Annotated in this window: 119 protein-coding genes and 2 pseudogenes (1 of these 121 running past the window's edge); 44 read left to right on the forward strand and 77 right to left on the reverse strand. The window is 39.9% G+C overall.

The window, feature by feature from the left end; all coding sequences use genetic code 11:
- Positions 1-226 precede the first annotated feature (226 nt).
- From H6G96_RS07795 to H6G96_RS07820, 6 genes are all read left to right on the forward strand, one after another.
- Positions 227-649 carry a hypothetical protein gene (locus H6G96_RS07795; protein ID WP_190910914.1) on the forward strand — a complete coding sequence of 141 codons (423 nt, stop codon included), beginning with the start codon at positions 227-229 and terminating at the stop codon, positions 647-649.
- 39 nt (positions 650-688) lie between these two features.
- A complete protein-coding gene (locus H6G96_RS07800; RefSeq protein ID WP_100900566.1) occupies positions 689-970 on the forward strand; it encodes a hypothetical protein in 282 nt (93 codons plus the stop codon).
- A gap of 2 nt (positions 971-972) precedes the next feature.
- On the forward strand, positions 973-1,284 hold the full coding sequence (locus tag H6G96_RS07805) for a hypothetical protein (protein WP_190910915.1): 312 nt from the start codon (positions 973-975) through the stop codon (positions 1,282-1,284).
- Between the two features lie 507 nt (positions 1,285-1,791).
- Positions 1,792-2,154: a hypothetical protein gene (locus tag H6G96_RS07810; protein ID WP_190910916.1), complete on the forward strand. Its 363-nt coding sequence runs from the start codon at positions 1,792-1,794 to the stop codon at positions 2,152-2,154.
- A 136-nt stretch (positions 2,155-2,290) separates the two neighbouring features.
- The gene (locus H6G96_RS07815; RefSeq protein WP_190910917.1) at positions 2,291-3,298 is read left to right on the forward strand and encodes an LLM class flavin-dependent oxidoreductase; all 1,008 of its coding nucleotides are present in this window, start codon (positions 2,291-2,293) and stop codon (positions 3,296-3,298) included.
- The gene (locus H6G96_RS07820; protein ID WP_190730848.1) at positions 3,288-3,662 is read left to right on the forward strand and encodes a hypothetical protein; all 375 of its coding nucleotides are present in this window, start codon (positions 3,288-3,290) and stop codon (positions 3,660-3,662) included. Before H6G96_RS07815 ends, H6G96_RS07820 begins: the two co-directional genes overlap by 11 nt.
- A 276-nt stretch (positions 3,663-3,938) precedes the next feature.
- Here H6G96_RS07820 and H6G96_RS07825 read toward each other — a convergent pair whose 3' ends face one another.
- From H6G96_RS07825 to H6G96_RS07920, 21 genes are all read right to left on the reverse strand, one after another.
- Complete coding sequence (locus H6G96_RS07825) at positions 3,939-5,207, reverse strand: alpha-amylase family glycosyl hydrolase (RefSeq protein WP_277932898.1); 1,269 nt, start codon at positions 5,205-5,207, stop codon at positions 3,939-3,941.
- Entirely contained in the window at positions 5,186-5,521 is a 336-nt protein-coding gene (locus H6G96_RS42300; RefSeq protein WP_277932899.1) for an alpha-amylase family glycosyl hydrolase, read from the reverse strand. Before H6G96_RS42300 ends, H6G96_RS07825 begins: the two co-directional genes overlap by 22 nt.
- A gap of 254 nt (positions 5,522-5,775) precedes the next feature.
- Positions 5,776-6,606: a hydrogenase nickel incorporation protein HypB gene (hypB, locus tag H6G96_RS07830; protein ID WP_190910918.1), complete on the reverse strand. Its 831-nt coding sequence runs from the start codon at positions 6,604-6,606 to the stop codon at positions 5,776-5,778.
- Positions 6,597-6,938 (reverse strand): hydrogenase maturation nickel metallochaperone HypA, encoded by a 342-nt coding sequence (hypA, locus tag H6G96_RS07835; protein ID WP_190910919.1) that lies wholly within the window; start codon positions 6,936-6,938, stop codon positions 6,597-6,599. The genes hypB and hypA overlap by 10 nt, the downstream gene beginning before the upstream one ends.
- A gap of 20 nt (positions 6,939-6,958) precedes the next feature.
- Positions 6,959-8,062, reverse strand: coding sequence for a hydrogenase expression/formation protein HypE (gene hypE / locus H6G96_RS07840; protein WP_190910920.1), 1,104 nt, complete (start codon positions 8,060-8,062; stop codon positions 6,959-6,961).
- Positions 8,063-8,117: 55 nt separating this feature from the next.
- A complete protein-coding gene (hypD, locus tag H6G96_RS07845) occupies positions 8,118-9,299 on the reverse strand; it encodes a hydrogenase formation protein HypD (protein ID WP_190910921.1) in 1,182 nt (393 codons plus the stop codon).
- A gap of 183 nt (positions 9,300-9,482) precedes the next feature.
- Positions 9,483-9,743: a HypC/HybG/HupF family hydrogenase formation chaperone gene (locus H6G96_RS07850; protein ID WP_190910922.1), complete on the reverse strand. Its 261-nt coding sequence runs from the start codon at positions 9,741-9,743 to the stop codon at positions 9,483-9,485.
- Positions 9,744-9,825: 82 nt separating this feature from the next.
- Positions 9,826-12,174, reverse strand: a complete 2,349-nt coding sequence (gene hypF, locus H6G96_RS07855; protein WP_190910923.1) for a carbamoyltransferase HypF — start codon at positions 12,172-12,174, stop codon at positions 9,826-9,828.
- Between the two features lie 55 nt (positions 12,175-12,229).
- Complete coding sequence (locus H6G96_RS07860; RefSeq protein ID WP_190910924.1) at positions 12,230-13,444, reverse strand: hypothetical protein; 1,215 nt, start codon at positions 13,442-13,444, stop codon at positions 12,230-12,232.
- Positions 13,445-14,067: 623 nt separating this feature from the next.
- Complete coding sequence (locus tag H6G96_RS07865; RefSeq protein WP_190910925.1) at positions 14,068-14,913, reverse strand: NifU family protein; 846 nt, start codon at positions 14,911-14,913, stop codon at positions 14,068-14,070.
- 49 nt (positions 14,914-14,962) lie between these two features.
- Positions 14,963-15,187, reverse strand: coding sequence for a hypothetical protein (locus tag H6G96_RS07870; protein ID WP_190910926.1), 225 nt, complete (start codon positions 15,185-15,187; stop codon positions 14,963-14,965).
- 8 nt (positions 15,188-15,195) lie between these two features.
- Positions 15,196-15,462: a hypothetical protein gene (locus tag H6G96_RS07875; protein ID WP_190910927.1), complete on the reverse strand. Its 267-nt coding sequence runs from the start codon at positions 15,460-15,462 to the stop codon at positions 15,196-15,198.
- A gap of 64 nt (positions 15,463-15,526) precedes the next feature.
- Positions 15,527-16,501 (reverse strand): hypothetical protein, encoded by a 975-nt coding sequence (locus tag H6G96_RS07880; protein WP_190910928.1) that lies wholly within the window; start codon positions 16,499-16,501, stop codon positions 15,527-15,529.
- Positions 16,502-17,818: 1,317 nt separating this feature from the next.
- Entirely contained in the window at positions 17,819-18,037 is a 219-nt protein-coding gene (locus H6G96_RS07885) for a hypothetical protein (RefSeq protein WP_190910929.1), read from the reverse strand.
- A gap of 54 nt (positions 18,038-18,091) precedes the next feature.
- Complete coding sequence (locus tag H6G96_RS07890; protein ID WP_190910930.1) at positions 18,092-19,279, reverse strand: acyl-CoA dehydrogenase family protein; 1,188 nt, start codon at positions 19,277-19,279, stop codon at positions 18,092-18,094.
- A gap of 115 nt (positions 19,280-19,394) precedes the next feature.
- Positions 19,395-20,111, reverse strand: a complete 717-nt coding sequence (locus H6G96_RS07895) for a hypothetical protein (RefSeq protein ID WP_190910931.1) — start codon at positions 20,109-20,111, stop codon at positions 19,395-19,397.
- 205 nt (positions 20,112-20,316) lie between these two features.
- A complete protein-coding gene (locus H6G96_RS07900) occupies positions 20,317-21,264 on the reverse strand; it encodes a D-2-hydroxyacid dehydrogenase (RefSeq protein WP_190910932.1) in 948 nt (315 codons plus the stop codon).
- A gap of 149 nt (positions 21,265-21,413) precedes the next feature.
- Positions 21,414-22,412 (reverse strand): ABC transporter substrate-binding protein, encoded by a 999-nt coding sequence (locus tag H6G96_RS07905; RefSeq protein ID WP_190910933.1) that lies wholly within the window; start codon positions 22,410-22,412, stop codon positions 21,414-21,416.
- 74 nt (positions 22,413-22,486) lie between these two features.
- On the reverse strand, positions 22,487-22,816 hold the full coding sequence (locus H6G96_RS07910) for a 4Fe-4S binding protein (RefSeq protein WP_190730833.1): 330 nt from the start codon (positions 22,814-22,816) through the stop codon (positions 22,487-22,489).
- 40 nt (positions 22,817-22,856) lie between these two features.
- Positions 22,857-24,488 (reverse strand): FAD-binding protein, encoded by a 1,632-nt coding sequence (locus tag H6G96_RS07915; RefSeq protein WP_190910934.1) that lies wholly within the window; start codon positions 24,486-24,488, stop codon positions 22,857-22,859.
- A gap of 506 nt (positions 24,489-24,994) precedes the next feature.
- Positions 24,995-26,035: an NADP(H)-dependent aldo-keto reductase gene (locus H6G96_RS07920; RefSeq protein ID WP_190910935.1), complete on the reverse strand. Its 1,041-nt coding sequence runs from the start codon at positions 26,033-26,035 to the stop codon at positions 24,995-24,997.
- A 550-nt stretch (positions 26,036-26,585) separates the two neighbouring features.
- Here H6G96_RS07920 and H6G96_RS07925 point away from each other — a divergent pair.
- Both H6G96_RS07925 and H6G96_RS07930 read left to right on the forward strand, forming a co-directional pair.
- Positions 26,586-28,259 (forward strand): iron uptake porin, encoded by a 1,674-nt coding sequence (locus H6G96_RS07925; RefSeq protein WP_190910936.1) that lies wholly within the window; start codon positions 26,586-26,588, stop codon positions 28,257-28,259.
- A 99-nt stretch (positions 28,260-28,358) separates the two neighbouring features.
- Positions 28,359-29,423 (forward strand): sulfonate ABC transporter substrate-binding protein, encoded by a 1,065-nt coding sequence (locus tag H6G96_RS07930; protein WP_190910937.1) that lies wholly within the window; start codon positions 28,359-28,361, stop codon positions 29,421-29,423.
- A gap of 381 nt (positions 29,424-29,804) precedes the next feature.
- On the opposite strand, the gene H6G96_RS07935 is transcribed toward H6G96_RS07930, so the two are convergent.
- From H6G96_RS07935 to H6G96_RS07980, 10 genes are all read right to left on the reverse strand, one after another.
- Entirely contained in the window at positions 29,805-31,262 is a 1,458-nt protein-coding gene (locus H6G96_RS07935) for a phosphotransferase (RefSeq protein ID WP_242063196.1), read from the reverse strand.
- Positions 31,263-31,439: 177 nt separating this feature from the next.
- On the reverse strand, positions 31,440-31,592 hold the full coding sequence (locus H6G96_RS07940) for a hypothetical protein (RefSeq protein ID WP_242063197.1): 153 nt from the start codon (positions 31,590-31,592) through the stop codon (positions 31,440-31,442).
- Between the two features lie 278 nt (positions 31,593-31,870).
- A complete protein-coding gene (locus tag H6G96_RS07945; protein WP_190910938.1) occupies positions 31,871-32,938 on the reverse strand; it encodes an aliphatic sulfonate ABC transporter substrate-binding protein in 1,068 nt (355 codons plus the stop codon).
- Between the two features lie 158 nt (positions 32,939-33,096).
- Positions 33,097-34,947, reverse strand: a complete 1,851-nt coding sequence (locus H6G96_RS07950) for an ABC transporter ATP-binding protein (RefSeq protein WP_190910939.1) — start codon at positions 34,945-34,947, stop codon at positions 33,097-33,099.
- Positions 34,948-34,970: 23 nt separating this feature from the next.
- Positions 34,971-35,966 carry an aldo/keto reductase gene (locus H6G96_RS07955; protein ID WP_190910940.1) on the reverse strand — a complete coding sequence of 332 codons (996 nt, stop codon included), beginning with the start codon at positions 35,964-35,966 and terminating at the stop codon, positions 34,971-34,973.
- 37 nt (positions 35,967-36,003) lie between these two features.
- Complete coding sequence (locus H6G96_RS07960) at positions 36,004-36,672, reverse strand: dienelactone hydrolase family protein (RefSeq protein WP_190910941.1); 669 nt, start codon at positions 36,670-36,672, stop codon at positions 36,004-36,006.
- A 240-nt stretch (positions 36,673-36,912) separates the two neighbouring features.
- Positions 36,913-38,451 carry an amidohydrolase family protein gene (locus tag H6G96_RS07965; protein WP_190910942.1) on the reverse strand — a complete coding sequence of 513 codons (1,539 nt, stop codon included), beginning with the start codon at positions 38,449-38,451 and terminating at the stop codon, positions 36,913-36,915.
- Positions 38,452-38,527: 76 nt separating this feature from the next.
- Entirely contained in the window at positions 38,528-39,892 is a 1,365-nt protein-coding gene (locus H6G96_RS07970; RefSeq protein WP_190910943.1) for an LLM class flavin-dependent oxidoreductase, read from the reverse strand.
- Positions 39,893-39,935: 43 nt separating this feature from the next.
- Entirely contained in the window at positions 39,936-40,748 is an 813-nt protein-coding gene (locus H6G96_RS07975) for a class I SAM-dependent methyltransferase (RefSeq protein ID WP_190910944.1), read from the reverse strand.
- Positions 40,749-40,900: 152 nt separating this feature from the next.
- Entirely contained in the window at positions 40,901-42,412 is a 1,512-nt protein-coding gene (locus tag H6G96_RS07980) for an amidohydrolase family protein (RefSeq protein WP_190910945.1), read from the reverse strand.
- Between the two features lie 958 nt (positions 42,413-43,370).
- Here H6G96_RS07980 and H6G96_RS07985 point away from each other — a divergent pair.
- The 5 genes from H6G96_RS07985 (at position 43,371) to H6G96_RS08005 (ending at position 48,949) form a co-directional block, all read left to right on the forward strand.
- A complete protein-coding gene (locus tag H6G96_RS07985; protein ID WP_190910946.1) occupies positions 43,371-44,687 on the forward strand; it encodes an MFS transporter in 1,317 nt (438 codons plus the stop codon).
- A 296-nt stretch (positions 44,688-44,983) separates the two neighbouring features.
- The gene (locus tag H6G96_RS07990) at positions 44,984-45,640 is read left to right on the forward strand and encodes a class I SAM-dependent methyltransferase family protein (protein WP_190910947.1); all 657 of its coding nucleotides are present in this window, start codon (positions 44,984-44,986) and stop codon (positions 45,638-45,640) included.
- Positions 45,641-45,643: 3 nt separating this feature from the next.
- Complete coding sequence (locus H6G96_RS07995) at positions 45,644-46,867, forward strand: glutathione S-transferase family protein (protein ID WP_190910948.1); 1,224 nt, start codon at positions 45,644-45,646, stop codon at positions 46,865-46,867.
- A gap of 30 nt (positions 46,868-46,897) precedes the next feature.
- The gene (locus H6G96_RS08000) at positions 46,898-48,595 is read left to right on the forward strand and encodes an FAD-binding protein (protein WP_190910949.1); all 1,698 of its coding nucleotides are present in this window, start codon (positions 46,898-46,900) and stop codon (positions 48,593-48,595) included.
- A 12-nt stretch (positions 48,596-48,607) separates the two neighbouring features.
- Positions 48,608-48,949 carry a 4Fe-4S binding protein gene (locus tag H6G96_RS08005; protein WP_190910950.1) on the forward strand — a complete coding sequence of 114 codons (342 nt, stop codon included), beginning with the start codon at positions 48,608-48,610 and terminating at the stop codon, positions 48,947-48,949.
- Between the two features lie 332 nt (positions 48,950-49,281).
- Here the strand turns inward: H6G96_RS08005 and H6G96_RS08010 are convergent, their stop codons facing one another.
- From H6G96_RS08010 to H6G96_RS08035, 6 genes are all read right to left on the reverse strand, one after another.
- Complete coding sequence (locus H6G96_RS08010; RefSeq protein ID WP_347242195.1) at positions 49,282-50,319, reverse strand: 2-oxoglutarate and iron-dependent oxygenase domain-containing protein; 1,038 nt, start codon at positions 50,317-50,319, stop codon at positions 49,282-49,284.
- Between the two features lie 8 nt (positions 50,320-50,327).
- Positions 50,328-51,596, reverse strand: a complete 1,269-nt coding sequence (locus tag H6G96_RS08015) for an MFS transporter (RefSeq protein WP_190910951.1) — start codon at positions 51,594-51,596, stop codon at positions 50,328-50,330.
- Positions 51,559-52,035 carry a MarR family transcriptional regulator gene (locus H6G96_RS08020; RefSeq protein ID WP_190910952.1) on the reverse strand — a complete coding sequence of 159 codons (477 nt, stop codon included), beginning with the start codon at positions 52,033-52,035 and terminating at the stop codon, positions 51,559-51,561. The genes H6G96_RS08015 and H6G96_RS08020 overlap by 38 nt, the downstream gene beginning before the upstream one ends.
- Positions 52,036-52,054: 19 nt before the next feature.
- Positions 52,055-52,912, reverse strand: coding sequence for an ABC transporter permease (locus tag H6G96_RS08025; RefSeq protein ID WP_190910953.1), 858 nt, complete (start codon positions 52,910-52,912; stop codon positions 52,055-52,057).
- Entirely contained in the window at positions 52,869-53,753 is an 885-nt protein-coding gene (locus tag H6G96_RS08030; protein WP_190910954.1) for an ATP-binding cassette domain-containing protein, read from the reverse strand. Before H6G96_RS08030 ends, H6G96_RS08025 begins: the two co-directional genes overlap by 44 nt.
- Before the next feature lie 64 nt (positions 53,754-53,817).
- The gene (locus tag H6G96_RS08035; RefSeq protein ID WP_190910955.1) at positions 53,818-54,204 is read right to left on the reverse strand and encodes a VOC family protein; all 387 of its coding nucleotides are present in this window, start codon (positions 54,202-54,204) and stop codon (positions 53,818-53,820) included.
- Between the two features lie 95 nt (positions 54,205-54,299).
- On the opposite strand from H6G96_RS08035, the gene H6G96_RS08040 reads away from it, so the two are divergent.
- From H6G96_RS08040 to H6G96_RS08080, 9 genes are all read left to right on the forward strand, one after another.
- Positions 54,300-55,370, forward strand: coding sequence for an Mrp/NBP35 family ATP-binding protein (locus H6G96_RS08040; RefSeq protein ID WP_190910956.1), 1,071 nt, complete (start codon positions 54,300-54,302; stop codon positions 55,368-55,370).
- Between the two features lie 21 nt (positions 55,371-55,391).
- Positions 55,392-56,195: a nucleotidyltransferase domain-containing protein gene (locus H6G96_RS08045; RefSeq protein ID WP_190910957.1), complete on the forward strand. Its 804-nt coding sequence runs from the start codon at positions 55,392-55,394 to the stop codon at positions 56,193-56,195.
- A 96-nt stretch (positions 56,196-56,291) separates the two neighbouring features.
- The gene (locus H6G96_RS08050; RefSeq protein WP_190910958.1) at positions 56,292-57,041 is read left to right on the forward strand and encodes an SDR family oxidoreductase; all 750 of its coding nucleotides are present in this window, start codon (positions 56,292-56,294) and stop codon (positions 57,039-57,041) included.
- Complete coding sequence (locus H6G96_RS08055; protein ID WP_190910959.1) at positions 57,041-57,400, forward strand: DOPA 4,5-dioxygenase family protein; 360 nt, start codon at positions 57,041-57,043, stop codon at positions 57,398-57,400. The genes H6G96_RS08050 and H6G96_RS08055 overlap by 1 nt, the downstream gene beginning before the upstream one ends.
- A gap of 248 nt (positions 57,401-57,648) precedes the next feature.
- Positions 57,649-58,593, forward strand: a complete 945-nt coding sequence (locus H6G96_RS08060; protein WP_242063198.1) for a sulfonate ABC transporter substrate-binding protein — start codon at positions 57,649-57,651, stop codon at positions 58,591-58,593.
- A 42-nt stretch (positions 58,594-58,635) separates the two neighbouring features.
- Positions 58,636-60,345 carry a fumarate reductase/succinate dehydrogenase flavoprotein subunit gene (locus tag H6G96_RS08065; protein ID WP_190910961.1) on the forward strand — a complete coding sequence of 570 codons (1,710 nt, stop codon included), beginning with the start codon at positions 58,636-58,638 and terminating at the stop codon, positions 60,343-60,345.
- Between the two features lie 4 nt (positions 60,346-60,349).
- The gene (locus tag H6G96_RS08070; RefSeq protein ID WP_190910962.1) at positions 60,350-61,132 is read left to right on the forward strand and encodes a class I SAM-dependent methyltransferase; all 783 of its coding nucleotides are present in this window, start codon (positions 60,350-60,352) and stop codon (positions 61,130-61,132) included.
- A 192-nt stretch (positions 61,133-61,324) separates the two neighbouring features.
- Positions 61,325-61,552, forward strand: a complete 228-nt coding sequence (locus tag H6G96_RS08075; RefSeq protein ID WP_190910963.1) for a ferredoxin family protein — start codon at positions 61,325-61,327, stop codon at positions 61,550-61,552.
- A gap of 19 nt (positions 61,553-61,571) precedes the next feature.
- On the forward strand, positions 61,572-62,528 hold the full coding sequence (locus H6G96_RS08080) for a HEAT repeat domain-containing protein (RefSeq protein WP_190910964.1): 957 nt from the start codon (positions 61,572-61,574) through the stop codon (positions 62,526-62,528).
- On the opposite strand, the gene H6G96_RS42305 is transcribed toward H6G96_RS08080, so the two are convergent.
- The 8 genes from H6G96_RS42305 to H6G96_RS42310 all read right to left on the reverse strand — a co-directional run bounded on the left by H6G96_RS42305 (position 62,525) and on the right by H6G96_RS42310 (position 66,987).
- On the reverse strand, positions 62,525-62,647 hold the full coding sequence (locus tag H6G96_RS42305) for a hypothetical protein (protein WP_277932900.1): 123 nt from the start codon (positions 62,645-62,647) through the stop codon (positions 62,525-62,527). The two genes, H6G96_RS08080 and H6G96_RS42305, sit on opposite strands and share 4 nt — an antisense overlap.
- A 22-nt stretch (positions 62,648-62,669) precedes the next feature.
- Positions 62,670-63,290, reverse strand: coding sequence for a pentapeptide repeat-containing protein (locus tag H6G96_RS08085; RefSeq protein WP_190910965.1), 621 nt, complete (start codon positions 63,288-63,290; stop codon positions 62,670-62,672).
- 190 nt (positions 63,291-63,480) lie between these two features.
- Positions 63,481-63,804 carry a hypothetical protein gene (locus H6G96_RS08090; RefSeq protein WP_190910966.1) on the reverse strand — a complete coding sequence of 108 codons (324 nt, stop codon included), beginning with the start codon at positions 63,802-63,804 and terminating at the stop codon, positions 63,481-63,483.
- A gap of 9 nt (positions 63,805-63,813) precedes the next feature.
- On the reverse strand, positions 63,814-64,488 hold the full coding sequence (locus tag H6G96_RS08095; protein ID WP_190910967.1) for a cadmium resistance transporter: 675 nt from the start codon (positions 64,486-64,488) through the stop codon (positions 63,814-63,816).
- Between the two features lie 331 nt (positions 64,489-64,819).
- A complete protein-coding gene (locus H6G96_RS08100) occupies positions 64,820-65,620 on the reverse strand; it encodes an SDR family oxidoreductase (protein WP_190910968.1) in 801 nt (266 codons plus the stop codon).
- Positions 65,621-65,672: 52 nt separating this feature from the next.
- Positions 65,673-66,623: a zinc-binding dehydrogenase gene (locus tag H6G96_RS08105; protein ID WP_190910969.1), complete on the reverse strand. Its 951-nt coding sequence runs from the start codon at positions 66,621-66,623 to the stop codon at positions 65,673-65,675.
- Positions 66,624-66,696: 73 nt separating this feature from the next.
- Positions 66,697-66,834: a hypothetical protein gene (locus tag H6G96_RS41190; protein WP_242063199.1), complete on the reverse strand. Its 138-nt coding sequence runs from the start codon at positions 66,832-66,834 to the stop codon at positions 66,697-66,699.
- Positions 66,835-66,861: 27 nt separating this feature from the next.
- Positions 66,862-66,987: a hypothetical protein gene (locus H6G96_RS42310; protein ID WP_277932901.1), complete on the reverse strand. Its 126-nt coding sequence runs from the start codon at positions 66,985-66,987 to the stop codon at positions 66,862-66,864.
- 153 nt (positions 66,988-67,140) lie between these two features.
- Here H6G96_RS42310 and H6G96_RS08115 point away from each other — a divergent pair, with 153 nt between their 5' ends.
- Complete coding sequence (locus H6G96_RS08115; RefSeq protein WP_190910970.1) at positions 67,141-67,590, forward strand: hypothetical protein; 450 nt, start codon at positions 67,141-67,143, stop codon at positions 67,588-67,590.
- Between the two features lie 83 nt (positions 67,591-67,673).
- Here the strand turns inward: H6G96_RS08115 and H6G96_RS08120 are convergent, their stop codons facing one another.
- The 4 genes from H6G96_RS08120 to H6G96_RS08135 all read right to left on the reverse strand — a co-directional run bounded on the left by H6G96_RS08120 (position 67,674) and on the right by H6G96_RS08135 (position 71,476).
- Complete coding sequence (locus H6G96_RS08120) at positions 67,674-68,741, reverse strand: DMT family transporter (RefSeq protein ID WP_242063200.1); 1,068 nt, start codon at positions 68,739-68,741, stop codon at positions 67,674-67,676.
- 120 nt (positions 68,742-68,861) lie between these two features.
- On the reverse strand, positions 68,862-69,776 hold the full coding sequence (locus H6G96_RS08125) for a TauD/TfdA family dioxygenase (protein ID WP_190910971.1): 915 nt from the start codon (positions 69,774-69,776) through the stop codon (positions 68,862-68,864).
- Positions 69,777-69,827: 51 nt separating this feature from the next.
- Entirely contained in the window at positions 69,828-70,694 is an 867-nt protein-coding gene (locus H6G96_RS08130; RefSeq protein ID WP_190910972.1) for a CmcJ/NvfI family oxidoreductase, read from the reverse strand.
- A 101-nt stretch (positions 70,695-70,795) separates the two neighbouring features.
- Positions 70,796-71,476 carry a glutathione S-transferase family protein gene (locus H6G96_RS08135; RefSeq protein ID WP_190910973.1) on the reverse strand — a complete coding sequence of 227 codons (681 nt, stop codon included), beginning with the start codon at positions 71,474-71,476 and terminating at the stop codon, positions 70,796-70,798.
- 348 nt (positions 71,477-71,824) lie between these two features.
- Here H6G96_RS08135 and H6G96_RS08140 point away from each other — a divergent pair, with 348 nt between their 5' ends.
- From H6G96_RS08140 to H6G96_RS08170, 7 genes are all read left to right on the forward strand, one after another.
- The gene (locus H6G96_RS08140; protein ID WP_190910974.1) at positions 71,825-72,490 is read left to right on the forward strand and encodes a glutathione S-transferase family protein; all 666 of its coding nucleotides are present in this window, start codon (positions 71,825-71,827) and stop codon (positions 72,488-72,490) included.
- 741 nt (positions 72,491-73,231) lie between these two features.
- Positions 73,232-74,029, forward strand: coding sequence for an ATP-binding cassette domain-containing protein (locus H6G96_RS08145; protein WP_190730970.1), 798 nt, complete (start codon positions 73,232-73,234; stop codon positions 74,027-74,029).
- Between the two features lie 430 nt (positions 74,030-74,459).
- Entirely contained in the window at positions 74,460-76,202 is a 1,743-nt protein-coding gene (locus tag H6G96_RS08150; protein ID WP_190910975.1) for a vanadium-dependent haloperoxidase, read from the forward strand.
- 46 nt (positions 76,203-76,248) lie between these two features.
- A complete protein-coding gene (locus H6G96_RS08155) occupies positions 76,249-77,346 on the forward strand; it encodes an aliphatic sulfonate ABC transporter substrate-binding protein (RefSeq protein WP_190910976.1) in 1,098 nt (365 codons plus the stop codon).
- Positions 77,347-77,411: 65 nt separating this feature from the next.
- Entirely contained in the window at positions 77,412-78,260 is an 849-nt protein-coding gene (gene ssuC / locus H6G96_RS08160) for an aliphatic sulfonate ABC transporter permease SsuC (RefSeq protein ID WP_190910977.1), read from the forward strand.
- Between the two features lie 237 nt (positions 78,261-78,497).
- On the forward strand, positions 78,498-78,740 hold the full coding sequence (locus H6G96_RS08165; protein ID WP_190910978.1) for a hypothetical protein: 243 nt from the start codon (positions 78,498-78,500) through the stop codon (positions 78,738-78,740).
- Positions 78,737-79,588, forward strand: coding sequence for a PhnD/SsuA/transferrin family substrate-binding protein (locus tag H6G96_RS08170; RefSeq protein WP_190910979.1), 852 nt, complete (start codon positions 78,737-78,739; stop codon positions 79,586-79,588). Before H6G96_RS08165 ends, H6G96_RS08170 begins: the two co-directional genes overlap by 4 nt.
- A 55-nt stretch (positions 79,589-79,643) precedes the next feature.
- Here the strand turns inward: H6G96_RS08170 and H6G96_RS08175 are convergent, their stop codons facing one another.
- Complete coding sequence (locus H6G96_RS08175) at positions 79,644-80,894, reverse strand: tetratricopeptide repeat protein (RefSeq protein WP_190910980.1); 1,251 nt, start codon at positions 80,892-80,894, stop codon at positions 79,644-79,646.
- Between the two features lie 274 nt (positions 80,895-81,168).
- On the opposite strand from H6G96_RS08175, the gene ssuD reads away from it, so the two are divergent.
- On the forward strand, positions 81,169-82,314 hold the full coding sequence (ssuD, locus tag H6G96_RS08180; RefSeq protein ID WP_190730963.1) for an FMNH2-dependent alkanesulfonate monooxygenase: 1,146 nt from the start codon (positions 81,169-81,171) through the stop codon (positions 82,312-82,314).
- A gap of 227 nt (positions 82,315-82,541) precedes the next feature.
- Here the strand turns inward: ssuD and H6G96_RS08185 are convergent, their stop codons facing one another.
- From H6G96_RS08185 to H6G96_RS08210, 6 genes are all read right to left on the reverse strand, one after another.
- Positions 82,542-82,967 (reverse strand): DUF202 domain-containing protein, encoded by a 426-nt coding sequence (locus tag H6G96_RS08185; protein WP_190910981.1) that lies wholly within the window; start codon positions 82,965-82,967, stop codon positions 82,542-82,544.
- A gap of 338 nt (positions 82,968-83,305) precedes the next feature.
- Complete coding sequence (gene pstB / locus H6G96_RS08190; protein ID WP_190910982.1) at positions 83,306-84,133, reverse strand: phosphate ABC transporter ATP-binding protein PstB; 828 nt, start codon at positions 84,131-84,133, stop codon at positions 83,306-83,308.
- Between the two features lie 52 nt (positions 84,134-84,185).
- The gene (pstA, locus tag H6G96_RS08195; protein ID WP_190910983.1) at positions 84,186-85,085 is read right to left on the reverse strand and encodes a phosphate ABC transporter permease PstA; all 900 of its coding nucleotides are present in this window, start codon (positions 85,083-85,085) and stop codon (positions 84,186-84,188) included.
- 6 nt (positions 85,086-85,091) lie between these two features.
- Positions 85,092-86,033 (reverse strand): phosphate ABC transporter permease subunit PstC, encoded by a 942-nt coding sequence (gene pstC / locus H6G96_RS08200; protein WP_190910984.1) that lies wholly within the window; start codon positions 86,031-86,033, stop codon positions 85,092-85,094.
- 49 nt (positions 86,034-86,082) lie between these two features.
- On the reverse strand, positions 86,083-87,084 hold the full coding sequence (locus tag H6G96_RS08205; protein WP_190910985.1) for a PstS family phosphate ABC transporter substrate-binding protein: 1,002 nt from the start codon (positions 87,082-87,084) through the stop codon (positions 86,083-86,085).
- A 73-nt stretch (positions 87,085-87,157) separates the two neighbouring features.
- Positions 87,158-88,315 carry a sulfate ABC transporter substrate-binding protein gene (locus H6G96_RS08210; protein WP_190910986.1) on the reverse strand — a complete coding sequence of 386 codons (1,158 nt, stop codon included), beginning with the start codon at positions 88,313-88,315 and terminating at the stop codon, positions 87,158-87,160.
- A gap of 409 nt (positions 88,316-88,724) precedes the next feature.
- On the opposite strand from H6G96_RS08210, the gene H6G96_RS08215 reads away from it, so the two are divergent.
- Positions 88,725-89,660: a LysR substrate-binding domain-containing protein gene (locus tag H6G96_RS08215; RefSeq protein ID WP_190910987.1), complete on the forward strand. Its 936-nt coding sequence runs from the start codon at positions 88,725-88,727 to the stop codon at positions 89,658-89,660.
- Here H6G96_RS08215 and H6G96_RS08220 read toward each other — a convergent pair.
- Complete coding sequence (locus H6G96_RS08220) at positions 89,657-90,340, reverse strand: cadmium resistance transporter (RefSeq protein WP_190910988.1); 684 nt, start codon at positions 90,338-90,340, stop codon at positions 89,657-89,659. The genes H6G96_RS08215 and H6G96_RS08220 overlap by 4 nt on opposite strands.
- Positions 90,341-90,843: 503 nt before the next feature.
- Here H6G96_RS08220 and H6G96_RS08225 point away from each other — a divergent pair.
- Both H6G96_RS08225 and H6G96_RS08230 read left to right on the forward strand, forming a co-directional pair.
- Complete coding sequence (locus H6G96_RS08225; RefSeq protein WP_190910989.1) at positions 90,844-91,515, forward strand: cadmium resistance transporter; 672 nt, start codon at positions 90,844-90,846, stop codon at positions 91,513-91,515.
- An 86-nt stretch (positions 91,516-91,601) separates the two neighbouring features.
- On the forward strand, positions 91,602-92,174 hold the full coding sequence (locus H6G96_RS08230; protein WP_190910990.1) for a pentapeptide repeat-containing protein: 573 nt from the start codon (positions 91,602-91,604) through the stop codon (positions 92,172-92,174).
- Positions 92,175-92,219: 45 nt separating this feature from the next.
- Here H6G96_RS08230 and H6G96_RS08235 read toward each other — a convergent pair whose 3' ends face one another.
- Positions 92,220-93,011 (reverse strand): sulfite exporter TauE/SafE family protein, encoded by a 792-nt coding sequence (locus H6G96_RS08235; RefSeq protein WP_190910991.1) that lies wholly within the window; start codon positions 93,009-93,011, stop codon positions 92,220-92,222.
- Positions 93,012-93,361: 350 nt separating this feature from the next.
- Here H6G96_RS08235 and H6G96_RS08240 point away from each other — a divergent pair, with 350 nt between their 5' ends.
- Both H6G96_RS08240 and H6G96_RS08245 read left to right on the forward strand, forming a co-directional pair.
- Entirely contained in the window at positions 93,362-94,132 is a 771-nt protein-coding gene (locus H6G96_RS08240) for a phosphatase PAP2 family protein (RefSeq protein ID WP_190910992.1), read from the forward strand.
- Positions 94,133-94,279: 147 nt separating this feature from the next.
- Positions 94,280-94,708, forward strand: coding sequence for a hypothetical protein (locus H6G96_RS08245; RefSeq protein ID WP_190910993.1), 429 nt, complete (start codon positions 94,280-94,282; stop codon positions 94,706-94,708).
- 32 nt (positions 94,709-94,740) lie between these two features.
- Here the strand turns inward: H6G96_RS08245 and H6G96_RS08250 are convergent, their stop codons facing one another.
- Both H6G96_RS08250 and xisF read right to left on the reverse strand, forming a co-directional pair.
- A complete protein-coding gene (locus tag H6G96_RS08250; RefSeq protein ID WP_190910994.1) occupies positions 94,741-95,544 on the reverse strand; it encodes a prohibitin family protein in 804 nt (267 codons plus the stop codon).
- 671 nt (positions 95,545-96,215) lie between these two features.
- Positions 96,216-97,754 (reverse strand): fdxN element excision recombinase XisF, encoded by a 1,539-nt coding sequence (xisF, locus tag H6G96_RS08255; RefSeq protein WP_190910995.1) that lies wholly within the window; start codon positions 97,752-97,754, stop codon positions 96,216-96,218.
- A 33-nt stretch (positions 97,755-97,787) separates the two neighbouring features.
- Here xisF and H6G96_RS08260 point away from each other — a divergent pair, with 33 nt between their 5' ends.
- Together H6G96_RS08260 and H6G96_RS08265 are read left to right on the forward strand one after the other, a co-directional pair.
- Entirely contained in the window at positions 97,788-98,702 is a 915-nt protein-coding gene (locus H6G96_RS08260) for a hydrogenase (protein WP_190910996.1), read from the forward strand.
- 187 nt (positions 98,703-98,889) lie between these two features.
- Positions 98,890-99,399: pseudogene (locus H6G96_RS08265) on the forward strand (nickel-dependent hydrogenase large subunit); the annotation flags it as partial.
- 507 nt (positions 99,400-99,906) lie between these two features.
- Here H6G96_RS08265 and H6G96_RS08270 read toward each other — a convergent pair.
- The 5 genes from H6G96_RS08270 to H6G96_RS08290 form a co-directional block, all read right to left on the reverse strand.
- Positions 99,907-100,332 carry a type II toxin-antitoxin system VapC family toxin gene (locus tag H6G96_RS08270; protein ID WP_010994859.1) on the reverse strand — a complete coding sequence of 142 codons (426 nt, stop codon included), beginning with the start codon at positions 100,330-100,332 and terminating at the stop codon, positions 99,907-99,909.
- Positions 100,319-100,558 carry a hypothetical protein gene (locus tag H6G96_RS08275; RefSeq protein ID WP_190910997.1) on the reverse strand — a complete coding sequence of 80 codons (240 nt, stop codon included), beginning with the start codon at positions 100,556-100,558 and terminating at the stop codon, positions 100,319-100,321. The genes H6G96_RS08270 and H6G96_RS08275 overlap by 14 nt, the downstream gene beginning before the upstream one ends.
- A gap of 218 nt (positions 100,559-100,776) precedes the next feature.
- A complete protein-coding gene (locus tag H6G96_RS08280) occupies positions 100,777-100,929 on the reverse strand; it encodes a hypothetical protein (protein WP_190910998.1) in 153 nt (50 codons plus the stop codon).
- 47 nt (positions 100,930-100,976) lie between these two features.
- Positions 100,977-101,501, reverse strand: a complete 525-nt coding sequence (locus H6G96_RS08285) for a hypothetical protein (protein ID WP_190910999.1) — start codon at positions 101,499-101,501, stop codon at positions 100,977-100,979.
- Positions 101,502-101,852: 351 nt separating this feature from the next.
- Entirely contained in the window at positions 101,853-103,166 is a 1,314-nt protein-coding gene (locus tag H6G96_RS08290; RefSeq protein WP_199339449.1) for a site-specific integrase, read from the reverse strand.
- Positions 103,167-103,474: 308 nt separating this feature from the next.
- Here H6G96_RS08290 and H6G96_RS08295 point away from each other — a divergent pair.
- A pseudogene (locus H6G96_RS08295) lies at positions 103,475-104,575 on the forward strand (nickel-dependent hydrogenase large subunit); the annotation flags it as partial.
- Positions 104,576-104,947: 372 nt separating this feature from the next.
- On the opposite strand, the gene H6G96_RS08300 reads toward H6G96_RS08295, so the two are convergent.
- Positions 104,948-105,454: a GNAT family N-acetyltransferase gene (locus H6G96_RS08300; protein WP_190911000.1), complete on the reverse strand. Its 507-nt coding sequence runs from the start codon at positions 105,452-105,454 to the stop codon at positions 104,948-104,950.
- A gap of 170 nt (positions 105,455-105,624) precedes the next feature.
- A complete protein-coding gene (locus tag H6G96_RS08305; RefSeq protein WP_190911001.1) occupies positions 105,625-106,581 on the reverse strand; it encodes a hypothetical protein in 957 nt (318 codons plus the stop codon).
- A gap of 318 nt (positions 106,582-106,899) precedes the next feature.
- Between H6G96_RS08305 and H6G96_RS08310 the strand changes: the two genes are divergently transcribed.
- The 3 genes from H6G96_RS08310 (at position 106,900) to H6G96_RS08320 (ending at position 108,151) form a co-directional block, all read left to right on the forward strand.
- Complete coding sequence (locus H6G96_RS08310) at positions 106,900-107,322, forward strand: hypothetical protein (RefSeq protein WP_190911002.1); 423 nt, start codon at positions 106,900-106,902, stop codon at positions 107,320-107,322.
- A 242-nt stretch (positions 107,323-107,564) separates the two neighbouring features.
- A complete protein-coding gene (locus tag H6G96_RS08315; RefSeq protein WP_099103701.1) occupies positions 107,565-107,789 on the forward strand; it encodes a DUF433 domain-containing protein in 225 nt (74 codons plus the stop codon).
- Positions 107,790-107,791: 2 nt separating this feature from the next.
- On the forward strand, positions 107,792-108,151 hold the full coding sequence (locus H6G96_RS08320) for a DUF5615 family PIN-like protein (RefSeq protein ID WP_190911050.1): 360 nt from the start codon (positions 107,792-107,794) through the stop codon (positions 108,149-108,151).
- 146 nt (positions 108,152-108,297) lie between these two features.
- Here H6G96_RS08320 and H6G96_RS08325 read toward each other — a convergent pair whose 3' ends face one another.
- Complete coding sequence (locus H6G96_RS08325) at positions 108,298-108,777, reverse strand: hypothetical protein (protein WP_190911003.1); 480 nt, start codon at positions 108,775-108,777, stop codon at positions 108,298-108,300.
- A gap of 102 nt (positions 108,778-108,879) precedes the next feature.
- On the opposite strand from H6G96_RS08325, the gene H6G96_RS08330 reads away from it, so the two are divergent.
- On the forward strand, positions 108,880-109,350 hold the full coding sequence (locus H6G96_RS08330; protein WP_190911004.1) for a hydrogenase maturation protease: 471 nt from the start codon (positions 108,880-108,882) through the stop codon (positions 109,348-109,350).
- A gap of 32 nt (positions 109,351-109,382) precedes the next feature.
- Here H6G96_RS08330 and H6G96_RS08335 read toward each other — a convergent pair whose 3' ends face one another.
- Genes H6G96_RS08335 through H6G96_RS08345 form a run of 3 tightly spaced genes read right to left on the reverse strand, consistent with a single transcriptional unit; the run spans position 109,383 to position 111,513 of the window.
- Positions 109,383-109,757 carry a hypothetical protein gene (locus H6G96_RS08335; protein ID WP_190911005.1) on the reverse strand — a complete coding sequence of 125 codons (375 nt, stop codon included), beginning with the start codon at positions 109,755-109,757 and terminating at the stop codon, positions 109,383-109,385.
- An 18-nt stretch (positions 109,758-109,775) separates the two neighbouring features.
- Entirely contained in the window at positions 109,776-111,062 is a 1,287-nt protein-coding gene (locus H6G96_RS08340; RefSeq protein WP_190911006.1) for a nitroreductase family protein, read from the reverse strand.
- Positions 111,025-111,513, reverse strand: coding sequence for an ankyrin repeat domain-containing protein (locus tag H6G96_RS08345; protein ID WP_190911007.1), 489 nt, complete (start codon positions 111,511-111,513; stop codon positions 111,025-111,027). The genes H6G96_RS08340 and H6G96_RS08345 overlap by 38 nt, the downstream gene beginning before the upstream one ends.
- A gap of 624 nt (positions 111,514-112,137) precedes the next feature.
- Between H6G96_RS08345 and H6G96_RS08350 the strand changes: the two genes are divergently transcribed.
- Positions 112,138-112,347, forward strand: coding sequence for a molybdopterin-binding protein (locus H6G96_RS08350; protein ID WP_190911008.1), 210 nt, complete (start codon positions 112,138-112,140; stop codon positions 112,345-112,347).
- 310 nt (positions 112,348-112,657) lie between these two features.
- Here H6G96_RS08350 and H6G96_RS08355 read toward each other — a convergent pair whose 3' ends face one another.
- The 6 genes from H6G96_RS08355 to H6G96_RS08380 all read right to left on the reverse strand — a co-directional run.
- Positions 112,658-112,909 (reverse strand): FeoA family protein, encoded by a 252-nt coding sequence (locus H6G96_RS08355; RefSeq protein ID WP_190911009.1) that lies wholly within the window; start codon positions 112,907-112,909, stop codon positions 112,658-112,660.
- A gap of 103 nt (positions 112,910-113,012) precedes the next feature.
- A complete protein-coding gene (locus tag H6G96_RS08360) occupies positions 113,013-113,312 on the reverse strand; it encodes a 2Fe-2S iron-sulfur cluster-binding protein (RefSeq protein WP_190911010.1) in 300 nt (99 codons plus the stop codon).
- A 191-nt stretch (positions 113,313-113,503) separates the two neighbouring features.
- The gene (locus H6G96_RS08365; RefSeq protein WP_190911011.1) at positions 113,504-113,875 is read right to left on the reverse strand and encodes an iron-sulfur cluster assembly accessory protein; all 372 of its coding nucleotides are present in this window, start codon (positions 113,873-113,875) and stop codon (positions 113,504-113,506) included.
- 125 nt (positions 113,876-114,000) lie between these two features.
- Complete coding sequence (locus H6G96_RS08370) at positions 114,001-114,810, reverse strand: HesA/MoeB/ThiF family protein (RefSeq protein ID WP_190911012.1); 810 nt, start codon at positions 114,808-114,810, stop codon at positions 114,001-114,003.
- A gap of 10 nt (positions 114,811-114,820) precedes the next feature.
- Entirely contained in the window at positions 114,821-115,138 is a 318-nt protein-coding gene (gene nifW, locus H6G96_RS08375; RefSeq protein ID WP_190911013.1) for a nitrogenase-stabilizing/protective protein NifW, read from the reverse strand.
- A protein-coding gene (locus H6G96_RS08380) for a CCE_0567 family metalloprotein (RefSeq protein ID WP_190911014.1) crosses the window boundary here: on the reverse strand, positions 115,135-115,343 show its 3' portion. Its footprint extends 7 nt past the window's final position; the window shows 209 of its 216 coding nt (coding positions 8-216); its start codon lies beyond the right edge, outside the window; the stop codon is at positions 115,135-115,137. Before H6G96_RS08380 ends, nifW begins: the two co-directional genes overlap by 4 nt.

The raw sequence follows: 115,343 nt of genomic DNA on the forward strand, positions 1-115,343 counted from the left end.
TTTCTGGCTGATTAACCCTACGTTTTGTGAAAAGCTTGGTAACTTTTCAGTGGTCAGTAGTCAGTGGTAATTATAAAAATGACTGGCAACTAACGATTGTAAACTACCATTTACAGATATTTTAATATCAAACCTGTTTAAAAAGTAGAAATATATAACTACTTTAAATAAACAGCAAAAGATATTTTCTTGCTGAGTGCATACTACCTAGCAAGGGAGAGCCGAGATGAAAGCCAAACTTTTAAATCTTCTCACAGTTTGCGTAGTTACCTTAGTAGTGCTTTCTCCAGGAGTAGTAGTATTTGGCATAGTTTGGGAACGACATTTGGAGTTAGTAAAATCCCATAATTTAGCCTGCGAAATTAACAAGACTAGTAGAAATGCTCCTATCTTGGCTTCCCGGACAGAGGGTACACATTCCCCTCAGACTAGCATCAAATCCTCTGACCGTAATGTGATTCATCAAATGCTGACTGTTGCTGAACAATCTAAATTTGCCACAATCCTACAATGGTTCTTCTTGCTAATCCCTATTTGTATTGGGTTAGGGATTCTTTTTTACGACAGATATCTTGTTCATCGTGCTGCTGTTTTAAAAGAACAAGTTGAAATGTTGGAAAGGCTATGGCAGCACAGTATCGAACAGTAACCAATTCACAATTAACTCACTAAAATCAACAAAATTACTATGTCAGAGCAACGCCAACAACTGTATTTCAATCTGATTGATGAGCTACTCAAATGTCCTAATGGTCAGGAACCAGAAGTTTTGGAAAGTAAGCCAGAATTGATTGATTCTGGATTTGTAGAGACAATGCTACAAGTAGCAACTATGTTTGCCCATGAAGGCAATCAAGATGGTGCTAAGTTTTTATTTTTTGTAGCGCGTGAGCTAGCTAAAGAACTGGGTTTATACCCGGAAGTTTCCAATCCTGAAGTTGCAAATACTGAAGCTGCAAATAAGGAGTAAAAATGCTGTTGACTTCAACGGATGCGGGACAAATAGCTTTAGAACTGCTCATGGCAGATTGGAATATTTCAGAAGAGAATCGGGAGTGGTTTACAATCTTTAGCTCTCATCTGATTGGTGAGAGTTGGTACACTGTCGAATTGGGTGTAGAAGGATTTCCCGATAGATGGTTTATTCAAGTATATGACACTGGAGAGTGCGATCCAAACTATACATTTATATCACCAATCCGTGGTTCTGAAGGATTTACGGACTTTGTAAATGTGCCGGATATTGTAGCAGAAGTCTTAGTTTGCGAACGCAATGCTCGATAATAATTAAAAAGACAAAATTTAGAATTCAACATTAAGATATGCTATTTAAATGCATTTTCTTTGAATTCATATTTTTTGATATTAGAGTATTTGGGTGCATCTTACCTTTGCAAATATCCTTGTAGATTATAAATCGTGCTTAGTCTTGCAAATCAAGTTCGCCTACGCTGACTAAGAAAACAAGCAACTGGGTTAAGCGCTAGTAGGTTGGGTTGAGGAACGAAACCCAACAAAGCCTCAGAAATGTTGGGTTGCGCTTTGCTTAACCCAACCTACAATTTTACACAAAGCCAAATGTATGTCGTATAGCTGCGAATTTCATTCGCCTATACTAGGGGTACTCTAATCAATACTTTCATATTTAAATATAAAGATGCTTTACGCAAATTTGAGGTAATACTAAACAATGTATGCCTCTTTTTCTTGTAATATTTAATATTTTATTTAAGCCTATTAGGCTATTTTGCCACGTTTAATTGATAAAATTATGTTATATTAAATAGCGTGATGGACGCTACAGAAATATCAGTTCCAATGATTGCTGAAGATATCTTAGCCAAAGAATTCACAAGAGTCCTCAACGAATACTACCCAAAAGTTGGAGAATTACTAGACGGGTGTTATGTGAAAGTCATTACCTGTTTTTGGGGACGACCTGCGAGACGCTTGCAATATATAGGAGTTTATTGCTCTGACGAAATGATTTCCTGTGTGCAAGCTCACAAAGAAATACTCAGAGAAGTAGCAGACAACATGGGTCTAGTACAGGTAGTCTGCATGAATGCCAAACGATTATTGCGCGATCCGATGTCGAACATCAAACACAATAACCCACGTCTATGGTTGGAGTTACAGTGGGTTGCAAATTAGTCTTTGATCGCATTAATGGAGAGGAGTAAAGGTGTTTGTAGTGAAAACTTTAGTCCTCAAATATTTAAGCACGCTTAGTGCTTACTACGAACCTATCGACCACTAGAATAGCCAGCACAAAGTATTAACGCAAGTAATGAAAACTGGAATTTTCTGCAATTACGATAATCATCACCAAGATGCTCGTCGTGCCATCTTTGAGCAAGTCGCGCTGATAAAACAGGCAGAAAGTTTAGGTTTTGAGTCAGCCTGGGTGAGTGAGCATCATTTTAGTGAATCCAATCTCAGCCCCTCTATGTTGCTGTTAATGGCACATTTGGCGGGGCTGACTTCAACTATCCAATTAGGCACTGCGGCGGTGTTACTGCCATTCCATAACCCGATTCGGGTAGCGGAAGATATCGCCACTCTGGATAACCTGTGCAATGGACGATTATTATTTGGGGTTGCTAAAGGCGGCCCATTCCCCCAACAAAACAAGCATTTTGCGACACTCCCAAGTGAATCCCGTCCTAGGATGCTAGAGGCGATCGCACTGATTCACAAGCTGTTATATGAAACTGATGTATCATTTAATGGCAAGTATTATCAATGCGATCGCTTAACAATTTACCCAAAACCATTGCAGAGTCAAATACCAGTGTATGTTGCCACTGGTGGCGATGATGGTATCGAGTTTGCTGCTAAACATTCCTTCAGCTTGATGGGTGGGCCGCCATTCTCCCTACAGAGATTGAAGGATACTGTTGCTAAATATCGAGCCTTAAATTCTAGTGGTGCAGAAAATTTCGTGCTGGCACGCTTTTTTTATGTTGGCAAAACATTTGATGAGGCAGTGAGTGAGGCATTACCTTTCATTCGCCAATTTAGCAAGAAAATGACAGCTAATTCGGCTGAAGTATTGCAAAATAGTGCGAATCCCAACCAAAAACCATTTGATCGCACAAACATTTGTTTCGATGAAGATTATTTGATTGAGAACTCAATTATCGGTGATGTGGAGACTTGTCGAGACAAAATCAAGAAATTTCAAGACGAATTAAATTTAGGTACGTTAGCACTCAAACCCTCGTCTTCGGATATGCAAAAAAACCTGGAGAGTTTGACGCGCTACAACCAAGAGGTGCGAAATTATGTCTTCTAAACTATATCAGCTTCCTCCCGATGATTTACCTCCATCTGAGGTAACAAAAGAGGATGGAATGCTGCAAATGGAGCTAGAACAGTCTACTGGCAGATGCTTTTATCTAGCCTGCGATCGCATTACGCGAGTACTGTTATCTAATTGTCAGTGGTATGTCACAACAAATGCTAGTATTCTAACATTAATTGTTGACTGTCCTGACTTAGTATCTTACTGGCATATAGTCAGCAATATCGCCCAGTTAGGTAATAGGTTAGAGCGGTTTGCTAGCAACGGTAAAATTCGCGTTTATCCGCCATTTGGCAAGGGGATGCCATTTGAAATCAGCGTAAATGAAATATCAGCTTATCGAGATTGGCTGTGAGGTAAATATAAACTGGGAATCACACAAAATATAGCTGTCTTACACCCTGTACTCCTAAAGTACAGGGTGTTGCAATTTTTATCAAAGTTGTAACTTCTTAAAATACCAGTTTTATGGAATAGAATTTACCATAATTAGTTACGTTTCTCACAGTCATTGCACCCCACCCCGCCAAAGCTATGCTTTGTCTCCCCTCCCCGCCTGCGGGGAGGGGATTAAGGGGTGGGGTTCTTCGGGTTTAATTAAGTAATCAGGCAAACAGATAGTTAGCTGTAGCTACGCCAAAATCGCCATTCCTGAAGGAGGCAAATCAATTCGCACAGTTGCGCGACGGTCGTCAAGATGTTGTACAGCTACAGTTTGTCCGCGCGGAGGGTAGCGTAAATATGAATCACTCCAATCGCTTTTGTATAAAAAGGTCATAGTCGAGTCTGGAGGATGCATATAAGTATCTACTGTAACTTCTGCACCGCGATTTTCTAAGCCGTTGGTATTCAGCACCATCAACACTTCTGTGTCAAATAAAGTCTGTGACCAAGCAACTAATTCGCCTTGTCCGGGAATCGAGAAGGGGGAGTCATAAAAGGATGTTTCGCGCAGGTAGTGATGTCCACGGCGCAATGCTTTACCAATTTTATCGTGACTGTTGCGAATACGAGCGATCGCAGCTATCCGTAAATAGGTAGGATGTTCGATATCGAAGAAATGACAGCCTGCTGTTTGAAATGCGCCAAAAGCACCGCCAAACATTGCTTCTTTGATATATCTATCTTCGGCAAACCTGCCACCTTCTATGCTGTTATCGTGATAACCTTCATTCCCATGAAAAGCCTGTTCTGTTCCATAATAAATAGCAGGAATTCCTGGCGTAGTTAATTGCACTCCGACAGCATGGGCAACTTGTTCATAAAGATTAGGCACATTACTGTTTGCCGCAAATCGCTGCTTATGATTACGGAATGACATATCATCATCATCCAAAATGGAGACATGATATGTCCCAATTTGACGGTATTCTCCTGCCAGATTGTTTTCGCTATACAAATCAAAAAATTGCTTTGGATGTACTAACCCTTTTGCAAATGCAGTCAATTCATTTGGGGCGTGTACGCTGTCTAATACAGCAGTGAGGTTGCGACCAATAATATCTATGTACGCACCAGACATACTACCGGAAGTCATTTCCCCAGTCAATAAAAAGTTGTCTTTACCGATAGATTCGGCGTATTCATGAATTGCTGTGCAGAATTTGCGGGAATCTTCTGGAGAAAAGTGTTTGAGGCTATTTATCCTAAAACCATCGCAGTCAGAAAGAGCAATCCAATATTGATAAACTCTTGCTAAAGCTGCGATCGCATCATTTTTGTAAAACCAGTTATCAGCGCTCTGGTTGTATACTACATCGAGGATGACATACATCCTGCGATCGTGGGCAGCATCAATTAAATCTCTTAAATCTTGACGAGTGCCAAAGTGGGGGTCAATATTTAAGAAGTCTTGGATGCGATCGCTGTGGTAAGCTTCTAATTCGAAGCTTGTCGCCAAGGTGGATTAATCCACAGTCTTGTTACTCCCAATCGCTGCAAGTAGTCTAACTTACTCTTAATTCCCCTAAGAGTACCACTAACAAACTTTGTCCCTGCTGCCATCCAGTCGGCTTTGTCTTTAACCTGGAATTTTGAAGGGTTGCTGCGGTCAAAAAGTTCCCTTTGATTTTCATTATCATCACTGAATCTATCTAATATGAATTGGTACAAAAACTGGTCGCGCCAATTGATAGGACTCGGATAAACTCTCCCTCGTGGTTTCAGGTTTGTTTCAGAGAGTTGCTGGGGTGTCAATTCTTCAACTTTAGCCATGAGGATTTACGCACAGATAGGAAAACGGCAGTATGCATTTCCTATCTTGCAAAAATACTTCCAGTTTTCATTAACCTACAGACAGATTTTGTAATTGAGTGGCTTAATTTTGTGATGATAGGTTTTTAAAATTATCTTTCTCTTCCTTTGTATCCTTTGCGTCCTTCTCTAACGAGACGCTGCGCGTAGCTTGCTTCTCCGTAGGAGTATGCGGTTCGTTAAGAAAAATTGCCTATCCTTCAAGCGGTAAGAGATTAATGCTGACAATTTTTTAAGTTTTCAATTAGCCAAGCATACCACTTCTCTAAGCCAGTACTAGAAGTTGCAGAAACCTGAAAAATCTGAATTTGGGGATTGATTTGTCTAGCATAATCTATGCACTTTTTAACATCAAAATCTACATAAGGCAGCAAATCAATTTTGGTGAGAATCATGATGTTACTAGCACGGAATATATGAGGATACTTTAGCGGCTTATCTTCTCCCTCCGTGACGGAAAGAATCACCACTTTTGTCAGTTCTCCCAAATCAAATAAGGCTGGACAAACCAAATTTCCGACATTTTCAATCATCACAACTGAGTTTAGTGGCGGATTCAGTTGTTGTAAACCCCTCTCTATCATTGATGCATCTAAATGACAGCCTGTTCCAGTGTTGATTTGGATGACTTTAGAACCTGTTTCTTTTATTTTTTTGGCATCGTTAGCCGTTTCTTGGTCGCCTTCAATTACACTAATAGATAATTGATGCTTTAAATCATTAATAGTTTGCGTCAACAGAGTTGTTTTCCCAGCACCGGGAGAACTCATTAAATTTAAAGCGAGAATATTTCGGCCTTTAAACCATCCGCGATTTTGGGCAGCTAGCAGGTTATTTTTTGCTAATATATCTTGTTCTAAAGATATGGTTGTATTATGTATTTTTGCATGAATTTGAGGGGCTTCTATATGAGTGTCATGACTGTGGGAATGAGTGATGACAGTTCCATCTGGTAAAGTGTGAGTATGATTATGTTCAGTGTTATCTGTTTCTAAATTTGTAATTTTTATTTCGCCATCATCATAACAACCGCAGGTTACACACATAATTCCTCTATTTCTATTTCTTTAATTTTCAGTTCTTCACCAGTAATTAAATCTAATTGCACACTACCACAGCTACAAATACCAAATGGTTTATCTAAATAAATTTCTGCACCGCATTGGCGACATCGCCCTAAGCCGGGAATGTCCAAAATTTCTAATGTTGCCCCTTCTAAAACTGTACCTTTGGTGCAAATATCAAAACAAAATCGGATAGCATCGGGCATAATAGCTGAAAATTTGCCAATTTCTAATAAAACTCGCTGCACTTTTGCGCCTTTAGCGTGTTCAGTCACAATTGCCACAATATTTTGGGTAATTCCAAATTCGTGCATATTATAAAATCTATTAAGGATTAACAAATTCGTGGCAATTGGTCGCCTACCAGCATATCAACAATTCTTTCAGCGCCAAAAACTGTTTTTAACAATACGATACCTGGGGGTGAAGGAATAACTTCGCCAATAATACAAGCATCTTTGCCTGCTGGGTGTAATTTCATAGCTGATAAAACGTTTTCAGCATTCTTTTTTGGAACCACTACAACTAACTTACCTTCATTAGCTAAATATAACGGGTCTAAACCGAGAATTTCGCAAACTCCGTTGACTTCTTCCCGCACTGGAATAGATTCTTCGTACAAACGAATTCCTACATTTGAACTGAGGGCAAATTCATTTAATACTGTGGCTAAACCACCGCGTGTAGCATCTCGCATAGCATGAACTTGGGGACATACATGGAGAATATTTTTTACTAAACTATGCAACGGTTGACAATCACTTTCAATATTAGTGTCTAAGGCTAATTCCCCACGGGCAATTAAAATGGCTGTTCCATGATTGCCTATTTCACCATTAATTATTATTGCATCTCCAGGTTTAATATTGTGGGCAGAAATACTAATTCCTCGCGGGATGATACCAATACCAGCAGTATTAATAAAGAGTTTATCGGCAGCGCCACGATGTACAACTTTTGTGTCACCAGTGACAATTTGAATACCCGCTTTTTTTGCGGCTGCGTTCATACTTGCTGCGACACGGCGTAAGGTTTCTATAGGTAATCCTTCTTCTAAAATTACACTACAAGTTAAATATAAAGGTTTAGCACCGCTTACAGCTAAATCATTAATTGTGCCATTGATGGCTAATTGTCCTATATCACTACCAGGGAAAAATAACGGGTCTACAACATAAGAATCTGTTGTAAATGCGAGTTTATCTCCTTGTTGGAAAAGAGGGGCTAAGTTGAAGCTGGCTTGGTCTTCTAATTGCGAGAGAATTGGGTTATCAAAATTGCTGACAAAGATTTCGTCTATTAAATCACGCATGGCTTTACCACCGCTACCATGTGCGAGAGTTATATGAGTATCTTGCACTTTTCCTTGGCGACGGCGGACTTGTTCTATTTTTTGGAATAGGGGATTTTGGATTGGGTTTGTGGGGGGGAAATTCATATTATTTTTTTTAACGCAGAGGACCGCAAAGGGAAGCGCAGAGGTACGCGGAGTATTAGAAGTCTGAGGAGAAGCCGCAGGCGGGGAGAGGTTCTTGAGTTATTTTTGGTTTTTGGGTGATTGTTCTTTTGGCAATGGTGGAGAGTCGTCCATATTTGTAATAGGCTGCACAAGCACCTTCGGAAGATACCATGCAAGTACCGATTGGTGTTTCTGGTGTGCAAGCTGTACCGAATACTTTGCATTCCCAAGGCTTTAAGACTCCTTTGAGAATTTCTCCACATTTACAAGCTTTATGGTCGGCTACTTTGAGATTAGGAATGGTAAATTTAAGTTCGGCATCAAATTGGGCATATTCTGGTTGAATTTTTAATCCTGAATAGGGGATGTCACCTAAGCCACGCCAATCAAAACTATCTCGCACTGCGAAAACTTTATTTATGGCTTGCAGGGCTACTGTGTTTCCGCTTTTTTGGACAATTCGGTTATATTGATTTTCGACTTCACAACGATTTTCTACTAGCTGTTGCAATAGCATCCAAATTGATTGGAGAATATCTAAGGGTTCAAATCCTGAGACGACTATTGGCTTATTATATTGTTGGGAAATAAATTGATATGGGTCAGTGCCAATTACCATGCTGACATGGCCAGGCCCAACAAATCCATCTAGTTGTAAGTCGGGATTATCTAATAGTGCTTTCAGGGCGGGAATCACGAGGACGTGATTGGAAAACATACTAAAGTTGTCAATTTTTTCGGCTGCTGCTTGCAAGATGGTGAAAGCGGTGCTGGGGGCTGTGGTTTCAAAGCCTAATGCGAAGAAGACTACTTGTTTGTTGGGGTTATCTCTGGCAATTTGCAGGCTATCTAAGGGAGAGTACACCATACGGATGTCTGCACCTTGTGCCCTGGCTTGCAGTAAAGTGGTTTTGGAACCGGGAACTCGCATTGCATCGCCAAAGGTGGCAAAAATGACGTTATGATTTTGGGAGATTGCGATCGCATCATCTAATCTCCCTTTTGGCATAACGCATACTGGACAACCAGGGCCATGAATTAATTCAATGGCTTGGGGTAATATTTCTTCGATACCGTATTTAAATATGGAATGGGTATGTCCGCCACATACTTCCATGATTTTGATGGGTTTTTCTAAGCGGTTACATAATTTGGCGATTTCGCGGCGTAAGGCTTCTGCTTTTTTCGGTTCGCGGAATTCGTCAACATATTTCATAAAGATTTGGGAATAGTTAATTTCGCTTTTGTGGTAGGGAGTTTTTTTTTACGAACCGCATACTCCTAAGGAGAAGCAAGCTATGCGCAGCGTCTCGTTAAAGAAGAACGCAAAGGGCGCGAAGGAAGAGAGGAAGAAAGAAAGATGCTTGAAACTATTTTTTTGTGTGAGAGAAAATATTATTTAAGTACTAATTCCTGCTTGTGCTGTTGCTAATTCTTGGAAGAGTTGTAATGTTTCTGCCGCTTCTTGTTCGTTAATTCGATTCATGGCAAAGCCAACATGGACTAATACCCAATCGCCAATACAAGCTTCGGGGGGATGTTCTTCATCAACGATACAAGCAATATTTACTTCGCGCTTCACACCACCAATATTAACTAGTGCTAATTTATGGTTAACGTTGGTAATTTCTATAATTTGTCCGGGTATTCCTAAACACATTTTTTTATTCTTTTAGATAAACTAACCGCAGAGGCGCGGAGAACACAGAGAGAATTATTTGTGACATAAAGCTTGTAAAATCTCAAGACTTATGTATTAATTGTGCGGCTGCAATAACTGTTTGTCCTAAAGATAACCCGCCGTCATTAGCTGGAACTAAGCTGTGAGTAAGTACTTTTATCCCCAATCTTTCTAATCGTTTGGTAACTTGCTCTAACAATATACAATTTTGAAATACTCCTCCTGTTAGCGCTACCTGAAAAATCAGATTTTCTTGAGAAAGATATTTAACCATTTGCACAATTGCATTAGCTAAACCTTTGTGAAATTTGGCAGCCATAACTGGTTGTGGAATTTGCTGCTGTAAGTCATGGAGCAATGCTTGCCACATTGGACGCGGGTCTATATAATAAATCCTATCTGAAAAGCTAAAGTTAAAAGGATAGATTAGCGTTTCTTTATCATTATTTAAGCTGCTAACATCTACTAAAGCTTCCATTGCGATCGCAGCTTGTCCTTCATAGCTACATCCATCTCTATAAATACCGATAGCCGCCGCCACTGCATCGAACAGCCGCCCCACTGAGGAAGCTAGAGGAGAGTTAATTTTTTTCTCTATAAGTTGATTCAGTAGTTTTAGTGGCTTATTTTTCAGAAATTTTACGATTTCTAAATCAGCATACTGTTGCTGACAATCATCCCAAAGGTTAGCAGCTATTAATTGGGCGTAGGTATTACGCCAAGGCTGATAAATTGCTTGTTCACCACCAATCATTGCCACTGGTTTAAATGTTGCTAGTCGCTGAAATTTACGGTAATCTGCTAAAAGAAATTCTCCGCCCCAGAGTTTACCATCATCACCGTAACCTAAACCATCTAAAGCTATACCTAATACTGGAGGTGAATTTAAAGGAATTCCATTTTCTGCCATGCAAGCGGCGATATGAGCGTGATGATGTTGGATTTGATTAATTTTGATTTGCTTTGTATCTGCGAGTTCTTTACCAAGTTTGCTTGATAGATACTCAGGGTGTTTATCAATGGCGATTACTTTTGGTTTATGTTCAAATAAATTAGAGTATAAATTTAAAGTTTCCTGATAAGCGTTAAAAGCCACAGCATTTTCTAAATCTCCTAGATGTTGAGAGAGAATGGCTTCTCTTTGACGCAATAAGCAAAAGGTATTTTTTAACTCACTACCCATTGCTAAAATTTGCGGTACATTGTCAAATCCTGATGGTAAACTAATTGGTGCTGGTGCATATCCTCTGGCACGCCGAATTATTTGGACTTTATCGCCGATAACTCTCACCACCGAATCATCTATCCGATTAATAATTTCTCGATTGTGAAAGATAAAATAATCAGCTATTTTTCCTAATTTTTCCCTTCCTTCGTCATTATCAATACATTGTGGTTCATCGGCAATATTACCACTTGTTAAAATAATTGGGCGATTCATCCGCCGTAAAATTAAATGATGTAAGGGCGTATGAGGTAGCATGAAGCCGAGAGTATTTTGCTTCGATGCTATCGATGGTGCTACTACTTTTTTACCTGTTGCTTGTAGTAAAACAATTGGTGCAGCAGAACTTGTCAATAATTCTTTTTCTTTGGCGTTGACTGTGCAATATTCTTCAATTACCTTAATATCTCGCGCCATTAAAGCAAAAGGTTTATGATAGCGCTTTTTACGCTGACGCAGTTTTTGTACAACGGTTTCCTGAGTTGCATCGCAAGCCAGATGAATACCACCTAACCCTTTAATTGCGACAATCTCACCCTTTTGCAACAAGGTACAAACGGCATCAACATCATCCAGCATAGAAAACATGGAAGCAGTAACTGATTTACCATCAGCACGTTCTAACCAAGCTGTGGGGCCGCAAACATGACAAGCTACAGGTTGAGCATGAAAACGGCGGTTTTCAACATCGTGGTATTCCTTCGCACATTCGGAACACATAGCAAACGCAGACATACTGGTATTGCATCTGTCGTAAGGAATTGCACGAATAATACTCAGGCGAGGGCCGCAATGAGTACAATTAGTAAAGGGATAACGATAAAAGCGGCTAAAAGGGTCGAATATTTCTTTTTGACACTGGAGACAAGTGGCTGCATCAGGAGTAATTTCTGTTTTAATGGCATTACTGACACTAGTAGAAATCACAAAATTATCAAATTTTAATTCACTTTTATAACTAATTCTTGTTAATTCATTGATTCTTGCTAACGGTGGACATTCGGTTTGCAATCTGGCAACAAATTTGGTGATTGCTTCTTCACTACCAGATACCCGGATTAATACACCTTGTCCGTCATTACAAACATCTCCACCCAAACCGCAAGCTTTAGCCAGACGATATACAGTAGGGCGAAATCCTACCCCTTGAACAGTACCGCGAACTCTAATTTCTTCAGTCGCCATACAAATCTAACTTTTAAAAATTACGAATTACGTTAGCGTAGCGGGGCATAGCCCATTATGAATTATTAAACTGCCACAACAATATTCGGTTATTTCCAGAATCAGCAATTACTGCCGTATTGCCACAAATTTTTATTCCGTAACACCAATTTAAGCTATCTCGTTTTGGCAATCCGAAATTACGATTTTCACCTTTACTTTGAAAATTTATTTGTCCTGCCAACCCATCTGCCATTAAACCTTGCAGTGATAAAATTGATTCTGGCTTTCTCCATCCTAACAAACGAGAATTAGCAGTATCTGCAACTACTAACCAATCTCCAGCTACCGCTACACCATAAGGCATACTCAAACTACTAGCACTAGGATAATAAACTCCTTGATTCATTTCCACAAAATCAAAGCTTTTTTGTCCTAAAACTACTGCACAAGGAGTATTATTTTCTGTAGGCATTCCCTGCCAAATCATTACTCGGTGATTACCTGCATCGCTGACAACCAAATTTTCTCCCCAAAAGGCGATGTCGTGACACCAACGCATACTCGCTGCGGTTGGAGAATCACCGCCGTTTTCATTACGAGATATCATATCCGGTTGTCCCAAAACTAAATCAGCCGATTGACCATTTTCTGTTGGTAATTGATGCCAAATTAATAGCCTTCGATTCCCAGTGTCAGCAATAAATAGCCGTCCTTGATGATAGTAAACACCATAAGGCCAGTGCATTGTACTAGCAGATGCTTGTTGATTTCCTCGATTTGGTTCATTATCGGTAAAATTAGCTTGCCCTAATACCAAATCTGCTGGAACATTGTTATCTTCTGGTAAGCTTTTCCAAATCAAAACCCGATGATTCCAAGCATCGGCTACAGCTAACCCTTCGCCGCAAGCACAAATGCCTGTTGGTACACTTAAAGTTGCCCTTCCCGGTGTATTTTTAGCATTTTGTCCTTCATGATAAAAATCAGGTTGTCCGATTACCCAATCAGCCGATTGACTATCTCTTGTGGGTAAATTTTGCCATCCTAATAATCGATGATGTCCGGTATCTGATACCCATAAAGGGCCAGTTTCTGATAACAAACAAGCACCACGAGGCCCAAACATTGTTGTGGCATTGGGTGCTACAGGTATGACTAATTGTTCTGGTTCAATAATGTTACCTAAAATTACCTCTGCACCTTGAGGTGATAGAGGCAAGTTTTGAGAAATTTCTGTTGTTTCTGGCGGTAATTGTGATATGGGATTACTTATGATTGGGATATCCATGAAGCGCAGATAGACGCTGATAATTATTTAAAAACATTAATCTTGATCGGCGTGTAACAACAGTAACAGTTTTGTATTATGTTTTTTTCAAATTAAGTTAAAACCTGTAATTAACTTCCATATTAATCAATTATAAAAAAACTAATTAACTTTGGTAACTTTTGCTACATAGCGATTTTTTTGCATGAGTGCGCGATGTACTGAAATGAGAAAGCAAACTGGGGTTTGAGAAAGTAAAAGCTGATTTTGCTTGCGGAAAACACCAAAATGCGAAAGTAAAAGCTGATTTTGCTTGCGGAAAACACCAAAATGAGTAAGCAAAAGCTGCTTTTTAGTAAGTAAAAGCTGATTTTGCTTGCGGAAAACACCAAAATGAGTAAGCAAACTGGGGTTTGAATAAGTCAAATGACCTTTTGAGAAAGTAATATGCCTTTTTACTTTCTCAAAACACTAAAATCAATACCTGAATTACACAAATGAGAATTAATTTAAAGATATTGAGAAAGCATTCAGGCATTTCGCTTGCACAAAATACTAAAATCAATGCGCGAACTACTGAAATGAAAAAGCAAAGTAGCTGTGATTGACTAATCGTCAAGTATATTTGCTGTGTTACCTTTGCATCATTTTTGCAGTTTCACAAAAACCTTATCGCCTTTAATCTTGACTGGATACGACTGAAGCGAAATATCAGGCGCAGTTAAGCATTCACCTGTCTCTAATTTGTACTGGAATCCGTGAGAAGGGCAGGTAATAATACCATTTTCAACTTTACCCTTTTCTAAGGGAGATCCTAGATGAGCGCAACCATTACGATAGCATTTTACTGTAGCACCTTGGCGATGTAAAATTAGTGAAGTACCAGCAAGTTGTACTACTACTACACTAAATTCAGGAACTTCATCAAGGGTCGCTACTTTCATCCAAGTACAAGTTATTTTTGCAGAGAATGGACTGATTAAACTAGAATTAGCGTTGTTAACAGTAGAACTGTTATTGACTGCCACTACTTTGGTAATTTCGGGACAATGGTTTTTTATTGCTTGTTCTACTCCCTGAGATAAAGTTAAAGTGGAAGTTGGACAACTGCTGCAAGTTCCGATTAATTTAACTTCTACTGTATCTGGTGGTTTAATTGCCACTAATTCTACATCACCGTTATGGCTTTTTAAAGCTGGGCGAACTTCTTCAAGTGCTGTCTGAATGCGCTGTGAAAGCGGAGGTTTTGGTGGTTTGACTAATTCGTGATACAGTAGCACTGCATACACTACTTCATCTGCAACGGCATGGCGCAAAGCTGGCATTGATTCTTCTTTCAAGCTTTTAATCAAACTAGTCAATGCAGCTTTATGCAAAGCTTCAATTGCTCTTTTTAGACCCACTGCTACACACCGTTGGCTTTCATCCCACTCGGATATAATTGCCTCAAAACGATTAATTTCCTGAACTAATTCTTCAAGGTTTGTCATTGGTCATTTGTCATTTGTCATTTGTCATTGGTTATTCATCAATGACCAATCACTTCATCTTGAAATCTTTGAGGAGAAATGGCATAATCATGCCCGTCACTAAGCTAGATAATATTATTGGTAAGTAGAAGGGAATTGGAGCTTGTGCAAGTAACACAAGCAGTGAGAAACCTACAGCAATACCAATAGTAGTTTGCTTAACAAAATACACTGGGTCGCGTAATAGCTTTCCTTTAAAAAATAACTTAGCAGAAAACCACCCTATCTCTAACATATTTTCTCCTAGTAATTTGTTAATAAATTTAAGGCAGCAAGCCCTAAGATGATGGCGGGAATTACACCCGCAGGGGCAAATAATGCACCTAGCATTGCTGAAAACTGATAACCTATATCTCTCCCAGCTAATAACATTCCACCAATTGCACCGCCAACCATAGATAAGGCAGTGGCGATGATTAACCATACAAATTCTGTTGCTATGTTCAAGTCACCATCTGCTAAACTTGTGAGAAAACTTATTAGATTTGGCGTTGTTAAAATATCTCTCATGCTGTTTTGTCCTGATTATTAGGAATTAGGGGAGTAGGGAGATGAGGGAGAAAGAATAACTAACCTATCCCCTATTCCCTATTTCTGCTTCTACATCTTGTAGCGCTTGGATTACTACTTCTGCTTGTGCAATTTGTTGAAATTCCGTAAATATTTCTAAAGCGTCTTGATAGTAAGCACGCGCTTGCAAAAGATTTTTAGGATTACCAGCTTCAGGTTTTTCTTGGTCGTCTGGTAAGTTGAATAGGGCGTTGGCTTTGTTTGAAATTGTGTTAGCGTACTCTAAAGGTGTATCTTTAGGATTACGCACTTTTAACGCCTCATCATAAGCTGCGATCGCACGTAAGTTATTCTCCACAGGATGGGAACTTACTAAGTATTGCAAAGCGTTACCTAAGTTGTTTTGCAACATCGCATATTCTCTAGGATGGTCAATCAAATTAATATGCTTTAGCGCCACCTCAAATGATTGCACTGCTAACCCTTGACGCAAGTATTCCCGTTCTGATGCTAAGGGCATAGAAAGGTAAGCGATCGCAATATTGTTATACAAAATCGCGTATTCTTGGGGGTAATCTTCCCAAGTAAACACCCGCAACGCCTCATGATAAGCCTGGATGCTATCGGTTATTCGCGCCAAATTGAATGGCACTAGCGACTGTAACACCAGCCCAAAATTCATCTGCGTTTCTGCTACTTCCTCTGGCGTTGCTAGTTGTTGTAGAATCGGTAATGCCTCTTCATAACCGACTTTCGCTTGCATCAGCAGTTGGTAATCAGCATCCGGTATTGCCTGTAACGTCCCTGCCATACCCACTTGGGCCCTAGCTTTTAACAGGGGATACTCCTCACCACACATCTCATAGGCCCGGTAATATAACCCAACTGCATTTCGCAAGTCTTGGGCAGCTTTGGGCTTTTTTTGAAAACCCTGTGCTATCTCGATCAGCATCTGGATTTTTTCATCTGCTGAGGCTGACTCTGAAGCAACAGCTGCTAACGCAGCCTTCACTGCTGAATCTGTAATGCTGGGGGTCATAACTCTGCCGTACTCTAGCCAATTGGGAATTGAGTCAACGCCCACGAATGATTAAGACACGCTTTAGGTGTCTAATCACGGGCCATACTGATTTACGCAGGCTTCGAGTCCTTTAGGCAAAATTCCCCTTGTTTGTCTGAGACTAGGGCTAAGAATAGAGAACAGGAGACAGTTCATAAACTCTATCCCCTATAACTATTTCTTTCCTTATACCCCATGCCTAAGAATTGAGTGAATCAATTTGTTTACTATAAAACACTCTATTTCTAAAATTCTAGGGGGAAATTGCCAATATTAATGTCAGCTTTAAACACCTTAATTTTTTTTAATATGTTTTGTATCATAACCTAACATAACGAAGTTATTCTATATTTATCTGAGAACAGATTATATATTTAATACCTAACTTTATTATCAAAGTATAACTATTCACTCTGATCTTAAAAAAAAGTTTATTTACCGATTATTTTTTTTGGTTAGTAGTCATATTTTCTAATTTGCAAGGGTTTCAGCTTGAAAATATTAGACCTCTTGCAGAAATTAAAAATAATAACCCCACCCCACCAAAGCTACGTTTTATCTCTCACCATTGAAAACAGTGAATGCTTGGGGGTTGTGTCTTATAAACTTTCGCAAGAGTACATTAGCCTATTCATATTTAAAAATTGGGTATCTAACTTTCCAGAGATAATTAATTATTGCTATCTAAAACTAGCATATTTAGTTTATTATTCAATTTTTTTCTAAAAAGTCTGTTATTGATACAACCTTTTAGCCAATCTTAATTAGATTTTAATTCTTTCTAATGATTAATTTTTATTTAACAATAGATAACTTCATAAAAAGTGTATTAATATTAATAAATAAATATTGATAAATACGTGAGGCTACACAAGCATTATTTCCTAAATCACGTATGGTAAACAATACAAAAATACCTAGCCGATGACTAACGTACTATGGCTACAAGGTGGTGCTTGTTCTGGCAACACCATGTCATTTCTGTAGCTGCTATAGAATAAAAGTCAAACCTAAGGAACGGCGTGAAATTAAGCCAGGAATAAGGAAAAGGCTCAAGAATTAAACCTTAAATTAGAACAACCCCATTTACAGCAATTTTTTCAAAATAAGCAAATCACAGTTTCATAAGAGAAATCGTCTGTATTGTAGTAGATGTGCTACCTATTAATTAGGTAGATATTCCTAAAAGGAGATGGGGTAACACGAAAGACTGTTAACTGTTAACGGGGTATCTCTCATCCCATCTTTAAAAAGAATGAATTTTCCTGACACCTTTTTACAAATCATTTAGGACTGCTATACAGAATTGGTATCAGGCTCAAAATAATTCGTAGTTTGTGAATTATTCTGTTTTGGGTTCAAAGTAGATATACTGTGTTCTTCTAACTCCCAAATATCTTTTTTTTCTTGTTCTTGATCGACTAATAGCTGAAGATAATATGGTAATTTACATGGTTGTCTAATTAACCAAGGCTCTCCATCTAATAATTCTCTTTCAATTTTCCCATCAAACATCTGTTTTGCCTCTAGATAAAATACATAAATTAGATAATTTCTAATTTCACATTTTTAAGTTTGATTTTTTAATGCTGACTTGCCTAGAGAGAGACAAACTACATCATCTTGTGGTGTATGAATGCGACTACACAGCACATCTCGATAATGTCTTTCTAAAGGATTTTTTTTAGATAATCCCGGATTACCAATTAGTTTGAGTCCTATTTCTACAGCACGAATAGCGTTATTTGTAGCTAGATATTTTACTGTTTGTGCTTGTAAAGCAACTTTAGTGTCATATTCACCTTGATCAATGTCGTCCGCTAGGCTGTAGATTAATCGTTGATTAGCGTACAGCAAGGCTTCGATTTCACCAATAGCTGTTTGAAAGTTGGGCAAAGTTGCTAAACTAGTACCTAAGTTAGTAGGCGATCGCTCATTCAAATACTCAACTAACCAATCTCGTGCGGCTGTGGCTACTCCTTGATATAACGCACTTAACCATAAACTACCACTTGCGAGTTTTAGGGGGTCTGGTGTTAACACAGCTTTAACAGGATGAATATCCAAAGCGTATTCTTGGGGAATCAAGACATTTTCTAAAATCAGGTCGTGGCTACCTGTAGCCCTCATTCCTAAATGATCCCAAGTTTCCTCAATCTTCACACCAGGAAGGTCGCGCGGCACAAGAAAACTGCCTACTCTTGGTTCTTTCTCATCTGTGCGTGCCCAAACAACAAAATAACTTAAGATAGGACTGCCTGTAGTATATTGTTTATGGCCGGTTACCAGCCAACCATTTTCTGTTTGCTGGGCAATAGTTGCAGGTAATCCCCCTCTGGCGGGTGTACCTAATTCTGGTTCTACACGAGCCGCATTGAGTAAAGCAATACCTGTGACTGACTCCCGACACAAGCGCTCATAAACTGCGGGATGCCAACGACGAGTCCGGGCGGCATTACTATGTTGTAAGTAGTGCATGGTCAACACTAAAGCCGTGGAAGCATCACCACTAGCTATCTTTTCAATTACTCTACAGATAGTCTTATAACTTACGTCTTGACCACCGAATTCTTGGGGAATGGTGAGACTTAACAGCTGTGCTTGGTGGAGAGCTTGAAAATTCTCGAACGGAAAAGAACCGTTGCGATCGTGGATGGCTGCACGTATGGCAAAATCAGCCGCTAGCGACGCGACAAGCTCAAATAAATCAGGAGAACATGCTGCTGTGGTAAGTTCTAAAACAGGTGATTGTGACATTTGACTCTCAACTTCTAACTTCTGGAGACACCGCTAATTGCATTTGGCGATATCTTCATTAAAACTCCTATCCCATAGTTGCTTAACATCAACTTGTTGATTTTGGAGAATTGATTTAAGGTACATTAGAGTATCCAGAGCGAAAAGATTTGATACTTTGTTGTTCTGGATGATACTGATTTCTCCAAATACTACCAGTATCATTTCCCATAACATGAATTGAGATAGATGGTGAAAATACTGTGGTAGCTTTCACAGAATGAATATCTCCATCAGGAGGCAACAAATGGTAAATTTCACCACGATTTACTTGATGCAAGCCAACAATTTCTAAATCGGCAAATCCTTCTGTTTCACCCTTATCTAGGCGACGGTAGACAGTTTCTTCTTGTTTACCTTGATACAAACCTACAAGTCCCCAAGATAAATGGTCATGAACAGGAGTTATAGAATTAGGGGGAATTACTAAACTAAAAATAGTTAACGTAGACGCGTTGGCGTTCGCGTTCGCAAAGCGTCTCCCACAGGAGAAGCCTCTCCAAGAGTTGGGGCTTGTCGTTAGACATGGCTCTTGGGAACGATACAGCAACCATTGACCGATACCGCCACCTAAACCACCGTCAGGATTTGGTCGAGCAAAATTTTGTGGTAGCCAATTTTGTTTGTTGAGTAGGGCGGTAAAATAAGGTTTTAGAGCATTGAGGGTTTCTGCGCGATCGCCACTGGTACTAGCAATAATTTCTTTAGCAGTAGCGACAAACTCAGATAGTTCAGGACTATCAACAAACCATTGGTCTGTTTCTAAGGGTTCGGGAATAGTTGTGTGAGACATAATATTTTAGGTGGTTTAAGCCACTGTTACTATTTGTTGTTCTCGTCGCTGTACTACTTTTTTTACCAAGGGAATTATATCTCGGCCATAGGCGATCGCAGAATCACCACGAATAGAAAACTCATAAACAGAGTTGTCAATAAAAAGCTACTGATTTTTTTGATCTGAACTGAGATAAAGGAATCATCGCAATAGTCCAAATGAATTAATAACCTGCTGTTTGATCTACGAGGTTACGTAGAGGTCGACCTTGGCGATAACGTGTTAAATTATCCAGGAACAAAGCCAGCGATCGCTCTTTAGTTCTAGGAGAATGAGCAGAACAGTGGGGTGTAATAAAAACGTTGGGTAATAACCACAATGGGCTTTCTGCTGATAGTGGTTCTGTAAATACAGTATCTAAAGCAGCCCCGGCAATCTTACCTGCTTGTAATGCTTTTGTAAGTGCAGATTCATCCACAATTGCCCCACGAGCAATGTTAATTAAATAAGCATGAGAAGGCATTAATTGGAATACTTCGTCATCAATCATGCCCTTAGTTTCCCATGTCAATGGTGTAGCAACTACAACATAATCAGCTTCGCTTAGTAATGGTTTCCACCCATTAGCACCCACTACTTTTTCAAAATTAGGTAATGGTTGTGGGTGACGGCGACTGCCCAAAATACGCATCCCGAAAGCTTTAGCGCGGACAGCAATTTCTTGTCCGATTTCACCAGCACCGATAATTAATAAAGTTTTATCTAACAATTCTTCAATTTGAAAACCTCTTTGCCAACGGTGTTGAGTATGCAGTTTTTGTAACCTTGGTAGTTGTTTGGCATAGGACAACATATAGCCAATCACAAATTCGGCAATAGGGATAGCATGAACTCCCGCCCCATTAGTCAAAATAAGATTACGTTCAATATATTTTGGTGTAATAATGTGATTGACACCCGCATTTGGTGCATGATGCCAACGCAATTGCCGTGCAGATGTAAGAATTCGTTGCAAAGTTGTTGGCTTGAGGAGAAACCAGCTATAGTAAACTTCGGCATCTGTAGCATCACCATCTAAGTTGCCTTCGCTATCCACACGTACAACTACCACATCATCTGGTAATTTTGGTTCTAGTTCAGCCGCCACCTCTATTGGGATAATGAGTTTCATCGTTGATAACTCCCTTAATTATTTTTGTACTTACGGACATCCAAAAATTAAACTACTTAATTGCTGCGTCCAATACGACTGTCCGATTTTTTCTCCCCCTGCTTCCTCTGCTCACCAAAGCGATTGATTATTTTTTATTTGGAAGCCCCTTACGGCACAATCCAATCAGTTAATAGAAAATCCGATTTAGCTAATTTCTGCGACACTAAAAACTGCTTTGTGCCTTCTAAAAGTTGCTGTCCTTGCGTTGGTACAGCTTCTTTAGGAAATTGTTTGATAGGATAAGAAACTTTAACCACATTAAGGGGATATCCAGAAGCTTGAGCATGAAATTTATAGTAAGCTTCTGAATTAGCCTGGATATCTTGCACCGCAGCCTGTTTAATTTGATTCCATTTTTGCGGTAAATTTGGATGTTTAGTGAGAAAAGCTTCTGTAGCCACAGCCACACTCGTTCCCCGTAAATCTGGATGGTTGATTGCTTCATCAATTACCATGTAGCCTTTAGCTTGCAAAAGTGGCCCTGCACCGGCGGCGGCAGCAATAGCAGCAACATCACCTCGTTCTAAGGCTGCTTCTGCTTCGCTAGTCAGTAAATGAACCACAGTTACTTGTTCGGCAATACCATGTTTGTGTAGTAATCCGATTAAGTAGCGATGCATATATGATCCTCTGGCTGTCGCTACTTTTTGTCCTTTGAGTTCTGCTATTGAACGAGGGCCATTTTCTTTGGCCAATAACCAAGCATTCATCCCCACTTGTTCCTGACTAATTAAGCGGGTAGGAATTCCTTGAGATTTAGCAACTAATGCAGGTGTATCGCCATAAATACCAACATCTATTGCTCCAGCTACTAAAGCTTCGTTGAGGTTGGGGCCATTGGGAAAACTCAATGTCTTCACCTCTGTAATACCCAATTTTTCTAATCCTGGTAAGAATTTATGATGATACATTGCCCAACCAGTCGGGCCTGTAGGAACTTGACTTTTGCTGGTACTAATAAAACCCAGACGCAGAGTGCTAGTAGTTTGTTTGACTTCCCCACTGGAATTTTCTACTGCTTGAGAACTACAAGCAGTATTAAGGAGTAAGAGAAATAATGTAGCGAGGGTGGATAACTTAGGAATATAACGAGTAGAAATAATCATGGTAAACAAACTATAAAACTAGAAAATTAAAATATAGAGACACGATATTACGCATCTCTATCAAAGTTGCTAGATTATTTCATCTGTTTGAGAATTTGGGCAGTCGAATCTTGTTTAGCTGTAGTAGTGCGATCGCCTCCCCAGCCAATATTTTCGCGGTAACTTCCCAAAAATCCCGCTTTTTTAAGTGACTCTTCGTCTATCTCTGCCAGGGGTTCAACTTCGGGGGCGACATATAACGCATCAACTGGACAGTACAATTCGCACATAAAACAAGTTTGACAGTCGCTTTGTCTGGCAATGGTAGGCGGCGCATCAGGTACTTTATCAAACACATTAGTCGGGCAAACCTTGACGCAGATATTACATTCAATGCACCGCGACTCGCTGACTAATTCAATCATGGTAATTTTAGATTTTGGATTTTAGATTGAAGACAAGAGATCAAGAAGATGCTATTGCCAGTTCTTTCTCACTCTTCAGCCCTTCTGGTATCACCCAAACTTGATCTAAACCGCCACTAATTAAATGATGTTGCTGTTTTTGATCTAATTCTGGGTAATCCAAATGCCTATGCATTCCCCGCGTTTCTTTACGTTCCAAGGCACTGCTATACATCCATCGGGCTGTAGCTACCATTGCAGCAGCTTCCCTAGTGCGGAGAATATTGTGATTATCTGGTGCTTGACTGGTGCGTATTTCTTGCCAGAGAGAATTTAATCTCTGCAATGAAGCTGTCAACCCTTCTTGAGTGCGGAAATAATTGCGATCGTAGGGGAATACTTCTGCTTGGGTAGCTTGGATAACTTCTGCACTATTAATTTGGCGTTGACTACCAGATGTAAATCCTACCCCACCCACAGCTTCAACTTGGCGTTGGTTCGCTTGCTTTCCTAAATCAAGAGAGTAGGTTGCTGCATAATGTCCCGCCCAGTATCCTGAAGACAATGCCCAAGCAGCATTGTGACTACCACCACCTGTAAATCCGCCACAAATCAATTCTCTTGTGGCTGCATCTCCAGCTGCATAAAGTCCAGGTACAGAAGTAGCACAAGTATAATCATTAATCTGAATGCCACCCGTACCACGCACAGTCCCTTCTAAACGTAAAGTTACAGGAAAGCGCTGTGTAAATGGATCAATACCGGCACGATCAAAAGGTAAGAAGAAGTTGGGTTGTGCTAAACGCATATTCACCCGCATCTCTTCTGTGGCTTTGTCGATGATGGCGTAAACTGGCTGTGTTAATAAAGTTTGAGCAATTACAGAACGCCCCCTTTGTGAACCTGCATTCGGGATTGGCGTACCATCTTCGTATGTGAAAGTTGCCCAATTGTAAAATAAAGTTTTGGTGACGGATGAAAAAGCAGGTGCGATGCCGTAGGCGTTGGAAAACTCCATCCCCGACAATTCGGCACCCGCTTCGACTGCCATTAAGTATCCATCCCCGGTCAATACATTGCAACCCAGTGCTTTGCTTAAAAAAGCACAGCCCCCAGTGGCAATGATTACAGTATGCGATCGCACAACCCATTTTGTACCAGTCTGACGGTTAACTCCCGTCGCTCCTGCTACTGCACCTTCTGCATCTACCAATAACTGCAAAGCCGGACTGTGGTCTAAAATTTTCACCCCTGCCCGTTTAATTTGCTTCCGCATCAGGCGCATATATTCTGGGCCTTGGAGACTGCGTCGATAGGGTCTACCCTCGTCATCTACAGGAAAAGGATAACCCCACTCAGCAAGTAGGTTAACGTTCGCAAAAGTCTGATCCAGCACTCGTTGCATCCAATCCCGGCTGGATAAAAAACCTCCTAATGCTTCCCGACTGGCCATTGCTGTTTCCCGACTATCAGGATCGGGTGGTACATACCACACACCATTACCTGATGCTGCTGCACAACCACTCGTACCACAATAGCCCTTATCGACTAAAACCACTCGCGCACCAGCAGAAGCTGCACTCCAAGCAGCCCAAGTACCTGCTGGGCCACCACCAATCACCAGCACATCACCAAGCAAGGTCTGGTCAAAATCGTTGTCAGATGAATTCCTAGAATACAGGTTATTACTCATCAAATCCCTCGCTGAAATATCAATGCTTGCATGAACATAAAAACCTTTGTGACAAGACAGTTACAATACTTACTGCTAAACGCAAACTTGAACGTTAGATGCAATAGACCAACAACCAAACCAAATAGCTTGTTGAGCTAAAGTCATCAGTATATTGGCTTCTCAAATACTAATTCTACTAATTGTCGATCGATTTAGTGTATTTTCGATAAAGAAAGCTTTGCATACTTTTTCTAAAAAATCAAGAAGATATATAAAATTATTAGAAAACTAAGGCAATTTTCGTTAATAAATCTACCGCCACCGTTGGTTTCGACACTTCTCTACCAGAGGCTGCGCCCGAAGCGTAGCTATGCCGCAGGCTTTACGACAGGCTACTTCGACTGCGCTCAGTTAACTAAAAAATCGAGAGTTGAGCGTACCCCTCCGGGGAAGCAAGCTACGCGTAGCGTCTTGCAGAGAAGTCGAAACTCGTCAACCTGAATATATTCTTTGTGAGAAATCACCTAAGGTGCAGGATTAGGATAACGCGTGTGAACTGCATCTAATTCTGCTAAAATCTCTGGGTCAATAATTACATTCACACTATCAATGTTTTCTTGTAATTGTTCCAGTGTTGTAGCACCGATAATGGTACTGCTGACAAACCAACGACTCTCTACAAAAGCCAAAGCTAATTGAGCAGGTTTTAAATTATATTTCCTAGCAATTTCTACATAAGCTGCTACAGCGTCATTCACATTTGGTTTGAGATAGCGTTGTCCAAAACTCGAAAATAAAGTGATTCTTGTATCTTCTTTTGGCCTACCTTGTACATACTTCCCAGATAATAAACCAAATCCTAAAGGGCTATAAGCTAACAAACCAACATTAGTATGACGGGAAACTTCTGCTAAAGCCGAATCAAATATTCGATTGAGTAAATTGTAAGCATTTTGAATCGAAACAACTTTGGGTAATCCTAATTGTTGCGCCACACGTACAAATTCACTAACTCCCCAAGGAGTCTCGTTACTCAAACCTACATAGCGAATTTTTCCAGCTTTGATAACATCTGCAAATACTTCTAATTGTTCAGAGATGGGAACAGTTTCTCTTTCAAATTCAGGATTATACGCTGTTTGTCCAAAAGTGGGAACATAACGATCAGGCCAATGAATCTGATACAAGTCTATATAATCTGTTTTTAATCGCTGAAGACTATCATCAACTGCCTGCTTAATATTATCACGGTCAATTTTGATATTTCCCCCCCGTAGCCATTTAAAAGGACGACCGGGCCCAGCAATTTTGGTGGCAACTATCAAGTTTTCACGCTGTTGCTTTTGTAGCCATTCCCCAATATAAGCTTCTGTTGTACCTTGAGTTTCACCACGTGGTGGTACTGGGTACATTTCGGCAGCATCAATGAAATTCACTCCTTGAGAAACAGCATAGTCTAGTTGCTGATGCGCTTCTTCAATAGTATTTTGATGTCCATAAGTCATAGTTCCCAGACAAATTTCGGAAACTTTTAGGTCACTTTCACCAAGTTGCTTGTATTTCATATCTTTGAATAATTGATCTGATTAGCTATGCTACAAATCTTAAAATACTCTAAATCTACCGACTGAGCGTAGTTAGCATCTGAAGTATACACATTACCAGATATCGTTGAGCAGGGCAACTATATTTCTTAATTTTAAATATTAAATAAATGGAGTGAGAAACACCCATTTACTAAAGTTTTTATGAAATGCTACTATCTTGTAAAATCTAAAGCGCGATAAGTCGACCGATTTGCCGTATATTAATCTCAATACCAGTTATGGATAATTTGACTACAGATGAAACGCTTTGTGGGGGCAAAGCAAAGTTCTTTTGTATCAACTTCAGGCTGCGATTTGGAAAAATCTCACGTTAAAGACTTTTTTGGGGTAGATTACCTCATCTGTGCTTTAGCCTACACGTTGTGCGCTTTTCATCATACCCAATAATTAAAAATCCCTGAATATCTTTGCTACGTTAGCCTGTGGCACAAGATAGCTTTCTGACGTGACCGGACTAATAGGGAATTACAAAAGATTTTGTACCAGACCGAATTGTGTGTTTATCAAGATGAAAAAAACTCTTTGGAATTTATTACTGACTTTGCCAATCTTTGCGGTGCTGTTAATCTTAACCGCAAGTATCAAAACTCTTGCCAATGAAGAAAGAACATTATTACCATTGAGTAAAGTTGATATATCTGAGTCAGCAGAAATAATCAACATTAACCCTAAACTTGTCCAAGCTACCCCACAACCAGTTAACCAATCTTCTGTAACATCAGTATCTGAACTTTCTGATGTACAGCCGACAGACTGGGCCTTTCAAGCATTGCAATCTTTGGTGGAACGATACGGTTGTATTGTTGGCTACCCTGACAGCACATATCGCGGAAATCGTGCTTTGACTCGCTACGAATTTGCGGCTGGGTTAAATGCTTGCTTAGGACAAATTAGAGAATTGATTGCATCGTCTACAGCTGAACTATCTAGTAAAGAAGATTTGGCGACTCTTGAACGATTAACAAAGCAATTTCGGGCTGAATTGGTTAGTTTAAGGGGAAAAATTGATAATTTAGAAGTTAGAACAGCAAAGGTAGAAGCAGAACAATTTTCCACAACTACGAAATTAGTTGGTAATGCGGTTTTTGTGGTGGCCGATACCTTTGGTAACAGGGCAAATAATACTCCCGCAGATGATAGCAGCGATAACACTAACACTTTTTTCTCTTACCGTTCCCAACTGTCCTTACAAACTAGCTTTACAGGTAGAGATCAATTAGTCACGTCTTTACAAGCCATGAATATTCCTAACTTGGCTGCAACTACGGGTACTCACATGACTCGTTTTACCTTGGATGCTGGGAAGTTTGAAGATGATGAAGTGTATATATCAGCTTTATACTATACCTTTCCTGTAGGTGACAAAGCTACAGTTTGGATAGGGACGAGAACACTCAATTTTCCAGTTTATGTCCCTACCTTAAACCCCATCAATGGTAGTGCTTTACAAGGTGGTTTTTCTCGGTTTGGAGCATTCAACCCGACTGTATATCGCCCTGGCTTTGATGGTGCTGGTGCAGCTGTAGCCTATAAATTTAGTAATCAATTGCAACTACACGCGGCTTATATTGCTGATGATACTCAGGCAAACACTGCTGATAGTGGACTTTTTGACAGTTCCTTTGCTGCGATCGCACAGCTTACTTTTACACCCAGTAACCAGTTTAATTTGGGTCTGACTTACACCCGCAAATATTTTACAGCTAACTCTGGTTTGAATCTTACCGGTGGCACAGGTAGCGCTTTTGCCAGAAATCCATTTTTACAAAACGCCACCACATCTGATAATTATGGCTTGCAATTTAACTGGAGAGTAAATCCTCGATTTCATGTTGGTGGTTGGTTTGGTTATACCTTGGCTAATCAAGAAGGCGATGGTAATAGTAATGCCACTATTATCAATAGCGCTTTGAATTTATCTTTCCCAGACTTATTTAAAGAAGGGAATGTTGGTGGTATTACTCTAGGTATACCACCAAAGGTAACAAGTAACAATTTCCAGGTAGCTGGACAAAATCGTGAAGACCCGGATACATCTTTACACATCGAAACTTTTTATCGTTTCCGTGTAAATGACAACATTAGTATCACACCAATTTTTTATTTGATTACCAAACCAGAACATAATGACGCTAATGACGCGATTTGGGTAGGTGTTCTCCGCACCAGTTTGGCATTTTAGCCGTAGGGGAGGTGAATTTTTTTGTAGCCAAAATACGGTAATTTGATCGACTTAATGTAGAATTCGGTTAGTTCAGGATAAATTTTGGTGCTTCATCTCATGATCCAGCGTTTAATAGTCCATTTTTTAAAATGGAAGTCTCGTATATCTGTCGCATCTATCCCATTAGTTGGGGCTTTTATAATTGCCTTATGTCTCAGTTTTTTATTTGCTGCCTGTACAGCCAATAATGACAGCAATACTACTCCTGTATCTGTTAATAACCCAACTGCAAATAAAGCATCAGTAATTAGAATAGGCTATCAAAAATCGGCAATTCTCCTCAAAAGTAAAGGGCTTTTAGAAAAACGCTTACAACCCGAAGGTGTATCTGTAGAATGGATTGAATTTCCTGCGGGGCCACAGCTTTTAGAAGCTATGAATGTTGGCAGTATAGACTTCGGAAACGTAGGAGAATCACCGCCAATTTTTGCCCAAGCAGCAGGTGCAGCAATTACCTATGTTGCTGGAATTTCCCCTAGCCCGGCTGGTTCAGCAATACTTGTACTTAAAGATTCTGCCATCAAAAGAGTCAATGATTTAAAAGGTAAAAAAGTTGCTTTTCAAAAAGGCTCTAGCGCTCATTATATGCTAGTGCAAATTTTAGAAAAATATGGGTTGCAGTATAGTGATATTAAACCTACATATTTAACACCAGCCGATGCTCGTGCTGCTTTTGTCAGAGGTAGTATTGATGCTTGGGCAATTTGGGACCCCTTCTATGCAGCAGCCGAACAATCTGTCAATGCTCGCAAATTAATTGATGGCACAGGAATTAATAAACAAGGAGGATATTACCTTGCCAGCCAGAATTTTGCTGCCCAGCAAACAGAAATTATTAAGGCAGTATTAGAAGAAATTCAAAAATTAGAAATATGGTCTACTCAGAATCGAGAAGAAGTAGCAGCTACTCTTTCTCCTATTTTGGGGATTGATTTAGAAACCATGCGAAAAAGTACGAATAGAAGAACTTTTGGCATTACACCAATCACTCAAGAGCTAATTACTCTACAACAGGAAGTTGCTAATAAGTTCTACAAACTGAATTTAATTCCCAAACAAATCGATGTCAGAGAAGCAATGCTTACACCTGAGCAATATGCAGCTTTTTCACCAAAAAGTTAAGAATTTGTAACACCCTACAGGAAGTCGGACACACCAGTACATTTTGTTTTTTTCAAGTTGCGATCGCTAAAGCTATGAACAATCCTACCAAATTACTTTATCGTCGTTAGGTGTACACGAGTTACCTCATGTCTGTATTTGGGTTGCGCGTTGGTTACACAGACTCATCTGTGAATGTAGAAATTCAACCACGCTTACCCCAAGCAGCCGTATTGCATTGGGAAACTTATAAATTAGAAGTACAAGAGCAGGCGATCGCACTAATAGCTATCTCCCCATTTCACCTACTATACGCTCAAGAAGCTCGTGAGTATTGTTTATGGGGAGTTACTATTGTGTTATCAAGCGCTGCATTTCTTAAAGCAATACAAACTATACTCATTAGTTTTCAACCAGTTCAATTGTGCATTTTAAAAGCTCTCGTAGAAAATGGGGCAAAGCATTACTCAACTCTTGTTTTGCCCTTGGTTCTAAACAAGCTACAATATGCTGATATGAAACTGCATGATGTAAAGCACATAAAGGTTTGGTTAATGTCCAAGCTTCTAGTAAACGTGACATTGGTTCATAAGCTGTCCATTGGGCTAGATATTCCTCTTGTAAATCCTTCAAGGCTGATGAGGAAGGTTTATCTTGACGTGGAAAAAATAACTCAAACATATCAAAAAAAGGATGAGAAATACAGCTATCAGTCCAATCAAAAAGGAGGTAGCTATCTTTATAAAAAGCAACATTACCTAAATGTAAATCACCGTGAACTAATGTCTGCGGTATTTGATAGCTAGCTAGTTGAGAGCAGAGGTTTTCCAGATAGGGAACAAAGGTTTGTAGCTGTTTGATTTCGTCTGCTTGCAATTGAGATAGAGCAATTTCATCATTAAACAAAACATCGATTTGAGTTACTAGCCAATTCAAACGTCGGTCTAAACATCCTACACTTAGTAAATTATCTATATGCTGAACTGATTTGATTTGTATTTGAGCGAGTAAACGATAAATATCTTTTTGCAATTTTATGGGTGTATTTCTACCAATAGGTTCTCCAAAATCAGCTAACAACATCCAGTGACGCTGAGTATCGACGCTAATTACATTAGGAATATGTGCGGGAAATAAATTCGCTAATTCAGCTGTCACTACTGGTTCGTTACAAAAAAGAGGTAATTTAGAAGATTCCTTCAAATAAATATTTCCTACGCTTGTATTAACCCTTAATACACAAGAAATCCCGCAACTTCTTATACATTCTACGGGGGAAAGTCGATGATAGTTTAATTTTAATAATTGTTCGTCAATCCATTGAACTGCCGATTGAAGCCAACCTTCTCTAGCCCAAGGTGGACGCAGTTCCGGAATATCACCATTCTCAATTTCTGTTAAATATGTTTCGATAACTGATTTATGTTCGGGAAATTTTAAGGATTGATTTCTCAAAATTTCCAAATCAATCCAATCACCTTCTTTAAATTTCGCAACAGAAGCATCCCGCTCTAGTACATATATATAGCAAATTTGACGCTTCGATTTATCGTAATCCTGGCTGGCATAATATAAAATGTTGACCGAAAATCCAAGTTCTGGCTCTATTTCTGACTTAATAGTTATAAAATTAGCATAATCTATACTTTTATTTACACGAACATGAGGTAGAAAATAACTACCCCGTTCGGACAACATTAAAATCTTAGCTTCAGTGGGATGAGGTAGAATTACATAGAGATAAGATTCCCATTTAGGCTGAAAAAATTTAGCGATCGCCTGATTAATAAATAACAAGATGGCTTGCAAAGGTGAAGTTTTTATGCCTAATCGTATCATCTTGCTGAAAAAGTTTGTCATCTGAGATTTCCTCAATGAAAAATTAACAGACCTAACAAGAACAGCCCTTCCCTACTAACCTTGATGATTTACGTCAAAATGAAAGAACTTATGAATCTTTTGATGAATTTATTGCGGGGGCTTCAATCAATGGCTAAAAAACAAAATGGCTCTGATTTACCCAGTGCCTCTGCCAATTTACGAGAGTGAGTTGATGTTTTCTGGCTTACTTGATGTTTTCGTAAAGCGGTATTCATGGCGTTCTGGATTGGTTTCTTCCATAGCCCGATACTCGTCTAACCTCAGGCGAGTTGTTATTATATTTGGGGGACTGGTTTGAGCAAAGACCACAATCAACCTCTTAAATAATTAGCTCTAAAACTATTATCTGCAACAAAAAGAGGAATTGCCAATGAACGGTGGAATGTCGCAGCCTCCAAGTGGGGCTACGATGTGCTTCCATTGGCTGGTGCTGATATGTTTTATTGCCGCATCAAAATATACTTTTTTACCACATTTTCATATTAGTGGGATATTCTTGCTTTCTATAAGCCGCACACTCGTGACTTATAGTCATGCGAGGTTCAAAAAAGCTAATTTATGTTTTAACCAAGCTTTTTCTATTCATGCTATTTTTGGCTAATTGCTTCCGGAGTAATAGCTGCATATTGTTCAGATGTCAATACGGCTGCTTGAATATTCACAGGTTTAGGCAGCACTCCGTTTTGATAAAAATAATCGGCAACTCTTTGTTGATCCCTGATTAACTCAGGAGAAATAGCTCTTAATCCGTAGCTACGACGACTAAGTACCAAGTCCATCACTTGTGGATCTAATTTTTGATGAGGCATAATTAAGCCTGCTGTCTCTTTGGGATGTATTTCTGCCCAGCGTTGAATTTTATCAATCTCCTCAATCACTATTCGCAGCAATTCTGGATTTTCAATTGCAAATTGTTTTCTGCCGATATAGTATCCGCCTGGAGTATCAAGTCCTTGGCTTGTTTTAATAATCCGCGCTTTACCTAATATTTCCGCCCTGGCTAAATGAGGATCACCACTTACCCAAACAGGAATTCTTCCCTCCAAAAAAGCACTACTAGCTTCTACGTTAGGTATACTCAAAATTTCAATATCATTAGCTTTCAAGCCTGCATCTTCTAAAGCTCTGAGAATAAAATAGTGTGAGGCAGAAGCTCTTTGGAAGACTACTTTTTGCCCTTTGATATCCCGAACAGTCTTAATTGGAGAATCTGGGGGTACTGCGATCGCACTTCCTCTACCTGTTTTTTCAGTGCGTCGAGAACCAACAACATAAACGATTTGAGCGCCAGCTGCTTGGGCGAATATTGGGGGAGTTTCGCCTACGGAACCCAAATCAATTTTGTCAACATTCATGGCTTCCATTAGCTGCGGCCCTTGGGCAAATTGTGCCCACTCTACCTTGATACCTAAAGGCTCTAAGCGTTTTTCTAAGACTCCTGTCACTCTCACTAAATCACCAGCTTGTTGATACCCCATACGGAGTACTTTCGCCTTGATACCATTAGAAGCTGATGCATTAATTGCGCTAGTAGATATTTCTGCTTGCTGAGTATTTGTATTGCAACTACCCAGAGCAAATGAAGTTGATAATCCTAGTAAACCTGCTGTACTCAGCTTGATGAAGCGGCGGCGAGTGTTGAATAGTCTAGTCATGCTTGCTAAAAATTAAAAATTACTTAGAAAACTTTTCAAGTAGCCTGGGAAGGCAACTTTATTAGGTGCATAAGTTTGTATTAAGAGCTAAAGTACTTGGCTTGCAGCCAAACTCTGCAAAGTTTGTTTGGCGAGCGACTAGAGCATCTTATTCACAACTATCTAGTTGGTAACTCGGAGACATTCTGATTATTAGCTTTTACAGGTAAAAATCCACCCGCCTGCATTTTCCATAACCTGTAGTAAGCACCACCCTTTGCCAGCAGTTGGTTGTGGGTACCATCTTCAATAATGCGGCCTTGGTCGAACACCAAAATCCGGTCTAGATGGGCGATCGTAGATAGTCGATGAGCTACCACAATGACTGTTTTCTCATTCATCACCAAGTCTAGGGTGTCTTGAATCGCTTTTTCGGTGATCGAATCGAGGCTGGAAGTAGCTTCATCTAAGATCAAGATTGGCGCATCTTTGAGAATTACGCGGGCGATCGCAATGCGCTGTCTCTGTCCTCCCGATAGTTTGACACCACGTTCACCCACCAGCGAATGATAACCTTCTTTGATCTGGGCAATGAAATCGTGAGCATGAGCTTTTCGTGCCGCCTTGATCACTTCCTCATCGGTGGCATCCAGTCGTCCGTAGCGAATATTTTCCATCAATGTCCGATGGAATAAAGAAGGGTCTTGGGGAATCAAGCTAATTTGAGCGTGGAGAGCCTCTTGAGTCATATCACGAATATCCACCCCATCAATGATAATCTGTCCTGATTGGGGATCAAATACACGCAAAATCAGATTGACGAAAGTAGATTTTCCTGAGCCGGAAAAGCCTACTAGCCCTACACGCTGACCTGGTTGAATGGTAACAGAAAGGTTCTGAAAAACTTGCTTTCCTTCTAAGTAACTGAAATTGACTTGGCGAAATTCAATCTTACCTTGAGTGATTGAATGAGCGATCGCTTTATCTCGATCAATCAGTTCATGGGGTTGAATAATAGTTAAAACACCATTGGCAATATTCCCGATATGTTCAAATATTTCGAGAAACCGCCGACTTAAGTTACGGGCTTCACTGATAATTAACAGTGATAAACTAGTTGCTACCACAAAATCAGCAGCTGTGATCGCTCCTTGATTCCACAGTGAGAGCGAGTAATACAGAGTACCAACTTTCAGAATGGCTGCTGAGATAAACTGAAACCAACGAATTCGCTCCGAGTACCAGTTTGACTTTCTCACCTCTTTGAGTTCGAGCCTTAATTGCTCATTCAAGTAGCGTCGTTCAAAACCTAGACGAGCAAATAGTCGGCTACTGGTGAGATTTGTGATTGCATCTACAATAATGCCAGTTGTCTCACTTCTGGCGGCTGCGGCTATTCGGGAGTAAATTCGGCAGCGAGTTGCCAGCCAAAACGAAATACTAATGAAGCAAACTGCCCATAACCCCACGAATGCAGCCAGTGGAGGATAGACGCGATACAGTAATATCGTGGAGACTATATACACAATGATGACGGACATAAATTCCGAAATCAGCATTTGCATTGTCTGAGTCACACCTAGAGAGGTTTCGCCGATGCGATGTGCTAATGCCCCCGCAAAACTACTGCTGAAGTAACGATGTGAATGGTGCTGCAAGTAAGCATACAAGGAGCGGACTATGTGCTGTCGGTGGATCGGATGGAGAATAGTCATCAACAGTCCAGCCGATCGCCCAAATACTACTTCTCCTAAACTCAAAGCAGTGAACAGGATTACGGGTTGCCTGATAGCATCAAGAATGGGCTGGCTGTTGTCAGGCGATCGCGTCACACTCCTGATAATTTCGCCAATGGCATAAGGCAACATAATACCGCAGGTTGCGTGTATTGCCTCCAGGATTATTATTGCCAGATACCACCAACGGAACTGATTAACGAAATAACAAATGAACTTAAATGGAGTTTCTGGCAAAGCTGGTGCGTCGGCAGCACGTTGAAAAATTTTAACCTTACGAACCTTTTTGGGCATGAATACTGAATTAATCTCCATACCTAACGTAGAGAATCTCCCCTGCGGTATTCGGCGGTGATTTCGTCTAGTTTTTGCTTCAAATTGTCGTCAAGTTTAAGCTCTACAGTTTTGAGAGTATCAAAAAGTTGTTCTGGACGACTAGCACCAATAATAGGAGCAGTAATCACAGGATTAGCCAGTACCCAAGCCACCGCTAGGGTAGTAAGTGACACTCCAGCCAGATCCGCCACTGTGCGTAATTCCTCGACAGTATTAAACTGGCGATCGTGCCAGTAACGTTCTTGATAACGTTCTGCGGCAGTACCCAAGGTAAAACGACTGCCTGATGTGGGGCCTTGAGCAATACTGTGTTTACCTGTGAGTAAACCACCTGCTAATGGATTGTAAGAAATTACGCCTAGTCCTTCTTCTTGCGCTAAAGGCAATAGTTCTCGTTCAATTTCACGGAATAGGAGATTATAACGCGGTTGAATCGAAACGAAGCGAGTTAAATTACGCACATCGGCTCGACCCAAGGCGCGGCTGAGTCGGTAGGCTAAGAAGTTAGAAACCCCGATATATCTCACTTTACCAGCACGCACTACGATATCTAATGCTTCTAAAGTTTCATCCAGAGGGGTTGAGGCATCGTCGGAGTGTAATTGATATAAGTCAACATAATCGGTTCCCAATCTTCTTAAGGAAGCATCAATAGCATCAAGAATGTGTTTGCGTGAAGCACCCTGATCCCAAGGTGCAGGGCCGACTCGTCCCACGCATTTGGTAGCTAAAATGAAATGCTCGCGTTTGCCTTTAAGCCAGCGTCCGACAATTTCCTCTGTCCGTCCAGCTGTAGTCAGTCCACCGCCAAGGGGATAAACGTCGGCTGTATCTAGAAAGTTAATTCCCGCATCGGCTGCGGTATCGAGAATCTGTCTGGAAATTTCTTCGTCGATTTGCAAACCGAAGGTCATTGTGCCAAGACAGAGACGGGAAACGCTCAATCCAGTTTGACCGAGCTTAGTTGTTGGTGTCATGTTAAGGGGTGATGGCGATTGAGACTGGGGATTGTGCTTATGCAACTACAGAAACTTGACGACGCTTTTGTGAACCTAACCATTGTTGCAATTTCGGGTCACTGTATACTTCATCAGCAATAAAATGATCGCCATCAGGCAGCAATGTAAAATCTACTGTTCCCCCCGCTTTGCGTAAGGTATTGACAATCTGTTCCACATCTTCAACAGAAAGCTTTTCGTCCTTTCCACCTTGGAATATTTGGATGGGAATATTTTTCAGTGCAGCTAATTGGGTTTCTTCTAATGTTTTGGGTACACGACCTGAAACTGCCACCAGACCAGCAAAACGACCAGGATGGGAAGCAGCAATATGCCAAGCCCCAGCTGTACCTAAGCTGAACCCAGACAAAATCACGCGGGACGGATCAATCGCTTGGGAGGCAATGAGATCATCAAGCAAAGCAATTACATCTGCTTCTCGATCTACCCAAGTCTGTCCTTCAGGAAGTTGGGGAGCAGCAAAGACATAAGGTAAGGGGCTAGACGAATCCACGAAACGAGGTAAACCCCATTTCAGCAGCACATTTATATCTGTGCCCCGATCGCGCGCTCCGTGCAGAAATAACACAAGGGGCGCGGGTTGATTAGCATAGGCAGAGACAGGTGAAAAAAGATAAGGCAAGGAACCATTGCTGGTGTTAAAAGAATGCTGTTCGACGGGCATAATTTTGATTCCTAGATTTTAGAGCGCAATAAACTTTTCTGTTCCTTACTTTCTTTGCGTTCTCCATGTCTCTGTGGTTCGTAGGATAAATAAACCGCAGAGGCGCAGAGAACACGGAGATACCAATTCTTCGTTGCTTGGTGGGGCGATCGCTACGAACCACCAAGCAACCGATCGACAAATTAACCAGTACTAGCGATCGCAAAGAAGAAAGGAATATAGCTATTCCTTACTCATCCCTTACGCCGTCACCAAATTCTTATTTACTTGTGGAGATTCGATGTTACGTACCTTGGATTCAACCGCCGTACCCTTGAAGAAGTCAGGATTGGCTTGAGTATAGAACTTGTAAGGATTAGTGAATACATAGTCCTTGAAGTCAGCCTTAGAAATCACACCTTCTTGTACCAAATCCCAGCTTTCGGCTAATGGGTCGGTCAAGTCTGGCACATCCCAATGACCAACATCCGAAGAATAAATGGCGTTGATTTTCACACCCAAGGGATTAGCTTTGTCATTGAATGCTGCGGCTATGGTGCGGTCATCAGACTCGGAACCAAAGAAGAAACTGTTCACCCAGCGATCGCGGATGTCTTCAATAGTTTCAATCCCGGCTGCGGCAAAATCTTCTAATTCACTACCAACGGGTGAGCGGCTATGACGGTTAAAGGAAGAACCCAGTACACTCTTGGTCAATTCCTCTTTGCTGAGGGAATGTCCTTGAGTAATTTCGCCCCCGAAGCGTTCAAACAACTCGAACAACTCATCGGGATTAGCATTATCTGGGTTGTAGTTTTGTAGTCCCTGAAGATTGCGCTTAGAGAAACGATCCACTAAATGAATGTAGACGTGAGCGCCCCAATCCGCACCACCTTCGAGCATGGCTACGCGCAACTGGGGAAAACGCTTGGTCACACCACCAAAGAACAGTGCCTTAGCAAATGCTTGAGAACCATCGGCAAAGTGACCGATGTGGTTGTTCATGTAGTTACTGATGGAGGAGCGTCCAGTCCAACCTTGACTACCATAATGGGTAGTAATAGGTACGCCTAATTCAACCGCCTTAGCCCAGAACGGATCGTAGTCATATTCACTATCCAGTCCATAAAAGTCGATATAAGAAGCGTATTTGGCGATTTCCGGGAATTGATCGGCAGGATATTTATCTGCGATCGCCTTAATTGGGCGTTTTACACCACCAGGAATATTTGCTACCTTAAGACCCAGTGTTTTTACGGCAAACTCTAATTCTTCGATTGCCTCTTGAGGATTACTCATGGGGATGCCAGCGACTGGTGTCAGGCGATCGCTATATTTGCGGTAGAGGTCAGCATGATAATGATTGACTGCCCGTTGCAATGCTTGACGGTTTTCTGCACTGGCTCCAGCCGGTGCTAAGACGTTATTGGGGAATAACACTGAATAATCTGATCCTTGCTCCGCCTGACGTTCATAGAACAATTCCGGCAAAGTGTAAGTAGCGAGATCCAACGTGTTACGAGTAACTCTAGCCCACCAAGGTGATCGAATTGTCCGGTTATATTGACGTTCTTCTGGAGTTTGCTGATACCAATCTTTACCATTGCTCTTGGAGTTGAGACGAGAGGCTTCCGCCTTACGCAATTCGTCTACCAGTTTCGAGCCACCGTATTTAGCAATATAATCTTCAAGCGCCGGAGTGAAATCATTGGTATGAACATCGGTGTCAATGATTGGATAATCAAGGGTGGCTTTAATGGCGGCGGAGCGGGATGTTTTCAATCTGCTATATTCAGTCATGTTTTTTTCCTTGAAAAAATTACAAGTTGTTCTGATATCTCTGTGCTTTGCAAATATGCAAAGAAAGCCGGAAAATTTACGCCAAAACTAATCTCTCTTCCACTTGTTTAGCGGCGAAACGATTACCAGGACGACGTAGCCCCAGGTTTTCACGTAAGGTACTACCCTCGTATTCAGTGCGGAATAAACCGCGCTTCTGGAGAACAGGGACAACTAAGTTAACGAAGTCATCCAACCCTGTAGGTAAAATTGGCGGCATGATATTAAAGCCATCTGCCGCACCATTGTTGAACCATTCTTCTAATTGGTCAGCAATACTTTCAGGAGTACCAAGTATGGTGCGATGACCTCTTGCAGTAGCCAGAGCAAGATATAACTGGCGCAGCGTCAAAGTCCCACGAGTCGCCAAATTTTTAACTAGTTTCAGACGACTCTTGTTATTGTTGGTGTCGCTGGGCAGTTCGGGAGCCAAATCATCTAGGGAATATTTAGACAAATCGACACCTTTGTAATAATTCCGCAAAATGCCCCAAGCTACATCGGGATGAATCAATGATTGTAAGAATTCATACTTCTCTTGAGCTTCTTCCTCAGTTCTGCCAATTATTGGGAAAGCCCCAGGCATGATTTTGAGATCGTCTGGAGAACGTCCATATTGCGCCAGCCTACCTTTGACATCAGCGTAAAATTCTTGGGCATCGGCTAGGGTTTGATTGGCAGTAAAAATCACTTCAGCAGTCCGCGCAGCTAAGTCTCGCCCGGCTTCCGAAGCTCCAGCTTGCACAATTACCGGATAACCTTGGGGTGGACGACCGACGTTCAAGGGGCCTTTGACAGAAAAATATTTACCTTTGTGGTTGAGTATATGCAGTTTATTCGGATCGAAATAAATTCCAGATTCTCTGTCGCGAATAAAAGCATCGTCCTCCCAGCTATCCCACAATCCTTTCACCACTTCCACAAACTCTTGGGCACGTTCATAACGCTGGCTGTGTTCCGGGTGATGCTCAAGACCAAAATTACCTGCGGCATTTTCATTACCTGTGGTGACGACATTCCACCCCGCTCTACCTTGACTCAAGTGATCTAGAGAGGCAAACTTACGTGCTAGAGTGTAGGGTTGTTCATAAGTAGTTGAAGCGGTAGAAATAAAGCCGATATTTTGGGTTACAGAGGATAAAGCAGAAAAAAGAGTGACTGGCTCGAAATGGACAAGTTTACCATTGCGTTTCTGAATTTCCGGCGCATCGCCCCAAACTCCTGGGCTGTCTGCCAAAAAAACTGCATCAAATAAGCCACGTTGGGCTGTCTGGGTAACTTCTTTGTAATGCTCAAAGTTGAATCCAGCGTCTATTTGTGCATCAGGGTGTCGCCATGCAGAAATATGGTGTCCGGTGGCTTGAATAAATGCACCTAGACGAAACTTGCGTGTTTTACTCATTTGCGAATAGAAGTTTAAGTTTTGTATTTTTCTAGTGTGAGAGCTAGTTTTTCCAAACTACTTGGATGGTTGCTGTGAGTTCTTCTGTAAAGTGTCCAGAAGGCTCAACTGCTAATAATGCTTCTTTGATATCTGCTTCAAATTCTTCGGCTTTATCGCCGTAGAAAATTTTCAGAGAAAAGGCTGTAGTGTATAAGTAACCAAGATAGCTAGAGATTGTCCAGGACTTTTCAAAAGGCACTTTATAGAATTCTTGACGAGCAAATTTGGAATTGGCAATTACAACTTCGTGGGGAGGATCAACTGGTTTACGAATACCTTGTCCTCGTTGTCCAGTCCGTCGTTCTTCACCTAACCATTTTTTCACTACTCCAATAACAGCTTGTTTCCAGGGTAAAGAGCTTTCCCAAGGGTTATCGCCAGTGTTGAGTAGTGCTAAACCTCCATCATCTGTCAGCAATTCATAAAGGCGTTCCAGTACAACTTCTCGTTCCATCCAATGGAAAGCTCTGCCAATGGTAGCTAGTTTAAATACTCCCAAACTAGGGTTAATTAGTTCGGCTCCTAGTTCTAACCAAGTAATATTGTTTGCTTCTTTAGCTGCTGCTTGCTGTTGCGCTTCTTTAAGCATATCTGGGTCTGGATCGATCGCAATCACTTCCTCAAATTTGGTTCGTAAGGGAATAGCAATTAATCCTGGCCCAGTACCCAAATCTAGGAGTCGTCCCTGACCATTGAGATGGAAAATCTCAACTAGTTTCTCAAATACTTCAGGTGGGTATTTAGTTCTATATTCAGCGTAAACCTGAGCTGCACCCTCAAATAATGTCGGGTCATAAGTGGAAAGTGTTTTCATGACCGAAAGATAGAAAATTTACTAGGAATGTAGAGTGGGAAAATCCCACTCCACAGAACAGAGGAAATGGAGCATGGACAGCTGTGGGAATAGGGTAATCAATTTTGGATTTTAGATTACAGCCCAATCCAAAATCTAAAATTCCCTACTTCCTATTTTTGGCTTTCTTTCCCAGCTAAATATTCTGTTGCAGCTTTCTCAATCGCTGTACCCTTAAAGAAATCACGATTGAGGCTGGTATATAACTCTAAAGGATGGGTAGATAAGAAATATCGCAAGTCTTCTTCGCTAAGAATGCCGCGTTCTACCATACTGTAAGCGTTGGAAGTAACGGCTGTAATGTCAGGTACATCCCAATGACCAGAATCAGAACCCAAGAAAGCTTTGACACGTTGGCTTTGCCCGCCGCAGGCATCGCCATAAGGATTAGCCTTTTGATGGAAGGCATAAGCTACACGAGCATCGTCTGATTCAGTGCCAAAGTAGAAGTGATTCAAAAAGCGATCGCGTACATCTTCAGCTTTGGTAATTCCCGCCGCCGCAAATTCGTTTAATTCGCCTGGATCTTCGGGTGCAAAATATTTTCCGTGGAAACCTAAACCACTACCAATTTCATCAAAGCGATTTTGGAATTCTTTTCCACCGTAACGAGTAAATAATTCTCGTAATTCTTCCCGATTCACATTACCAGGATGATTGTTCTGTAAAATCTCTGGATTGCGAGTTTCCCAATGCCAGATAATATCGGTATATAAGCTAGCACCCCAAGCCGAACCACCTTCTAGAAAGGCAAATTTTAGGCTAGGGAAACGATTAGTCACGCCACCAAAGAACAGTGCTTTGCAAAAAGCTTCAGCAGCCGAAGCAAAATGTCCAATGTGATTATATTGATAGTTAGAAATCGAGCGGCGAGATGTCCAACCCATACCAGAGGCGTGAGTAGTGGGCACAACTTTTAGTTCTATGCACTTCGCCCAGAAGGGATCATAATCATAAGCGCTATCTAAGGCAAAGTTATCAATCCAAGTTGCTTCCCGTTGTACTTCTTCAGAGTAATTCTCGAAGCCAGGAATAACGCGGGTAACATAACCAGGAATTTGAATTGCTTTCAATCCCAGTTCTTTAACTGCATATTCCAATTCTGCTATCCCTTCTTCTGGTGTGTTGAGAGGAATAGTAGCAATGGGTGTAAGGCGGTCAGAGTAAGGATGGAATATCTCTGCATGGTAGAGGTTCGCAGCACGGCACACAGCACGCCGCATTTCTTCGTTCTTAATTTGCGGTGCTAAGGTTGCCAAATTAGGATACAGTACAGCAAAATCTGTCCCAGCTTCTTGCAAACGTTCATGCAGTAGCTTTGGCAAAGTGATTGTTGCAAGGTCTAAAGTGTTTTTTGTGGGACGGCCCCAGAACGGAGGACGAGCAGTGCGGTATTTATGGCGTTCTTCTGGTGTTTGCTGGAACCAACGGTAGCGACCAGCACCAGGTAGATGTTCTCGGAAACTATCGGCAATCTTAGAACCACCTACTTGAGCTAAATAGTCCAGAAAAGCAGGTTCAAATTCTTGGGTATGCACATCGGTATCGATGATGGGATAACCGAGTTGTTCCCGAATCTGGGCTGAACGAGACTTTTTGGTAGGACGTTCTAGTGCAACTGTCATGATTATCTCTCCATATCTATGTAATTATGGGAATTTTCACCAGATGTAAATTTGGTAAAAATTAAAACTTTGCAAGGGATAACTCGATATCAGCTTGTGTTGTGAGAGGAGTTTGTCACACTAAGTTTTACGAATAGACCTAAAGTGCTGCCTAACTTGCAATAAGTTAGTGCGGCAAGATAAGAAGAGTTGATTGATTTGCACAGAAGCTAGTGGCAGCTTGTTGATCTGATGCTGGTTGATTTGCGCTCATGATCTTCACCTCTGATACTAAATTCTAGTTTTGTCCAGCAATACTCATAAACAAAGGGCACTGCTGACTTCATAATCACACTGTCGAAATTATTCCTCTGTGCCTTACTGGTACTAGCTTTTCATTAAAATACGGTTTTTTGATCGGTTTATCGTTGATTAATTTAGTATGGTTACACAACCCTAGTTCTAATGCAAGCCTTTAGTAAACAAAAGTATACGTTATCCTAAATATATATTTTACTAATTGTTAGCTACACTAAATTTGTTATGTGCATAACAAATTTCTTACCTTGATTGCTATTTCAGGTAGTTGTGAGGTTGCGATCGCTCTTTTTGGAATTTTTGCTGCTTGATTTGCTATACTACTGTAAATACGTAGATTTATTGTACTTATCGGGAAATACTCAAAACTTCTTCACACAGAGCAGTCAAAAGCAAGCACGAACATGTCAGTTCGCTAAATACTTGTACTGAGTAGGCATTTTTTGATATGTCGGTTATATGACTACTGTGTCACCGTAGTTTATCGCACTAAGTTATTTATTACACTTGCTCAACAGTAAAATATATGGGCGATACAAGTACTCTTGTACCAATATAATACGTACGCTAATTGTATGTATCTCTAAATTTAAGTTTTTCTATATAATTTGGAGCGACTTAAATCAAAGTCCTATAGATATCCTCAAAAAGGAAAATATTAATGAGAAAGCTTAATCAAAAAACTCATATAAAAGGGCAAAAATTATTAGATTTTTTCCAGATGCCACCTGTTCTTAAATCGCCAAATGTTTGTTGTTTTGTGCTGGGAGAAAGCGTATCTTTTTTTGGCTCTTGGATGACTCAAATTGCCCTAATATGGATGGTTTATCAACTCACAAACTCAGCAATGTTGGTTGGTGTAGTGGGATTTACAAATCAATTTATGGGTTTAATTATTACACCGTTAGTAGGAGTATTACTAGATAGATGGAATCTCAGATATGTTTTAATAACTACTCAGCTAGCTTCTATTTTGCTATCTGCCGCTTTAACTTTTCTGACTTTTAACGGTCACATCAACGTTATATGGATTATTATTATCGGTACACTTCAGGGGACTGTCAAAGCTTTTGATTTGCCAGCACGTCTAGTAACTATTCCTAGACTGGTAGATAATAAAGCGGATGCCTACAGTGCAATTGCTATTCATTCATTTTTAATTAATACTGCCAAGTTTGTCAGTCCCATGATCGGAGGCTTACTACTTGCTAAATTTGGAGCAGCTTTATGTTTTTTAGTAGATAGCATTAGTTATTTACCATTTCTATCTGCTATCTTAACTAGTCAAATAAAGTCAGTTACTAGTAATTCAAATGAAAAAAGCAATGTTTGGCAAAATCTAAAAGAAGGATTTAATTACACTTATACATTTATCCCTGTTAAATATATATTAATGTTACAAATTTTGATTTGTTTTATGGCAATGACTCACGTTAACCTCATACCTATTTTCGTGAAAGAAGTATTAAACGGTAATGCCGAGACTATGGGAATTTTAATGACTGCTTCTGCATTAGGTTCTATAGTTTCAGGACTTTATCTAGTTTTAAAGAAAAAAGCCATAGGACTGGAAAAAATAATAGCTTTTTCTACCATTATTTTAGGTTTAAGTTTGATACTTTTTTCTCGTTCTAGTAATTTAGAAATTTGCCTATTATTAATCTTCCTCGTTGGTATGACTAATACTCTCACTTTGGCTGCAATTAGTAATTTTATCCAATTAATTCTTGTGGATGAAAATAAACGAGGTAGAGTCACCAGCATATTCACGACAGGCTTTTTAGGAATATTGCCATTCGGAAATTTATTTTTCGGTGGATTGACAAGTAAATTTGGAGTTGATAATGCTTTATTATTTGGTGGTATATCTTGTTTCGTAGGAGCTTGTTTTTTTGCAATGAAATTGCCGGAAATGGAAAAAATAGTATTTCCTGTTTATATCAAAATGGGCTTAATTACCCAAGCAAATCACAACTAAATAATAGAGACTATGCGGTAGTAGCATGGTGAAGTCAAAATGCCTACAAAACGCTACCTGGCAAGGGTAAAAATTTCCTGGTTGTTCTGGGCGATCGCAGTTAAAATTAATAGCCACGCCGAATTAATAAAGTCTATTTACTAGGATTCAATGCATTCTAATCCCAAATTAAATAATTAGACTTGATTTCAGATGAATTTATATGATACTCTGCATATATCACATAACTACACTTATTCTATAGATTAACAGTAGTTTGTGAATATACAATGTGCATTAAACGGGAATTACCCCTTATGCCAAAAGATTGGTATGAATGGCACGACCTCTACAACACTGAGCCAAAATTGCAACAGCGTCTAGAAATCGTGCAGGAATATATTGCTTATAGCTTGAATGCATTGCCATCTGGAACTATCCGTGTAGTGAGTGTTTGCGCGGGTGATGGACGAGATTTATTAGGAACTTTAAAAAATCACCCCCGGATAAATGATGTATACGCACGACTTGTTGAACTAAACCCCCAGTTAGTCGAACGGGGACGAGCAACTATAGAATCATTGAATTTAGGAAAGCAAATTGAGTTTATTAATGGTGATGCAACTCTTTCTGCTAACTATGTAGAAGCAGTACCAGCAGATATTGTGATTGTGTGCGGTGTCTTTGGTAATCTTGCTGAGGAAGCTGAACTTAATCGCTTACTAGATAACTTGAGTTTTTTGAGTAAACCAGGTGCTTTCGTTATCTGGACTCGCGGACACTCTAACGGTATTCCCTACTCTGACAATGTGCGGAAAATTTTAAGTGCATCCTCTTTTGAGGAAGTGAACTTCAAGCTTACGAACACAGCAAATATGGGTGTTGGTCTTCATCGTTACCTTGGTGAAAATTTACCTAAACCCAAAGAGCAACAGTTATTTGTGTTTTCTGGCATCCCTAGTAAAGCGAGGTAAAAAATGTCTATTCAAAACACAATATCCACTTGGGAAGAACTGTTAGAAACTGCCCAAAAAAAGACTCCTGCGCGTAGGGTGAAAAGACCAGGACAATCTCCTTCGACTGCACCCATTCCTGGCAGTCTCCATAAACTCCCTCCAGATACAGCACCGCCAGTCCTCCTGTACCGAGATACTAATTCTTGGTGTCCTTTCTGTGAACGGGTATGGTTTGCGCTGGAAGAAAAGGAAATTCCCTTTGCGACGGAGTTTATTGATTTAAGCAACAAACCCAAATGGTATACCGATTTGGTTCCTACAACTCTTGTCCCAGCTGCGAAAATTGAGGAAGAGTTAGTATATGAATCAAAAGATATTCTCTTAGCTTTAGAAGAAAAGTTTCCACATCCAGCATTATTACCGGAAAATCCAGAAGAAAACGCTGTTGCTAGACAGTTGGTTGAGGAGGCTGAAACCAATGGTTTTAGGAATATTTCTTACAAATTCCTGAGAGAAGCACCTACAGATGCTAATGAGTTGGCAAACTTACAAGCAGAGTTTGAAGCTAAGTTAGATGAACTTGAACAAGCTTTAGCTAAATATCCCGGCCCTTACTTTGTCAGTACATTTAGCTTAGTAGATATTACGTATAGCCCCCATCTAGATAGATTGGCGGCTAATCTACCTGTATATCGGGGGTATCACATCAAGGGAAATCCTCGTTTTCCTCGGCTCAATGCTTGGTTTGACGCACTGAATCAGCGTCCTGCTTATCACCGGGTAAAGTCGGATAATATTACTAACAATTTACTTCTGCGTCGTCGATGGGGTGCAGAACCTATTAGTAATTCTTTGCCTCTTGATGCAGCAGATAGTGAGAATATTCAATATAGAGCCGAAGCAGCCGAGAGACTGAGTGATAATCGGGAAGTTGCGATCGCAGATGTTATTAAAAACTCTGGAGTTCAAGCTTTAGCCGCAGATGGCGACTTTACCACAGTTAAAGACGCTGTTGATTTTCACCTGCGACAACTGGCTGATTATCTGATTCATGGCAATGGCGAAACTTTACCAGGTGGTCGGACTGGCGGTAAAAATAGCAGTGTTGACCCTATCTTCGCTGCTGTGGGGGCGATCACTTTTGCATATTTAAGAAATCGCATCTGCGCCCCCCGTGATATGAGTGCTGGTGCAGCAACGGCATTTCGGGCTGCAATCGATAAATTGTTAGCTTCTGTTTATTGATGAAGTAAGCCCAGAAAGGAGGAAAGAGAATTGCTAACAGTCCATAGTGAAAATGAACTACAATTAGCTGCTGATGTACTGGTAATCGGTGGTGGCCCTGCCGCAGCATGGGCAGCCTGGGCTGCTGCATCTCAAGGTGCCAAAGTCATCATTGTTGATAAAGGTTTTTTGGGTACGAGTGGTGCTGCTGCTGCTAGTGGCAATGGCATCATGGCCCCTTCACCAGAAAATTGGGACAAAGTTGTATCGGAGCGTTATCGCATCGGAAAAAACCTTGCTAGCTCACGTTGGATCGAGCGTGTTATCGAAAAAACTTGGCTGAGTTTGCCCCTAGTGGAAAACTGGGGCTATCGTTTTCCCAAAGAAAATGGGGAATCTGTGCGTCAAAGTTATTATGGCCCTGAATATATGCGGGTACTACGCAAAAACCTCTTGCGTGTTGGTGTGCAGATTCTTGATCAAAGTCCTGCTTTAGAGCTTTTATTAGCTGAAGACGGCTCAGTAGCTGGAGCAAGAGGTGTGCAGAGGCAACATCATCGTAATTATACTGTTCGTGCTGGTGCAGTAGTCCTGGCGAATGGCGGTTGTGCATTCTTGAGTAAAGCATTAGGTTGCAATACCAATACAGGTGATGGACTGCTGATGGCAGTAGAAGCTGGCGGCGAACTCTCTAGTATGGAAGCTTCTAATCACTATGCCATCTCGACCGCTTTCAATGCCACAGTGACAAGGGGTGTCCCCTTTGGCTGGGCTAGTTACACCGATGAAGCGGGCAATGATCTGGGTGGCTATATCAATGGTCGTCGCGATCCATCTTTCCTTCCTAATGCCCTTCTGAAAGGCTCCGTTTATGCTCGTTTGGATCGAGCCACACCGGAAGTTAAAGCAGTGATTGAAAAGTCTCATTTCATCGCTTTTCTACCCTATACAAAAGCTGGCATTGACCCCTATACAGAACGAGTGCCTGTAACACTTATTTTAGAAGGTACAGTCCGTGGTACAGGTGGGATTCGGATTGTGAATGATAATTGCGCTACAAAGGTTCCTGGACTCTACGCTGCCGGTGATGCAGCATCGCGGGAGTTTTTAGCTGGTTTAGCTTCTGGGGGTGGCGGTCCCAATGCTGCCTGGGCAATCTCCACAGGGCAATGGGCAGGAGTTGGAGCGGCGGACTTTGCCAAGAGTCTGGGTGCTCATGCAAATGAACGGGTTGCGCGTCCTGCTGGTCAAGCCGGATTGCGATCAGCTACGCTGGGCGAAACGCGATCGCATTCTCCCACTTCTGAATTCGATAGCGAAGCAATTGTACGTGGTGTACAAGCCCAGATGTTCCCGTTGGAAAAGAATTACTTGCGTTCTGAGCAGGGGCTTTTGGATTCCCTCGCTAAATTAGAAACGCTGTGGCAGCAAGTACAAAAAAGACCAAAACAAGATAGTGTGCGCGATGTGGAATTTTCTCGTCGAGCGGCTGCTTTGACGGCTGTAGCACGATGGGCATATTTTAGTGCATTATATCGCAAGGAAACGCGTAGCGAACATATTCGCGTGGACTATCCTGAAACCGATCCAAATCAGCGTTATTACCAAGCAACAGGTGGCTTAGATAAGCTTTGGGTGAGGCGTGATTGGATTACGGATGCAATGTCTGACGACAAGCCGCAAAGCGTCTACGCTACACGACCAGTAATCACCACTCAAACTACACCATCTATATCAACAAAGTTGTAGCAGGAACAGATCATGATCGAGCTTGTCAGCCATAAACTCTGCATCAATTGTAATTTGTGTGTACAAGTTTGTCCTACCAATGTCTTTGATGCAGTTCCCAACCAACCACCTGCGATCGCCCGCAAGGAAGACTGTCAAACTTGTTTCATGTGTGAGGCATATTGTCCTGCGGATGCGCTCTATGTTGCGCCCGAATCTCACACCGATATTGAAGTCAATGAGGATGATTTAATTGAAAGTGGCATCATGGGTGAATATCGTCGCCTGCTGGGTTGGGGATATGGCAAAAAAAACAATAGTGAATTAGATACTGCTCATAAACTGCGCCAATTACCGCGTCCTTATCAAAGTTAATTTCGGTGTTTAGGCAATTTCCGTTAATAAATCTACTCCCGCCGTTGGTTTCGACACTTCTCTACGAACGCGAACAGCGTGTCGTAGACAGAGACTGCGCCTGAAGCATAGCTATGCCGCAGACTTTACGACAGGCTACTTCGACTGCGCTCAGTACAAATCAGTGCATCGCTTCGCTCAACCAACTAAGGAATCGAAAGTTGAGCGTACCCCTCCGGGGAAGCAAGCTACGCGTAGCGTCTCGCAGAGAAAGCGAAACTCATCAACCTGGGTATATTCTTTGTCAGAAATCATTTTAATCGAGATCCCATTCTCGAAGAAGCTAATAACTTTTACTCTCTAAGTACTTTTTGACGTAGTTCTGGAAAGACTTTAGAAACTTTGCTCAATAGATATTCGCCGTATGTTCCGCGAAATTCGTGAACACTGGCTTTATCCCATCGTTCAACTTTGTTATCTTTCACTACTACTTCATTAAGCTCTATGGGTTTGACCTCAGCATTAAAGTTGGGGTCAAAAAAGAATGGGAATGAGAGACGATTGTCTGTTGATAGGTTTTTAACACGGTGGGGTGTAGAACGATACAGTCCTTTGGTCATGCGATCAAGCATATCCCCAATGTTGCAAACGAAGGAACCCGGTATAGGTGGTGCGTCTATCCAGCCGGATTTAGATTTGACTTGTAACCCACCTGTATCATCTTGTTTGAGAATCGTTAATACACCGTAATCAGTATGTTCACCAACACCCCAACTATATTTATCTTCAGATGGTAATGGATGGGGAGGGTAATTAAAAATCCGAAATAATATTAATGGGTCTTTTGTATAACGATCTGCAAAGTATGACTCTTCTAACCCCAAACTTAGAGCAATACCAGTCATTAAGGTGTGTCCGAGTTTGGTCATTGACTCGATATAATCAAGTACTGTTTCTTTAAATTGCGGGATCTTGGATGGAAAGAGGTTGTGACCATGCATTGGGGTGTTCGCTTGCACGAGTGGGTGGTTTTCTTCAAGTTCTGCACCAAAGTAGATGCCTTCTTTTAAGTCAGGTCTACCTGATGTCAATTCATTGCCTACAGGAAAATATCCCCGCCATGCTTTACCACCCAAAGCCATACGCATCTCAAGTTTAGTTTCTAAATCTTGGGCAAAAAATTGTTGGCTAAGTTGTTCTAGCCGCCCTTGTAACTGGTCATTTACTCCATGTCCAATGATATAGAAGAAACCAAACTCTTGGCACGCCTGTCTGATTTGAGTGGCAACGGTATGGCGATCGCGAGCATCCAAGAGTAAAGGAGACTCGCCTGTTTCCCCAACTAACGCACTAATATCAATTATGGGAACGTGCAAAACTTCTTCATCCACAACTTGTATTATTTATACTCTTGCAATGATCCTAGCTTGGTAATTCCCGGCCAGATCATAGCTACCGCAATTACCACTACAATTGTACCAATGCCACCGCCAACTACAGAGATGACTGGGCCGAAAAGAGCAGCTGTCAAACCTGATTCAAAGCCACCTAACTCATTAGAAGCACTGATAAATACACTATTAATAGCTGCCACTCGACCACGTAAATGATCTGGCGTTCTAATTTGCACCAAAGTATGACGAATCACAACGCTAATTGTATCTAGCGCGCCACTCAACATCAGCATCAATAGTGACAACCACAACGAACGAGATAGCCCAAAAATAATTGTCACTACGCCAAAGCCAACTACCGACCAGAGTAAGGCTGGCCCGGCTTTGCGTAGAGGTGGTAAATATGCCAGTACAACAGCCATAAATAAAGCCCCGATGGAAGGGGCTGCTTGTAAATAACCCAACTCTAGTGGTCCTACCTGCAAAATATCCCTGGCGAAAATTGGTAGCAGCGCGATCGCACCCCCTAGTAAAACTGCAAACATATCGAGGGTAATTGCTGCCAAAATTAATTGATTTTGCCAGACAAACCTAGCCCCGGCTGACAGTGCTTTGAGTGAAACTGGTTCTGTGGAACGAATTGTTTTTTGTTTTGATATCGCCACCGTTAAAATAAAACAAAGCAATCCAGCGATCGCAGCTAATACATATACTCCTGTAGCACTCCCCAGCAATGCAATCCCAAATCCTCCCAAGGCTGGGCCGATAACTGAAGCTAATTGAAAGCTACTACTATTCCAGGTAGCGGCATTGGTAAAGGCGGCAACAGGTATTAATTGCCACATTAAGGCATCACTAGCAGGTTTTAAGAAAGCCCTGGCAATACCAGTTAATACCAAGCAGGCGTAAACTAAAACTACTGCACCCTGACTCCAGGAAAGTACTGCTAAACCCAATGAACATAAGACCAGTAGCATTACTGATAGTAACATCGTCAGTTTGCGATCGCGGCGATCGGCGACATCGCCAGTAATCAACGTGAGGGCAATCATTGGTAAGACTTGGGCTAATCCTACACCACCCAATGCCAAAGCCGAATCAGTGCGCTCATAGAGTTCCCAGCCAATGGCCACAGTCTGCATTTGTGACCCGATAAATAAAAGTACACGCCCAATCGTAAATAGTCGATAGTCACGAAACCTCAGCGCTGCAAAAGGATCGTGTTGTGCAGATTCATCATTGGGGAGGTTTAATTTCCGTTTGCTCGAAGACATTTTTTAGTAGACCTAACCCTTCTTCAATATGGGAAATTTGCTCTGGTGTAAGATGATCCAGAAGTTCGGCAATATGAGCGCGAGTTTGGTCTTGGGATTGCTTTAAATTATGCCTTCCGTCGTCAGTCAGATTCAGAAGGACTCGCCGCCGTTCTTGGGGATCATCTATGCGTTGTACTAAGTTGCGCTGTACTAACCGTTCTGTGGTAGCTGAAGCTGTGGCACACGTAACACCTAAGTGTTCCGCCAACTCAGATAGCGAAGCACCTGGATTGCGGTTGAGAAATGCTAGCGATCGCAACTGTGGTACTGATAAAGAAGCAGCACTATGAATCCGCATATCCGCTCGAATAAACCGCATCATTAATGGAACTGTCTCCATGACTTTGGCAGCACATTCTTCGGAAGTTGCACCCTGAGTAGGTTTATCGAGTTTCATAATGCTTATGTTCTCCTGATTACATTGCTACCCGTGGATAAAGTCGTCCACAGATAAGGGTCAAGCCGATTAATGTTAACAAGAGAATTGTACAATCCCAACCAAAGCCATAGATACTAGTGCCGTTGATTAACATCGTTCCACGTAATGCATCTACCTCATAAGTCAAAGGATTGATGTGGGATAAAAACTTTAACCAGTTGGGCATTAATGAAATGGGATAGATAGCATTACTGGCAAAAAATAACGGCATAGTTAACAATTGCCCAATTCCTGTCATCCGTTCTCTGGTTTTCACCAAACAGCCAATGATTAACGAAAAAGTGCAAAAACAACCAGCCCCCAGCATCACAACTAATAAGACTTGCAAAAAAGCTAAAGGATGCAGATTGAGTTGCACACCTAAGAAAAATGACAATCCATAAATAATAAATACTTGTGATAAGCAGCGTACCCCACAAGCCAAGGACTTACCCAAAACCATTGCTATACGGGGTGTCGGACTAGCCAAGAATTTATGTACAACTCCTAAATCTCGCTCCCAAATCAGTGTCATCCCACCTGTAAAAATGGCGACAAACAATACACTCTGTGCCAAAATACCCGCCGCCATGAAGTCTAAATAAGGTAAATTACCTGTGGGTATTGCTCGCACACGAGAAAAGACTTGACCAAAAATCAGTAGCCATAATGCTGGTTGTACGGCGCGAATTACTAAATCAGTCGGATCATGCCGGAGTTTTCGCACTTCCATTTCGGCAATTACCAGGGTTTTTGCGAATATCTGATTCAGTGCAGAGATGACACGATTAGTTCGGTGATATGATTTTGTCTTAACCCAATCGTTGAGATGTACGTCTGGTTCTTGCTGTGTCACGGTAGTTGACTCCTCCTGATTTTAATTGGTCGCCTGTGTGGTGAATAAAGACATCATCCAAAGTTGCATTAGGTTTACCCAAAGCGGCTTTCAAGTCACTGGGTGCGCCTGTTGTCACAACTTGGCCTTGCTGCATAATCACAACTCGACTACATAGACTATCGGCTTCTTCTAAAAAGTGAGTAGTTAAAAAGATAGTTGTGCCATAATCTGCCCGGAGTTGTTGTACAAGTTGCCATACCTGATTACGGGCAATGGGATCTAGTCCCACAGTTGGCTCATCAAGGAATAAAATTCGGGGTTGATGCATAATCGATTGGGCAATTTCTAGCTTGCGAATCATGCCACCAGAATAATTGCGTACCAAGCGATGAGCTGCGTCTTGCAAACCCATAAAACCGAGAACGTCTTGAATACACCTTTGTCGGCGGCTACCGGGAATGTCATACAATTTGGCAAAGATTAACAGGTTTTCGTAACCTGTCAGACTACCGTCAGCAGATAGAGCTTGGGGTACATAACCTAATATTCGCCTCACACTGGCAGCCTGATGTGTCACGTCATAGCCTGCTATAGTTGCATTTCCGGCACTGATGGGTAACAAGGTGGTCAACATTTTGATGACTGTACTTTTGCCTGCTCCATTAGGGCCCAGTAAGCCAAATATTTCACCTTGTTCTACAGTGATGTTTAAATCGTCAACTGCGTAGAAGCGAAGCGACTTGTCGAAAGACATCGCTTTGTCAAAATAACGTGTCAGTCCTTGGGTTTCCAAAATCACTGCTTGAGAATTACTAGGTAGTGATTTTGATATATCTGTGTTCCCTGTAAATATGGTCACAAGTCTTACGCGCTTTCAATATTTAGCTTATCTAAATATTAGTTTGCCATAATTTATGGGGAAGTCAAGAGCCTGGATTTAAATTTGCGGATTCTGCTATTTCTAGGCGATTACCACCAGGATCACGAATGAAAAAGCGCTTGGTGAATGGTATGGGTTGGCCGTTAATAATTTCTACCCCATGTGTTTGGAGATGTTTTGCAAAAGCCTCCAAGTTGTCAACTTGGAAACAAATATGCCGCCTAGATACTGCATTATTAGCCTGCTGCTCTGTGCTGATATGGATTTGGATATTTCCCAGTACATACCATGCGCCGCCATTAGTTTGCAGATCCTCTGGTTTGGTAATTTCCGTTAATCCTAAAACTTGGCTGTAAAAAAACAGCATGGCATTTTCAGCTTCAGAAGATGATGTTATCTGAATATGGTCAATCGCTTGAACTCTTTCCATTTGTTGCCTTGCTTTTAAGCACTTGAGATGATGAATTTTATTTTAAGTATCATACCTTGATAGATATACAGTAGTATTATTTAGGTAATTCTTCGATGTCAAACCATCAATCACCTTTCCAAAGTCCGAATGAAGAAGTACAAGCTTCATCACCCGACTCCCTCACCATCGCCCGAAAACAAGAAATTGTGCAAATTCTCAAGCAAATTAGCGATCGCATTCTAAAAAATGACATTGTTAGTCTGGGAATGGTGCGAAATCTGCGGATAATTGATGATTATATATATTTGCGTTTATATATTGGTTCCCATCAACACCAATTAGAAGCCGAGATTCAAAATGTATTATCATCCCTAACTTGGAGCAAAAAAACTTACATTCAACTCTGCACCATTCCAAAAGTAAGAACGACTCTAGCAGTTTCTAGTGGTAAGGGGGGTGTTGGCAAGTCTACCACTGCGGTTAATTTAGCAGCTGCTTTACAATTAACTGGTGCAAAAGTCGGTCTTTTAGATGCTGATGTTTACGGCCCCAATGTTCCCCAAATGCTGGGACTGGGTAAATCTGAAGTGAAAGTTATTGATACTCCCAATGGTCAAAGGTTTGTACCATTAGAAGCTCACGGAATTAAAGTTATGTCAGTAGGACTGTTAGCAGAAGCAGACCATCCTTTAGCTTGGCGTGGCCCAGTTTTACATAAAATCATCACCCAATTCATCCATGAGGTGGAGTGGGGAGAATTGGATTATTTATTAATTGACCTTCCTCCTGGTACTGGTGATGCCCAAATTACTATCGTTCAGGAAAGCCCAATTTGTGGGGTAATATTGGTTACAACTCCCCAAAATGTGGCAATTTCAGATGTACGCCGCAGTATTTATATGTTCCGCCAAGTTGGGGTTCCTGTTATTGGTATTATCGAAAATATGAGCTATTTCATAGGGAATGGTGGTGAACAAATTCCAATTTTCGGTAGTGGTGGTGGTCAAAAGTTGGTAGAAGAACTTAACGCACCCCTTTTAGGGCAGATTCCTATTGATCCCCTTATCTGTAATGGTGGTGATATCGGAGAACCCCTAACACTCGCTGACCCTAGCTCCAAAGCTAGTAAAGTATTTGTGCAAATTGCTGGGGCGCTAAATGTTACTTTTTCTGGTTCTGTTTAACTTAAGTAAAAAAGAATTACTATGGCTGTTCCTGAAGCACAACGAGAGTTTTTAGAGCATATTACTTCTCAATTGAAAAAAGATGATCGCTTGCTAGGTTTAGCTATTGGTGGTTCTTATTTACGGGGGGAAATGGATGAATATTCCGATCTCGATCTGATTATTGTTGTAAAAGATGTTTATTATCAACAGATATTAAATGAGCGACAGCTTTTTGCCAGTCAATTAGGTTCACTGCTGGTAGCTTTTACAGGCGAACACGTCGGGGAACCTCGGTTGTTCATTTGTCTATACGAAAATCCGCTTTTACACGTAGATTTAAAGTTTTTGCTTTTACAAGATTTCACAATAGATCGGATAGAAAATCCTATTGTTCTATGGGAGCAAAAAGATTTACTAACCTTAGCTATAAAAGAAAACCCACGAAATTATCCACCTCTAGATTTGCAGTGGATTGAAGACCGATTCTGGGTTTGGGTACACTACATCACCACAAAATTAGGTAGAGGTGAACTTTTTGAAGCTATTGATGCTCTTTCTTTTATTCGCGGACAAGTTCTCGCTCCATTAGCCAAAATCCAGGCTGGAAAACTCCCACGCGGGGTAAGGAATTTAGAAACGGAACTTCCCCATCTGTTACCAGACTTTCGTCAAACTATACCTATACAACACAATCATTATGAAATTGCCAAAGCATTGCAACACAGTATTTATTTGTATCGCCAGTTTCGAGATGCCTTAAAAACACCAGCTTTGGTTGTGCATTTTTCAGCAGAAACAGCCTCTACTCAATATCTACAAGCAGTTGTAGATGGTATAAAATAGCAATTTTATTTTCCTTTACAGCACAATTTAACATAAATTACTGTAAATCGCCCGATTTGTAGTAGATTGAAATCAAGAGATATTTAAGAGCAAATTATGGTAGGAAAATTAGACGGTAAAGTAGCCATTATTACTGGGGCTTCTGCGGGTATTGGTGAAGCTACGGCCATTACCTTAGCAGCAGAAGGGGCAAAAGTGGTAATTGCAGCTAGAAGAAGCGATCGCTTAGAAGTATTAGCAAAACGCATTGAATCCAGTGGTGGCCAGGCTTTACCCATAGTTACCGATATCACCGACGAAACCCAAGCCAACAACCTCATCCACAAAGCAAATGCAGCGTTAGGGCGAGTGGATATTTTAGTGAACAACGCAGGTGTAGCCCTCACAGGCAATATTCATGGTGGCAACACTTCAGACTGGCGGCGGATGTTTGATGTCAATGTCTTCGGATTACTTTATGCTACCCATGCCGTCCTACCAATTTTCAAAGCCCAAGGCGGAGGGCATATAGTTAATATCTCATCAGTAGCAGGTCGTATAGCGCGTGCAGGTGTCGGGATATACAACGCAACTAAATGGGGCGTGAACGCTATTTCAGAATCCCTACGGCAAGAAGTTCTGCAAGATAATATCCGCGTCACTATCATTGAACCTGGTTTGGTGGAGACAGAAATCAATAATCATGTCACCGATCCTGTAGCCAAAAAGAATGTTGAAGAACGAATCAAGGCGATCGCACCATTGCAAAGTGAAGATATTGCCAGAGCGATCGCTTATGCTGTAACTCAGCCACCCCATGTTAATGTCAATGAAATTCTCATTCGACCAACTCAGCAAGAACGGTAATGAAAGAAAATAGCATCATCACTGGTTTTCACGCTCATGTCTATTACGATAGCGAAACTCGTGATATTGCCACCCGTATCCGAGAAGAATTAGGAACTAAATTTGAAGTACGACTGGGACGCTGGCATGACCAGCCCATTGGCCCCCATCCAAAATCAATGTATCAAGTTGCCTTCGCACCAAACCAATTTCCTCAAGTTGTACCCTGGCTAATGCTGAACCGTGAGGAGTTAGATATTCTTGTCCACCCGGAAACAGGTGATGATGTCACAGATCATACAGCACACGCTCTATGGCTAGGAAATAAGCTAGATTTAAATATCGATTTTCTACAACAAATCAAACCCAAGGCTTCTTAATTACGAATTACCAGTAGACATAATTTTTCGGATCTTGCGTTTGCTGCTTATCTATGTGAATATTCTATCAGTAAAATACGGTAAATTGTTAGCCTTACCGTAGTATTGAGCTTGCTTATAGACTGAATGTACGTATGTTAACCAAGTATTTATTAGATCGACATATGAAGATTGTCAGCAACTTTCTTCAAAATTATGAAACATGGAGAATTAGCACATTTGCCTTATTCTTTGCGTGCGGGTTAAGTTTGACTCTTGTTATATCTGCGTGTTCTCCCAACAACACAGTTAATTCCGCCACAACGCAGACAACGAATAAAGGTGTTGTAGTTCGTATCGGCTATCAAAAAGCGGCAACTATTCTCAATGCTCTGAAGAATCGAGGCAGTTTAGCGCAAACTTTAACTGCTGCTGGTGCTTCGGTGACATGGGCAGAATTTCCCGCAGGCCCGCCTATGTTAGAAGCGATGAACGCAGGTAGTATTGACTTTGGCTATACAGGTGAATCACCCCCTATTTTTGCCCAAGCGGCAGGTACTCCCTTGCTTTATGTTGCTTATGATCCTTGGAGTCCTAAAGCAGAAGCAATTGTTGTACCGAAAAATTCACCAATTAAAAGTGTTGCTGAACTTAAAGGTAAAAAAGTTGCCTTTGCCAAAGGATCGAACACTAACTATCTTGTTGTCAAAGCTTTAGAAGCTGCCGGATTGAAATATAGTGACATCAAGCCAACACATCTAACACCAGCAGATGCCCGTGCAGCTTTTGAAAGTGGTAATGTTGATGCTTGGGCAATTTGGGACCCTTACCTAGCAGCAGTTGAACACGATATAGATGTGAGAATTTTAACAGATGCGACAAATTTAGCACCAAATCGGGGTTATTATCTTGCTCGTCAAGAGTTTGTCAATTCTCACCCAGATTTATTAAAAACTCTTTTAGATGAAGCTAGCAAAATAGATAAATGGGCAACAAATAATCCAGACGAGGTTGCCAAGTTCCTCGAACCAGAATTAGGGATTAAAGCAGCCGCATTGGAAATTGCTGAAAAGCGCCGGAAGTATGGCGTTTTACCTCTGACAGATGAAGTAATTACTCAACAACAAAATATTGCTGATACTTTTCATCAAATTAAGCTAGTTCCCAAGAAAATCCAGGTTAAAGACATCGTTTGGAACGGTAATAAATCCTAAAAATTTCCTCCTTACTCTTTACTCGCCCAGTTCTAAAAGCTTATGGACATCAATACCCAACGGATAAAAACTGATGTACTTGTCATCGGTGGTGGTACAGCTGGAACGATGGCTGGAATTAAAGCCAAACAAGCAAATCCCGATGCGGAGGTGCTGATTTTAGAAAAAGCTAACATTCGACGAAGTGGTGCGATCGCAATGGGTATGGATGGGGTAAACACCGCAGTCATTCCCGGCCATTCTACCCCAGAACAATACGTGCGCGAAGTCACCTTGGCTAACGATGGGATTCTCAACCAAAAAGCCGTATATCAAACAGGTAAATTAGGTTATGAAGTCATCCAAGAATTAGAAAGTTGGGGTGTGAAATTTCAAAAAGATGTCCAAGGAAACTATGATTTAAAACAAGTGCATCGTGTAGGTAAATATGTCCTACCTATGCCAGAAGGTAAAGACTTAAAAACCATTCTCACCCGTCAAGTCAAACGCCACAAAGTCAAAGTGACAAATCGCGTCATGGCAACAAGGGTATTAGTAAAAGAGGGACGTGCTATTGGTGCAGTGGGATTTGATGTCAGGAACGGTGATTATATTGTCATTCAAGCCAAAGCAGTCATCTTGTGTACAGGTGCTTGCGGTAGATTAGGATTACCAGCTTCTGGCTATCTCTACGGCACTTACGAAAATCCTACCAATGCCGGGGATGGCTATTCAATGGCTTATCATGCAGGCGCAGAACTCAGTAATATTGAATGCTTTCAAGTTAATCCTCTAATTAAAGATTATAACGGCCCTGCTTGTGCTTATGTTGCCGGGCCTTTTGGCGCTCATACAGCCAATGCCGAAGGAAATCGCTTCATTAGTTGCGACTATTGGAGTGGTCAAATGATGTTGGAAATCTGGAAAGAATTAAACTCTGGTAAAGGGCCAGTCCAACTGAAAATGACCCACCTTGATGAAGACACAATTGCTGAAATTGAATCAATACTTTGGGCGAATGAACGACCAAGTAGAGAACGCTTCCATCAAGGTAGAAATGAAGATTACCGCACTCACGGCATAGAGATGCACATTTCTGAAATTGGCTTATGTAGCGGTCATAGTGCCTCTGGTGTCTGGGTAAATGAAAATGCCCAAACAACCGTTCCTGGTTTATATGCAGCCGGAGACATGGCTAGCGTTCCCCATAATTATATGATTGGAGCATTTGTTTTCGGTCGGATAGCAGGTACTCACGCCATCGAATATATCCAAGACTTAGATTTAATCGAACCAGATGCAGATTTTTTAGAAATAGAAAAAGCCAGAATTTATGCCCCATTAACTCGCCCTAATGGTGTACCTCATACCCAGGTAGAATATAAATTAAGACGTTTAGTTAATGACTATCTGCAACCACCAAAAACAGGCAATAAAATTGAGATTGGTTTGAAACATTTTGTTCAATATCAAGAAACATTAGATTTAATGGGCGCTCGTGATCCCCATGAATTGATGCGCTCTCTTGAAGTGCATTTTATCCGCGATTGTGCAGAAATGGCAGCCAGAGCATCATTATATCGTCAAGAAACTCGTTGGGGACTTTATCATTACCGCTTAGATTATCCAGATAAGAATGATGACGAGTGGTTCTGTCATGTCAATTTAAATAAAGATGAATTAGGTAAAATGGTATTGTTTAAGCGTCCTGTAGATCCTTATATCGTGGAAATAGATAGAGTCAAAGAACTTTATGATGTAGCTGTGAGCTAAAATAATGCCTATTTATAATTCAATCGGTCAACAATACTCAAAAACTCGTGTTACTGACCAGCGCATTGTCAATACATTAGTTAATTTACTTAATTTACCCAAAGATAGCATTATCGCTGATATTGGGGCTGGTACTGGTGGTTACAGTTTAGCACTAGCTAACCAAGGATTTCTTGTTAATGCTATTGAACCTTCTGTAGTGATGCAAAAACAAGCAAAAGAGCATCCAAAAATTAAATGGTTTACTGGCTATGCAGAAAGTTTACCTCTACCAGATAAGTCTGTTGATGGCGTTATCAGTATGCTGGCAATTCATCACTTTGTTCATCTTGAAAAAGCGTTTCAAGAAATGCAACGAGTTATTAGAGATGGGGCAATAGTTTTGCTAAGTTTTGATATTAGGTTTGCTAAGAAAATATGGCTTTATGATTATTTCCCTTTTTTGTGGGAAGATGCCCTACGATTTTTACCACTTAATGAACAGATTAATTTAATTCATACTAATACTAAAAGGCGTGTTGAAGCCATACCCCTTTTGTTACCATACGACTTATCTGATTTATTCGCAGCAGCAGCGTGGAGAAGACCAGAGTTATATCTTCAACCAGAAGTACGTGCGGGAATATCATCTTTTGCTTTAGCTAATCAAGATTTAATCAATAAAGGATTACAGTTATTAGCAGCAGATTTAAGTAGTGGCGATTGGGTAAAACAGTATGGTGATATTCATAATTTGACAGAAATTGATTTAGGCTATCGTTTTATCCGCGCAACGCTGGATAACTAAATAATCATAATTAAAATTTATGACAAATAAAGTGATACAGGTGAGCAAATTAAAATTAGACAAGCTGAGACTAAAGATGTAGAGATAATTACTAGTCCTTGCGAACAACTGGAATATTTTGTAACAAATCAAAAAATAGAGCAATATCTTGTTAAAATTCAAAATTTAGTTGAATTAAGGAGTAACAAATTTATGGCTTTAATCACACAAAGAGTAGATGTTCCTGTCATTGTTGATGAATCTAAATGTTTAGAAAAATGCACTGCTTGTATTGAGGTTTGTCCTTTAGATGTGCTAGCAAAAAATCCAGAGACAGGCAAAGCTTACATGAAATATGACGAGTGTTGGTTTTGTTTACCCTGTGAAAAAGAATGTCCAACTAATGCTATTACTGTGCAGATTCCTTTCTTATTACGTTAATTACTAATAGTTTAAACGAATGAATAATGACCTAGAATATTGGCTAGAGATGCTGCGATCGCCTGATGTAAATGAGCGTATAGTAGCTATCAAAACTTTACAACATTTGGGCGATGATAAAACAATCCATGCTTTAATCGTCGCCCTCAAAGATGAAAACATTACTGTGCAAAAAATAGCAATATCTGCCCTCTGGGAGATTGCCAATCCTGTTGCTATTCCTGCTTTAATTGAATGCCTTAATTCAGTAGATATAGACATTCGCACTGAAGCAGCTTCAGCTTTAAATGAGTTAATTACGCAAGATGAATTACTATATTTACTAGATAAGTTACAAAGCAATAATATCAATACACAATTAAATATTTTAATGCTTTTACGGAAAATTCATGATATTCAATCTTTACCGGATATTTTACCATTTTTAGAATCAGATAACCCTGAATTAAGAGAAGCAGCAATTACCACACTGCGATATATAAATCAACTAGAAAAATGCCCCCAAGCTTTGAATTTGATTTTTGATGAATCAGCACTTGTGCGTCGGTCTGCTGCTTTAACTTTAGGACATTTACAAGATTCAGAAGTGATTATAATACTTTCTCAAGCGCTCACAAATGATAGTGACTGGCAAGTTCGTCGTAATGCATCTAAATCTTTAGCTATTCATGAAAATTATCAAGCCATTTCAGCATTAACAATCGCTTTAAATGATGAACATTGGCAAGTGCGGAAATCAGCAGCACAAGCTTTGCAAAAAATCCCAGATATTCAAGCTATGCCGAAACTAATTCAAGCATTAACAGATGAATATGCAGATGTCCGTAAAGAAGCAGTAATTGCACTTGGTAATTTAGCTAATCCTGCTGTTATTAACTCCTTGCAACAAGCATTAGACGACCCCGATCGAGAAGTTTCCATCCAAGCGCAACGCGCAATTCTAAAGAATCAAAAAGATAAAAGTTCTCTTCCCTAACCTCTAATCGATTGAATTTGATAACCTTTGGCGAGGCGATTAGTCAGTTTGCAGTAGTAGCGAAGCGATCGCCATAAATATAAATAAGCTAGGGAGCGCTCCCTAGCTGAGATATCCATTCACTTAGCTAAACACCGGGAATTATTGATACTGATACTGATTCGTAAATCCTAGAGGTACGATCGCATCTTCTAAATCAGCTCCTAGCAAATTTGCACCTTGGATATTGGCATTCATGAGATTTGTTTTTTGTAAATCTGCCTTTTGTAAGTTCGCGCCTTGTAAATCAGCTCCTAGCAGGTTTGCTCCCTCTAAATCTGCATCAAATAAGTTTGCCCCTTGCAGATTTGCTCCAGCTATGTTTGCTTTGCTTAAATCTACTCCTTGTAAATTAGCTGTTGCGAGGTTTATTCCTTGTAGGTTTGCTTTTTCTAATTCTGCTTCTTGTAGATTTGCACCTGCTAAGTTAGCTGCTTGCAGATTGGCATTGTCTAATTGCGCTCCAACTAGATTGCATCCAGCACATTCATTAGTTGTCAAGAGACGCTGAACATTTGCAGCCACAGTATCTACTGGCAATACTGTTGGAGGCATGATAGGCGGAGCTACTATTGGAGTTGATGTAGATTCTGTAGGTACTGGTGATATCTCTGATTGAGCTAAAGCATAGGGCTGATCAAAAAGAGAAAATACCGTCAGAAGTAGCATAAATGCAGAAGTCAAAAGCCAAGAAGTTATTTTTTTTGAGTTTGGATTATTCATTAAATTCATTCCTCTTGAGTATGGTTTTTTTTGTTTTCTTTAACCTTGTTTTTACTTTAATACTAATTCCTTAATAAAATCAAACACTATTGTTTTCCATAACCATAAATAAAAATGATGATAAATTTTAATTAGATATTTAAAGTGTCAGCTTGCATTTGATATTAGCTTTAAAATAAAGTTGATTCATTTAATTAATATTTATATTATTTAAAAAGTCGCCATTCTTGTTAACTTCCAATCTGTCTCGATTTACCCAACGATTAACGAACTCATTTTTATTTTTATGCACTTTTACTTGCACTTGCTTAGAGCCTAATTTGATGACTTCGGCAGGAATTCTTTGGGTGTTTTCTGAGTCAGCACGAGCTTTATAAAGCCAGATAACTTTTTGCCCTATGAAATAGTCATTATTGACGCTTAAATGTGATGTTTCATCTGCCCAAGAGGGGGCAGCAATTACTAAATTGATTAAAAGGATTAAAATCATTAAAGTGATTTTGATAATTTTCATGTCTACAATTTATTTGAAAAGCATTGCTAGATTGGGTACAAGCTGATAAGTTCCACTTTTAACAATGATGGATAACCCTAAGTATATTAAGACAAATGGAAAGACCTTCCGACCATAGCGAGTAAATACAGAAGCCATTACAGGATTACGAGTCAGATTGTAAGAGAGAAAGCACCAGAAACCAATTGATATATAAAATACACACAAAATTACTGCCAAGCTAGGAACATTACTACTAGCGAATAATGGAACATAAATACCAATATTATTTCCACCATTGGCAATAGTAACAGCAGAAACACGATAGGTTTGAGGATCTTTGAGAGTTGCTAACAAGCCTTTCTTATGGCGTTTATATTTGATTGAATGGTCAAAATTTACTGATACATCTTGTACAATATCTTCTTGCTGTTCTCGGCTCATAAGATGGCTGATACCAATTATAATTGGGAGAAGCCCTAGCAACCCAATCCATGATTCCGGAAGAACTAACCCACCGAAAAAACCAGGTAGGCTAGCCATTACTAATGTAGTGAATCCCACAAATTCGCCAATAATAACGTGTTTTGGACGAAATATATGATTTACTTTTCCAAAAAAGGCAGTCAAATATAGATTGTCATCAAATGTGGTTGCAAAAGCCGCAGACATACCAATAAATAATGTACCAATTAGCCAAGTCATATTTTTCTCTACAACTATTTAACAAAAATTTTTCAGACAATAATTGGAGCTAGCCATCAATTACAGATGTAATTTTGTTCTTCAACAGGTAAGTTGAGTGGCTTATGAATCTAATATTATGGTCTAGGTCAGATAAGAGCAAATACTCTTTCTTTTTAAAACGATAAAATAAATTTATTGAATAAAAAATCAAAAGCACCAAGCAATGGGAATTACCTGGTGCTGGTGCTGGTGCAAGTAAGATATTAATTAATTATTTGGAGTAGTCAAGCATCCAACTTATTGAAAAAGTCGGATATCATGTTATTCATGAAAAATTGAAGACGACTATTTAAACACCCGGAGTATTTCCACCATCAACCAGAATTTCTGCCCCAGTAATTGAAGAGGCCAAATCGGAGGCTAAAAATAAAGCCAAGGCAGCAATCTCTTCTGGCTTAACAATTTTGCCCAAAGGTATGGACTTCAATGATTCCGCCTTGATTTCTTCTACACTCACACCGCGAATTTGGGCATTTTGCTCTGCCAAACGTTCAGCGCGTTCAGTGCCAGTCAAACCAGGAGAGATGGCGTTAATGCGAATATTATACTGGGCTAACTCTTTAGAGATTCCTCGTGTGAAGTTTAATAAAGCAGCATTGGTTGTACCGCCTGGAAGGAAGGATGGACGGGGTGTGCGTCCTGCACCACCAATAATATTGACAATTCGCCCATCGTGCCGATTTTTTTGATGTGGTACAACAGCTCTAACTAATCGGATGTAGCCCAATAGTTTCAGATTCCAAGCATCCAAAAAAGCATCATCACCCAATTCTAAAAAAGACCCTGCACGCGCTGAACCAGCATTGTTAATTAAAATATCAATCTGACCAAATTGTGCCAAAGTTGTGGAAACTATCTGATCAATACTTTCTGCTTGAGTCAGGTCGGCACTAATGGAGATAATCTTAGCCCCTGGGGTGGGTAAGGATTGGATATCAGCTACAGCTTTCTCTAATCTTTCTGGATTGCGAGCAGCAATTACTACATTCACACCTTCACTATACAAAGCTCTGGCGATCGCTAATCCAATACCTGCACTACCACCTGTAACAATTGCTGTTTTACCTGATAGTTGTAGTTCTAAGCTCATAACAATTTACTTAATTTAATTTTGTTCATGAATTTGCAAAAAACTCGATGATTCACAGATTGGAGACGTGCAATACAGCTTTGCCAAGGTAGCTTCTATTTAACAATTTCTGTGCTATGTCAGCTATTTCTATCCAATCAGCTTGAATATCAATCACAGGACGCAATTGGCCTACTTCTACTAAACGCAAAAGCCTTTGTAATCCTACTGCTGCTGATTCTCGTCTCAATTCATGGAACAAAATAAGACCATACAAACTTGCACCACCAGTGCCATAGAAGCGCTGTGCATTGAATGTTACTTCATTTCCTCCGGAAGTACCAAACAGAACTATAGTCCCATCTTCTGCCAACAAACCGAGGGCTGTTCCGAGGGTGTTTCCACCCACTGATTCGATAATCAAATGATAGGGACCATATTTGCTAGCTGGTGATAGGTCTTCACCAATGACTACAGAATCAGCACCAGCATCTTTAACGAAGGTTTCGTATTCTGCACGGCGAATGTGTGCTATTACTTGTGCGCCACTGAGACGTGCTAATTGAATGGCGAAGTGACCCACACCACCAGATGCACCTGTAATCAAAACTGGACGACCTAAAGGTGAGCCACCTTTGAGTAGGGTATGATATGCGGTCAAACCAGCTACGGGTAGTGTAGCAGCTTGAGCAAAAGAAACTGACGAGGGCAATTCTGCTAGTGAGTGGGTTGGTACTGATACTAATTCCGCCCATGCGCCAGAACGGAGTAAGCCGACAACTCGCGTCCCGATAGCAGGCCCAGAACCATCAGCAGCAGGAGTTTCGACAATACCAGCCAAGTCCCAACCTGGTCGCCAACCTGCTTCGGCGGTGGTAGAACGTCTGACTTCTCCCCGGTTAAGGGAAATTTCTGCTACTCTAATAACCGCTTCATTCGCAGCAGGGGTGGGTGCATCTACATCACGTAGTGCTAAACGCCCTGATATATCAGGATCAACAACAACAGCACGGATTTTACTCATTTTGTCAAACCTAAATTGAGTTACAAGTTTTAGTTTGATGCAGTTTCGTTGGAAAGAGGATTAATAATTTCTCTTAAGGAGCGATCGCATTGCAATCAACATAAAGAATCTCTTTACCCACATTGCTTATTACCTCAGTTACTTGCTTTGCTGGGACTAGAACTGATAACACCACATCAGATTCAATTACTAGTTGTGTAAGAGAACCCACATCTTGAATATTTGCGGCGGTTGCTAATTACTGAGTTCTGGGACTGCGATCATCAAGGGAGGCAATAGTTTTTAATCCATTTTGATTGAGAACGGCTGCTATAGCCTGCCCCATATTAACCAGACTTAAAATACCAACAGTTTGGATTTGCATGGAAAGCTTGATAATTACCTGTATTCAGCTTTTGACTAATACGCTGATTTTGGTGATTGAGTTATCAGATAAACCACTATAAATTGATAAAATTACCGCAGTTAACTTAAATAAGAAGTTATCATAAATCATTCTAAGGAAGCAAGCTACCTCATGACTCAAAAAGCAGAATTCTCTCGATTTGTTCTAGCTTTCGTTGCTGGATTTATTGCTGTGCTGGTATTTCACCAAGGCTTGCTCGTGCTGCTTCATGCAATTAACTTTGCGCCCCGTCCACCTTTTCAAACTACACCTACACAGCCTTTTGGTATACCCCAATTTCTATCAGCTGCTTTCTGGGGAGGAGTTTGGGGTTTAGTGTGGGCGACTATTACAGTGGGTTGGCAAGTAAATAGAAAATATTGGATAGCATCGCTAATTTTTGGTGCTGTTGCTCCGACATTAGTGGCTTGGTTTGTAGTTGCACCATCGAAAGGTCTACCCATTGGCGGAGGTTGGCAACCAGCTGGAATCATTACTGCCTTATTAGTCAATAGTGCTTGGGGAGTGGGAACAGCTTTATTATTCAGTTGGTTTGTGAGCAGGCAAGTATTAAATCGCTAAATATCAAACAGAATAACGGGGGCAGACATAATTCCTAATACTCTACGGGAAGTAAGCTATGTAATTCGTAATTTAGAAGATTTCTATGAAAGGCTACGTCTACGGATAAAGCCTTCTCCACTTAACAGTGCAATTCCTAATGTGACAATCCCAATCCCCAAGCTTTGAATCATATTTAAAGTTTCACTAATTGCGATCCATGCGACTAATACTGTTAATGCTGGACTGCTTGCACCGATAATAGAAGCCTTCGTTGCACCAATCATGCGAATTCCTATATTATTGAATGTGTGTCCTATAAAACTCACTACACCCGAAAAAATACTACCAATCCACAGGGGTATCCAATCCAATTGAGTGCTGGGAAGTGGCCAAAATAGTAAGCTGATACCAGAAAACAGTAGGGTGCAGGTAAAACTAATCCAGGTGAAAGGAACTGGATGAAATTTTTCCAAACATTTTTGGGCCATGACTTTATAAAAGGCGTAAACAACCCCAGAGCCAACACTGGCGAAAATGCCAGTAGTAATGGTGTCACTACTGTAAGCAGCAGAAGATTGAGGAATTGTAAGTACGCTACCCCCCAAAATAATCACCATCACTAGCCAACGGAAGAGTGTAGGACGTTCGCCAAAAAACCTCCAAGCAAGCAACGCTGTAAACACAGGATAGGTAAAGAAGAGGGTCATGGCAATGCCAGTAGGAATTAAGCCAATACCAATGTAGAGTAAGGCAATATACACAAACATTAATACTCCACAGCCCAATGCTTGGAGCAAAACATCAGTGCGTTCGGGCCTGAATAACTCTCGAAATTCTTTACCACCAGATGGATATAACTTGAATGCTAGAGATGCCATAAGTGGAACCACTAATAGCATTCGCATGAACATGAGCAATAATGAGTTCTGCAAATCCGGTTTAACGTATCCACCGAGTAAAAATAAACCCAGTACGAGATGTTCTGAAAACAAAACTCGCACAGCAACGTTGTGAAACGATAAGACGAAAGCGGATATAAGAACCGTCAGAATGCCCAACTTGCTAAAAAGGTTTTTAAAGGACAACCCGATTGTATTGCTAAAACCACTGTTTTTTCTGGTACTGATTTCTCTGTTGTCTAGTAAATGCTTAGTGTCTTTGTGGTTCAAGATTTTTGACCACAAGAACGAGGGCAGCCGTGTAAGTGGGTTTCCCAGCTTGTAGACCCGTAGCGGCTACTTTACGGGTTCGGACTGCCCGTACAACGGTAAAAGCCTTTTTTACCTTTTCTAAACTAAAGCAGGTTCACGTCGGTTATAGGCAGAAGAGTCTCCTTTGATGGCTTCACTTTGTTTACCATCGATACCAACTGGAATATCACCAACGATTGTTACACGCTGAACATGACGAGGTTGATTGCCGTAGTCTGCGATCGCATAATGTTGAGTAGCGCGATTATCCCAGAAAGCTACATCTCCCACTTGCCAACGCCACCGCACTGTATTTTCGGGGCGAGTGATGTAAGCCTGCAACAATTTTACAATTTCATCTGATTCATTCTGTGATAAACCACGCAGGCGGCGCACAAAACCACCGATAAATAATCCCCTTTCACCCGATTCAGGATGAACGCGCACTACTGGATGTAGAGTTTCGTATACGGTAGAGGTGAAGACTTCTCGATAAGCACGAACTTCTTCGGGAACATCTATTACAGCTGCTGCATAGTCGTAAGCGTTGCTGTGTATTGCCCAGAGTTGGTCAGCGAGGTTACGCAGATGGTTTGGTAAATCTTCGTAGGCAGTCACGGAGTTTGCCCAAATGGTATCACCTCCAGATGGGGGAATCACTAAGGCTCGTAAAATAGAACCTAGAGGGGGACGGTCTACAAATGTGACATCGGTATGCCAAGTATTAGCACGGCTTACAGTTCGGCCATAATTTAGGTCAAGAACTTCTGGGTTGTCTGGAAGTGACGGGACAGTCGGATGAGCTGTGGTGACTTCTCCAAAGCGACGGGCAAAGGCTACTTGTCCATTAGCATCGAGATTTTGTCCCCGAAAGAAAATGACTTTGTGTTTAACTAAAGTTTTACGAATATCGCTGATGATTTCGTCGCTAAGGTTGCTGCTCAGGTCAACACCAATGATTTTTGCCCCAATACGTCCGGCGATTGGTTTGATGTCAAAGTATTGTGAACCCATGATATGTATTTCTCCAAGTATTATTGTTGTGGAATCAGTACAAGAGCGTATCTATGCAGGGTAAAAAACGAATGTCCGTAGTTCGATGCTTTCTCGTGGAGGAGCATCTGCTGGGCTGGTGGGGTCTTCAAAAGCTGTGTGAGCTGCAAAACGTGCTATCCCCTTTTCAGCAGAGTCGAAACACTTAATAAATAGTGCTTCATCTCTGTGCATTTGCGGAAAATAGAACCATTGATGTTGGGAATTATACGTAGCTGAGTATGTTTCGCCAACGCGATCGCGGTACACCAAATCACTTGCTACAAGGTCTGTAGAGGCAATAGTTTGGGCATCACATACTGCTAACGGTGATTCTTGGATTGGTTGGGCGATCGCTCTCCAAACATTAATAATCGCAAAGCGTTGTTGCAATAGAGTGTCAATATTCTCTATTCCCTGCACTGCTAATTCTCGACGGGCACGAGTGTAGCCAGATTTAGCGGTGAAGTCGTTGTGTACCCGCTTGGCAGGTTCTTTAATATTATTTTCACCAGGCTTGGACTGACCAGCGTTACGCAAGGTATGATCGAATATCACCACCTGAGTTGCACCCGTCACATCTTTTAATAATTGCTCTGCTTCTGGGTAGTAAACACGGCGTACTTCGTCTTCGTCATAAAAGTTACTGACATTAGTCTGATGCCTAGTAAATGCAAATCCTTCTCGATCTAACAAGATGTTTTTAGAGATAGAGCGAGCATTATAGATTGGTAGTTTGTGTGTCTGATGAGTTCCATTCGAGCGGGGAATCCCTGCTGGTGGTTCATAAGTGTAGTTAATCAGTTTTTCTGCCATCGGAATTAGGTAAGTGAGGTTAGCTTCTACGGATGGCAAATTATGAAAAATCGGTCTGTCGAGAACTTGGCTATCTACGCTCATAGTTTTTGTCCTGATTGTTTGACCCAATTGATAAAAGTCGGCAAAAGGTCAATTTCAATTAATTACGTGTTGAAATCATGCACCTTCCCCCACCTTCTGCCTTATTGAGCAGCACCAACGGGGGTAGGTTGACCGAGAACTTTGGCAAATCTCTGCACGTAGTAATCCACAGGATTTGCTACTACTTGAATTGAATCGCGATCGCGCACAGCATTCCACCATGTTTGCAAACGGGGTGTTTCTGTTGGTAAGGCAAAACTGCGGAAGTGATCCAAAACGGGTAAGCGTTCAAACCAAGGATAGAAGCTGATATCCACTAAACTAAACTGATCCCCTAACCAGTAAGGCCCATTTCCAGATAACTTAGATAATCCTTCTTGCTCAATATACAACAGCGCTTCTGTGAACTCTCGTCGTCCCTGTTCTTGTTCTTGGGCATCTTTACCACGTAAGAATTTGTTAAATGCAGGTACAAAGCGAGTATTGGCGTAGTCGATCCAGATACGGGCGATCGCCTTCTGTGCGGGATCATGAGGTAATAACGATGGTTCTGGAAAAACCTCTTCTAAATATTCATTGATAATTGCAGACTCATAGAGTTCAACATCTCCATGCTTAATCGCTGGAACTTTGCCGTAGTGGGAAATCTGCGTGTAACCATCTGGTTTGTTTTGTAAATCAATTTCAACTTGGGTAAAGTCAATACCTTTTTCTAGCAACACGACACGCGTGCGTTGAGAGAAAGTAGAAGCTTTAGCAAAGTAAAGTTGTAAGTTGCTCATGGAATGCTTTCCTTTGTAAATATTGCGTTACCAACTGTTTGGAGTTGCAAGAAGCGAAATGCTTGAGTAGCAGGTATTTATCTATGCTAAAAACTATATTACGGTTTATCAGTTGGTTTGCCGTAGTTTAAACACATCATACAATCTTTCCGAAAGGAAAAGTTCTTCTGAATATAAATTTATGTATACCTAATTTTTAGGTTATCTAAATAAATATGACTCTGATATCGTATTCATCATTAGCCCGGGTGGTAGTGATATAGAAAGCGCACTGTAAAATTATAATACTGTAAATCTATCGACATAGAGTAGAATAAGCTGAAGCGCTTCTTTTGGAAGGAACAGAAAATGCCCCAAATAAAGATATATAGTGCAGTCGTTTGTCCTTATGCTCATCGTTCGCGCCTAGTACTCCAAGAAAAAGGCGTTGATTTTGAATTGATTGAGATTAATTTGCAGAACAAGCCTGAAGGATTTACTGATATTTCGCCTTATGGCAAAGTACCTGCGATCGCACATGGTGATCAACGAGTGTGGGAATCGGCAGTAATTAATGAATATCTCGATGAGGTTTTTCCCAATCCGCCACTGCTACCCAGCAGTCCCATTGCTAAAGCACAGGCGCGGATTTGGATCGATTTCGCCAATACTAGATTAGTTCCAGCTTTTTCTACTCTCTTACGTAGTCCAGATGTCTCACAGCAAGAAGCAGCTAAACAGGAACTATACAAACATTTGGAATTTATTGAAAAAGAAGGTTTGGGAAAACTATCGCCAGAAGGCCCTTACTGGTTTGGTGAATCGGTTAGTCTAGTCGATTTCACCTTTTATCCTTGGTTTGAGCGCTGGCCAGCACTTAAGCACTATCGCGGCTTTGCCATACCTACTGAATTTACCCGTCTACATCAGTGGAAAAAGGCTTTAAAGCAGCGTGATTCTGTAGAGGCGATCGCTAATAGCAAAGAGTTTTACATAGAGCGCTATGCTAGATTTGCTACTCCTGTAGCTGCTTAATGCTATAACTGTCCTAGAAAAAGTTGGCTGTCGAAACTTAAACCTTAACGAAAATCGGCGGGAATCCCATCCCAACAAGAGGGGTGTCCGGGATAGCCGCCCGCCGATTTAGTCATTAGTTATTAGTCATTAGTCATTGGTGCTAATGACTAATGACCAATGACCAATGACTTCGATTTCCCCCCGGCTTCAAGCCGGGGGATGAGTTAACAGTCAACTCTTGATTATCTGAGTATCATTCCACTAAAACACTCAACAAAATAGGCTTTTAATTAAAATTATCAAAGTTTCTTGACTTTATTTCTCGTCAGTAAATATGACTAGATGTGAAATCAACCTTCATTTTGCAAAAAAATGCAAAATTACTTGTCTTTTATAGCTAACTATGCGAAGCTACTAAAATAGAAAAAGTACTAAAACCCTACCGTCTTACCGTACTTTATGATAACTGAAATCAATCTTGTTAAAGCTAGTCCGGTTATAGCAGGAATATGCTTGGTAGTTCAGTCCTGAAGCTTTCATAACAATCAATATATATGGTTAATTCAGTGTTATCTCAAAAGTGTTGTTTATTCGCCAGTTGATTGTATTTTCTAAACTTACAACTTATTTAGCAAAGACCGAAATTTTCAGACTTGATAGAAATCAAAATATTGATTGCTGGTTTTTCAAAAAAGCCGTGTTCCATCCAGTCAGTAGAGAATAAACAGCCGACATAGCATAAAAATAGGAGATTTTGAGATGGTATCTGCAACGCGTGGAATGTATTTGCAACTAGAAGGGTTAACAAAGTCTTTTGGGAAGAAGACTGTCTTACAAGAAATTAATTTAGACATTAAACCAGGAGAATTTGTGGCTATTGTTGGCCGCAGTGGATGTGGTAAAAGTACACTGCTGCGTTTAATTGCTGGGTTAGATGAACCGAGTGCAGGGGGTGTGTTGCTGAATAATCAAATTTCCCTTCAGCGTACAAATCCCACCGTGCGGATGATGTTTCAAGATGCGCGACTTCTGCCTTGGCAGCGCGTGTTATCAAATGTAGAGTTAGGGTTATTTGGTTCTAAGTCGAAAGTTTACGCCAAACAAACAGCTTTGCAGGTCTTGCGTGCAGTCGGTTTAGAAGACCGTGCTAACGAATGGCCAGCTGTTCTCTCTGGTGGACAACGTCAACGGGTAGCGTTAGCCAGAGCCTTGGCAAGTAAGCCTTCTTTGATGCTTCTAGATGAACCATTGGGTGCTTTGGATGCTTTAACCCGGATTGAAATGCAGCAATTATTAGAAGAGTTGTGGCAGGAGCAAGGATTTACGGCACTGTTAATCACCCATGATGTAGAAGAAGCCGTGGTGTTAGCAGACCGAGTAATATTGATTGAAAACGGTCAAATTGGTATGGACGTGAGAATCAATCTGCCACGTCCAAGAGCCAGAGGCAATGCAGAGTTTGCCCAGCTGGTTGAGAAGATTTTACAACGAGTAATGGGTGAACGCGATCGCCTGCCTGAATATGCCCTAAATTCTCAACTTAGATATTCTAACTAGAATTAAATACTGGGAATTGGGGATAGAACTATACCTCTTTGTGTTGAGACAATTCCTAACTTTCACCACATCTACCCCATCCCCATTTCCCATTTCCTTATCCGATCACAAGCATAACAACTAGGTTATGGCGCAAGTAGTTGAAGTGTTGGTTTCGATATGACTACAAGTACGTTTGAAATCATGGAAACCCTTTCTATGGCGAACAAATACGGGTTTGATAGATACACGTACTTTTATACATCACGACCCTGTAGCTTAGAAATTGCGTGATATTGGCAACTAAGTACTTAATCAAGAATTACCTGTTGTAACGCAATATTCCTAAAGTTTCCGCCACAACATACCTCAAATCGGTTGCTTAAGGTGGGTAAAACCACCTTACTTCCTTTCTTTGAAATTTCAGGCAAAGGCGTAAAGAAATAAAGTTATGGATCAGAGAAAATCTAAACTTATTGTTAGTGCAGCTAGTAGACGGTCTTTTTTATTACACACTGGTATATTTACTGCAAGTAGTGTTGTAGCAGGAGCAGTGGGTTTAAAGTTTTCTGCTGAAAAAGGTCAAGCACAGGAGAAAGTTTCTTCAGTTAACAAGTTCACTGAAAAGGCTTATCGCATACGTGTTGCCGCAGCAGAGGCCAATCGTCAAGTTCCCATTGCGCCTAATCCTACTAATGGCGATGAAGAACGGTATCCCAACAAAATCGGCTCTGACACTAAGGGATTACCACACAACAAGTTGGGTGAAGTTGATCTTAAAGCCTATGACTCTTTAACGAAAGCAGTGACGACCCAAGATCATGATGACTTTGAAAAAGTCATTTTGGGTGGTACAAGAAAACTAGTTAATGCTCAGGGGCCTCTCGCAGCCAGTTTAGAAGGATGTCATGGGGTGCAGGTAGCAGTACCGCCACCACCAACTCTAGCTAGTTCAGAACGCGCTGCTGAAGCTGTGGAAATTTATTGGCAAGCGTTATTGCGAGACGTACCTTTTCATAAACTGCAAAATAACACCGATGATCCTCTGGTATTGGTCGCTGTTGAAGAACTAAACAAGCTGGCGACATTCAAAGGGCCAAAACAAAATGGACGTGTGACTCCCCAAAGTCTGTTTCGCGGTACTGTCACTTACGTTGATCAAAATGACAAATCTGGTAGGACGGCAAAACACGTTACTCCATCAGGGGTATTAATAGGGCCTCACATTTCCCAGTTTGCTTTACTAAATATTCCTTGGGGAGTTCAGTTTATTCCGCCTGTGATTCGGACGGCTCTCCCTGGTAATGACTTCCTAACTGATTATGAAGAATGGCTGAATGTACAGAATGGCGGTACTCCTAAAGCTATTAAGTATGACCCAGTACGCCGTTACGTATCGACAATTCGTGACTTATCAGAATTTTCCCATGCACCAGGCGCAGCATTTTCTGGCGCTGCTCTCATTTTGGGTAGTAGTCGCAAAGCTAACGACCCTTTGAGTAGTGGTATTGACGCACCCTTTAATTCAGGCAATCCCTTTGTTAAATCAAAGACTCAACAGGGGGGTAATGGGTCATTTGGACTCGGACATTTAGAAGCCTTACTGTATCTGGGTAGATCCCGCGCTATTAGGGCTGCGTACTGGCAGAAGTTTTATGTACACCGCACGCTGCGCCCAGAAGCTTATGGCGGACTCATCCACAACAACATTATTAATAAAACTAAAAATCCGATTCATGGAGATATATTAAACTCCCAAGCTCTAGCGCAGAGTTTCAGCAAATTTGGCTCCTATCTTTTGCCGCATGGATACCCGGAAGGTTCGCCCATTCATTCATCTTATGTTGGTGGTGCAGCTGCGATCGCTGGTGTCAGTGCCACATTATTAAAAGCCTACTTTGACGAAGATTTTGTTATCCCTAATCCTGTAGTTCCTGATCCTAATGACCCCACCAAAGTAATTCCCTATACAGAAGAGTCTTTAACAGTGGGTGGCGAATTGAACAAATTAGCAGCTAATTACACCCTTGGTCGTGGTCATGGTGGGATTCACTGGCGTACAGATGGTTCTGCTGGCTTGGCTTTGGGTGAAGAAATTGCCATCAGCATTCTTAAAGATGAAAGATTAGGTTACAACGAAAAATTCAATGGCTTCACATTGACAAAATTTAATGGAACAAAAGTTACAGTTTAAATTTTGAATTTAACAACTTGCTTAATAATTAGAGGTTAGTTAATTAATGGAATATTTCAAATATAAATTTGTATCCTCGATACGCCGACGCATGACTCGTCGTCACGCTTTGTTGGCATTTGGTTACAGCTTAGTATTGTCTACTACGCTATTTAGTTGTAGTAATTCACCAGATAATTCTCAACAACAAATAACTTCATCTGCATCTAATGTTACTACTAGTAATGCTGCGGATAAAGTAATTAGAATTGTTCGTTCTAAGCAACTTACTGCCCTAGCTGTTTTAGAACAAAAAGGTATTTTAAAAGAACGATTAAAACCTTTAGGTTATAGGGTAGAATGGCCTGAATTTGCTGCTGGGCCACAACAACTTGAAGCTTTAAATGCAGGCGCACTTGATATTGCTTCGACAGCTGAATCCCCTCCTATTTTTTCCCAAGCAGCTGGCGCAACTCTTGTATATTTAGCTGCTAATTCTAGTGATGGGAGAGCCGTTTCACTATTGGTTCCTAAAAACTCTCCCATTCAAAGTGTAAAAGATTTGAAAGGGAAAAAAGTAGCTTTCCAAAAAGCGTCAATTGGTCATTATCTCATAGTCAGAGCCTTAGAAAAAGCAGGACTAAAGCTTAGTGATATAGAGTCAGTTGGTTTAGCGCCTCCAGATGCTAACGTGGCATTTAGTCAAGGTAAAATAGATGCTTGGTTCATTTGGGAGCCATTTGTTACCAGAAATGTCCAAAATAATTCTGGACGAGTTTTGGTTGATGGTGGTGACGGTTTGCGAGATACTAATAACTTTATATCTACAAACCGTAAATTCTATGAAGAAAATCGTGAAGTAATCAAGGTCTTTTTAGACGAAGTACAAAAAGCGCAAAAATGGGCTAAGAATAATCCTAAAGAACTTGCCCAATTACTGGCAGAAACAACTCAACTCGATCCACCAACATTACAATTGATGCATAATAAATATGATTTCACGCTCGTACCAATTACTGAAGTAATTATTAATAAACAACAAGAAGTTGCGGAAAAATGGTACAACTTAGGACTCATACCTAAAAAGGTAAATGTCAGAGATGGCTTTTTAACACCTGAACAATATGCCGAAATTACTCCCAAAGAATTGCTAGCGAAAAACTAGCATTTAGGGGGGTAAGCTTGGTGATTAGTCGTCCATTTACTTAGTCCACCCAATTACATAACCTTATGAAATCCATTTCTTCTACTTCCACAGATTTTTCTGCAAGACATACAAAAAATAAAAATAAACTTCAAGTTTTTTTGTTAAAAAGTCGCTATATTCAGATATTAATCCCTTGGGTCGTACCTATAACAATTATTATTGTTTGGCAGATCCTTTCTGCTATTGGCTTTATCCCCACAAGAATTTTGCCTGCTCCATTAAGCGTAGTCATTGCTGCAATTAACTTAACTAAAAGTGGTGAACTATTTAGACATATTAGTATTAGTGCCACACGCGCAATTACAGGTTTTTTAGTCGGAGGAGGTATTGGCTTTGCTTTAGGCTTGCTCAACGGCATTTCTACTCTTGCCGAAAAACTTTTGGATACATCTATCCAAATGTTGCGTAATATACCTAATTTGGCTTTAATTCCCCTCGTAATTTTGTGGTTTGGTATTGGGGATGAAGCTAGATTATTTCTTGTTGCATTAGGTGTTATGTTCCCTATCTATTTAAATACTTTTCATGGAATTCGCAGCGTTGATCCTGGATTAATTGAGATGGGGAAAGTTTACGGCTTAAATTATTGGGGTTTATTCTGGCGAATTATTTTACCAGGATCAATTTCTTCTATTTTGGTTGGTGTACGCTTTTCTTTGGGGATTATGTGGTTGACACTGATTGTAGCTGAAACTATTGCGGCTGATTCTGGTATTGGTTATATGGCAATGAATGCTAGAGAATTTATGCAAACTGATGTTGTGGTGTTGAGTATTTTTCTATATGCATTGTTTGGAAAACTTGCAGATGTCATTGCTAGAAAGTTAGAAAAATCTTGGTTGCAGTGGAATCCCAGTTATATGAAAGGTTAATTATCAAGTGTTATTGAGAAAAAACTAGAACAACCCCAATTTCTTCAAGAAATAGGGGTTTTGTTTTTGTGATTATCTCAACTCCAGATGAAAAAGAGATAGAAGTGTAATGAATTGTGGCAAAAATCAAATTATGAGTCTTATGTTTTGACGAAGTTAGATAATATATAATATAATCTACATTAAGCCTATCGAATTGGTGGCCTTTAGATTGCTCAGTTAACAGGAGAAATCACAATGACATTAGCCCAAAATATTAGTATCCAAAACAATAAGAGCGTAAAACCTGATTCTTTGTGGAAGATATCACAACTAGGAACATCTGTGTTAAATCGGCTGTGGTGGCATATTAATGCTTATACGACTGTTTTAGGAATTATGCTACTGAGTGTTGCTAGCCTAGGATTTTTATATATGCATTACTCTGGGCAAAAGTTGACTCAGGTTTTCCAGAAGAATACTGTTTTAAAACAAGAATGACTATATCAACAAGCTTACGGGCTGTATCTTACTTAGCTCCTAATTGGTTTGGATTATATCAGGCGATCGCAGCTTATTTAGGTCGTGTTTTACAAGTAGAAATCCAACTACATCAAGGTGAATGCGATCCCCTCCAAGACCCTCTATTATTTCAAGACAAAATAGACCTAACTTTTATTTGTGGATTACCACTAATTCGCTACAATCAAGTGGTTTTAGACCAATTACAGACATTGGTTGCACCTGTGATGCAAGCATCCCGGTATGATAACTGTCCTGTTTACTATGCAGATATAATTGTCAAGGCTAATAGTAATATCAAAAAGTTTGCCGATTTGTCAGGGAAAACATTTTGCTATAACGACTCTGGTTCTAACAGTGGCTATAATTTACCTTATCACTGGTTAAGTCAAGAAAAATATCCACAAAATTTCTTTGGAAAAACTATAGAATCAGGTTCTCATCAGCGTTCAATTCGCTGGGTAGTTGAGGGACTGGCAGATTGTGCAGCCATTGACAGTGTAGTGTTAGAACAAGAATTAAGCGATGTTCCTGAATTATCACAGCATTTGCGTGTGGTGCAAGTGATAGGGCCTTCTCCTATGCCACCATTAGTAGTAGCACAGCGTCTAGGTATCCCCTTAATTCAGCAAATGCAATTGGCGCTACTCCAACCAGATGCAGAGTTGCAAGGAGTTATGAAAAAGTTTGGTGTTAAGCGTTTTGCCGCAGTGAAATTAGAACATTATCAGGTACTCAAACAGATTTATAAAAAGGCATCGGGAAAACCGACTCTTTTTGAAGATGGGATGAGAGATGCCTCAACGCCGTTGACGGTTGACGGTTAACAGTCAACAGTCTTTCGTATTATCCCATCCCTTTTAGGGGATGGGATGAGCTTAATTAGGCCGTAATGCCATAAACCCAACTCTGCTTTTGTGTCCACAACACAGCATCATGATAAATTTCCTCAAATAAAACTCGTTGTGCATGACTCCCTCCAATCTCATACAAACGTGGTAAAACCAATTTGAGTTCGGTAGCAGCTGTGTTAAAGTCACCTTTGGCATGAGCTACCATACCTCTAGCTGCGGGAATCGCTACCTCTAACCAACTCTTTTGCAAAAAGGGATTGATACTCAAGGCATGATAATGCATACTCTGAAGCATCTCATTTACCCAATCAGTATGTCCGGCTTTGGCAAGGGCATAGACATAATGCAAGTCCTGGAATGGTAATGCGTGTTCATCAATACGGCTGTAAACATAGGGAATGATACTTTGCCAACGTTTTCCTACATTTACCCCACGTAATTCCAGACGTAATAATAGTGAAATTGCACCTACTTGGTCTTTAGGAGATTGTTTATTTGCACGTTCCCAAATGTGGTTATCGTATAGTGAAGCAACTTTTTGGTAGTTTTTTTGCTCCAAATAATACAGTGCAATGTGCCACCAGTTATGGGTATAAAGCATAGAATTGCAGTTTTTCCAAGTATCTGCAAAACTCTCCATCCAAGCTATACCTTCATTAACTCTTCCTTGAGTTTCCATCACATGAGCTAAAGCATGGTGCGCCCAAGGATCATATCTATTTAAGGCGATCGCCTCACGTGCCATTTTTTCTGCTGCTTCTAATTGGTGACATTGTTCTAAGCCAAAAGCCACCATGCCATATAAATAATGTTGTTGGGGATTGCTAGGTAAAACTTTCTGGGCAATTTTTAGTAATTTTTCTTTTTTGCCTGTATAAAAATAGTGATACTGCCCCTGCTGGACTGATATTAAATCACGAGGAAATCTGTTGGTAATCTGTTCATGAAAGGCGATCGCTCGATCAATCTCTTGATTCGCCCAAGCTAAAATTGCTTGCACATATAATTTTTCTCTATAAGTAATCTTGGCTAAATTCCCTTGTATTACTTGCAAATATGGTTGTACTTGCTGCCAAGCTTTGCTGTTTTCTTGCGTAAGATAATAAGCGGCTGCATAAGCATGAGCTAAAACACAAGTTGGATCAGCCTCAATTGCTTGTAAAATCGCTGTTTCTGCATTTTGACCATAACACAGTGCTTGATCAATGAAACGGTTAATAGCTGCGATCGCTTGGGCTGAATCTGTCGTCACTACCAGTCCTTGTGCATCTTTAAGCATGATTAATTCCTTGCAGCAAGATTTATAATTTTAAGTACGGTAAGTCTATCGAATTTATGTACTTACATGAGTTAGAGTATGTCACAGCCTACACAAAACTGCAAGGATTTAACTACTGTAGCTCGATAAGCTTGCCGTATTTAGTTTTATAAAAGTATTGCATTGCTTGATTATTTGTGCGATATTCTAAAAGTGACTAAATAATACGGTATTTCTATCAACTTACTGTACTTAAATAGCCAGGAAATATTGCAGCTACTCTGACATAGATATCATGCAGCTACTTTGGTTTATTCCGACTCACGGTGAAGGGCGCTATCTTGGTACTGCCATAGGCGGGCGGGCAGTCAACTTTGATTATTGGCGGCAGATTGCCCAAGCAGTAGATCACTTAGGTTTCGCAGGGGCATTACTACCTACAGGCCGTTCATGTGAAGATGCGTGGATTTTGGCATCAACTTTGGTAACGCACACTAAACAGATGAAATTTTTGGTGGCAATACGTCCGGGTTTGATGTCACCAGGAGTAGCAGCAAGGATGGCGGCAACATTTGACCGCATTTCTGGCGGAAGATTGCTAATTAATGTGGTTACAGGTGGCGATCCCGTAGAGTTGGCAGGAGATGGGTTACATCTTTCCCATGACGATCGCTACAGATTAACAGATGAATTTTTAGCAGTGTGGCGGCAGATAGCAGCCGGAGAGACTGCCGACTTACAGGGAGATTATCTGAATATTCAAGGTGGAAAACTGTTATTTCCCCCAGTCCAAAAACCGCATCCACCTCTGTGGTTTGGAGGTTCTTCCCCCGTTGCCCAAGAGGTTGCTGCCAAACACGTAGATGCATATTTAACTTGGGGCGAACCACCAGAACAAGTTGCCCAAAAGATTGCCTCTGTACGTAGACTAGCAGCAGCCCAAGGCAGAACATTACGTTTTGGGATTCGTCTACACGTCATTGTGCGGGAGACAGAAAGCCAAGCATGGGATGCAGCCAACAATTTAATTCGCTACGTAGACGAAGAAGCGATCGCCGAATCCCAACAAGCCTATGCACGCATGGACTCTGAAGGACAACGCCGGATGAAAGAATTACACAACGGCTCTCGTGAAGCCTTAGAAATCAGCCCGAATTTATGGGCAGGAATTGGCTTAGTTCGTGGTGGTGCGGGTACAGCCTTAGTAGGCGATCCCGATACCGTAGCTCAAAGAATGCTGGAATATCAAGAATTAGGCATAGATACCTTCATCTTCTCTGGTTATCCGCATTTAGAAGAGGCATATCGAGTAGCAGAACTACTCTTTCCTCGCTTACCCCTAGAAAATCAGCCAATAGCAGAACCGCAACTAATCAGTCCCTTTGGCGAAATTGTAGCCAACCGAGAATTCCCCAAACAGCAAATAGCCACCGTAGATTAAAAATACTCTACGTACCTCTATCTTGAAAAGTTTCCTACGCAGGGAAGCCCGGCTTTGATTTGCTTTGCATATCTCTGCGTTTGAAAACTCTCAAAAGTCTAACTTAACATGACATCTTTAGGACTTACGCAAGACATCTCTGAAACTCTTATTCCTCCGTGTCCTCTGCGTCCTCTGCGTCCTCTGTGGTTCGATTCTCCGTTACCTTTGCGTAAGTCCTGACCTTATTACTCCAGAATATAAGTATTCAAATAATCTAAGGGAACTGTGAATACATAGTATAGTACTCCCCCACCCAAGAGAAGCACAGCTAAACTAGCGAGAATTATCCAACGATCTGGCGGTTGATAAGTATCTGCGTCAATATCTCGGCGAACTGCAAAATAATGCTGAGTTGAAAGTAATACTGATAACACACCGACTAAAGCGAATGCTAAACCCAACTTCCAACCATTACCAGGAGGTTGTGGTGCTATGGGCGGTTGAATAATCCGCAATCGCACAATTAAAACACCAAAACCCATGAGTGCAATACCACTCCTCATCCATGCCAAATAAGTACGTTCATTAGCTAAATGATCCCGGACTCGATCTGACCGATACTTCTTTTTTTCTAACTTATTCACTTCTAATTTTTCTGTTTCCATTTTCATATAAATTAAACTGCAAATAGCTCTTTAAATTATTTAATATTTTAACCATTTTATTGCAACCACTAATTTCATATTGATAAATATTACGAAATTATACACGGTATAATTACTAAGTTAAAGTATTACTCAGCTTTAGTACTATCAAACCTCAGAGGATGTCTGAGAAGTATCAAATATTTGTTGATTCCCCTAACCCCGCTTAAAAAAGAGGGAATAAGAACCTTAAAGTCCTCAAATTTATCAGGGGATTTAGGGGGAGCTATCAGCGTTCGGTGTATACAAAAAACTTCTCAGACATTTCTCAGGATATTTTCCAGAATTAGAACTGTGATGTCTCTTTAACCAAAGCGTCCACTAATATAATCTTCGGCTTCTTTAGTTTGAGGAGAACTGAACATTTGGGCTGTAGGATTAAACTCAACTAATTTTCCGCGACGTTTGCCATGCTCGTCAATTTCTGTATTGAAGAAAGCAGTGAAATCTGCGACTCTCGAAGCTTGCTGCATATTGTGAGTTACCATGATGATGGTGTATTGCTGCTTGAGTTCTAAACAGAGTTCTTCTACTTGGCGGCTAGAAATTGGGTCAAGAGCAGAACATGGTTCATCCATCAATAATACATCTGGCTTCATAGCGATCGCTCTTGCTATGCAAAGCCGTTGTTGTTGTCCGCCAGATAATGCAGTACCCTTTTCTTTGAGTTTATCTTTGACTTCATCCCAGATAGCAGCGCGTCTGAGAGAATCTTCCACCAATTCATCGATGTTACCTTTATAACCGTTAGCCCGCGGCCCAAAGGAAATATTTTCGTATATTGACTTAGGGAACGGATTTGGTCTTTGAAAAACCATCCCGACTTGGCGGCGTAATTTTACAGAATTTATCTTAGGATCATAAATGTTGCGATCGCGGTAATTCAACTTACCCTCTACCTTCGCTCCAGGGATTAAATCATTCATCCGATTAAAGCAACGCAGTAAGGTACTTTTACCACATCCTGAAGGCCCGATAAAAGCAATGATTTGTTTTTCAGGAATTTTTAAGTAGACATCTAAAAGTGCCAAAAATCCCCCATAAAAGACCTTCACACCTTCAAGATTGAAGATATCATTATCTTGGTCGATTGTGGCGCTATCAAATTTACTTCTACTGTTGCTATAAGTCATTTTGCGTATTTCCTAAATATCTGTGAATGTAATCAATTAGATATTTCATTACCTAATTTATTGAGAAGCGTTGCCGGATATAAATTGCTACACCATTTAAAACTAAAATCAAGAGTAACAATGCAATAATTGTCGCCGCAGCTGCATCAGCAAAACCTGGTTCAGGACGAGTTATATAACTGTAAATTTGAATGGGTAATGCCATAAATCTCTGAAATAAACCAGGGTTAAAAGTCAGAAAACCCACAGCACCTACAACAATTAGAGAGGCTGCATCACCAATAGCGCGGGATACAGAAATAATCACCCCAGTCAAAATACCGGGAATAGCATAGGGTATCACATGACTACTGATAGTTTTCCATTTCGTGACACCTAAGCCGTAGGAAGCATTTCTCAAGGAATCTGGAACAGCGCGAATTGCTTCTCTAGCTGTCACAATAATTACTGGTAAAGACAACAAAGATAAAGTCAATGCACCAGAAATCAAAGCGGGGCCGAACCCAAGCAAATAATTGAAAACTCCTAAACCCAGCAATCCATAAACAATAGAAGGCACACCCGCCAGATTGCTGATATTAATCTCAATAATCGCTGTCCACCAAGCTTTAGGTGCATACTCTTCTAGATATAAAGCTGCTCCGACACCAATGGGGACAGTGACTCCAATCACAATAATTCCTAAAAGGATACTGCTGACAATAGCAGGACGGATACCGCCTTGGTCAGGAAAACGAGAAGGGGTTTCTGTTAGAAAACCGGGTGTTAAAAATCTGGTTAATCCATCTCGAAAAATATCAAAAAGTAGCAAAGCCAGAACAAATATACCAATCAGCAGCCCTAACAAAAAAACTATTTCAAATATTTTTCCTAACGTCTCTCTACTTTCAACATTATCAGTAAACTCTGCCGCAGAATCTAAAGAACCATCTTGTTGATAACTTGTAGCCATAACTTCTTAATCGTATTTTTCTTTATAGCGATTTGCAATCCAGTAACTAACAATATTCAAAGCTAGGGTTATTAGAAATAAAAGAGCGCCCACAGCATATAAAGTCTTGAAACTGAGGCTACCACGCGGACTATCTCCACCAGAAATTTGTGCCATGTAAGCTGTCATTGTTTCTACTGATTCCGCAAAGTTAATAGTCAGCTTTGGCTGTTGGCCTGCGGCAATCAGGACAGTCATGGTTTCACCCACAGCGCGAGAAATACCCAAAATAATTGAGGCTATAATTCCAGAAAGCGCTGCTGGGAGAACTATTTTAAAAATGCTTTCTAGTTTAGTGATACCTAAAGCGTAAGCTCCTTCACGCAAAGAACGTGGGACTGCTCGAATAGCATCTAAGCTGATGGAACCAACAGTAGGAGTAATCATTATCCCCATCATTAACCCTGCACTCAAGGCATTAAATATTTCTAGAGGGATAATATTTCGCAGTAATGGTGTGAGGAACAACAGCGCAAAGTAACCATATACTACAGTTGGTATCCCTGCTAAAAGTTCTACTGCTGGACGTAAAATTGCTGCTACTTTGGGTTGAGCATACTCACTTAAATAAATAGCAGAAAATAACCCCAAAGGAATAGCAACTGCCATAGCTATAACTGTAGTTAAGAAAGTACCAGCTATCAATGGCCAAACACCAAAATGTCTATCTGCAAATAGAGGTGTCCACTTAGTATCAAGAAAGAATTGAGCAAAGGTAACTTCTTGGAAAAAACCAAATGCCTCTTGAAAAATAATTAAGACAATACCAAAGGTAGTCAAAACAGAAACTAAAGCACAAGCAAATAAAATTACCGCAATAACCTTTTCTAAGATATCTTCAGATGCATTTTTCTCTAGTGACTGTCTGAACAGTTGATAAGAGTCTTCTTCAGAATTGCTATTTTGCATAAACAGTTAAATTTTGGATACAATGACACTACAAAGACTAGTACTTTATTTAAATAAAGTTTGTGATTGGCTGCCCAGGTTTTGCTTTTTTAAACTTTGTACCAGTTTCACCAGTAGTCAATTTTTGTTTTACCTTGACATAAGCTTCGTCAGGTAATGCTACATAACCTACGCTATCTACCCACTTCCAAGAATTTTCCAGATAAAATTCTACAAATTCTTTGACTGCTGTCTTACTATCTAAAGATTTTTTACTCACATAGATGAACAGGGGACGAGATAAAGGTGTGTAGATATTTTTGATCACATTATCTATGGGAACTGGTTTTTCACATTTTCCTGTAGGGCTTTCTACAGCAACTAAATTGAGTTTATCTTGGTTTTGAATATAATAAGATATGCCTACATAACCTAAAGCTGATACCTCACCTGAAACTCCTTGTACGAGTAAATTTTGATTGTGACTGGGAGTATAATCTGTACGGCCATTCTTGGCTTTGCCAGTTACAGCTTGAGTCATATAATCAAACGTTCCCGTATCAGAAGCCGGAGCATAAAGCTTTAGTGGTTGGCTAGGAAATTTGGGATTAACTTGATTCCAATTCAATATTTTGCCATCTGATTTAGCGCTCCAAATAGTGTTCAGTTCCTTTATAGTTAGACATTTGGCAAAATTATTTTGACGGTTAGTAATCACAGCGATGCCGTCTAAAGCTATAGGTAACTCAACAAATTCAATATTCTTACTTTTACATTTTTTTATTTCTTCATCCCTAATAGTACGAGAAGCACCAACAATATCGATATCACCAGCACAAAACTTACTAATGCCACCACCAGTACCACTTGAGGCAACGCTAACTTTAGCTTCAGGTTTGACTTTCCCGTATTCTTCTGCAACTGCTAAAGAAACGGGAAAACCTACAGCCGCACCATCAATACTCACCTGGCTTTTCAATTCTTGCCCACCGTTACAAGCAGTGATACTGCTGGTAATAAACATTAAAGATGTTAGGAAAAAGCTATCTTTAAATCGGCTACGAAAGCTCATAAATTATCAATTTAGATAAAGTGACTGCGAATTTCTTACTGTCAGTAAAGAATGCTGCATGAAAAAAGAGATATTATGCTTTGCTTGCAGCTTGAATTTTGTCAAAAATCGCCCCATCTCCAAAAAACTTTTTCTGGATAATATCCCAGCCACCTAAATCTTGAGATGTGAATAAAGTTTCAATTGGAGGATATTTTGATGCTACTTCTTGGGTAACCGTGGGGTTAACTGGACGATATTGTAATTTTGCAAATTCCCGTTGAGCTTCTGTTGAGTAAAGAAAATCAACAAACGCCTGTGCAACTTCTCTTGTACCGTGCTTATCGACATTTTTATCGACTACGGCTACAGGATTATCAATAGAAATATTGACTTTTGGTATGACATAAGGCAGTTTCGGCCCAGTTTTTTCCGCCAAAATTACCTCATTTTCGTAGTTAATTAAGACATCTCCTTGACCTTTTTGGAAAAATAAATCGCTTGCTTCACGGGCATCTTTTATCAGCACAGGAGTGTTTTTATAAACTTTCGTGAGATAATCTAGCGCCGTCGCTTCGTCACCTCCTGTTAGAGTTACAGAACCCCAGAAAGCTAAAAATTCCCAGATAGCAATACCAGAAGTTTTTGGGTTAGCCGCAATTACTTTCACGCCATCTTTTGCCAAGTCTGCCCAAGTATTTATACTTTTTGGATTGCCTTCGCGCGTTACGATCGCAGCAACCGATCTACTAACAATACCATTTCTGGGAGCTTTGATTTCCCAGCCTGATTTAATCAAACCCGCCTGTTGAATTTTGTTTACATCCAGTGGAAGTGCCAAATGTACTATGTCCGCTTCTTGCGAACCGGCAATCACAGTAGCAGTTTGAGAGCCAGAACCACCATAACTTTGTTCAAACGTGACGTTTTGGTTATGTTCTTGCTTCCACTTTTCGACGAATTTAGGTATTATCTGGTCATGAGCTGCTTTTGTAACAGAGAAAGAAACTAATCTTACCTTAACATCATTTTTGCTAGCTGAACTGCTTCCAGAGCATGAGGCAACTGCTATACTGAAAAAAGTGCCTATGAGAAACAGACTCACAAAGCTTTGCACAGTGTGTTTATTGAACCAACTCCTAATTATGTGTTGATACCAGAGCTGTGTAGCCTGCAAAGCTTTCATGGCATAAGCCTGCATCCCTTCAATTAGAGATTTACTTAATTGTGTCAGTTGTTGAGACTTGCTCATCAGAATCACCCCTAAATCTACGGTATTTCTAGGCGAATACCGTAATTAAAAAATTATAGGGTATATAGAATAATATTTATCTATCATCTGGCTTAAATTATTTTTACTAAGTCATGATTTGCTGATTGAAATATTAAAAGCAAGCAGAAGGTGAAAACTCAGCAATAATTAAATCAAGCTTTTTGTCGCATCAGCAGCTAATCTATATCGCTTTACCTGAACGTAGTTTTACTCTATGGCTTCCCATCAATCAATAATAGAAATCAGTATTTCTTGCCAGATACATAGATAAAATTTATGTTTAAGCAGATATAACAGCGTACACGTATCTACAATTTTCCGCCCAACTTAACGTATAATACTTCCCTAATGTATAAAATTACTATGGTAAAAAGCATAAATAGCAAAAATGACGCTCGAACAGTTGCGAATTTTTTTAGTCGTTGCAGAAATGCTGCACTTTACCCGCGCAGCTGAAGCGCTTTATATTACCCAACCAGCAGTAAGTGCTGCTATCCAAACCTTGGAGACAGAATATGGTACGAAGTTATTTCATCGTATTGGTCGTCATATTGAAATTACAGATGCTGGTAAATTATTGCAGTGTGAAGCACAAAAAATTCTGGCTCATGTAGAGTTAACAGAACGTGGCTTAAAAGAATTAAATAATCTGCAACGGGGAGAGTTGAAGTTAGGAGCAAGCCTGACGGTGGGGAATTATTGGCTACCCGAAAAAATTAGTCAATTCAAGCACTTATATCCTGGTATTTTTATTGACTGTAAGCTAGGAAATGCTGAAGAAATTTCTGAAGGGACTGCTGTGGGGATGTATGATTTAGGTCTGGTAACAGGGGAGATTAAAGCATCATTGCAGCACTGTTTAGAGAAAGAAGAAGTAGGAAGCGATCGCCTGCAAATTGTTGTCAGCAAATCTCACCCTTGGTTCCATCGTAGCGAAATTTATGTAGATGAATTACTAAATACCACTTGGGTAATGCGTGAATCTGGTTCCGGCGCACAACAGATGTTTCACCAAGCTTTACAAAGTTGGGGAATTGAACCCAGTAAGTTGGATGTTGTACTTAATCTGAACACTAGCGAAATGGTGAAAGCAGTTGTAGAAAGTAGCGTTGGTGCAGCGGCGATCCCCGAATTGATAGTGAAAAAAGAATTGCAACTCGGAACATTACACTCCGTGCAAATTATCGATCCCAGAAAAAAATCCGGGAAGAAATTAGAAATTGTCCAACCTGTTTGGAAACTAAAACACCATCAACGTTTTCATACAAGAGTGATGACAGCTTTTGAAGCCCTGCTGATGCCAAATAATATACAATGTGCTTAATTTGTTCTATTTTTTTTGACTAAAATTGTTAAACATATACAACTTGCTATTAACTTTATCACACTTAAAGCCTGTGTTTTTAATACTATTACTCCACCCAAAATTATTAATATAAATGGTAATATATAATTAAAATTCTGATTTATAATATTTACATTTGTTGTTTGATAAGCTAATCTATAAGCCAGATAGCACCAAACTGCTATTAATATAAAAAAACTGACAACAATTATCAAAAAGTTATTTAAATTGCTACTAGCAAATAGTGGTATGTAGACGCTGATATTATCGCTTCCATTAGCAATAGTGATGACTGCCACACTGTAAGTTTGTACATTAAAAATGCTGGCGGTGTTTGTCTGTGGATATTCTGTTGTTTCAACTGCAACCTCTTGAATTTCGTCCTCTTCTTGATTGATTAAACTACTAATACCCATCGCTATAGGGATTAATCCCAGCAAGCCAATCCAATTAGGTGAGATGATTAATCCACCTAATAACCCCGGAAGGCTGGCAAGAACTAAAATAGTAAAGCCTAAATATTGACCAGCAATAATATGTCGGCATCTAAAGCTAGAATTAATCTGTGAAAATAGTAGTAATAAAATAACGATATCATCAATATTAGTGGCAATAAAAGCTGAGATTCCCACTAAAACTGTAGTAATAAACTCATTCATTGCAATATATCCTGATTTAGTTAAAAATATATTACTTCAACATGATTTTCTTTTAACCCTACTACCAAAGGGGGACATTTAATTTGTTTCTTTATAATATACCGAGATAAATAAGGATGGTGCGTTGCACTGCGTGGCAATACCACTCATATTGGATATTTGTTTTTAATTTTATAAATTCCTGATTGTAATTAGCCTTAACACAAAAAATAGTAGTTTATTTTTAATAATCTGTGTTTATCGTTTTAATCACAAAGAGTATTTGCTTTTATTGAGCCGAAAGCAATAGTATTAATTTCAGACGCAACTTCGTATAACTTGCTGAAAAAGCACTTATTCAGGAATTACCAGTTCATTTGATAGCGATCGCTTGAAAAAAATTACAAAACTTATTGTCTGCTAATGCTAGACAGAGCAGCCTAATAAAAGTTTAATCTGCCCTCAACTTCAACATTAGAGAGGGACTAGAAAACAACAAAACTATATTCTTGCAAACAAAAAACATGAGTTGGTTAATTGGTACAATAATTATTGGGATTTCTGCTGCGATCGCAACTACTTTTGATGATAATTTGTATTTGACAGCCTTCTTTGGTAAAGTCAATCATGCCTTTCGTCCCAGGCATATTATTATCGGTGAATTTTTAGGATTCACGGCTTTAGTATTTGCCAGTCTTCCTGGTTTTTTTGGTGGTCTGATAATTCCCCATACCTGGATTGGATTACTAGGTTTTCTGCCAATCGCTATTGGAATTAATCATCTTTTGAGGAAAGAAGATAATGAAGAAACCACACAAGCTGTATCAATTAACTTAAAGCATACCAAACCTCAGCGTCAGAAGAAATCACTCTGGGGGACGATACGCGACCCACAAACCTACCGCGTTTCTGCTGTTACCATTGCTAATGGAGGAAATAATATTGGCATTTACGTACCGTTGTTTGCCAGTAGTACCCTGCCACGTTTAGGAGTAATTTTGTTAGTTTGCTATTTAACAGTTGGGTTGTGGTGTTTTCTATCTTATAACCTGACTCGTAATCCTTTAATCGCACCTGTTCTAGCTAATTATGGTCGAAAAATCTTTCCCTTTGTCTTAATTTGGTTGGGATACTCCATCTTAATGGACAGTGAAAGCTATCGACTCTTACCCACTTTTGCCATGTTTTCTAATTAAAGGATCTTTCTCAGAAATACTCTGCGTTCCTACCCTGCGACAATCTCTACGTTTAAAAACTCTCAAAAAATCACAAAAATAAACTCATGAACACACTCAACTTCAAAAAAATCACTTCCTGGATTTTAGGACTTGTAATGGTATTTTCTCTACTTAACCAACCTCACGCCCTAGCTCAAGTGGAAACATCACCTAATCTAACCCCATCCACATCTGTTCCAGTAGAATCTCCCATAGTATTACCTGCCGAATCAATTCCAGCGAATGTGAGACGTTTGTTAGAAACTAATGAATGCGTAGGATGTAACTTGAATGGAGTATCTTTTGAAGGAGCAAACCTGCAAGGCGCTAATCTAGAATCAGCAAACTTGCAAAATGTCAAATTTGAAAAAGCTAATTTACAAGGAATCAACCTCAAGTTAGCAAACTTGCAGGGAGTAGATTTAGGCAAAGCCAATATTGCACAAGCAAATCTACAAGGAGCAAATTTATTTGATGCCGATTTAGAAAAAGCCAACCTACAAGGAGCAAATTTGGAAGGGGCAAATCTCCAAAATGCTGACTTGGAGAAAACAAATCTCACTAATGCAAATATAAATGGAGCTAACTTACGCGGAGCTGAATTAGAAGGCGCAATTGGAGTTTTTGGGCGTGTTTAGGAAACTAGTGAGATAATCTTCCTTTTCATTCCAGCCCTCAGAAAACTAATAAACTAGCTTGGCACTCACCATCATTAAAATAAAGTAAACCATAAACCGCAATGGTTTTTGAGGTACAGATTGGCAGATTTTAGCTCCTAGTAATACACCTGGTACTGAGCCAAGCCATATCGGTAGGACTAAACTCCAATCAACTGTTCCCAATGTGAGATGCCCAACCGCAGTAAATAGTAGGAGAATTGCTGCTTGGGAAATATCTGTCCCTACCAACTTCTTAGCATCCAAGCGGAAAAATGTAATCAGTACTAAGGCAAACATTGAGCCGGAAGCGACGCTTGTCAAACCAACAATACAACCTAAAAATGCTCCTATACTTATTGTCTGCAAGCGTCCTAGTTGAGTTGTTAAGTCAAATTTGGGAAGTTCAGGTAAATGTAGATTAGGGAAGAAAGTCAACAGCAGCATTTGTACCAACGCTAATACTGTAACTAACAGAATTGTTAAACCTAGTAAGTGTAGGGTAATATGGTTCAGTTGATGCTCTTTTTGCTGTTTAATCAGGTGTAATATCCCTACCCCAACAAGAGAACCGGGAACGCTTCCTAAAGCTAACCATTTCACCGTCTGCAAATCAAGGGTTTTTTGTTGCCAGTGTTTGATGCTACCAACAACTTTCATCAGTGTGGCTGCAACGACATCAGAACTTACTGCCACAGCAGGCGGTACTTGAAAAACAAAAATCAACATCGGGGTAATGAGAGAAGCACCACCAACTCCTGTCAAACCAACAATAATTCCCACTAGAAAGCTGAAGAAAGGCAATAATAAAAAATCCATACTTCTGTCCTTACCTGGGGTTTTGTAGATGCGTTTGTGTTTACCTGAAACGAAAAGATTGGTTTGAATGCTGTTGTGCAAACTGTTTTAGGCAACTGCAAGTTTTAAATAAATGTGGAAAAATTTCCACTAAATACTAAATATCTACTGGCTTACCGTATTTTATATTTAAAATATAATCAAAGTCCATCTTTTTGTGAAAATATACAAAAGCTTGGTGTTAGTTTATACAAAAGCTATAGAATATTTTCTAGAAAAAGACTGTCTAGCAGATATTTATGCCTCAGTAGTAAAATAATTACTAGTTATTCAAAAAACTACTTTAATTGCAGCCAAATATCGTATTTAGTATGGCAGAGTTAGAAAAGCAAACATTACCTTCAAAACCACGGTCACCCATAGGGTTTGGGCAAAAATTGCTGATTACCCATTGGCGTTCTTTGTTGCTGCTGTCCGTGGGGGTATATGTACCACTGCAAATTTTTGGATTGCTGGCGTTCAAGGTGGAACAAAATCAAGGTGGATTTCCTTGGGATTTACCGATTTTAGTCGCGATTCACTCTGTAGCACAGCCGCAGTTAGATCAATTTGCCGTGCTGCTAACTAAAATGGGTTCTTTTTGGACTGTGTTACCTACTCTGAGTGCAATCGCTCTGATTTTACTATTTCAACGTCGTTGGCGATCGCTCACTTATTTAGTGATTACTGCGGCTGGTAGTGCCACTATCAACCGCACAGCTAAGGAATTTTGGCATAGAGTCCGTCCTGATATTTGGACTTCTGCTGCACCAGAATTTGATTATTCATTCCCTAGCGGCCATGCTATGACAAGTATGACGTTGATTGCTATTTTGGTCGTTTTAACTTGGGATAGTGTTTGGTGCTGGTTAACAGTGATGTTGGGTAGTGTGTTTATCTTGGCCATTGGCTGGACACGCCTATATTTAGGAGTACATTTTCCCAGTGACATTATTGCAGGTTGGATGGTAGCGATCGCTTGGGCAATTGGCGTGAGTTTAATTATTCGTCCATTTTCACAGTCAGCAAATATCATCAGTGAACAACCAGTGAGTGAAACGAAATTATTCCCAGAAGAACAGCAATTAATCAATGAAGAATAAAATTTTTGTATTCATAAGAATAGGCTTTTTTACACAGCATAATTACGTGTAATTTCTACCTATGTGAAATCCAACTTGTGTTTACGGCTGGACTTATTTCGTATTTTGCTTTAAACTACGGTAAGTTGCTACAATTAATGTATTATTATGACAAGTATCGAAACAGGTGATCAAGAATTTTCATCACCGACTCCAGAAAGCTTACCCAAAACATTGTTGCAGAAGCTAAGAGGTGGATTTTTCTTAGTCATTGGATATTTATTATCACCCTTATGCTGGTGGAATGATTTGGTATTCAACTTACCAATTGCTTATGCCTTCGGTTATATTTGTAGTATTTTTGCACCTAAATTACTGATGCCTTGTGTCATCATCGGTTACTGGCTATCTAACATTATTGGTATTCTTTTGATGCAAGCAGGGGCAATTGATGTTTTACAAAAACAAAGCCAAAAACACAACTTAAAAAAAGAATTATTAACAGGCTTAGTTTCTTCCACTGTGTATACTTTTTTGATTGTGGCGTTAATCCAGTTGCATATTATTGATACTCCTAATTTATTCCCTGCCACTTAACCATAAAACCAGTATTAATACTGGTTTTATGGCTATTTTAATTTTAAAATCTCATTCATATTGAAAAGTTTAGGAGCATCTTTAGACATAATTAGAGGTAATTTACCATCCCATTTTTCTATTGCCTGTCTTTCTAAAATTTCATTAGTCAAATTTTCACGTAATAATTTATTTATTTCTACTTCTCCTTTAGCTAAATTGACATTAGCCTCTGCTTGTTTTGCTGCTTTCAAGGCGATAAAATCGGCTCGTTTTGCATCTTGTTCTGCAATCTGTTTTGCCTCTACTGCCTGATTAAATTGATTAGAAAAACTGAGATTAACTAGTGAAATATCATCAACTACTATGTGGTAGTTATGCAGTCTTATAGTCAATGTATTATCAACTCCAGATTTTACTTCTCCTCGTTTAGTGACTATTTCTTCTGCCGTATACCTTGCTATCACTGCTTTTAGCACTTCTTCTATTGCTGGATTGATAATTTTTTCAACTACATCTTTTTCATCACCAATGTTTTGAAAAATTATATTAGTTTCTTCAGGTATGATATGCCAGTTTAATGCTACATTTATAAACACATTTTGTAAATCTTTAGAAGAAGCCTCAGCAGAAATTTCTTGTTTTTGAACTCTCACACTGAGTTTTTTTACAGAATTAATAATAGGAATTATTATATGTATTCCTTCTCCTAATACTGTTTCCTGTACTTCGCCAAACTGCATTAATACACCACGTTCTCCAGCATTGACGACTATAAAAGGTGTCAACAAAATTGTGATTAAAATTAAAAGTGCAGTTAGTTTACCAGCATTGCTTTTAAATTTAATTTTTTTCATGTTTAGTAACATTTGATAGTTTTAGATTTGTTGTGAAATGAACTATACATAAATTAATAAATTAACAAGTTTTTCTACGAAGAGCGATCGCTAAATATTTGATGGACTTTAATACTAATATATACTATGAGCAAATTATATTCGTCAAAAACTTTCAAATATTTTCTAAGCTTACTCACAAGTTTTTATGTGATAGTGCTGCCATTAATTTCTCTGAAAGTTTTGCTGTAAATTCACGTACTAAAAATACTTACAAATCAATATGTTGACTTAAATAATGTCCAAAAAGCACATTTATTCCACATAATTCAATTTGGTAAATGGGTGAATTTCCGTAGCTGTTCAGCGTGTATAGGAAACTTATACCAATTTGAAAAAACAATGCGACAGATGGGTAAGGGCACAACATTGTTGTGCCCTGACAAATAATTGATGTGTCGCAAACATTATTTGAATTGGTATTAGGTGTACGCTAACACTCAATTAAAAAATTAAAAGCAGCTGCGAAGTTGGTACGACGAATGAACGTTGTTCGTAGAGAACAGAAAATTTGCAACTCAAAGCTAATCTAAATTTATTAATGGAGAACGCTACAAATGAGAATTGAATCAGAGAAAGAATTTTGGTTACGCCAATTAGACGAATACCGAGAAATTGTCCGCCAAAGAAAACTAAAAAAACTCAATGCCCAAAACAACCCGTCCGTCAACAACAATACGACGGACAAGTTTATTTAGTATTCGTTTTTTATCCTCAGATGTTCGACTGTCCCAGTATTCACGATCGCAAAACATCTGCACCAACTCTTCTCGAACCAACAGGCTACGTTTTGTGATGTTTTCATACAGGCTTAAGATACTAGCAATTTGGTCACGGATACCATCTTTGGCTTTTTCTACAAAAGGATTAGTAGGCAACTTTTCCAGCCCTGCTATGGTTTCCCGCAGTTCTTTAACTTCTGTAGGTTCAAGATACTTATCTTCTTCAAAATCTACCATGCCAGCTAGCCTAGTAGCTTCGCTTACTAGCAAATCAGCCACTTGTGAATCTAAACTTCGACTACTAAGCATCTCCTTGGCATCGCAACGGCCGAGGGAGTAGTAGGTACATTGATAGTAGGCTGTATATTGCCCATTGCGATCGCGTCGGGACGACATCCGGGTTAGTGCGCCTTCACATCTACCACACTTCAATAAATTAGCGAATGGGTTAATATCTTCTTTTCTCGCAGCCCACTTATTATTGCGATTTTGGCGGATAGTGCGTTTTATTTGTTCGTGTTGTTCACGAGTAATTATCCCCTCATGGGTATCCCAGTTGCAATCCCACTGATCAAAATGCTTAATTTGTTTGCCTGACGGACTAGATGTAGTGACGTTAAATGGTGTTCCGCCTGCATGAACTGGATTTACTAAGAAGTTTTTTAGTCCAGCAGGTGACCACTGTAAGCCCGTCCAAGGGTATCGTTGATAAGTTTTTTTATGATTTTGAAATAAATCCAATTGCTCGATATCATCGGGCATTATCCGATGATTCCCTTTTGATTTTGTGCTTTTTGCATCTACTTTCCCACATACCCCAAACATCTCATTTAATACATTGCAAGTTTTTCTGGCACTACCATAACTATTAAATATTTCAAATATAAATAAAGCCAGTTCCCAAACCCTAAAATTACGCTTGCCTTCTAGTAGCGAAACACACCAACTTTCATCCTTGACGTAAGAATCATCAACAATCTTCCACCCAAACGGCGCAAACCGATGACTTTTCTTCTGAACCATACGGTGCTTACGTTCGGCAGATACACGACTGGACAACATTTTTATTTCAAATTTACTGGCTGCTAGCAAAACATCAATCGTCAACTCGCCACCCAAACTTTCTGTATCAATTGTTTGGTCTAGTGCTACTAGCCTAATACCCTTACTCCGTAATACTTCTAATAGCGAGTAAAATAGTTTTGAAGATGACCCAATGCGGTCAATCCTGGTAACAATTAAATCAGTGACAGTACCCTTTGGTGATATTTTTAAATCATCAATTAATTGCTGCAACCCATTACGCACTTCGGTTGTGCGACTTTGAATATCCCAGTAAAAGCGATCGCATCCAACATTCTTACCTCTTTCTAGTTGCTTTTTAAGAGCGTTGCGATCTTCTTGTTGCTCGATTGTCGAAACCCGACCATAAAACCATTTTTCGGTCATCTTGACAAATTTTTATTCTATAGTGACTATAGTATGTCATTCCTCAACGCTGAAGAACCGACAGTCTGCGATTTAATTGCCGACTTTGGCATCAAGGTACTTTGGCATCCCTCCTTGGGACTGGAACTAGGCGACAACTTACAGACACTGCTGCGGGATTGCATTTCTGGCGCAATTCCTTTGGATATCTTGGTATTTGAAGGCAGCGTTGTTAATGCCCCCAACGGTACTGGCGAATGGAATCGCTTTGCCGATCGCGCCATGAAAGATTGGTTAGCAGACCTCGCCAAAGTTGCTCAATTTATTGTAGCCGTGGGAGACTGTGCCACATGGGGAGGAATTCCCGCCATGTCACCCAATCCTAGCGAATCGGAAGGTTTACAATTTCTCAAGCGCCAAGAAGGTGGCTTTTTAGGTAAAGACTTTGTGTCTCAAGCCGGATTACCTGTAATTAATATACCTGGATGTCCCGCCCATCCCGACTGGATTACGCAGATATTAGTTGCGATCGCTACTGGACGCATAGCAGACATTGCTTTCGACAAACTTAATCGTCCTCAAACCTTCTTCAACACTTATACCCAAACAGGTTGTACCCGCAACGTCCACTTCGCCTACAAAGCCTCAACTGCCGAATTTGGTCAGCGTAAAGGCTGTCTATTTTATGACTTAGGTTGTCGTGGCCCCATGACTCATTCCTCCTGTAACCGCATCTTATGGAACCGCGTCTCATCCAAAACTCGCGCCGGAATGCCTTGTTTAGGTTGCACAGAACCAGAATTTCCCTTCTTTGATCTCAAACCTGGAACCGTATTTAAAACCCAAACAGTGATGGGAGTTCCCAAAGAATTACCGCCAGGAGTCAACAAAAAAGACTACGCCTTACTCACAATGGTTGCAAAAGACGCAGCACCACCTTGGGCAGAAGAAGACTTTTTTACAGTTTAGTTATTGGTCATTGGTCATTAGTCATTGGTCATTAGTCATTTGACCAATGACCGTACCCTTTAACCCTCGACGAAAAATCAAGTATTTCGACCATTTTGCAGGGGGGGCGAGTGAATAATTACCAATGATAAATGACCAGTGATAAATGACAAATGACAAGTAACAAATGACAAAGGACAAATGACAAATGACAATTCAATCATTAGATATATCGCCCGTCGGTAGAGTTGAAGGCGATTTAGATGTCCGAGTTGATATTGAACATGGAAGGGTAGTCAACGCTTGGACACACGCGGAACTATTTCGTGGATTTGAGGTTATCTTACGTGGTAAAGACCCCCAAGCCGGATTAATTGTCACACCTCGCATTTGCGGAATTTGTGGCGGTTCTCACTTGACTTGTGCATCTTGGGCATTAGATACAGCTTGGGAAACAGAAGTTCCCCGCAATGCGATTTTAGCTAGAAATCTTGGACAAATTGTCGAGACAATTCAAAGCATCCCTCGCTATTTTTATGGATTATTTGCTATTGATTTAACTAATAAAAAATACCGCAATAGTCGCTACTATGACGAAGCTGTTAGACGCTTTGCTGCCTTCACAGGCAAATCTTACGAAATAGGCATAACAATTTCCGCTAAACCCGTAGAAATTTATGCACTATTAGGCGGACAATGGCCCCACAGCAGTTATATGGAAATAAATTAGGGAATTGCTTATATAGTAAGGATTTGCCAGGATATGTGTAATTATTCCCTGGTTTTTCCTTAAATTAGGGGATAAACCCACGGTCAGCTACACCATAAGCAAAGATAGCAAGCAGTAAATCCATTTATTTTTCTCTGCTAAAAGTTATTTGCTTTTCTCAGGTATTACCTAATTTTTCCCTAACCCTAGATTAGTGATCGCAGTTAAGAAGGTCCAAGGCAAGTAGTTAAGTATAATTGTTTTCTTTATATTGAAGTATAAAGCGCGGTTTTTCTCAATATAGATACGCAAATAACAATATCTGAGTTTAAATAATTACAGGTCAGCTTATGTATAGAAGTATTGATTTATTTGGATATTGAGCGATCGCATTAACCCAAATATGTTTAACGGTGAAATTATTGAGATTCCATTAACGCACCCTATAGGATCGGCGAACTGCTTGCAGCAGAGCTAGTTCCCTCCGGGACGCTCCGCGAACGCGATCGCACTACGTCATAAAAATTCCTGAAAGAGGTTATCGAACGGTTCTGTATTTTTCCAGCGATAGGTGTTGAAGTCTCGATAATCAACCGATAAAATTTGACCATGACCTAATTCTTCTGCCAAAATAACGAGAGAGGCATCGGCTAAATCCATCGGTAAGTCTTTATATTTTTCCATCAGTTCTTCAATACGCTGGCAATGATGTTGTTTCAGATCAAAGATTTGTAGCTTTCCTGTAGAAATTTTATGAATAAAGATTTTTGGAGCATCTACTCCTACTCTTTTTTGTAATAGATAGCACGTTTCGGTGACGACACACCAAGTCGTAATAAATTGCTGATTAGCTAAATCTTGAAATCGTTTTTTTGCGGATATATGAACTGTATCTTTTTTATTGGCAAGAGCTAACCAAAAGCCTGTATCAACTATGATCATATTTTTGGTTAAGTTCATGGTCTAAGTAGTTTTTATAGTTTTTTGAGAGGTCTGTTTCAGCTTCTATGCAACCGATAAAGTCTGACCAGTCTTGCAAGGAATTTTCTGAAGATTCCTGTTGATTCAGAAGGTAGCGTTTTTTCAGGAATTCTACGAGTTGAACTATGATTTGTTGTGCATCGGGAGGAAGAGACTCAATATCTTGTTGAATTGTATCTAAGTTCATAATCTCATCTTGCTGTTTCCCTGATTATAGTTTAGCCAAAAATGTTCTTGTCCAACCAATGGGACGATTAGCAGTAGGGTGTGTTAGCGACAGCATAACGCACCGAAAATCAGTAAATAATCATAAATATGATGCGTTACACTCCGTTAATGTACCCTACAAGATTGGCGATCGCACTAAAAACCCAGTAAAGCCTTTTGAACTTCCTCCGATGAGACTTAAACTAGATTTTCAGCCGTGACATTTTCGTGCTGATGACTCAACTCAATCATTCCGCCAACAGCGTTTACAAGCCTAAGAGTTAAGGGTACTACTCCTTCAAGAACACCATAATTGCCTGTAAGTTTATTTTTGTAAAAAGGTTTACTCATTTTTGTATAATTTTATTACTTTTTTACTATAATATAATACTTTTTTCTTATTTTTGATTTGCTGAATAGATATCTGTCCATGAGTCAAATCTTTTTACTCTAGCATTCGTCCTCTGGTTATCCAAACCGAGTTCCCTACAAATAATTTTATAAATATCTGGAGGAAATCCGCCAGGAAACTCCCATTCTGTACTTCCATCTTCCATTATCACGATACCTGAGATATTTGGATACTTATAACCAAGTTGATATCTTACAATATAGTTCGAGAGTTGCTTACTATCTGTAAAACCTAAAGGACGCATCTCCGTTAGTAGTTGATGCAACTCATCAGCCTTCGTTTTCTCTAAACGATGCTTATTAGCTATTCTTGTAATTTCATTTTCTCGTAGAGCTTCTGCCTCCCTGCGTCGCTCCTCCTCTGCCGCTCTAAGTTGACTCTCTAAGTTATCTCGCTCAACACTTAGTTCATGTTTACGATCAACTCCAACCAACTCTATCGTTACAAGGTCAAGCCAACTAGGTTTTGGAGAGTCTACATTTTTCCAGATACTCTCTACTGTTTGGATCAAACCACATAATTCATGTGTATAGCTTTGAGGGATATTTTCTGTGTTTAGCCAAAGCTTACTAACTTGTTCGCCTTTTTCAGTTGTTTCAATTTCATACCAGAATTGACTGTTTCAAAAGCTTCGCTATTTTCAAATTTTTGGGCTAATTCAGGATGTTTTTTCTTGATTTTTTTATATGGAAGAAAAGGTTCTCAAAGCAAGAATAAATGATGCATTGAAAATTTAGCGATCGCACTTGAGAATCAAGACAGCCGCTACACCTGTTTTAGTTTTTAGACTTAAATGAAAGCTATTGATTTAGACTTGTTTTCTCAATCGTAATGATAAAGCTGTTCGCAGTCCTCTAGATTGTTAGATATTCTCCGAAAATTTCAACTTTTCAACTTCCAATCTCAATCTTTCATTCTCCATCCGTAGCGCCAATATTTCATTCTTCTGCAACTCAATTAACGACTTTTGACTAATTACCTCACCAAAGGCTTTTTTACGATTTTCAATCCCAAACCATCTTTGATAGGTTTTTGTATGTTCATCAACAGTATGACCTAAATTGTCTGCTGCGGCTTTGATGGGTATTCCCTGGAGATGCGCTCGAATCGCGCAAGCATGACGCAAATCGTAGGGTTGAAACTCAATTCCCACTTTTCTAAACCATCTGGATATATCTCTCCGCATCCAATTAATATTTTGCACAGATGCAATTTTTGTCACCTTTTTTTCTAAAATATTTAATGGTTTGAGATTTTGTAAATCAAATAATTCTATCCATTCTGGTACAAAGGGGATAACTTCTCGATATCCAGTTTTTGTATTTTTATTGACTTTCCAAGTATGGTCTATATTTTGGGGACACATCCACCAATTAATATCTGGTTCGACAAATAATTCCCTTGGTCTTAACCCAAAGGTTGCTAACATTCCATATACCCAACGCCACATTTCCCAGGTGTCTATTTCATCAGTGATATTTGTATTTTTGCGATTGAGGGCGAATTTTTCAAATAGGTCAAAAGAGGATACTATTTTATCATTGTCAGGTATTTCTCGATGAGCAGGAGTGACATGATCTCGTGTCACATCAAGTATAAATCCCAACTTAAAGGTTTTAATAAAAATAGAAGTTACCGCAATTAATTCATTTTTTTTATTTCCCTGAAATGAATTAATAATTTCCTCAAAATGACTTTTTGTTGACAAAGTTGTTAGAGGAAAGTTTCTTTTAATAACGGATATATAGTTAGCAAAAGTATTTTGACTAGTTATAGTTTTCTGACGGGTTTGATAATATTTTTCATCAAATGTATCTAATAATTCCCCAATAGTTTTTATCTCTTGCTTCTCTCTAGATTTAATTCCTAAATACTTCTCATTCCATTCGAAGGTATGGCGAGCGATTAATTTACCCAACTCGTAACTTTCCTCGATCGCAGTTTTCAGTCCCTCTAAATTTGCTGGTATCCCTAGAGACAAGTCATACTGCTTTTTTTCCTTACTTAAGCTGCAATCGCCTGGTTTTAACGGTAGGGTAGCCCGTAACTGGAGAGAATTCCCAGTTTGTTTAATGCTAACTCTAATTCTATCCCTCTTTAAATTAGTATTAGCTTCGACTAACTTCTGCTCAAAAACTTCTTGATAGTGTAATTCTGTTGCTTTAATTTTCGCCATTGTTCCCCTGTAGCTACCGTCTGTGGTGTTCTGCGGCTCAAAATCTGCAAAAATATCGGCGAAAAAGTCCCTTGAGTCTGCATTGGCATCCTCATCTGTAGATGGGGGATATGTCTCCGATATTAAGTTCTGGCGATGCCTGCGGCTGGCTGCGCCTACGCGATCATCTTGGTTTTGATTTTGCCCGCTCATTCCCTAAATATTCCCTTATTTATAAGCTGAAATGGTGAAAATAAAATGTTATTGCCGAGCAAAATTACTTTGTGCAATAAGTTACTCAGGAACATTTTTAGCATATCACCAGTTACCATAGCAGTTATATGGTGCCTGGTGGTGTAATGTGCGCCCCAACCCTTACAGACATTACCCGCGCTTGGGCGATTCTCGAATATTTCCGCACCAATTGGTTAGAACCAGTGTGGTTGGGTTGTTCTTTAGAACGCTATGAACAAATCCAAACTTATGATGACTTTAGAGACTGGTTGGATGAAGACCGAAATCATCGAGATTCCGATTTAGGTTTCTATTGGCGCATGGGTTTAGACATCGGTTTAGATAGATATGGTGCTGGTGTGGGTAAATATGTCACTTGGGGATATTTAGCCCATGAAGATAAATACCAAAAGCCGACTATTGAAGGACGAAATGCGGCGATGATTATGAAAAGTGGAGTGTATGACAGCTTTGCAGACACTCACGTTTTAATGGATCAGTCATTTATCCGCGAGAATACAACTCACTCTTGGTACGATGAGGGAACAGCGGATATTCACCCAAGCGATCGCACCACTAAACCCACTGCAATCAATACCAAAGACTTCGATAACGCCTACTCTTGGTCGAGTGCAGTCCTTCACAAAGACTTCGGACGTTTGGAAACAGGCCCCTTAGCTCGTCAATTAGTAGCCGGTGGTAAACATGGCGAATCTTGGCAACACTACGACGGCTTTATTCTAGATGTCTTTAAAGAAATGGGTGGTGCTAGTATTCATGTGCGCCAGCTAGCACGAGTTCACGAACTTGTCAAGTTATATCGGCAAGCTGAACACTGTTTGCGCGAATTCAAGTTAAACGACCCCTGGTATATTAAACCCACAGAAAAAGATGGCAAGGGATGGGGTGCAACGGAAGCAGCACGCGGTTCTTTATCTCACTGGGTAGAAGTGGAGGGCGGTAAAATTAAGAATTACCAAGTGATTGCCCCTGGTACTTGGAATATCGGCCCTCGTGATGGTGAAGGTATCCGAGGCCCCATTGAAGAAGCTTTAATTGGCACACCAATTTACGATTCTAGCGACCCTGTGGAAGTTGGTCATGTGGCGCGATCGTTTGATTCGTGTTTGGTGTGTACAGTCCACGCCCATGATGCAAAGACGGGTGAAGAGTTGGCGCGTTTTCGGACTGCTTAATTCTCAAAATTCTTCTGGCTTTCCATCACCGTTTCTTCAATCCATCAGTTCTTGTAGCTGTTCAAGACTCATTTAGTCGTCGTTAATGGCACTGCAAAACTTGAACAGCAGTCAACTTTAGATCAGCAAATACAAGCGAAGCGATCGCCCATATTGCCGATGAAACGAATGAATTATGGCTCTCAGTTGCCAGCATTTGGGAAATGGGGATATTTGCTACTTCAGCGATCGCTGCTGCTTATTGCGTTCATCCCCAAATAACGGATTGACCTAGACAATGACAATCTAGATTGCAGTCGGTTGCAACGCTGTGTTATGCCGCACTTACTATGATAACTAGGCGATCGCCTTCAACAGCCACAATATTTTTACCTACGATTTCTCAATTTTGAAAAATACTATGGGGTTGCCATTGACGATTTTTTCGTCCACCTTTGTCATGCCTATTCTTTCTGTTAGTTTTTGTGATTCAAGGTTTGGGTGATCACAGCTTGCTAAAAGATACTGATAGTTAAGTTCATTAAAACAATAGTCTAATATCTTGGTTGCCGCTTCGGTAGCATAACCTTTTTTGGTTGCTTCAGGCAGCAAAGCATAAACTAATTGAGGCTGTTCTTCATCAAAGAAATCCCACAAACCAACAAAGCCAATGGTTTCTTGCTCATTTTTAGTTTCAATAAACCATAAACCAAATTTTTTTTCTTCAAAACTATTCTGGCTCTGTATCATCATTTCTTCAACCTGTTGCAATGAAAAAATTTTGTCATCGCACAGATACTTTCTTACGTATGAGTCAATGAAAATAGCGTGTAGTGTGTTCAGTCCACTCTTCAAAATTGGTTTTAACAACAGCCTCTGAGTTTCAAGTATTAAAGTCATTAGTTAAGACCTCACTGCAACTCCAGCATTTTTGAGAACAGAAATATTACTCATCGTCTAGTACAGCATAGCGGAAATATAGCTACCATCTGATTAACCCAATAAAGATAAGCAAACTTCCGCCATAAGGTAAAAAACGGAATATTGAGCTTGGTTAAAACACAATAGTATTAAACCGTTAGAATATTTGTTGCTATTCGCTGTGCTACATCTTTATTTTGCCAGTAACTTCCGTGAGCGCTGCCGCCATTTGCCAAAGCCAAAAACGTTTGTCGGATGGGGGGAGTTTGAGCAAATAAATTCAAAAAACCAGAGTCACCAGTAAGAACGTCTTCTACCTGAACGTAAGAACCAGAATCGGGAATTAATTTGGTGATCACATTTTCTAGCGGCCAAGCAATTGGATCACCAGGATGGATGAAATTGAGCCAACGCAACTCTCGATCTCTTTGGGTAAGGTTCTTCAACAAATTATTTAAACCAGGGCTGATGTCATGAGTACTTTCATCATTAGCATTTCTACCATTGATAGTAATTAAACTGAACAAGGCGATGGGAGAACCCATAGTCTGAATGCTAGCCAGCCGGATACCTTTTTTAGGGTTATCCCCAATCCCATAAAGCTGATCTCGAATAGCCTTTACACTTTGATAACCAGGAATTTCCTGATTATCCCAACGGCTGGCAAACAGAATGTCAAATAGTACGACCGTCCCCCAACTGTGAGTCACCAAATGTAGGCGATCGTTCGGTTCATAGTTTTCTAAGCCTTTAAATGTTTGGTTTTTGAGTTGGTCAGCCGCCATTGATCCAATTAGGCGGCTAATGTAGAGTCCCGCATCCCCTACAAATTGCAATATTTGCTTCTGACGAAAATCCTGGAACCAGAGTTGGTTCCACTTAGACGAGCCTTTCAGGTTATTTAGTAGTTCATCCAAAGCGTTTTGGTTGACATCACCCCAGTAAAGAGGCACTTTGATGCATTGACGATTACGATCTTTCTGCCGGACTAGCTTAACAATCGAGTTAAAGAACTTATCGGCATAGGTATAATTCTGCTTCCTTTCGTTTTCTTTCGATTCTCGTACATTTACGCCATGCAGAAATAAAATATAATCTTTGGCCATAGCTAACTCTGCCTTCCTAAAAAGAATTAATCAAAGCTGGTGATAATATTTTCAAGATTCCCATGAAAAATACAACTTGAATACATCCGGAAATATTATTTAAAATATATTCTTTTAATTGTGGTTTTTACCTTAATCTACAAGTATTCAACTATTACGGGTATCATTACTCTACTTTAGAGTGATTTATGCTTGAAATATCTCACAATCTAACTATTTATTCAAAAGTCGTAGCGTAACACACCAAAATCTCTAGAAACGATGCGTTAGGCTTGCCTTAATGCATTTGCATAAAACAGCAATTTACACGGTAAGCTTGTGTCTGATTTAGCGCTACATAATTATCTTCCTCGCGTTCCCGATGCAGCATTGCAAGAATACATAGAATGGTGTGTTTTAGAGCAGGCTCAAGCCGCAGAATGTAACTTTACTCCCGATAGAAGTAAGTTAGATAATTTGCCACCAGAAGACTATGTTCCTAAACTTGTCGAGCAGTTCATGAAAGTTAAACCAGACCCAATTAAAGCGGGTTTGGTAGCTGCGATCGCTGGCAAAGAAGCTGACCAACACGCTTTATCTGGTTTAGCGATCGCTGCTGATTTTGTATCTCTTTATGTCAAGTATTTAATTCCTAAAGAGGGAAGTACTAAAGAACAGGCTGAAGAGATATTAACTAAAGCATCACAACATCAGTATGAGAAATTAACTGAAGTTGCCAAGAAACATGGTGTAGAGTTCTAGTTTTCTGCTGATAACTTAGTTATACAGAGGCTTTGTCTGTCTCATCAGTCAGAGCCTCATATTTTGCAGATTATGGCAAAAAATCAAAATAATCGCAATCAGTAGAAGCTTGATGATGAGTTGTTCTTAGTCTTATACCTTTACTATGACCTTAAGCTTTAAAGTATGTTTCACTGCATTTATAGATACAGTGCGACATCTTATTTTATAATTTAGGAAACATATTATTAGTTTATAGTTAAATGGACAGAATTGTAGTTAACTCTCAGATTCATTTCGGTAAACCTTGCATCGCAGGAACACGCATCACTGTACAAAGCATTCTTGAACTGCTCAATGACGGACTTTCATTTGAAGAAATTATCCGAGACTATTATCCAGACCTACAAATTGAAGATATTCGTGCTTGCTTAGGATATGCGATCGCTCTGGTGGCAGCTGAAGACATACGCCTAGTATCTATTTGAGTATGAGATTATTACTAGATCAAGATGTGTATGCTGTGACAGCAAGATTTCTAGTTGATGCCGGATATGATGTCGTTCTTGTTGCTCAGATTGGTCTTTCGCAAGCAAGTGATGAAGAAATACTTAGAACAGCACAGCAACAGAATCGTATTCTTATCACACGAGATAGAGATTATGGAAATCTTGTTTTTGTGAGAGCAATGGGATCTGGAGTCATCTATCTCCGAATCCTACCTACAACTTTGAATAAAGTTCATAACGAGCTGGTACGAGTTATAGAAACTTACTCTGAAGTCGAATTAGTAGGGGCATTTGTAGTTGTACAGCCAGATGGACACAGGTTTAGAAAAGTATCTTTATAAAAGTTAAAAGTGTATTAAGTGTATGTTAGTTTTAGCGAGGTAAATCTAATATTTACAATGATGTTGGGTCTAAGCATCAGACCCAACCTACAAAATTACTTCCCGTTAATTGTTGAATTGGGATCGCTCCATAGAAAAATTTATAGTTACACCCCAGGTAGAGTAATACCAGTTAAGTGCTGGAAACCAAATAATAGAAAATTAAGAACTAGATAGGACAGAAACATTACAATTACTTCGTTTAAAGCTTTTTCAATCCATTTAGGTGAGTTATCCGACAGATATTGGCGCAGAAAAAACAAAATGGAAATAAGTGGAACACTGAGCCAGCCAAGCAGACCACCTATTAAAGGAGTTAGGATGGTTAGAAAACTTCCTCCCAAAAAGATAAATAACCAGTTAAAAAATTTTAGAGAGCCTATTATACCTTCAATAATTAGAGCAATAGTACAGCCTAGAATAGTGCATATAATTCCCCAAAAAATTACATAAATAACTACTGTAGTTGGCTCTGTAAGTTCAGGAGTATTAGAGGATAAATCCAATAAAGTTGCTATGATACCTAAAGCAATACCTAAGCAGAATCCCCAAAAAGCTCCCTTCTTGACTTCATCCCAAAAAACCATATTGTTAATCCTTGAACATTTTAAACATCTGTAAGCTGAATACATTATTCCCAATTCAGGCAGATGTATAACAAGTTACCTTAAACAATTAAATCTTATTCCATGCTAACTATTATTGGTTGCGGTAATCTAAATCGCAGCGACGACGCAGTAGGCGTAATTATTGCCCAACGCTTACAAAAATATCTAGCTCAAAACCCTCATCCTTACGTGCATGTGTATGACTGTGGCACCGCAGGGATGGAAGTAATGTTTCAAGCTAGAGGTAGTAAACAATTAGTAATTATTGATGCAAGTTCAACAGGTTCTGAACCGGGTGCTGTGTTTAAAGTTCCAGGAAAAGAACTGGAAGCTTTGCCAGAACCTAGTTATAACTTGCACGATTTTCGTTGGGATAATGCTTTAGCCGCCGGGCGGAAAATCTTTCAAAATGACTTTCCCGAAGATGTTACAGTTTATTTAATTGAGGCTGCAAATCTTGATTTGGGGCTGGAGTTAAGCCTTGTTGTCAAACATTCTGCTGATTTAGTCTTTGAAGAGGTAGCTGCACTCATCAGCCAAAATAATGAGTAGAAATTTTAAACTCCTAACTCCTAACTATTCTCTTACGCCCAATCCCGATAAACTGAAAGTTCATCTACCCTCATTTCAAAAGGTACGCCTTGAGTCTCTGGCGGACAAACACGGATTTTAGCACTGCTGACAATTCCATATAGTAATGTTCCCATTGGCACGATTTTTTGAAGAACACGCCAATTGGTAACTTGATCGGGACATTCAATTACCAATGTCAGAGCATTGGCAGGGGTTGTGACATACCACCGACAATTAGATAAAAGATTTTGAATTGTGCGATCGCAAGCGTCATAAAAGTATCTACTAATAGAATACTCTAGTTGCTGACGCAGTATAATATCCGCCGATGTCGGTTGTATTGGATGTGAGTCATCACCATTGAAGTAATACATCTTTCTAGCCATCTTTCTTTAGCTTCCTGCTTATATTCCAATCACCATTCCATAAAGTACATCTTTATTTGTTTCTAATAATTCTTGGGTTTCATCGTCATAATAAGCACCTATTCCACTACAGCTAATTCCCAAATAATTACTAGTTAAATAAAGTTTCTGTCCAAGAAAACCAGCTATTTGCATAGCAGTTTGATAGTTTAAATAATCTGACACAAAAAATAAAGTTACAGCGCTATCTCTAGCAATAGCCTGATTAATACATAAGTAACCTGTCTTTTCACTAAAATTACCTGTTTTAACCAGATACGTACCTTTATATAACCCAGGTGTCATTCCTTCTACTCGATGCACCACTGAGTAAATTTCTATCTCCTCATAGTTTTCTGTCGGTATTGACTGCTGAAGTTGTTGCACTACATATAAATAATCTTCTTGAGAAATAGACTCTTTCCGGAAACGTCTAATAGAACGTCTAGCCCAAACTGTTTGATAAAATTTATCCCGATCAAAATCAAATTGAGGATACTCTAATTTCTGCTGACAACTCTTTTGTAAAGTAGTTGCCTGATAGGCATCTTCAATAAATTGATTAGGTTCAAAATAATCAGTACCAGACACAAAAGGAACTTTCAATCTTAAGTGTCTGATTTTCTTGTCTTGTATTTCTCCTGACACCGCACAAGCAGTAATAAACTCCTTATTCTCAAAACCCAAATCTGAATTGAGAGCAAGTTTATCAAAGTCAAAAATTAGTTGTATATCTCGGTTGTGGAGAAAAGCTGAAGCTGCGATCGCACCTAAATGGTGTCCGCTATCTAAGAAGCAATATCTTATGCTCCTGTTTTGATATTTCCAGCTAGACCTATAATAAACACAACTAATTAAAAAAATGAATCCATTGATACTTTTGCTCGGTATAATATAATTCTCTAATCCATCATCAATTAATTCATAGATAAGAGTTAGACAATTATTCTCAACTTCTAGATGATATATCCCATCTATCATTCCCTTTACGCCGCGAACCTGTACGTAAACTTCCGTGGGATACAGAGCGCCTGCTGATGGATTTACCCGCAGTTTATAAGGGCCATCTTTATACACCTTTTCCAAAGTTATCGCACTGGTTAAGAAGATAAAAGAATGAACAGGATTATTGAGATTTAATTTCACTCTCCGATAAAACTTTGGATAAACTTTAAATGAAGATGGCTGTGTTGAGGCATCTACATAGTTTGGATCAAGTTGTACCGATAAGTACGAATGCTTAGTAGCGTCATGATAAGCTTTGCCCGATATCTGACTTGATGGCATTTTTAAGTATCCTTAAAACTTCTACGTTGCTAGCAAAATCTATCGCTTTATAATCGTCTAAGTTTTTTAAATATAAATTAGGTTTATGTTCTAAAAGTAACTTGACGACTTCTGTCTTTCCGGCTGAAGCTGCGTACATTAAAACAGTTGCACCATTATCATTTTGGTTATCAATGTTAATGTTGACAGATAACAGTAAATTAATTAAATCGTAGTGATTACCAAAACAAGCAAACCACAAAGCATTGTTGCAATCGCTATTTCGAGCATTGATATCCGCACCCGCATCAATTAGTTCTTTAACGACTTTATAAACTCCCTCTCTTGTCGCTTTCATCAAAGCTGTATCGCCATTTTCACCTAGCTGATTTAAATTGCTAGGGCTATAACCTTTTGCTATTAACCATTGGGTTGTTAATTCACTCAAATCTTGACTGCTTACTTGACTCATAATTGTTCTTTAAATGCCATAAATATAAAAAGTTTTTAAGCATAAATTTGCTTGGAAAACTTAATGGTGGGCATTACCCACCATTATTTTAAAATGCTATAAGACTAGCTGAAGTCTAGTAGTTTACCAAAGCCACTTTGCTAAGTATTCAAAAGTTTGGCAAAACAAAAAGTCTCTCTCTACTCCCCGCCGTCACTCGTTAACATTAGGTTGTGGAAAACTAAGTTAACTAGCAACAAATTAGCTTAGTTATATATTATCATTGTGATAAGTTTGAATTATGAATCATTTATAAAGATGCCCAGATATATCTAATGAAAAATATTGAAATATGATTAAAATGCAGTATTTGCTACCATACTATTTCAGAATCTAGTAGCGTATACAACTTGTGTGTAAATATTTACTAGCGCACTGTTGCAGAAGTTTGTCTAGCTTTAACAATTTGCTCAAGCCCGTTGTATTGCTAAAATTTGATATTACGTTTCCATTAAATCTTGTATTTAATAAAACAAAGATATTACTTTACATCCCGACACGTATTAAGAAATCTCAAATATCTTTCTTTTTCAACCAAAATTTGATAGTTTATTTAAGTAAAAATAAGTAAAACACAGACAAAAAATGGAAATTAGCGCTCGTAATTCTATCAAAGGTACTGTAAAAAAAATTGTACCTGGCACAGTTAATACTGAAGTAACTTTAGAAATTGCACCAGGAGTAGAGTTAGTGTCAATAATTACAAAATCATCAGCAGAAAAGCTGGGGCTTACAGAAGGTAAGGAGGCTTATGCCGTGATTAAATCATCAGATGTGATAGTTGCTGTTGATTAAAATATGGGCAACTTTTCTTGCAAGCGGTTTTATCTCTAATACCAAATTGCATTCATAATCTATAAATTGAGTGACCTCACTCCTGGAATTAATTAGGGCAGGAGTGGGGTCAATGTAATTCGTAATTCGTATTTACAATGAATGCTTGCTCTGTAATCTTTTAATTACAAAGTGAAAATTATTTTTAAGATAATCTTATTATAGATGTTAATTACAGCGTCTTTCAGGTGAATTAGGTACACAGGTAAGGGCACAGCACTGCTGTGCCCTTAAAATCATCTGTACTCATCAAGTTGTAATCTGCTGTAATTTAATTATTAATAATGCGGATATAAATAGCGCGGATACTTTCTATATCTAGTGCTAAAGATGTATTTCCTACTTTAATAATAAACGAAGGATAATTTTGTTCTAAAGTTATAGTAGCCCCTGGTGCTACGCCCATTGATCTAAGCTTTTGCAAGATTTTTTCATCTTTATTTTTACAGAAGGTGACGATTCCTCGTTCTCCTGTTCTCAATAATTCTAATGAACAGCCAGTTACACTGAAGTCGGTAAACATTGAATTATAAATGAAAAATTGTGAAAGGAAGAAGGAAGTATTTTTTCATCCTTCATCCTTCATATTTCATTTGGTCATCAAAGGCAGTAACCAAACTAATAGTTTAAACGAGATAAGGTTCTTGATGTGTCTTAATTGTGCAATTAGAACGAGGATAAGTGACACAAAGTAGAGCGAATCCTTTAGACATCTGCTCGTCATCCAGGAAGTTTTGATCGTCTTGATTAATTTCACCTTCAACAACCTTGCCTACACAACTAGAGCAAGAACCTGCTTGACAAGAAGCTGGCAAGTCAATATCGTTGTCGTGTGCTGCGTCTAAAATGTAAGTATCTTCGTCAACTTCAATTGTGGTGTCGAGGTCTTCTTTTTTGTTGATTAATCTAACTTGGTAGGTAGCCATTTTCAGATTCTCCTCAAACGTTATACAGTTGGTCTAATTTACGAATTTTTTGAGCAACCTATCCTACTTCTTGCTTCCCTTCTTCTTATAGAGATGCAATGCGAACTAGAAGCTATCTCAAGAGCATTGAAACTCTGCGGAATGCATTTATGGGAAGCCTCTACAATTGATTTGGCACTAACGGAATGATGTTAGCTGCAAGGTACACCAGTAGGCGTACCGTCGTCTGTTTTGAAGGATTTTCCACAACCGCAGGTATCAGTTGCATTGGGGTTGATGAATTTAAAACCGCTTTCCATCACTCCCTCAACGAAGTCAACAATAACTCCGTCTAATAACGGCGCACTTTTGGCATCAACGTAAACTAGGACTTTGCCTTGCTGGCTTACCAAATCATCTGGTTGGGGCTTGCTGGTGATATCGATCGCATATTCGTAGCCACTGCAACCACCATCTTTTACAGAGATGCGGACACCTTTAGTTGCGCCATTAGCGTCGGGTGCGGAACCTTTGAGGAATGCCCGCAGATGAAGTTCTGCTTTTTCTGATAAAATAACTGCCATGAAGTCTCCTGATTTGTAGCGATTAGTTGTTCTGATTTCAGGTGGGGTTGTCCTTCGTCATTTGTCAGTTGTCCTTTGTTATTCACTTATGACCAATGACTAATGACTAATGACCAATGACAAAATTAACTATTTTGTGCAATACCTGTGGGTGTGGGTTCCATCGAATTGGATTGTGCGTGTCTCCAAGGCGCACTATTGCCGCATACTGGACAAGAGCGATCGCGGTGAGAACGGCGTTTAGCAAATTCCATTCGATTCAAGTCGATTGTCAGCAATTGCGACAATAGAGGCTGACTAAACCCGGTGATCAGCTTGATAGCTTCCAGTGCTGTTAAACAAGCTAGGGTTCCAGAAACAGCGCCTAGAACTGAAAAGCCGCGCTGATCCCAATCAGGCTTTTCTGGAAACAGACAAGACAAGCAAGGAGTCACACCAGGAATAATCGTTGTCAGGTAAGCCTCCATCCCATTCATTGCGGCTTCCACCATTGGCTTACGCGATCGCACACAGGCTTCATTTAACAAATTGCGCTCTGTAAAGTTGTGGGCGCAATCAAGAGCCATATCGGCGGATTGCACTAACGAGTCTACGTTTTCCGGGGTAATGTAATCATGAACAGCTTCCACTTGGACATCAGGATTAATCGCATCCAGAGTTTCTTTAGCTTTGAATACTCTTGGCTTACCTACCCAATCATCAGTCATGAGAACCTGACGATTCATATCATCTTGCCGCAAGTCACCACCCCGGACTAGAATTAGCCGCCCAACGCCCGCTACTGCTAAGTAAAGCGCCGCCGTACCGCCTAATCCCCCCACACCTGTCACCAGAACTGTCGCTGACTTCAAGCGTTTCTGTGCTGTTTCGCCAAAATTCGGAAGCATCATTTGGCGACGATAGCGTTCTAATTCGGTAGGCGTTAGGTTAACCAATTTATACCTCCTAATCAGAAGTGATTTCTGTCAGTGTGACTACATTTTTCGGCTTGTCGTTAAACACTTTGAACAGCTTTTGTTCGTGAGCTGTCGATTCGATAAATACCTGATAGGCTTTTTGCAAAGCCAAAGAATATTGATTTAGTCTCTCTTCTTCGCTCAAGTCAGGAGAATTATCATCAATTTCCTGCATATATTGAGAAAACTTTTTCAGAATATGTAGACGATGTACATTCACAACTTCTAAGTCATAGGACATATTAAAGAAGTGAAAAAATTCTTCTGCATCTACGAGTTTCTTGAATTCATCAATAGTTCCAGTCATTTAGCATTCTCCAATTTTTTCAGATGTTGCTTCAGTTCATCTAACTTGCGATAGATTTCATAAGTTGCGGCGGCAACATCCATAAGTTGGTTGTAATCTGTTGGCAGACCTTCAGCTAAATCATGCAGATCCATTTTCATTTGACCTGCTTTGCTGTTAAGCCGTCTGATTTGTCCTTGTAGTTCCTCAATACTCGTTTCTTCTG

The sequence above is a fragment of the Nostoc sp. FACHB-892 genome, assembly GCF_014698795.1.
Taxonomy (GTDB): domain Bacteria; phylum Cyanobacteriota; class Cyanobacteriia; order Cyanobacteriales; family Nostocaceae; genus Nostoc.

Excerpts from the sequence above, each read along its gene's own strand:
- H6G96_RS07795 (WP_190910914.1), top strand. The coding sequence starts at position 227 with ATGAAAGCCAAACTTTTAAATCTTCTCACAGTTTGCGTAGTTACCTTA.
- H6G96_RS07800 (WP_100900566.1), top strand. The coding sequence starts at position 689 with ATGTCAGAGCAACGCCAACAACTGTATTTCAATCTGATTGATGAGCTA.
- H6G96_RS07805 (WP_190910915.1), top strand. The coding sequence starts at position 973 with ATGCTGTTGACTTCAACGGATGCGGGACAAATAGCTTTAGAACTGCTC.
- H6G96_RS07810 (WP_190910916.1), top strand. The coding sequence starts at position 1,792 with ATGGACGCTACAGAAATATCAGTTCCAATGATTGCTGAAGATATCTTA.
- H6G96_RS07815 (WP_190910917.1), top strand. The coding sequence starts at position 2,291 with ATGAAAACTGGAATTTTCTGCAATTACGATAATCATCACCAAGATGCT.
- H6G96_RS07820 (WP_190730848.1), top strand. The coding sequence starts at position 3,288 with ATGTCTTCTAAACTATATCAGCTTCCTCCCGATGATTTACCTCCATCT.
- H6G96_RS42300 (WP_277932899.1), bottom strand. The coding sequence starts at position 5,521 with ATGGCTAAAGTTGAAGAATTGACACCCCAGCAACTCTCTGAAACAAAC.
- hypB (WP_190910918.1), bottom strand. The coding sequence starts at position 6,606 with ATGTGTGTAACCTGCGGTTGTTATGATGATGGCGAAATAAAAATTACA.
- hypA (WP_190910919.1), bottom strand. The coding sequence starts at position 6,938 with ATGCACGAATTTGGAATTACCCAAAATATTGTGGCAATTGTGACTGAA.
- hypE (WP_190910920.1), bottom strand. The coding sequence starts at position 8,062 with ATGAATTTCCCCCCCACAAACCCAATCCAAAATCCCCTATTCCAAAAA.
- hypD (WP_190910921.1), bottom strand. The coding sequence starts at position 9,299 with ATGAAATATGTTGACGAATTCCGCGAACCGAAAAAAGCAGAAGCCTTA.
- H6G96_RS07850 (WP_190910922.1), bottom strand. The coding sequence starts at position 9,743 with ATGTGTTTAGGAATACCCGGACAAATTATAGAAATTACCAACGTTAAC.
- hypF (WP_190910923.1), bottom strand. The coding sequence starts at position 12,174 with ATGGCGACTGAAGAAATTAGAGTTCGCGGTACTGTTCAAGGGGTAGGA.
- H6G96_RS07860 (WP_190910924.1), bottom strand. The coding sequence starts at position 13,444 with ATGGATATCCCAATCATAAGTAATCCCATATCACAATTACCGCCAGAA.
- H6G96_RS07865 (WP_190910925.1), bottom strand. The coding sequence starts at position 14,913 with ATGACAAACCTTGAAGAATTAGTTCAGGAAATTAATCGTTTTGAGGCA.
- H6G96_RS07870 (WP_190910926.1), bottom strand. The coding sequence starts at position 15,187 with ATGTTAGAGATAGGGTGGTTTTCTGCTAAGTTATTTTTTAAAGGAAAG.
- H6G96_RS07875 (WP_190910927.1), bottom strand. The coding sequence starts at position 15,462 with ATGAGAGATATTTTAACAACGCCAAATCTAATAAGTTTTCTCACAAGT.
- H6G96_RS07880 (WP_190910928.1), bottom strand. The coding sequence starts at position 16,501 with ATGACCCCCAGCATTACAGATTCAGCAGTGAAGGCTGCGTTAGCAGCT.
- H6G96_RS07885 (WP_190910929.1), bottom strand. The coding sequence starts at position 18,037 with ATGTTTGATGGGAAAATTGAAAGAGAATTATTAGATGGAGAGCCTTGG.
- H6G96_RS07890 (WP_190910930.1), bottom strand. The coding sequence starts at position 19,279 with ATGTCACAATCACCTGTTTTAGAACTTACCACAGCAGCATGTTCTCCT.
- H6G96_RS07895 (WP_190910931.1), bottom strand. The coding sequence starts at position 20,111 with ATGTCTCACACAACTATTCCCGAACCCTTAGAAACAGACCAATGGTTT.
- H6G96_RS07900 (WP_190910932.1), bottom strand. The coding sequence starts at position 21,264 with ATGAAACTCATTATCCCAATAGAGGTGGCGGCTGAACTAGAACCAAAA.
- H6G96_RS07905 (WP_190910933.1), bottom strand. The coding sequence starts at position 22,412 with ATGATTATTTCTACTCGTTATATTCCTAAGTTATCCACCCTCGCTACA.
- H6G96_RS07910 (WP_190730833.1), bottom strand. The coding sequence starts at position 22,816 with ATGATTGAATTAGTCAGCGAGTCGCGGTGCATTGAATGTAATATCTGC.
- H6G96_RS07915 (WP_190910934.1), bottom strand. The coding sequence starts at position 24,488 with ATGAGTAATAACCTGTATTCTAGGAATTCATCTGACAACGATTTTGAC.
- H6G96_RS07920 (WP_190910935.1), bottom strand. The coding sequence starts at position 26,035 with ATGAAATACAAGCAACTTGGTGAAAGTGACCTAAAAGTTTCCGAAATT.
- H6G96_RS07925 (WP_190910936.1), top strand. The coding sequence starts at position 26,586 with ATGAAAAAAACTCTTTGGAATTTATTACTGACTTTGCCAATCTTTGCG.
- H6G96_RS07930 (WP_190910937.1), top strand. The coding sequence starts at position 28,359 with ATGATCCAGCGTTTAATAGTCCATTTTTTAAAATGGAAGTCTCGTATA.
- H6G96_RS07935 (WP_242063196.1), bottom strand. The coding sequence starts at position 31,262 with ATGACAAACTTTTTCAGCAAGATGATACGATTAGGCATAAAAACTTCA.
- H6G96_RS07945 (WP_190910938.1), bottom strand. The coding sequence starts at position 32,938 with ATGACTAGACTATTCAACACTCGCCGCCGCTTCATCAAGCTGAGTACA.
- H6G96_RS07950 (WP_190910939.1), bottom strand. The coding sequence starts at position 34,947 with ATGCCCAAAAAGGTTCGTAAGGTTAAAATTTTTCAACGTGCTGCCGAC.
- H6G96_RS07955 (WP_190910940.1), bottom strand. The coding sequence starts at position 35,966 with ATGACACCAACAACTAAGCTCGGTCAAACTGGATTGAGCGTTTCCCGT.
- H6G96_RS07960 (WP_190910941.1), bottom strand. The coding sequence starts at position 36,672 with ATGCCCGTCGAACAGCATTCTTTTAACACCAGCAATGGTTCCTTGCCT.
- H6G96_RS07965 (WP_190910942.1), bottom strand. The coding sequence starts at position 38,451 with ATGACTGAATATAGCAGATTGAAAACATCCCGCTCCGCCGCCATTAAA.
- H6G96_RS07970 (WP_190910943.1), bottom strand. The coding sequence starts at position 39,892 with ATGAGTAAAACACGCAAGTTTCGTCTAGGTGCATTTATTCAAGCCACC.
- H6G96_RS07975 (WP_190910944.1), bottom strand. The coding sequence starts at position 40,748 with ATGAAAACACTTTCCACTTATGACCCGACATTATTTGAGGGTGCAGCT.
- H6G96_RS07980 (WP_190910945.1), bottom strand. The coding sequence starts at position 42,412 with ATGACAGTTGCACTAGAACGTCCTACCAAAAAGTCTCGTTCAGCCCAG.
- H6G96_RS07985 (WP_190910946.1), top strand. The coding sequence starts at position 43,371 with ATGAGAAAGCTTAATCAAAAAACTCATATAAAAGGGCAAAAATTATTA.
- H6G96_RS07990 (WP_190910947.1), top strand. The coding sequence starts at position 44,984 with ATGCCAAAAGATTGGTATGAATGGCACGACCTCTACAACACTGAGCCA.
- H6G96_RS07995 (WP_190910948.1), top strand. The coding sequence starts at position 45,644 with ATGTCTATTCAAAACACAATATCCACTTGGGAAGAACTGTTAGAAACT.
- H6G96_RS08005 (WP_190910950.1), top strand. The coding sequence starts at position 48,608 with ATGATCGAGCTTGTCAGCCATAAACTCTGCATCAATTGTAATTTGTGT.
- H6G96_RS08015 (WP_190910951.1), bottom strand. The coding sequence starts at position 51,596 with ATGTCTTCGAGCAAACGGAAATTAAACCTCCCCAATGATGAATCTGCA.
- H6G96_RS08020 (WP_190910952.1), bottom strand. The coding sequence starts at position 52,035 with ATGAAACTCGATAAACCTACTCAGGGTGCAACTTCCGAAGAATGTGCT.
- H6G96_RS08035 (WP_190910955.1), bottom strand. The coding sequence starts at position 54,204 with ATGGAAAGAGTTCAAGCGATTGACCATATTCAGATAACATCATCTTCT.
- H6G96_RS08040 (WP_190910956.1), top strand. The coding sequence starts at position 54,300 with ATGTCAAACCATCAATCACCTTTCCAAAGTCCGAATGAAGAAGTACAA.
- H6G96_RS08045 (WP_190910957.1), top strand. The coding sequence starts at position 55,392 with ATGGCTGTTCCTGAAGCACAACGAGAGTTTTTAGAGCATATTACTTCT.
- H6G96_RS08050 (WP_190910958.1), top strand. The coding sequence starts at position 56,292 with ATGGTAGGAAAATTAGACGGTAAAGTAGCCATTATTACTGGGGCTTCT.
- H6G96_RS08055 (WP_190910959.1), top strand. The coding sequence starts at position 57,041 with ATGAAAGAAAATAGCATCATCACTGGTTTTCACGCTCATGTCTATTAC.
- H6G96_RS08065 (WP_190910961.1), top strand. The coding sequence starts at position 58,636 with ATGGACATCAATACCCAACGGATAAAAACTGATGTACTTGTCATCGGT.
- H6G96_RS08070 (WP_190910962.1), top strand. The coding sequence starts at position 60,350 with ATGCCTATTTATAATTCAATCGGTCAACAATACTCAAAAACTCGTGTT.
- H6G96_RS08075 (WP_190910963.1), top strand. The coding sequence starts at position 61,325 with ATGGCTTTAATCACACAAAGAGTAGATGTTCCTGTCATTGTTGATGAA.
- H6G96_RS08080 (WP_190910964.1), top strand. The coding sequence starts at position 61,572 with ATGAATAATGACCTAGAATATTGGCTAGAGATGCTGCGATCGCCTGAT.
- H6G96_RS42305 (WP_277932900.1), bottom strand. The coding sequence starts at position 62,647 with ATGGATATCTCAGCTAGGGAGCGCTCCCTAGCTTATTTATATTTATGG.
- H6G96_RS08085 (WP_190910965.1), bottom strand. The coding sequence starts at position 63,290 with ATGAATAATCCAAACTCAAAAAAAATAACTTCTTGGCTTTTGACTTCT.
- H6G96_RS08090 (WP_190910966.1), bottom strand. The coding sequence starts at position 63,804 with ATGAAAATTATCAAAATCACTTTAATGATTTTAATCCTTTTAATCAAT.
- H6G96_RS08095 (WP_190910967.1), bottom strand. The coding sequence starts at position 64,488 with ATGACTTGGCTAATTGGTACATTATTTATTGGTATGTCTGCGGCTTTT.
- H6G96_RS08100 (WP_190910968.1), bottom strand. The coding sequence starts at position 65,620 with ATGAGCTTAGAACTACAACTATCAGGTAAAACAGCAATTGTTACAGGT.
- H6G96_RS08105 (WP_190910969.1), bottom strand. The coding sequence starts at position 66,623 with ATGAGTAAAATCCGTGCTGTTGTTGTTGATCCTGATATATCAGGGCGT.
- H6G96_RS42310 (WP_277932901.1), bottom strand. The coding sequence starts at position 66,987 with ATGCAAATCCAAACTGTTGGTATTTTAAGTCTGGTTAATATGGGGCAG.
- H6G96_RS08115 (WP_190910970.1), top strand. The coding sequence starts at position 67,141 with ATGACTCAAAAAGCAGAATTCTCTCGATTTGTTCTAGCTTTCGTTGCT.
- H6G96_RS08125 (WP_190910971.1), bottom strand. The coding sequence starts at position 69,776 with ATGGGTTCACAATACTTTGACATCAAACCAATCGCCGGACGTATTGGG.
- H6G96_RS08130 (WP_190910972.1), bottom strand. The coding sequence starts at position 70,694 with ATGAGCGTAGATAGCCAAGTTCTCGACAGACCGATTTTTCATAATTTG.
- H6G96_RS08135 (WP_190910973.1), bottom strand. The coding sequence starts at position 71,476 with ATGAGCAACTTACAACTTTACTTTGCTAAAGCTTCTACTTTCTCTCAA.
- H6G96_RS08140 (WP_190910974.1), top strand. The coding sequence starts at position 71,825 with ATGCCCCAAATAAAGATATATAGTGCAGTCGTTTGTCCTTATGCTCAT.
- H6G96_RS08145 (WP_190730970.1), top strand. The coding sequence starts at position 73,232 with ATGGTATCTGCAACGCGTGGAATGTATTTGCAACTAGAAGGGTTAACA.
- H6G96_RS08150 (WP_190910975.1), top strand. The coding sequence starts at position 74,460 with ATGGATCAGAGAAAATCTAAACTTATTGTTAGTGCAGCTAGTAGACGG.
- H6G96_RS08155 (WP_190910976.1), top strand. The coding sequence starts at position 76,249 with ATGGAATATTTCAAATATAAATTTGTATCCTCGATACGCCGACGCATG.
- ssuC (WP_190910977.1), top strand. The coding sequence starts at position 77,412 with ATGAAATCCATTTCTTCTACTTCCACAGATTTTTCTGCAAGACATACA.
- H6G96_RS08165 (WP_190910978.1), top strand. The coding sequence starts at position 78,498 with ATGACATTAGCCCAAAATATTAGTATCCAAAACAATAAGAGCGTAAAA.
- H6G96_RS08170 (WP_190910979.1), top strand. The coding sequence starts at position 78,737 with ATGACTATATCAACAAGCTTACGGGCTGTATCTTACTTAGCTCCTAAT.
- H6G96_RS08175 (WP_190910980.1), bottom strand. The coding sequence starts at position 80,894 with ATGCTTAAAGATGCACAAGGACTGGTAGTGACGACAGATTCAGCCCAA.
- ssuD (WP_190730963.1), top strand. The coding sequence starts at position 81,169 with ATGCAGCTACTTTGGTTTATTCCGACTCACGGTGAAGGGCGCTATCTT.
- H6G96_RS08185 (WP_190910981.1), bottom strand. The coding sequence starts at position 82,967 with ATGAAAATGGAAACAGAAAAATTAGAAGTGAATAAGTTAGAAAAAAAG.
- pstB (WP_190910982.1), bottom strand. The coding sequence starts at position 84,133 with ATGACTTATAGCAACAGTAGAAGTAAATTTGATAGCGCCACAATCGAC.
- pstA (WP_190910983.1), bottom strand. The coding sequence starts at position 85,085 with ATGGCTACAAGTTATCAACAAGATGGTTCTTTAGATTCTGCGGCAGAG.
- pstC (WP_190910984.1), bottom strand. The coding sequence starts at position 86,033 with ATGCAAAATAGCAATTCTGAAGAAGACTCTTATCAACTGTTCAGACAG.
- H6G96_RS08205 (WP_190910985.1), bottom strand. The coding sequence starts at position 87,084 with ATGAGCTTTCGTAGCCGATTTAAAGATAGCTTTTTCCTAACATCTTTA.
- H6G96_RS08210 (WP_190910986.1), bottom strand. The coding sequence starts at position 88,315 with ATGAGCAAGTCTCAACAACTGACACAATTAAGTAAATCTCTAATTGAA.
- H6G96_RS08215 (WP_190910987.1), top strand. The coding sequence starts at position 88,725 with ATGACGCTCGAACAGTTGCGAATTTTTTTAGTCGTTGCAGAAATGCTG.
- H6G96_RS08220 (WP_190910988.1), bottom strand. The coding sequence starts at position 90,340 with ATGAATGAGTTTATTACTACAGTTTTAGTGGGAATCTCAGCTTTTATT.
- H6G96_RS08225 (WP_190910989.1), top strand. The coding sequence starts at position 90,844 with ATGAGTTGGTTAATTGGTACAATAATTATTGGGATTTCTGCTGCGATC.
- H6G96_RS08230 (WP_190910990.1), top strand. The coding sequence starts at position 91,602 with ATGAACACACTCAACTTCAAAAAAATCACTTCCTGGATTTTAGGACTT.
- H6G96_RS08235 (WP_190910991.1), bottom strand. The coding sequence starts at position 93,011 with ATGGATTTTTTATTATTGCCTTTCTTCAGCTTTCTAGTGGGAATTATT.
- H6G96_RS08240 (WP_190910992.1), top strand. The coding sequence starts at position 93,362 with ATGGCAGAGTTAGAAAAGCAAACATTACCTTCAAAACCACGGTCACCC.
- H6G96_RS08245 (WP_190910993.1), top strand. The coding sequence starts at position 94,280 with ATGACAAGTATCGAAACAGGTGATCAAGAATTTTCATCACCGACTCCA.
- H6G96_RS08250 (WP_190910994.1), bottom strand. The coding sequence starts at position 95,544 with ATGAAAAAAATTAAATTTAAAAGCAATGCTGGTAAACTAACTGCACTT.
- xisF (WP_190910995.1), bottom strand. The coding sequence starts at position 97,754 with ATGACCGAAAAATGGTTTTATGGTCGGGTTTCGACAATCGAGCAACAA.
- H6G96_RS08260 (WP_190910996.1), top strand. The coding sequence starts at position 97,788 with ATGTCATTCCTCAACGCTGAAGAACCGACAGTCTGCGATTTAATTGCC.
- H6G96_RS08270 (WP_010994859.1), bottom strand. The coding sequence starts at position 100,332 with ATGATCATAGTTGATACAGGCTTTTGGTTAGCTCTTGCCAATAAAAAA.
- H6G96_RS08275 (WP_190910997.1), bottom strand. The coding sequence starts at position 100,558 with ATGAACTTAGATACAATTCAACAAGATATTGAGTCTCTTCCTCCCGAT.
- H6G96_RS08280 (WP_190910998.1), bottom strand. The coding sequence starts at position 100,929 with ATGAGTAAACCTTTTTACAAAAATAAACTTACAGGCAATTATGGTGTT.
- H6G96_RS08290 (WP_199339449.1), bottom strand. The coding sequence starts at position 103,166 with ATGGCGAAAATTAAAGCAACAGAATTACACTATCAAGAAGTTTTTGAG.
- H6G96_RS08300 (WP_190911000.1), bottom strand. The coding sequence starts at position 105,454 with ATGACTTTAATACTTGAAACTCAGAGGCTGTTGTTAAAACCAATTTTG.
- H6G96_RS08305 (WP_190911001.1), bottom strand. The coding sequence starts at position 106,581 with ATGGCCAAAGATTATATTTTATTTCTGCATGGCGTAAATGTACGAGAA.
- H6G96_RS08315 (WP_099103701.1), top strand. The coding sequence starts at position 107,565 with ATGGACAGAATTGTAGTTAACTCTCAGATTCATTTCGGTAAACCTTGC.
- H6G96_RS08320 (WP_190911050.1), top strand. The coding sequence starts at position 107,792 with ATGAGATTATTACTAGATCAAGATGTGTATGCTGTGACAGCAAGATTT.
- H6G96_RS08325 (WP_190911003.1), bottom strand. The coding sequence starts at position 108,777 with ATGGTTTTTTGGGATGAAGTCAAGAAGGGAGCTTTTTGGGGATTCTGC.
- H6G96_RS08330 (WP_190911004.1), top strand. The coding sequence starts at position 108,880 with ATGCTAACTATTATTGGTTGCGGTAATCTAAATCGCAGCGACGACGCA.
- H6G96_RS08335 (WP_190911005.1), bottom strand. The coding sequence starts at position 109,757 with ATGGCTAGAAAGATGTATTACTTCAATGGTGATGACTCACATCCAATA.
- H6G96_RS08340 (WP_190911006.1), bottom strand. The coding sequence starts at position 111,062 with ATGCCATCAAGTCAGATATCGGGCAAAGCTTATCATGACGCTACTAAG.
- H6G96_RS08345 (WP_190911007.1), bottom strand. The coding sequence starts at position 111,513 with ATGAGTCAAGTAAGCAGTCAAGATTTGAGTGAATTAACAACCCAATGG.
- H6G96_RS08350 (WP_190911008.1), top strand. The coding sequence starts at position 112,138 with ATGGAAATTAGCGCTCGTAATTCTATCAAAGGTACTGTAAAAAAAATT.
- H6G96_RS08355 (WP_190911009.1), bottom strand. The coding sequence starts at position 112,909 with ATGTTTACCGACTTCAGTGTAACTGGCTGTTCATTAGAATTATTGAGA.
- H6G96_RS08360 (WP_190911010.1), bottom strand. The coding sequence starts at position 113,312 with ATGGCTACCTACCAAGTTAGATTAATCAACAAAAAAGAAGACCTCGAC.
- H6G96_RS08365 (WP_190911011.1), bottom strand. The coding sequence starts at position 113,875 with ATGGCAGTTATTTTATCAGAAAAAGCAGAACTTCATCTGCGGGCATTC.
- nifW (WP_190911013.1), bottom strand. The coding sequence starts at position 115,138 with ATGACTGGAACTATTGATGAATTCAAGAAACTCGTAGATGCAGAAGAA.